93 protein-coding genes, 1 tRNA gene and 3 pseudogenes (2 of these 97 only partly in view) are annotated in these 115,343 nt (G+C 58.0%); 57 read left to right on the plus strand and 40 right to left on the minus strand.

All coding sequences use genetic code 11. From position 1 onward, the window contains the following. The 9 genes from ACYZT3_RS09865 to ACYZT3_RS09905 all read left to right on the plus strand — a co-directional run. Nucleotides 1-461: the 3' end of an HlyD family type I secretion periplasmic adaptor subunit gene (locus tag ACYZT3_RS09865; protein WP_282378565.1), read on the plus strand. Its footprint begins 955 nt before the window's first position; only the last 461 of its 1,416 coding nucleotides appear in the window; its start codon lies off the left edge, out of view; it ends in the stop codon at nucleotides 459-461. 27 nt (nucleotides 462-488) lie between these two features. Beyond that, nucleotides 489-935, plus strand: a complete 447-nt coding sequence (locus ACYZT3_RS09870) for a hypothetical protein (protein WP_462031985.1) — start codon at nucleotides 489-491, stop codon at nucleotides 933-935. Nucleotides 936-1,482: 547 nt separating this feature from the next. Then, the gene (locus ACYZT3_RS09875) at nucleotides 1,483-1,947 is read left to right on the plus strand and encodes a DUF5625 family protein (RefSeq protein ID WP_462031986.1); all 465 of its coding nucleotides are present in this window, start codon (nucleotides 1,483-1,485) and stop codon (nucleotides 1,945-1,947) included. Nucleotides 1,948-2,288: 341 nt separating this feature from the next. Next, nucleotides 2,289-2,795: a DUF5625 family protein gene (locus ACYZT3_RS09880; protein WP_462031987.1), complete on the plus strand. Its 507-nt coding sequence runs from the start codon at nucleotides 2,289-2,291 to the stop codon at nucleotides 2,793-2,795. A 277-nt stretch (nucleotides 2,796-3,072) separates the two neighbouring features. Next, nucleotides 3,073-3,579, plus strand: a complete 507-nt coding sequence (locus tag ACYZT3_RS09885) for a DUF5625 family protein (protein ID WP_282378573.1) — start codon at nucleotides 3,073-3,075, stop codon at nucleotides 3,577-3,579. Between the two features lie 31 nt (nucleotides 3,580-3,610). Continuing rightward, complete coding sequence (locus ACYZT3_RS09890; protein ID WP_462031988.1) at nucleotides 3,611-10,123, plus strand: S8 family serine peptidase; 6,513 nt, start codon at nucleotides 3,611-3,613, stop codon at nucleotides 10,121-10,123. 177 nt (nucleotides 10,124-10,300) lie between these two features. Continuing rightward, the gene (locus tag ACYZT3_RS09895; RefSeq protein WP_462031989.1) at nucleotides 10,301-10,801 is read left to right on the plus strand and encodes a sigma-70 family RNA polymerase sigma factor; all 501 of its coding nucleotides are present in this window, start codon (nucleotides 10,301-10,303) and stop codon (nucleotides 10,799-10,801) included. Nucleotides 10,802-10,841: 40 nt separating this feature from the next. Then, a complete protein-coding gene (locus ACYZT3_RS09900) occupies nucleotides 10,842-11,825 on the plus strand; it encodes a FecR family protein (RefSeq protein ID WP_462031990.1) in 984 nt (327 codons plus the stop codon). Nucleotides 11,826-11,922: 97 nt separating this feature from the next. Beyond that, nucleotides 11,923-14,346, plus strand: a complete 2,424-nt coding sequence (locus ACYZT3_RS09905) for a TonB-dependent siderophore receptor (protein ID WP_462031991.1) — start codon at nucleotides 11,923-11,925, stop codon at nucleotides 14,344-14,346. A 38-nt stretch (nucleotides 14,347-14,384) separates the two neighbouring features. Here ACYZT3_RS09905 and ACYZT3_RS09910 read toward each other — a convergent pair whose 3' ends face one another. Next, complete coding sequence (locus ACYZT3_RS09910) at nucleotides 14,385-15,536, minus strand: MFS transporter (RefSeq protein WP_462031992.1); 1,152 nt, start codon at nucleotides 15,534-15,536, stop codon at nucleotides 14,385-14,387. Further along, entirely contained in the window at nucleotides 15,533-15,766 is a 234-nt protein-coding gene (locus ACYZT3_RS09915) for a hypothetical protein (RefSeq protein WP_282378586.1), read from the minus strand. Before ACYZT3_RS09915 ends, ACYZT3_RS09910 begins: the two co-directional genes overlap by 4 nt. 353 nt (nucleotides 15,767-16,119) lie before the next feature. On the opposite strand from ACYZT3_RS09915, the gene ACYZT3_RS09920 reads away from it, so the two are divergent. Beyond that, nucleotides 16,120-17,112 (plus strand): diaminopimelate epimerase, encoded by a 993-nt coding sequence (locus tag ACYZT3_RS09920; RefSeq protein ID WP_462031993.1) that lies wholly within the window; start codon nucleotides 16,120-16,122, stop codon nucleotides 17,110-17,112. Between the two features lie 338 nt (nucleotides 17,113-17,450). Here the strand turns inward: ACYZT3_RS09920 and ACYZT3_RS09925 are convergent, their stop codons facing one another. Further along, nucleotides 17,451-18,491 (minus strand): patatin-like phospholipase family protein, encoded by a 1,041-nt coding sequence (locus ACYZT3_RS09925; protein WP_282378590.1) that lies wholly within the window; start codon nucleotides 18,489-18,491, stop codon nucleotides 17,451-17,453. A gap of 222 nt (nucleotides 18,492-18,713) precedes the next feature. Between ACYZT3_RS09925 and ACYZT3_RS09930 the strand changes: the two genes are divergently transcribed. Further along, on the plus strand, nucleotides 18,714-18,992 hold the full coding sequence (locus ACYZT3_RS09930) for a hypothetical protein (protein ID WP_282378593.1): 279 nt from the start codon (nucleotides 18,714-18,716) through the stop codon (nucleotides 18,990-18,992). A gap of 45 nt (nucleotides 18,993-19,037) precedes the next feature. Then, the gene (locus tag ACYZT3_RS09935) at nucleotides 19,038-19,805 is read left to right on the plus strand and encodes a CHAD domain-containing protein (RefSeq protein ID WP_282378596.1); all 768 of its coding nucleotides are present in this window, start codon (nucleotides 19,038-19,040) and stop codon (nucleotides 19,803-19,805) included. Nucleotides 19,806-20,211: 406 nt separating this feature from the next. On the opposite strand, the gene ACYZT3_RS09940 is transcribed toward ACYZT3_RS09935, so the two are convergent. Then, nucleotides 20,212-21,270 (minus strand): IS110 family RNA-guided transposase, encoded by a 1,059-nt coding sequence (locus tag ACYZT3_RS09940; RefSeq protein ID WP_282383495.1) that lies wholly within the window; start codon nucleotides 21,268-21,270, stop codon nucleotides 20,212-20,214. 242 nt (nucleotides 21,271-21,512) lie between these two features. On the opposite strand from ACYZT3_RS09940, the gene ACYZT3_RS09945 reads away from it, so the two are divergent. Then, entirely contained in the window at nucleotides 21,513-22,310 is a 798-nt protein-coding gene (locus ACYZT3_RS09945; RefSeq protein ID WP_282378599.1) for an acyl-CoA thioesterase, read from the plus strand. Nucleotides 22,311-22,322: 12 nt separating this feature from the next. On the opposite strand, the pseudogene ACYZT3_RS09950 reads toward ACYZT3_RS09945, so the two are convergent. Together ACYZT3_RS09950 and ACYZT3_RS09955 are read right to left on the minus strand one after the other, a co-directional pair. Next, nucleotides 22,323-22,538 (minus strand): annotated as a pseudogene (locus ACYZT3_RS09950) (Mpo1-like protein); the annotation flags it as partial. A 227-nt stretch (nucleotides 22,539-22,765) separates the two neighbouring features. Further along, nucleotides 22,766-24,247, minus strand: a complete 1,482-nt coding sequence (locus ACYZT3_RS09955) for a methyl-accepting chemotaxis protein (RefSeq protein ID WP_282378600.1) — start codon at nucleotides 24,245-24,247, stop codon at nucleotides 22,766-22,768. Between the two features lie 178 nt (nucleotides 24,248-24,425). Here ACYZT3_RS09955 and ACYZT3_RS09960 point away from each other — a divergent pair, with 178 nt between their 5' ends. The 8 genes from ACYZT3_RS09960 to ACYZT3_RS09995 all read left to right on the plus strand — a co-directional run bounded on the left by ACYZT3_RS09960 (nucleotide 24,426) and on the right by ACYZT3_RS09995 (nucleotide 30,813). Then, nucleotides 24,426-24,956, plus strand: a complete 531-nt coding sequence (locus tag ACYZT3_RS09960; protein WP_462031994.1) for a hypothetical protein — start codon at nucleotides 24,426-24,428, stop codon at nucleotides 24,954-24,956. A gap of 82 nt (nucleotides 24,957-25,038) precedes the next feature. Then, nucleotides 25,039-25,230, plus strand: coding sequence for a PLDc N-terminal domain-containing protein (locus ACYZT3_RS09965; RefSeq protein ID WP_262169451.1), 192 nt, complete (start codon nucleotides 25,039-25,041; stop codon nucleotides 25,228-25,230). Nucleotides 25,231-25,411: 181 nt separating this feature from the next. Further along, complete coding sequence (speE, locus tag ACYZT3_RS09970; RefSeq protein WP_462031995.1) at nucleotides 25,412-26,287, plus strand: polyamine aminopropyltransferase; 876 nt, start codon at nucleotides 25,412-25,414, stop codon at nucleotides 26,285-26,287. Nucleotides 26,288-26,448: 161 nt separating this feature from the next. Further along, nucleotides 26,449-26,682: a hypothetical protein gene (locus ACYZT3_RS09975; protein WP_282378609.1), complete on the plus strand. Its 234-nt coding sequence runs from the start codon at nucleotides 26,449-26,451 to the stop codon at nucleotides 26,680-26,682. Nucleotides 26,683-26,896: 214 nt separating this feature from the next. Beyond that, nucleotides 26,897-27,238 (plus strand): ribonuclease E inhibitor RraB, encoded by a 342-nt coding sequence (locus ACYZT3_RS09980; RefSeq protein WP_059404670.1) that lies wholly within the window; start codon nucleotides 26,897-26,899, stop codon nucleotides 27,236-27,238. A gap of 396 nt (nucleotides 27,239-27,634) precedes the next feature. Further along, a complete protein-coding gene (locus ACYZT3_RS09985) occupies nucleotides 27,635-29,044 on the plus strand; it encodes a circularly permuted type 2 ATP-grasp protein (protein WP_074874854.1) in 1,410 nt (469 codons plus the stop codon). 12 nt (nucleotides 29,045-29,056) lie between these two features. Beyond that, nucleotides 29,057-30,007: an alpha-E domain-containing protein gene (locus tag ACYZT3_RS09990; RefSeq protein WP_462031996.1), complete on the plus strand. Its 951-nt coding sequence runs from the start codon at nucleotides 29,057-29,059 to the stop codon at nucleotides 30,005-30,007. Beyond that, complete coding sequence (locus ACYZT3_RS09995; RefSeq protein WP_282378623.1) at nucleotides 30,004-30,813, plus strand: transglutaminase family protein; 810 nt, start codon at nucleotides 30,004-30,006, stop codon at nucleotides 30,811-30,813. The genes ACYZT3_RS09990 and ACYZT3_RS09995 overlap by 4 nt, the downstream gene beginning before the upstream one ends. A 43-nt stretch (nucleotides 30,814-30,856) precedes the next feature. Here ACYZT3_RS09995 and ACYZT3_RS10000 read toward each other — a convergent pair whose 3' ends face one another. Continuing rightward, nucleotides 30,857-31,678, minus strand: coding sequence for a c-type cytochrome (locus ACYZT3_RS10000; protein ID WP_462032357.1), 822 nt, complete (start codon nucleotides 31,676-31,678; stop codon nucleotides 30,857-30,859). A 581-nt stretch (nucleotides 31,679-32,259) separates the two neighbouring features. Here ACYZT3_RS10000 and ACYZT3_RS10005 point away from each other — a divergent pair. The 3 genes from ACYZT3_RS10005 (at nucleotide 32,260) to ACYZT3_RS10015 (ending at nucleotide 36,451) form a co-directional block, all read left to right on the plus strand. Continuing rightward, nucleotides 32,260-33,465: an acetyl-CoA C-acetyltransferase gene (locus ACYZT3_RS10005; protein WP_462031997.1), complete on the plus strand. Its 1,206-nt coding sequence runs from the start codon at nucleotides 32,260-32,262 to the stop codon at nucleotides 33,463-33,465. Between the two features lie 25 nt (nucleotides 33,466-33,490). After that, on the plus strand, nucleotides 33,491-35,635 hold the full coding sequence (locus ACYZT3_RS10010) for a 3-hydroxyacyl-CoA dehydrogenase NAD-binding domain-containing protein (protein ID WP_462031998.1): 2,145 nt from the start codon (nucleotides 33,491-33,493) through the stop codon (nucleotides 35,633-35,635). Nucleotides 35,636-35,728: 93 nt separating this feature from the next. Further along, nucleotides 35,729-36,451 (plus strand): amidotransferase, encoded by a 723-nt coding sequence (locus ACYZT3_RS10015; RefSeq protein WP_282378634.1) that lies wholly within the window; start codon nucleotides 35,729-35,731, stop codon nucleotides 36,449-36,451. A gap of 51 nt (nucleotides 36,452-36,502) precedes the next feature. On the opposite strand, the gene ACYZT3_RS10020 is transcribed toward ACYZT3_RS10015, so the two are convergent. The 3 genes from ACYZT3_RS10020 to ACYZT3_RS10030 all read right to left on the minus strand — a co-directional run bounded on the left by ACYZT3_RS10020 (nucleotide 36,503) and on the right by ACYZT3_RS10030 (nucleotide 39,264). Continuing rightward, nucleotides 36,503-37,474 carry a magnesium and cobalt transport protein CorA gene (locus ACYZT3_RS10020; RefSeq protein ID WP_462031999.1) on the minus strand — a complete coding sequence of 324 codons (972 nt, stop codon included), beginning with the start codon at nucleotides 37,472-37,474 and terminating at the stop codon, nucleotides 36,503-36,505. A gap of 163 nt (nucleotides 37,475-37,637) precedes the next feature. After that, nucleotides 37,638-38,360 carry a 1-acylglycerol-3-phosphate O-acyltransferase gene (locus ACYZT3_RS10025; RefSeq protein WP_056744165.1) on the minus strand — a complete coding sequence of 241 codons (723 nt, stop codon included), beginning with the start codon at nucleotides 38,358-38,360 and terminating at the stop codon, nucleotides 37,638-37,640. 214 nt (nucleotides 38,361-38,574) lie between these two features. Beyond that, nucleotides 38,575-39,264, minus strand: coding sequence for a crotonase/enoyl-CoA hydratase family protein (locus tag ACYZT3_RS10030; protein ID WP_282378643.1), 690 nt, complete (start codon nucleotides 39,262-39,264; stop codon nucleotides 38,575-38,577). Nucleotides 39,265-39,572: 308 nt separating this feature from the next. On the opposite strand from ACYZT3_RS10030, the gene ACYZT3_RS10035 reads away from it, so the two are divergent. The 8 genes from ACYZT3_RS10035 to ACYZT3_RS10070 all read left to right on the plus strand — a co-directional run bounded on the left by ACYZT3_RS10035 (nucleotide 39,573) and on the right by ACYZT3_RS10070 (nucleotide 43,002). Next, nucleotides 39,573-39,662, plus strand: a tRNA-Ser gene (locus tag ACYZT3_RS10035). 329 nt (nucleotides 39,663-39,991) lie between these two features. Beyond that, a complete protein-coding gene (locus ACYZT3_RS10040; RefSeq protein ID WP_282378644.1) occupies nucleotides 39,992-40,174 on the plus strand; it encodes a hypothetical protein in 183 nt (60 codons plus the stop codon). A 243-nt stretch (nucleotides 40,175-40,417) separates the two neighbouring features. Then, nucleotides 40,418-40,738: a YbjQ family protein gene (locus ACYZT3_RS10045; protein WP_282378646.1), complete on the plus strand. Its 321-nt coding sequence runs from the start codon at nucleotides 40,418-40,420 to the stop codon at nucleotides 40,736-40,738. Nucleotides 40,739-40,882: 144 nt separating this feature from the next. After that, nucleotides 40,883-41,068 (plus strand): hypothetical protein, encoded by a 186-nt coding sequence (locus ACYZT3_RS10050; RefSeq protein WP_282378648.1) that lies wholly within the window; start codon nucleotides 40,883-40,885, stop codon nucleotides 41,066-41,068. 325 nt (nucleotides 41,069-41,393) lie between these two features. Next, nucleotides 41,394-41,765 carry a bacteriocin gene (locus tag ACYZT3_RS10055; RefSeq protein ID WP_282378650.1) on the plus strand — a complete coding sequence of 124 codons (372 nt, stop codon included), beginning with the start codon at nucleotides 41,394-41,396 and terminating at the stop codon, nucleotides 41,763-41,765. A 183-nt stretch (nucleotides 41,766-41,948) separates the two neighbouring features. Further along, entirely contained in the window at nucleotides 41,949-42,377 is a 429-nt protein-coding gene (locus ACYZT3_RS10060) for a glycine zipper domain-containing protein (protein WP_449644353.1), read from the plus strand. Nucleotides 42,378-42,505: 128 nt separating this feature from the next. Further along, nucleotides 42,506-42,682 (plus strand): hypothetical protein, encoded by a 177-nt coding sequence (locus tag ACYZT3_RS10065; protein WP_282378653.1) that lies wholly within the window; start codon nucleotides 42,506-42,508, stop codon nucleotides 42,680-42,682. 107 nt (nucleotides 42,683-42,789) lie between these two features. Further along, complete coding sequence (locus ACYZT3_RS10070) at nucleotides 42,790-43,002, plus strand: hypothetical protein (RefSeq protein WP_282378655.1); 213 nt, start codon at nucleotides 42,790-42,792, stop codon at nucleotides 43,000-43,002. Between the two features lie 206 nt (nucleotides 43,003-43,208). On the opposite strand, the pseudogene ACYZT3_RS10075 reads toward ACYZT3_RS10070, so the two are convergent. Beyond that, nucleotides 43,209-44,043, minus strand: a pseudogene (locus tag ACYZT3_RS10075) (IS256 family transposase); the annotation flags it as partial. A 76-nt stretch (nucleotides 44,044-44,119) separates the two neighbouring features. Next, nucleotides 44,120-48,415 carry an RHS repeat-associated core domain-containing protein gene (locus tag ACYZT3_RS10080; RefSeq protein ID WP_462032000.1) on the minus strand — a complete coding sequence of 1,432 codons (4,296 nt, stop codon included), beginning with the start codon at nucleotides 48,413-48,415 and terminating at the stop codon, nucleotides 44,120-44,122. Between the two features lie 263 nt (nucleotides 48,416-48,678). On the opposite strand from ACYZT3_RS10080, the gene ACYZT3_RS10085 reads away from it, so the two are divergent. Then, nucleotides 48,679-49,374 carry an HAD-IA family hydrolase gene (locus ACYZT3_RS10085; RefSeq protein WP_462032001.1) on the plus strand — a complete coding sequence of 232 codons (696 nt, stop codon included), beginning with the start codon at nucleotides 48,679-48,681 and terminating at the stop codon, nucleotides 49,372-49,374. A 70-nt stretch (nucleotides 49,375-49,444) separates the two neighbouring features. Here ACYZT3_RS10085 and ACYZT3_RS10090 read toward each other — a convergent pair whose 3' ends face one another. Next, nucleotides 49,445-50,191 carry a 3-oxoacyl-ACP reductase family protein gene (locus ACYZT3_RS10090; RefSeq protein ID WP_462032002.1) on the minus strand — a complete coding sequence of 249 codons (747 nt, stop codon included), beginning with the start codon at nucleotides 50,189-50,191 and terminating at the stop codon, nucleotides 49,445-49,447. Between the two features lie 281 nt (nucleotides 50,192-50,472). Here ACYZT3_RS10090 and ACYZT3_RS10095 point away from each other — a divergent pair, with 281 nt between their 5' ends. Together ACYZT3_RS10095 and ACYZT3_RS10100 are read left to right on the plus strand one after the other, a co-directional pair. Further along, entirely contained in the window at nucleotides 50,473-50,679 is a 207-nt protein-coding gene (locus ACYZT3_RS10095) for a hypothetical protein (protein ID WP_462032003.1), read from the plus strand. Between the two features lie 169 nt (nucleotides 50,680-50,848). Beyond that, the gene (locus ACYZT3_RS10100; protein ID WP_282378665.1) at nucleotides 50,849-51,463 is read left to right on the plus strand and encodes a YitT family protein; all 615 of its coding nucleotides are present in this window, start codon (nucleotides 50,849-50,851) and stop codon (nucleotides 51,461-51,463) included. Nucleotides 51,464-51,479: 16 nt separating this feature from the next. Here ACYZT3_RS10100 and ACYZT3_RS10105 read toward each other — a convergent pair whose 3' ends face one another. From ACYZT3_RS10105 to ACYZT3_RS10115, 3 genes are all read right to left on the minus strand, one after another. Continuing rightward, on the minus strand, nucleotides 51,480-52,208 hold the full coding sequence (locus ACYZT3_RS10105) for an aspartate/glutamate racemase family protein (protein ID WP_282378668.1): 729 nt from the start codon (nucleotides 52,206-52,208) through the stop codon (nucleotides 51,480-51,482). A 57-nt stretch (nucleotides 52,209-52,265) separates the two neighbouring features. Then, nucleotides 52,266-53,807, minus strand: coding sequence for an NCS1 family nucleobase:cation symporter-1 (locus tag ACYZT3_RS10110; RefSeq protein ID WP_462032004.1), 1,542 nt, complete (start codon nucleotides 53,805-53,807; stop codon nucleotides 52,266-52,268). A 454-nt stretch (nucleotides 53,808-54,261) separates the two neighbouring features. Next, nucleotides 54,262-55,002: a phosphoadenylyl-sulfate reductase gene (locus ACYZT3_RS10115; protein WP_461995628.1), complete on the minus strand. Its 741-nt coding sequence runs from the start codon at nucleotides 55,000-55,002 to the stop codon at nucleotides 54,262-54,264. Nucleotides 55,003-55,175: 173 nt separating this feature from the next. Here ACYZT3_RS10115 and thrH point away from each other — a divergent pair, with 173 nt between their 5' ends. Next, the gene (gene thrH, locus ACYZT3_RS10120) at nucleotides 55,176-55,793 is read left to right on the plus strand and encodes a bifunctional phosphoserine phosphatase/homoserine phosphotransferase ThrH (RefSeq protein WP_462032005.1); all 618 of its coding nucleotides are present in this window, start codon (nucleotides 55,176-55,178) and stop codon (nucleotides 55,791-55,793) included. 87 nt (nucleotides 55,794-55,880) lie between these two features. On the opposite strand, the gene pabB is transcribed toward thrH, so the two are convergent. From pabB to rloA, 4 genes are all read right to left on the minus strand, one after another. Then, nucleotides 55,881-57,218, minus strand: a complete 1,338-nt coding sequence (gene pabB, locus ACYZT3_RS10125; protein ID WP_282378677.1) for an aminodeoxychorismate synthase component I — start codon at nucleotides 57,216-57,218, stop codon at nucleotides 55,881-55,883. 228 nt (nucleotides 57,219-57,446) lie between these two features. After that, nucleotides 57,447-58,433, minus strand: a complete 987-nt coding sequence (locus tag ACYZT3_RS10130; protein ID WP_282378679.1) for an alpha-L-glutamate ligase-like protein — start codon at nucleotides 58,431-58,433, stop codon at nucleotides 57,447-57,449. Beyond that, on the minus strand, nucleotides 58,433-59,968 hold the full coding sequence (gene rloB / locus ACYZT3_RS10135) for an osmotic stress tolerance membrane protein RloB (RefSeq protein ID WP_282378681.1): 1,536 nt from the start codon (nucleotides 59,966-59,968) through the stop codon (nucleotides 58,433-58,435). The genes ACYZT3_RS10130 and rloB overlap by 1 nt, the downstream gene beginning before the upstream one ends. Before the next feature lie 4 nt (nucleotides 59,969-59,972). Beyond that, nucleotides 59,973-60,509 carry a retropepsin-like aspartic peptidase RloA gene (gene rloA, locus ACYZT3_RS10140; protein ID WP_462032006.1) on the minus strand — a complete coding sequence of 179 codons (537 nt, stop codon included), beginning with the start codon at nucleotides 60,507-60,509 and terminating at the stop codon, nucleotides 59,973-59,975. A gap of 302 nt (nucleotides 60,510-60,811) precedes the next feature. On the opposite strand from rloA, the gene ACYZT3_RS10145 reads away from it, so the two are divergent. The 6 genes from ACYZT3_RS10145 (at nucleotide 60,812) to prpD (ending at nucleotide 69,461) form a co-directional block, all read left to right on the plus strand. Continuing rightward, complete coding sequence (locus ACYZT3_RS10145; protein WP_282378749.1) at nucleotides 60,812-61,531, plus strand: GntR family transcriptional regulator; 720 nt, start codon at nucleotides 60,812-60,814, stop codon at nucleotides 61,529-61,531. Beyond that, the gene (gene prpB / locus ACYZT3_RS10150) at nucleotides 61,528-62,418 is read left to right on the plus strand and encodes a methylisocitrate lyase (protein ID WP_462032007.1); all 891 of its coding nucleotides are present in this window, start codon (nucleotides 61,528-61,530) and stop codon (nucleotides 62,416-62,418) included. The genes ACYZT3_RS10145 and prpB overlap by 4 nt, the downstream gene beginning before the upstream one ends. Nucleotides 62,419-62,618: 200 nt before the next feature. Next, nucleotides 62,619-63,746, plus strand: a complete 1,128-nt coding sequence (gene prpC, locus ACYZT3_RS10155) for a bifunctional 2-methylcitrate synthase/citrate synthase (RefSeq protein WP_282378687.1) — start codon at nucleotides 62,619-62,621, stop codon at nucleotides 63,744-63,746. 203 nt (nucleotides 63,747-63,949) lie between these two features. Further along, nucleotides 63,950-66,541, plus strand: coding sequence for a Fe/S-dependent 2-methylisocitrate dehydratase AcnD (gene acnD, locus ACYZT3_RS10160; protein WP_462032008.1), 2,592 nt, complete (start codon nucleotides 63,950-63,952; stop codon nucleotides 66,539-66,541). A gap of 53 nt (nucleotides 66,542-66,594) precedes the next feature. Then, complete coding sequence (prpF, locus tag ACYZT3_RS10165; RefSeq protein ID WP_462032009.1) at nucleotides 66,595-67,785, plus strand: 2-methylaconitate cis-trans isomerase PrpF; 1,191 nt, start codon at nucleotides 66,595-66,597, stop codon at nucleotides 67,783-67,785. A gap of 191 nt (nucleotides 67,786-67,976) precedes the next feature. Beyond that, complete coding sequence (prpD, locus tag ACYZT3_RS10170; RefSeq protein ID WP_462032010.1) at nucleotides 67,977-69,461, plus strand: 2-methylcitrate dehydratase; 1,485 nt, start codon at nucleotides 67,977-67,979, stop codon at nucleotides 69,459-69,461. A gap of 2 nt (nucleotides 69,462-69,463) precedes the next feature. On the opposite strand, the gene ACYZT3_RS10175 is transcribed toward prpD, so the two are convergent. After that, nucleotides 69,464-70,375 (minus strand): DMT family transporter, encoded by a 912-nt coding sequence (locus tag ACYZT3_RS10175; protein WP_462032358.1) that lies wholly within the window; start codon nucleotides 70,373-70,375, stop codon nucleotides 69,464-69,466. A 137-nt stretch (nucleotides 70,376-70,512) separates the two neighbouring features. On the opposite strand from ACYZT3_RS10175, the gene ACYZT3_RS10180 reads away from it, so the two are divergent. Then, the gene (locus ACYZT3_RS10180; protein WP_462032011.1) at nucleotides 70,513-71,922 is read left to right on the plus strand and encodes an aminotransferase-like domain-containing protein; all 1,410 of its coding nucleotides are present in this window, start codon (nucleotides 70,513-70,515) and stop codon (nucleotides 71,920-71,922) included. A 95-nt stretch (nucleotides 71,923-72,017) separates the two neighbouring features. Here ACYZT3_RS10180 and ppsR read toward each other — a convergent pair whose 3' ends face one another. Then, entirely contained in the window at nucleotides 72,018-72,836 is an 819-nt protein-coding gene (ppsR, locus tag ACYZT3_RS10185; RefSeq protein WP_131062994.1) for a posphoenolpyruvate synthetase regulatory kinase/phosphorylase PpsR, read from the minus strand. A gap of 174 nt (nucleotides 72,837-73,010) precedes the next feature. Between ppsR and ppsA the strand changes: the two genes are divergently transcribed. The 8 genes from ppsA (at nucleotide 73,011) to ACYZT3_RS10225 (ending at nucleotide 81,061) form a co-directional block, all read left to right on the plus strand. Next, nucleotides 73,011-75,386 carry a phosphoenolpyruvate synthase gene (ppsA, locus tag ACYZT3_RS10190; RefSeq protein ID WP_282378702.1) on the plus strand — a complete coding sequence of 792 codons (2,376 nt, stop codon included), beginning with the start codon at nucleotides 73,011-73,013 and terminating at the stop codon, nucleotides 75,384-75,386. A 91-nt stretch (nucleotides 75,387-75,477) separates the two neighbouring features. Beyond that, nucleotides 75,478-76,467: an alpha/beta fold hydrolase gene (locus tag ACYZT3_RS10195; protein ID WP_462032012.1), complete on the plus strand. Its 990-nt coding sequence runs from the start codon at nucleotides 75,478-75,480 to the stop codon at nucleotides 76,465-76,467. Between the two features lie 121 nt (nucleotides 76,468-76,588). Beyond that, nucleotides 76,589-77,080, plus strand: a complete 492-nt coding sequence (rraA, locus tag ACYZT3_RS10200) for a ribonuclease E activity regulator RraA (RefSeq protein ID WP_282378706.1) — start codon at nucleotides 76,589-76,591, stop codon at nucleotides 77,078-77,080. Between the two features lie 27 nt (nucleotides 77,081-77,107). Next, nucleotides 77,108-78,103, plus strand: a complete 996-nt coding sequence (locus ACYZT3_RS10205) for a zinc transporter ZntB (RefSeq protein WP_282378708.1) — start codon at nucleotides 77,108-77,110, stop codon at nucleotides 78,101-78,103. A gap of 63 nt (nucleotides 78,104-78,166) precedes the next feature. Next, a complete protein-coding gene (locus ACYZT3_RS10210) occupies nucleotides 78,167-78,415 on the plus strand; it encodes a hypothetical protein (RefSeq protein ID WP_045060997.1) in 249 nt (82 codons plus the stop codon). 2 nt (nucleotides 78,416-78,417) lie between these two features. Beyond that, complete coding sequence (locus ACYZT3_RS10215; protein ID WP_008027407.1) at nucleotides 78,418-79,242, plus strand: mechanosensitive ion channel family protein; 825 nt, start codon at nucleotides 78,418-78,420, stop codon at nucleotides 79,240-79,242. A gap of 86 nt (nucleotides 79,243-79,328) precedes the next feature. Next, on the plus strand, nucleotides 79,329-79,919 hold the full coding sequence (gene sigX / locus ACYZT3_RS10220; RefSeq protein WP_282378716.1) for an RNA polymerase sigma factor SigX: 591 nt from the start codon (nucleotides 79,329-79,331) through the stop codon (nucleotides 79,917-79,919). Nucleotides 79,920-80,026: 107 nt separating this feature from the next. Beyond that, nucleotides 80,027-81,061: an OmpA family protein gene (locus tag ACYZT3_RS10225; protein ID WP_282378717.1), complete on the plus strand. Its 1,035-nt coding sequence runs from the start codon at nucleotides 80,027-80,029 to the stop codon at nucleotides 81,059-81,061. 85 nt (nucleotides 81,062-81,146) lie between these two features. On the opposite strand, the gene cobA is transcribed toward ACYZT3_RS10225, so the two are convergent. The 8 genes from cobA to ACYZT3_RS10265 form a co-directional block, all read right to left on the minus strand. Further along, nucleotides 81,147-81,911 carry a uroporphyrinogen-III C-methyltransferase gene (gene cobA, locus ACYZT3_RS10230; protein ID WP_462032013.1) on the minus strand — a complete coding sequence of 255 codons (765 nt, stop codon included), beginning with the start codon at nucleotides 81,909-81,911 and terminating at the stop codon, nucleotides 81,147-81,149. A gap of 10 nt (nucleotides 81,912-81,921) precedes the next feature. After that, complete coding sequence (locus tag ACYZT3_RS10235) at nucleotides 81,922-84,639, minus strand: nitrate reductase (RefSeq protein WP_462032014.1); 2,718 nt, start codon at nucleotides 84,637-84,639, stop codon at nucleotides 81,922-81,924. Then, the gene (gene nirD, locus ACYZT3_RS10240) at nucleotides 84,639-84,956 is read right to left on the minus strand and encodes a nitrite reductase small subunit NirD (RefSeq protein WP_282378730.1); all 318 of its coding nucleotides are present in this window, start codon (nucleotides 84,954-84,956) and stop codon (nucleotides 84,639-84,641) included. Before nirD ends, ACYZT3_RS10235 begins: the two co-directional genes overlap by 1 nt. Next, nucleotides 84,953-87,421 (minus strand): nitrite reductase large subunit NirB, encoded by a 2,469-nt coding sequence (gene nirB, locus ACYZT3_RS10245; RefSeq protein WP_282378732.1) that lies wholly within the window; start codon nucleotides 87,419-87,421, stop codon nucleotides 84,953-84,955. Before nirB ends, nirD begins: the two co-directional genes overlap by 4 nt. 453 nt (nucleotides 87,422-87,874) lie before the next feature. Next, nucleotides 87,875-89,545, minus strand: coding sequence for a protein kinase domain-containing protein (locus tag ACYZT3_RS10250; protein ID WP_462032015.1), 1,671 nt, complete (start codon nucleotides 89,543-89,545; stop codon nucleotides 87,875-87,877). A gap of 7 nt (nucleotides 89,546-89,552) precedes the next feature. Beyond that, nucleotides 89,553-90,764 (minus strand): nitrate/nitrite transporter, encoded by a 1,212-nt coding sequence (locus tag ACYZT3_RS10255; protein ID WP_282380496.1) that lies wholly within the window; start codon nucleotides 90,762-90,764, stop codon nucleotides 89,553-89,555. Between the two features lie 228 nt (nucleotides 90,765-90,992). After that, the gene (locus tag ACYZT3_RS10260) at nucleotides 90,993-91,568 is read right to left on the minus strand and encodes an ANTAR domain-containing response regulator (RefSeq protein WP_008146285.1); all 576 of its coding nucleotides are present in this window, start codon (nucleotides 91,566-91,568) and stop codon (nucleotides 90,993-90,995) included. 15 nt (nucleotides 91,569-91,583) lie between these two features. Continuing rightward, nucleotides 91,584-92,795 carry a CmpA/NrtA family ABC transporter substrate-binding protein gene (locus ACYZT3_RS10265; RefSeq protein WP_462032016.1) on the minus strand — a complete coding sequence of 404 codons (1,212 nt, stop codon included), beginning with the start codon at nucleotides 92,793-92,795 and terminating at the stop codon, nucleotides 91,584-91,586. A 229-nt stretch (nucleotides 92,796-93,024) separates the two neighbouring features. Between ACYZT3_RS10265 and ACYZT3_RS10270 the strand changes: the two genes are divergently transcribed. Continuing rightward, a complete protein-coding gene (locus ACYZT3_RS10270) occupies nucleotides 93,025-94,044 on the plus strand; it encodes a quinone-dependent dihydroorotate dehydrogenase (RefSeq protein ID WP_462032017.1) in 1,020 nt (339 codons plus the stop codon). Between the two features lie 285 nt (nucleotides 94,045-94,329). Here ACYZT3_RS10270 and rmf read toward each other — a convergent pair whose 3' ends face one another. Next, nucleotides 94,330-94,545, minus strand: a complete 216-nt coding sequence (gene rmf / locus ACYZT3_RS10275; RefSeq protein WP_003223300.1) for a ribosome modulation factor — start codon at nucleotides 94,543-94,545, stop codon at nucleotides 94,330-94,332. Nucleotides 94,546-95,074: 529 nt separating this feature from the next. Here rmf and rlmKL point away from each other — a divergent pair. Next, the gene (gene rlmKL, locus ACYZT3_RS10280) at nucleotides 95,075-97,345 is read left to right on the plus strand and encodes a bifunctional 23S rRNA (guanine(2069)-N(7))-methyltransferase RlmK/23S rRNA (guanine(2445)-N(2))-methyltransferase RlmL (RefSeq protein ID WP_282380488.1); all 2,271 of its coding nucleotides are present in this window, start codon (nucleotides 95,075-95,077) and stop codon (nucleotides 97,343-97,345) included. Nucleotides 97,346-97,487: 142 nt separating this feature from the next. After that, a complete protein-coding gene (locus tag ACYZT3_RS10285) occupies nucleotides 97,488-99,887 on the plus strand; it encodes a sensor domain-containing diguanylate cyclase (protein WP_282380486.1) in 2,400 nt (799 codons plus the stop codon). A 139-nt stretch (nucleotides 99,888-100,026) separates the two neighbouring features. Here the strand turns inward: ACYZT3_RS10285 and dacB are convergent, their stop codons facing one another. From dacB to ACYZT3_RS10310, 5 genes are all read right to left on the minus strand, one after another. Further along, complete coding sequence (dacB, locus tag ACYZT3_RS10290; RefSeq protein ID WP_462032018.1) at nucleotides 100,027-101,487, minus strand: D-alanyl-D-alanine carboxypeptidase/D-alanyl-D-alanine endopeptidase; 1,461 nt, start codon at nucleotides 101,485-101,487, stop codon at nucleotides 100,027-100,029. Nucleotides 101,488-102,148: 661 nt separating this feature from the next. Next, the gene (locus ACYZT3_RS10295; RefSeq protein ID WP_462032019.1) at nucleotides 102,149-103,180 is read right to left on the minus strand and encodes a DEAD/DEAH box helicase; all 1,032 of its coding nucleotides are present in this window, start codon (nucleotides 103,178-103,180) and stop codon (nucleotides 102,149-102,151) included. Then, nucleotides 103,165-104,733: an ATP-dependent nuclease gene (locus ACYZT3_RS10300; protein ID WP_462032020.1), complete on the minus strand. Its 1,569-nt coding sequence runs from the start codon at nucleotides 104,731-104,733 to the stop codon at nucleotides 103,165-103,167. Before ACYZT3_RS10300 ends, ACYZT3_RS10295 begins: the two co-directional genes overlap by 16 nt. Before the next feature lie 100 nt (nucleotides 104,734-104,833). After that, nucleotides 104,834-105,754, minus strand: a complete 921-nt coding sequence (locus ACYZT3_RS10305) for a hypothetical protein (RefSeq protein ID WP_462032021.1) — start codon at nucleotides 105,752-105,754, stop codon at nucleotides 104,834-104,836. Nucleotides 105,755-106,325: 571 nt separating this feature from the next. Next, on the minus strand, nucleotides 106,326-106,670 hold the full coding sequence (locus tag ACYZT3_RS10310; RefSeq protein WP_095082694.1) for a YggL family protein: 345 nt from the start codon (nucleotides 106,668-106,670) through the stop codon (nucleotides 106,326-106,328). 504 nt (nucleotides 106,671-107,174) lie between these two features. Between ACYZT3_RS10310 and ACYZT3_RS10315 the strand changes: the two genes are divergently transcribed. Beyond that, complete coding sequence (locus ACYZT3_RS10315; protein ID WP_462032022.1) at nucleotides 107,175-107,939, plus strand: hypothetical protein; 765 nt, start codon at nucleotides 107,175-107,177, stop codon at nucleotides 107,937-107,939. 394 nt (nucleotides 107,940-108,333) lie between these two features. Here the strand turns inward: ACYZT3_RS10315 and ACYZT3_RS10320 are convergent, their stop codons facing one another. Then, a complete protein-coding gene (locus tag ACYZT3_RS10320; protein WP_462032023.1) occupies nucleotides 108,334-111,072 on the minus strand; it encodes a hypothetical protein in 2,739 nt (912 codons plus the stop codon). Between the two features lie 11 nt (nucleotides 111,073-111,083). Next, the gene (locus ACYZT3_RS10325; protein ID WP_462032024.1) at nucleotides 111,084-112,145 is read right to left on the minus strand and encodes an SIR2 family protein; all 1,062 of its coding nucleotides are present in this window, start codon (nucleotides 112,143-112,145) and stop codon (nucleotides 111,084-111,086) included. 466 nt (nucleotides 112,146-112,611) lie between these two features. Between ACYZT3_RS10325 and ACYZT3_RS10330 the strand changes: the two genes are divergently transcribed. Continuing rightward, the gene (locus ACYZT3_RS10330) at nucleotides 112,612-113,973 is read left to right on the plus strand and encodes a zinc ribbon domain-containing protein (RefSeq protein WP_462032025.1); all 1,362 of its coding nucleotides are present in this window, start codon (nucleotides 112,612-112,614) and stop codon (nucleotides 113,971-113,973) included. 11 nt (nucleotides 113,974-113,984) lie between these two features. Here the strand turns inward: ACYZT3_RS10330 and ACYZT3_RS10335 are convergent. Further along, nucleotides 113,985-114,199 (minus strand): annotated as a pseudogene (locus ACYZT3_RS10335) (hypothetical protein). A gap of 103 nt (nucleotides 114,200-114,302) precedes the next feature. Continuing rightward, nucleotides 114,303-114,758 carry a helix-turn-helix domain-containing protein gene (locus ACYZT3_RS10340; RefSeq protein WP_462032026.1) on the minus strand — a complete coding sequence of 152 codons (456 nt, stop codon included), beginning with the start codon at nucleotides 114,756-114,758 and terminating at the stop codon, nucleotides 114,303-114,305. A gap of 174 nt (nucleotides 114,759-114,932) precedes the next feature. On the opposite strand from ACYZT3_RS10340, the gene ACYZT3_RS10345 reads away from it, so the two are divergent. Further along, nucleotides 114,933-115,343 carry the 5' portion of a metallophosphoesterase gene (locus tag ACYZT3_RS10345; RefSeq protein WP_462032027.1) on the plus strand. 321 nt of this gene lie beyond the right edge of the window, so 411 of the gene's 732 nt are visible here — the first part of the coding sequence; it begins with the start codon at nucleotides 114,933-114,935; the stop codon falls past the right edge of the window.

Here is a 115,343-nt window from a genome sequence, read left to right on the forward strand (position 1 = left end):
CCCTGACCAGCCTCAAAGCCCCGGTGGACGGCACCGTCCAACAATTGGCCATCCACACCGTCGGCGGCGTGGTCACACCGGCCCAGCCGTTGATGGTCATCGTCCCGGCGGATCAGCCGGTCGAAGTGGAAGCGATGCTGGAAAACAAGGACGTCGGCTTCGTCCGCGCCGGCCAACCGGTCACGGTCAAAGTAGAAACCTTCACCTTCACCAAATACGGCACCGTCGCCGGCGAAGTGCTCAGCGTCTCGAACGACGCCATCGAAGATGAAAAACGCGGGTTGATCTACAGCAGCCGCATTCGCCTGAAGTCCGATCACTTGATGGTCAATGGTCAGCGAGTGGCGCTGTCGCCGGGGATGTCGGTGACGGCGGAAGTGAAGACGGATCAGCGTCGGGTGATCGAGTACTTCTTGAGTCCGTTGCAGCAGCATATGGATGAGAGTTTGCGAGAGCGTTGAATGTTGCTGCAAAGGAGGAGCGTGCGAGTGATGCGGTTATTGAAGTTTGTATTGGCGGCGATCGGTTTTCTTACCGTGTTGAAGTATGGCGTCATCACCTTACTGGGCGTGACCTTTGATCCCGATGAAGAGGTGACTATCCAGGTTTATCCCTCACCGACTGGACAGTACAGCGCCGCCCATGTCTCCCGCTCGGGAGGCGGGGTAGCTCCATTCTGTTCTGACGCGGTGGTCGTATTTAACCGCCTGTTGGATGTAAATGACGTGGTTAAGAACGATAACTACCAGGTTTATTCGAGTGAGTGCGGCAGCTTTTTTGATCACGCGCTCTCGCCCAACGTGCAGTGGGAATCTGATGACGATGTGCGAATTGATGTTGCGATTGGGGAAGCGCGGGTATTTAGCCGCAAGGTAGATCTTCGCGGGACGGATGCCTCGGGGAACGTGCAGGTCAGGTTTGCGGCTTATCGTTGAAGAACGAGTGGTGTGTTGTGCGCAGTAAAGCGACTGTCGGCCAATCAGAGTCAATACAGGAAGTAGGAATGGAGTTTTAAGGCAGGAGCAGCGCGCTTTTTACAGCAAGTATTTTTTGATGGCGGTTTTTTCCGGCGTCTGCGTATTTTTACTGCTCAAATTCGTCGTGAAAATGCCCGGTACGTTCTTTGGTGACCTTTATCCTGATTGGAGGGCGTTGATTTGTGTGAATATTTTTATTGGGTTGTATTTGTCGGGTAGGGAGGAAGTTTTGATCGTTTGTTTTGCTCGTTTATATGTGCTGTTGAATTTTTAATTATTTGGGTTTTTTACAGGGTGTTGTCTTGGTTGTCTGTCGGCTAATTCAAGATGAATGGAACTAGGCGTTGGATAAAGGGGGCGGATTTATTTTTCAGAGTGGTTCTGGCTTCAGGAAATAAATCTGTCCACTTTAGTGGTCTCGATAAGGTTTTGGTTGAATAAAAATTGTCTGTGGGTTGGTAAGATTTAAGTGGCGTTTGTTGAGGATAAAAAAGTGGAGTTAGTCATGCATAGAGTGATAAGTGTCCTGCGCAATTGGGTTATAGGTGGCATGTGTGTTTTGTTGGTAGCCTGTTCAGCACCTATATCAATAGTAAAACCCTTGGATGTCTCTCGGGCTAACCAGTCCGCCAGTGCGCAGTTTGTGGTTAACAAGTCCGGCGATTACAGATTCGCTTTGCTATTTGCGAAGGGAAATGGTTTGGCTGAAATAAATAAGCAAATTAAAATATGGGGTGATCTTAATCATGAAGGTGTAGCTATTCCCATACACCTTCGGGTCTTGAAAGATGAACAGGTTTACTTTGATGAGGAATTGGTGACAACAGGTGTGCAGTGGGGGCAGGGGATTGAGTATGAGGGGCGGTATGTTAATGCAGCAATTCGGTTGATTGAGGTTTTAGAGTTGGTGCCTGGAAGTTGTACCGTCGAAGTTAGTACTCTTAAGGATCGGGAAGCGTTCGGGGTATAGAGGGGTTTGTGAAAGTTACTTATTACAGCCCAAAGCATTGAAGCGATTTTTTTAAGTTGATCAGGGAGCGTCAGAGTGGATAAGAAGTACAGTGTGACTTATAAGGTTGCAAAGACGGATGCGGAGTACGTTTATCAACAAAATAAAGGCGATTACAAAGCGGGCGATACGCATGCTTCGTCTGGCGGACACATAAACGGGGACAGACCACGTTTTTTAAACTGCGCAGCTGTAAGCCATCGATTTAATCGTGGTCTGTCCCCGCTTTTCGTCCCCGCTTTTCTTTTAGCCGGTCCTTTAGTGGTCTTATGTTGTTGGCAATCTAAAAAAAGGAGTTGGTTGTGCATGGAGTTATAAATATATTGCGCAAAGGGGCTATTGCTCTGCTTTGTGTGTTGTTAGTGGCCTGTTCAGATCCTCTATGGATAGTTAAACCTATGGACGTCTCTCGAGACAATCAACAGGTATCTATGGATTTCGTGGTCAAGAGGGTGGGTGAGTACAGATTTGCATTGTTGTTTGTTCGAGGTAAGAACTTGGTGGAAATGAACAGGCAAAGTGAGATATGGGGCGAAAGTGGCGGAAAAGGCATTTCAATACCCGTGCACGTTAGAATTTTTAAAGATAGAAAGATTTTTTCTGACGAAAACATTAGTACCAATGGGGTGTTTTGGGGGCAGGACTTTGAGTATCAAGGTAAAACGTTGAATACAGCGGTCAGACTCATCAAGACTTACGAGTTACCTGCTGGAGCTTATTCCGTTCAGGTCAACACCCTCGAAGATGTAGAGGCGTTTCGTGGAGTCGAAATTTATATAGAGTTTGCTTATTATAAGCCAAAGCATTGAAGCATTTTTGTTAGTAAGGAGGAGAAAGGGGACAACAGGAGAAAGGGGACAGATTTATTTTTCTGAATGGTTCTGGCTTCAGAAAATAAATCTGTCCTCTTTAGTGCTCCCCTTTAGTGGGAGTTTTGCCTGGAAGTTAGTCGGTTGAAGTCAGCACTCTTGATGATTTGGAGCGTTCCTGAATATCGAAGGCTTCGTAGAGGTTTGTTACTATAACCCCTTGCACTAACATGGCTTTTTTAATGTATTTGTTTTTAGTGTCGAAAACGGAGTTTTTATGTGTGGAATGATGAATGCTTTACGCAATGGCGTTGTAAGTGCTGTGTGGTTTTTGTTGGCAGCCTGTTCAGCACCTGTGTCAATAGTAAAGCCTTTGGATGTCTCCCAGGCTAACCAGTCCGCGAGTACGCAGTTTATGGTAAGGAAATCCGGAGACTACAGAATTGCTTTGCTGTTTGCCAAGGGGCATGGTTTAACCGAAATAAATAAACAAATTGAGGTGTGGGGTGATTTAGATAATGAAGGTGTAGCTATTCCCATACATCTTCGGATCTTGAAAGATGGTCAGGTTTACTTTGATGAGGTATTAGTGACAGCAGGTGTGCAATGGGGGCAGGGAATTGATTATGAGGGGCGATATGTAAATGCAGCAGTTCGATTAATTAAAATACTAGAGCTGGTGCCTGGAAGTTATTTTGTTGAGGTTAATACGCTTGATAAGCTGGATGCGTTTCGGAGTATAGAGGGGTTTGTGAGTTTTTCTTACTATAATCCAAAGCATTGAAGCAATTTTAAGTTGGTGAAGGATCGTCACATTGGAAAAGAAGTATAGTGTCATTTATAAGGTTGCAAAGACGGACGCGGAGTACGTTTACCAACAAAATAAAGGCGATCACAAAGCGGGCGATACGCATGCTTCGTCTGGCGGACATATGTGGTATTCCTTGAGTGATGGTGCAGGAAATAGGAAAAGTTACGGCTTCGAATCCGTTTACGGCGAGATGCGTGGTCTAGGGCAGGTGGGTAATTATGATGATGCTGGGTACAAGGAGACAGTGTATGAAGTAAGTGTTGTATTGACTGAAGATCAATTTAATAAACTAAAAAATTTCTCGGAAGACCCCCAATCAGGCGGGTTTGATAATACGCGCTACAGGCTACTTACTAATAGCTGTGTGGATTTTGTATACGCGTCTTTGAAGACCGTCGGTTATAACGGTAAGGGATTCGAAGGTGCTTTTTTTCCTGCTGATAACGTTAGTCATGTAAATGATTTACTGCATACTTATGGCGCCCAAATCATTCGTGACGATTTAACACGGCATGGTGAGTACTATGAAGCAAAAGATGGCCAGCAATGCTTGTGGCTTGGCGTGGGTGACATTTCTACGGCCACTCATACATCCAACCTGATCAACATCGACATCAACCCATCCCCCCAACCCCAACAACACATCCAGGGCGAAAGCAAAGCCCAGCAAGACGTCGCCAACGGCTTCATCCAAAACGCCGCAACGCACAACATCTTCGCCGTCGGCGGGATTCTCAACAAAACCGATTTCACCTCCACCCAAATGGCCAGCCTGGCCTCGGGCGGTATTCGTCCGGGTGAAATGCAACTCGATCCCAACGCTCGGCCCAATACCTATCTGTCGAATTTCTACCAAGCCCCAAACAGTACCAAACCGGATTTCAGTCTGCGCAATGCCGTGACCCTGAACGGTTTGTCGGCGATGTCGACGTTCAACACTTACGTTGACCCGCTGTTGCTGGATCTGACCGGCAATGGCGTGCACATGACCGACATCCGCGACGGTGTGCTGTTTGATACCGACCACAGCGGTACGGTCAAGCGCAGCGGCTGGGCGGATCGCAGCACCGGCATGCTGGTGATCGACGATGGCAGTGGCCAGATCAAAGACGTCAGCCAGATGTTCTCCGAGTATTACGGTGGCAAGGCTGGCGTCAACGGCGCTGCTGGCGAGACGCGGTTCAAGGACGGTTTCGCGGCATTGGCCAGTGAAGACGCGAACAAGGATGGCGTGATCGATCAACGCGATCCGATCTGGAGCAAGTTGCGGGTCTGGGTTGACGGTACGCATGACGCGAAAGTCGATGCTGGTGAGCTCAAGACGCTGACCGAGTTGGGCATCACCCAGATCAACGTGCGCGCGGCGACGTCTACTCAAGCTGAAATGCGTGACGGCAACCGGGTGCTCGCCACCGGTTCGTTCACCATCAATGGCAAAAGCCAGGAAGCGCTGGCGGTGGATTTCCTTGGCGATCCGGTCAGCAATACCCTGACCAGTCAGGGCACCGGTACGCGAGTGACTTCGACCACCAGTGGCATCAACAGCAGAACCACTAGCGCGTATGCCAGCCAGAGCACCATGGGTGAAACCCTGGATGCGGCAAAACTGGGCGTGAACAATTTGTATGGCGGCAGCGGCGACGACACCTTGATCGCGGCGCCTGCTGGCGGTTGGCTGGTGGGCGGTGCGGGCAGCAACACCTATAACGGCGGCGTGGGCGATGACGTATTTGTCATCAGTGCCTCGGACAATCCGGTGAACATCCACGGCAATGGCGGTCATGACACGGCGATCATCGTCGGTGACAAAGGGGTGGTGCTGAACATGGCCCGCGCCGGTCTGACCATCGCCGAAGGGGGTGGCGGCAACGACACGATCATGAGCGGCGGCACCGGCAGTGCCTTCATCAAGGGCGGCTCCGGCAATTCGACCCTGGTGGGCGGGTCAGGCAACGACGTATTGGTCGGCGGCACTGGCCACAACACCATCATCGGCGGCAGTGGCAAAGCGGTGATTTATGCCGGGCCACAGGGCGACACCATTTACGCCTCCGAAGCCGGCAGCATCATCCATGCGGGTGGCGGTGCCGATAAAATTTACGGCGGTGCCGGCAACGACATCATCGAAGTCGGCCACGGCAACGCGACCATCGACGGTGACGGCGGGATCAACCTGGTGACGCTGCACGGCAACCATGGCGACTACCGGATCACTCGCACCGCGACCGGTTATGAAGTGGCCGACAAGGTCGCCGGGCGTGATGGCACGGTCACGCTGACCAACATCCAGAAGCTCAACTTCTCGGACATTTCGGCTGTAGATCTGCTGACCCCGAACGCGATGCCAGTGGCGGATGTGCTCACGCTCGACAAGGCTGGCAAGGCCTTCGATCGCACGCAGGTGCATATGATCAGCGCCGACAGCCTGTTGGCCAACGATCAGCGCCTCAATAGTCAGGGCGCGCTGCATATTGCCAACGTGGGTGACGCGGTCGGCGGCTCGGTCAGTCTCACCGCCCAGGGCGATGTGCTGTTTACCCCGGATGCGCGTTACACCGGTCTGATCAGCTTCAAATACGGTGTGGCCGATGCATCCGGCAATCTTTCGGCGTCGGTGGTGGACCTCAGTAGCGGGCAGACCGCACCGATGCGGGCCGGTGTCACGTTGCTGACGCCGGAAGTGCCGCTTGATCCGCTGGCGGCTCAGGAATGGTACTTGAGCGATACCAACGTGCTGCCGGTCTGGAAGGACTACACCGGCAAGGGCGTACGCATCGGTCAGTTCGAGCCGGGTGGCCAGTTCGCCACCGCGCCGGAAATCTTTGATATCGCCCACCCCGACCTTGCGCCGAATGTCGACAAGGCCTGGCTGCAAACGCAGCAGACCAATGGCACCTTGCCGGGTCTGGTGTCCAACCACGCGACGATGGTGGCGGGTGTCATGGTCGGGGCCAAGAATGGCATCGGCGGCGTGGGCGTCGCCTACGGCGCGACGCTGGGCGGTTACTACCTGGCCGGTAAGGGCGATGACTTGGCGGGGCTGGGGCATATGGTCAGTTTTGACATTGCCAACAACAGCTGGGGTTTCACCAATGACTTCGCCCTCAGCAGTTTTCAGGACGGCACGTTCACAACCGCCACGGCCCTGAGCATGAATGCGCAGTACGCGGCGAGTAACGGCCGTGGCGGATTGGGTACGATCATCGTCGCAGCGGGCGGCAATAGCCGTGCAACCGGCGGCAATGCCCAGGGGTCGCTAACCAACAACAATCGCTTTTCGGTGGAAGTCGGCGCGATCAACGCACAGGGCGATTTGTCGACCTTGCAGATCGGCTCTTCACCGTTCTCCAACCCGGGCGCGAGCCTTCTGGTCTCGGCGCCGGGCAGCAATGTCGTGTCCACCAGCCACATGCTGGAAACCGAACGCGGTTCCACCTTCGGCAACGACTACACCAGCATGCAAGGCACCAGTTTTGCCGCGCCGATCGTTTCCGGTATCGTCGCGCTGATGCTGGAAGCCAACCCGAACCTGGGTTATCGCGATGTGCAGCAAATCCTGGCGCTGTCGGCGCGCAAGATCAACGACCCGTCCACCCAATGGAGCGATAACGCCGCCCACGGCTGGAACGGTGGCGGTATGCACACCAGCAACGACTATGGCTTTGGTGAAGTCGATGCGCGCGCCGCCGTTCGGTTGTCCGAAGCCTGGATGACCCAAAGCACCGGCGCCAACGAATACGTCTATAGAGCTTCCAGCGGTGCCCTCGGGAAACCGTTGGCGGCGGGTGCGACGCTGACGTCGTCCATCGCGATGAATGCCGGTCTGAATGTCGAACACGTCGAGATCGATTTCGACGCTCAGGTTGGCCGTCTTGGCGATCTGACGCTCAAGCTGATTTCTCCCGATGGCACGCAGAGCATCCTGCTCAACCGTCAGGGCAAAGTCCCGGATGGCATGCCGGGCGCGAGTGCAACCGACGTCGGCAGCACGCAGTCCGGGTCGTTCAAGTACACCTTCATGTCGACCCATGACTTCGGTGAGCGCTCGGCGGGTAACTGGACGTTGCAGGTGACCGATTCGGCTTCCGGTCTGCCGGTCACACTCAACACTTGGTCGCTGCGTTTGTACGGCAGCAAGACCACCTCGGACGACACCTATTTCTACACCGACGAATACCTCAAATCGGTGGTCGGGCAGGCCAACCGTGCGGTGCTGGATGACGCGGTCAATGGCGTGGCGGGCGGGCGTAATACCCTTAATGCGGCGGCTGTTTCGGGGGACACCTCGGTCAACCTGCTGACCGGTGTCGCCAGCATCGGCGGCGCGGCGTTGACGGTGAAAAATCCGTCGGGCATTCAGAACATTGTCACCGGCGATGGCAACGACACGCTGGTGGCCGGCAAGGCCGATGCCTTGCTCGACGGCGGGCGTGGCAACAACACGTTGACGGGCGGTGCGGGCAAGGACTTTTTTGTGGTCCATCGCCGTGACGCGGGCAGCGATACCATCAGCAACTTCGAAGCTGCCCGTGGCGAAATCGTCGATCTGGTGGGGTTTGCCGGAAAGAAATTCGCCGATCTGCAGCTGACGCAGCAGGGGGCGGACGTCAAGGTTGATCTGGGCAAGGGCCAGAGCATCGTCCTGAAAAATCTGGCACTCGCTGGCATCACCGCAGCGAACTTCAAGTTCCAGGACAGCTTTGTGGCGCCGACGGCTTACGTCAACAGCGATGCTTCGGCGGTCAAGCCGCAAGAAGGCCTGGGCACCGTGGTGCTCAACGGTGGCGGTAAAGGCGTGATGTACAGCAGCGACGCTCAGGGCAAAACCGTGGCCTCGCTGAACGGCACGATCTACAGCCATGACAGCGCAACGTCGGATGTGTTTGTGGTGTCGGCTCAACCCGGCGCCAAGGATTACAGCAACGCCTTGCGCGGGTTCCGGCATGGCGTCGACAAGATCGACCTGCGCCAGACCGGCGTCACCGATTTCAGCCAGTTGACCGTCGAACACCAGAACCGCGCCACCTTCAATGGCCTGACGCAGATTCATGGTGTGTACGTGACGCGCAGCGATTCGAACACCAAGCTGTTGTATCTGGATGCGCTGGATGTGGCACAGGTCAGCGCTTCGGACTTCCTTTTTGCCGATCATGCGCCGGCTGTGGTGACGCCGGTCGGACCGGTGCCGCCAGTGGTCGTGCCGCCAACGATCACCGTGCCGGGTACATTGACGCCGATTATCGATCGCCCTGGCATCGACAAACCTGTGGTGGTCGGACCGCTGCCGCCGATTGATCTGCATCCGACCATTGTCGTTCCCGACCCGGTCCTGCGACCGTCAGTCACGATTCCGGTCTTCAAGTTGCCGGAGACCAAGACGATCGAGCAGATCCTGGCAGAACGCGGTGTCGACCTGAACCCGAAAGTGCCGGAGCGTAAAACTGTTGAGCAGATCCTTGCCGAGCGTGATGCGAATCGCGGTGCGACGACGGTCCCTGAACGCAAAACCATCGAGCAGATTCTCGCCGAGCGCGGTGTCGGTTCGCTGGAACCGTCGAAAGTGCCAGACATCGGCCCGGTCGGACGTGATGTGGCTGGGCGCACGCCGATTGATATTCCGAGCCCACGGCCGATTGTCATCCCGGATATCCCGACGGTCGATATCGCTCATCGAGACCTTGATCTCCCGACTCGTCGACCGGTAACCGTTCCTGACGTCATCGGTGCGCAAGATCCTCGGCTGAAGTTTGATGACACGTTCGGCGGGGCCGCATCAACGGCAGACACCACGTTTGCATCAATTCGAGACAGAATCCGTGGCGGTTCAACACCTTCGACAGCGGACCCTCTGCCGCCCGCCACCGACCCCAACGTCATGACGGTCAAAGGCTTCTTCGCCGATGTCACGCTGGGTGACGAGAGCAAGACCATCAACGTCGAGGCCTCGAATGCCAAAGTGGTTGCCGGCAACGGTGACAACAAGGTGAACGTGACGGGCCGCCGGGGAGATATCACCCTGGGCAACGGCAATAACGTTGTGACAGGTGACGTCAACAAACTCACCGTCGGCCATGGCAATAACACCATTACCGACTCCGGCTCTTTCACCACGGTGAAACTGGGGGATGGCAATAACAAGGTGCTGGTCAGCGGCAACATGCCGACAGTGGAAGTCGGGCACGGAGTCAACGACATTGAGTTCAGCGGCGGGATGGGAGAGTTGGTGTTCGGCAAAGACATCAGTCCCGATCGTCTGTGGTTCCAGCACGAAGGGCAGGACCTGCAGATCTCGGTCATTGGCAGCAAGCAGGAGGTCACGCTGCATAACTGGTATGCCAGTACCCCTGAGCGTCCACGCGACATCATGACCGGAGACCGCCATCGGTTGATGGGCAATGATGTCGAACACCTGGTCCAGGCCATGGCGGCGTTCGCGCCGGCGGCACCGGCGACCATGACCTTCGGTGCTGCCGAGCAACAGGTATTGCAGCCTGTGCTGGCGGCCAACTGGATGTAACCACCACACGTTGACTCGGTAACACGGCCCGCGATGGTTATCGCGGGCCTTCGACCGTCTCGTTCGAGACCGGTCATGGCCTCATGATTCGCCGCCGGTACCCCAGGCATTGGAATTCATTGCTTCCAGTTAATAGGAAGCATTACTATTCACGCCTTATCCCCACAGCACACCGCAATGACCCCCAAGCTGCCCCCCAGACACGGCTTTTTCGAGCACTACGAAGAGTTGGTCGGGACCTGGACCCGTCGCCTGAGAAATCGTCAGCAGGCCGAGGACCTGGCCCACGACACCTTTGTGAGGGTGCTTGAGTCCGATTCGGCGACGGTGGAACAACCTCGGGCGTATTTGCACCAGACCGCACGCAACATCGCGGTGGATGGTTATCGGCGTGAGGATCGGCGGGGCGCGATGGCGTCGGAGGCGATCGATCACAGTGTGTCGTCGTCCGGCGACCCGGAGCATTTCATGCATGCGATCCAGTTGGCGGACTCCATCGAACGGGCGCTCACCGAGCTGCCGATCAATTGCCGCAAAGTGTTTGTCTGGCAGAAGATCGAAGGCCTGACTCAGGCCGAAATCGCCGACCGCCTGGGGCTGTCCAAGAACATGGTGGAAAAGTACATGATCCGCACGCTGCGGCATCTGCGTGACCGCCTTGACGGACTGCAGTCATGATCGGCCGTGCCTTCTCCTCCCCAGCCAAACAGGAACTTCCATGATGGATACTCGTGATTGTGCGTGCGGGCAAACAACGGTTCGCGACGCTGCGGCGTGCTGGTTTGTGCGTTTGCAGGAACCTGCGATGAATGTCGAAGAGTCTCGGCATTTCGAAGCCTGGCTGGACGAACACCCTCAGCATCGCGACGAATTCCAGTTATTGCAGGGCGTGTGGACGGCGGCTGATTTGCTGCCGGCGGCGCGTCTGCAAGCCTTGTGTGAAACCGTGCCGGCGCGCAGCAAGCGCCGCCCGCTGATGCGTTATGCGGTGGCCGCCGGTGTGTTGGCCGTCGCGCTCGGTTTGGGGCTGTTCAGCGGCTTGAATCCTCCGACGATCTACACCGCCGAATTTTCCACTGCGCTGGGTGAGCGACGTCATGTGGCGTTGCCGGACGGTTCGGTGATCGACCTGAACAGCCGCAGCCGCGTTCAGGTGCGCTATGAAAACGACCGTCGCAGCATCGAGCTGATCCAGGGCGAAGCGATGTTCAGCGTCGAGCACGACACCCGGCGGCCCTTCGTGGTCGAGGCGGGCAGCAGCAAGGTCACGGTCACCGGCACCCGTTTTGATGTGCGCCGTGACACCGCCCAAACCCGGGTCGCGGTGGAGCAGGGCACCGTCAAGGTTCAGGGCCGTACAGCGCTGGACAGCGATTTCATCAGCCTGACTGCCGGCCTCGGCACGCACATCGATGCACAAGGCAACGTCGCGGCCGCCTACGCGGTCAATCCTGCCGAGCTGACCGCCTGGCGCAGCGGCAAACTGGTGTTCAACAACGCCAGACTTAGCGACGTCGCCGAGGAAGTCTCGCGCTATCGGGAGAAACCGCTCACCGTCGGCAACGACAACGTGGGCAATCTGCGCCTGACCAGCGTGTTCAAATCCGACAACACCGACGCGTTGCTCAAGGCCTTGCCGAGCATTCTGCCGGTAGCCGTGCGCACCCTCGATGACGGCAGTCAGGAAATAATTTCAAAATAGATTCAGGTTTTTTTCGAGTTCATCGTCTTCTTGTCCAGCTGCAACTGGTTTGCATTAACAAGCGCACACTCTTGCGATCCACAGGACTACGTTCGACGTGAAAAAATCCACCGCTAAAAACAACAGATCTTCTTGGTTGCACCTCGCTCTCGCCCTGGCCGTCTGCACGGCGCTGCCCCAGGTCTTTGCCGCCGACGCGATTCACATCCCGGCGCAACCCCTGGGTCAGGCCCTGAGTCAACTGGGCCAGCAAACCTCGCTGCAGGTGTTCTTCAGCCCTGAGCTGGTCGCCGGCAAACGGGCCCCTGCGGTGGACGGTAACCTCTCGCCAGAAGACGCGTTGCGCCAGCTGCTGCAAGGCAGCGGTCTGCAATACCAGATCGATGAAGGTTCGGTCACGTTGATGCCAGCACCGCCTTCTGCTGCGAACGGCCCGCTGGAACTGGGCGTGACCGACATCAAAGTGGTCGGCGACTGGCTGGGTGACGCCGATGCCGCCGTGGTGCAGAACCACCCCGGCGCGCGTACGGTGATTCGCCGCGAGGCGATGGTCGAGCAGGGCGCGATGAACGTCGGCGACGTGTTGAAGCGCGTGCCCGGTGTGCAAGTGCAAGAGGCCAATGGCACCGGCGGCAGCGACATTTCCCTGAACGTCGGCGTGCGTGGCCTGACTTCACGCCTGTCGCCACGCTCCACTGTGTTGATTGACGGCGTGCCGGCAGCCTTCGCCCCGTACGGCCAGCCGCAGTTGTCCATGGCACCGATTTCCTCCGGCAACCTCGACAGCATCGACGTGGTTCGCGGCGCCGGTTCCGTGCGTTACGGGCCGCAGAACGTCGGTGGCGTGATCAACTTCGTCACTCGCGCGATTCCGGAAAAAGCCACCGGTGAAATCGGCTCCACCCTGGAAACCTCCCAGCACGGTGGCTGGAAGCACATCGATACGGCGTTTCTTGGCGGCACCGCAGACAACGGCATCGGTATGGCGCTGTTGTACTCGGGCGTGAACGGCAACGGTTACCGTGAGCGCAACAACGGCAACGACATCGAAGACGTGATCCTCAAGACCCACTGGGCACCCACCGATGTGGACGATTTCAGCCTCAATTTTCACTACTACGACGCCAGCGCCGACATGCCCGGCGGCCTGACCCAGGCGCAGTTCGACGCCGATCCGTTTCAGTCCGATCGCAACAACGACAACTTCAGCGGACGCCGCAAGGACGTCTCGTTCAAGTGGGCACGGCAGATCGACGACCGCACTCAGGCCGAAGTGCTGACTTACTATTCCGACAGCTTCCGTGGCAGCAACATCGCTGCTCGCGATCAGAAAACCCTCGGCTCGTTCCCGCGTACTTACTACACCTTCGGGATTGAACCGCGGGTGTCCCGTGTGTTTGATGTCGGCCCGACCACCCAGGAAGTCAGTGTCGGTTATCGCTACCTCAAGGAAGGCATGCACGAAGAGGCGAGCCGCCTGGCGCTGGTCAACAACGAGCCGGTCGCGACCAAGAGCTCGGATGGCCATGTCTATCAGGACCGCACCGGCGGCACTGAAGCCAACTCGGTGTACGTCGATAACAAAATCGACGTCGGTAACTGGACCATCACCCCCGGCATCCGCTTTGAACACATCAGCACCGACTGGCATGACCGCCCGGTACTCGACACCGCCGGCAAACCCGTGCTGGAAAAGAACCGCAGCATTGAAAGCAACGAGTCACTGCCGGCCCTGAGCGTGATGTATCACATCTCCGATGCCTGGAAACTGTTCGCCAACTACGAAACCTCGTTCGGCAGCCTGCAGTATTTCCAGCTCGGCCAGGGTGGCACGGGTGACAACACCGCCAATGGCCTGGAGCCGGAAAAGGCCAAGACCTACGAGGTCGGCACGCGCTACAACAATGATGTGTGGGGCGGGGAAGTGACGCTGTTCTACATCGACTTTGATAAAGAGTTGCAGTACATCAGCAACGATGCGGGCTGGACCAACCTCGGCGCGACCACGCACCAGGGCCTTGAAGCCTCGGTGCATTACGACATGGTGGCACTGGACCCACGGCTCGACGGCCTGACCGCCAACGCCGGCTTCACCTACACCCGCGCCGTTTATGAAGGCGAGATCCCAGGTTTCAAGGGCCGTGACCTGCCGTTCTATTCGCGTCAGGTGGCGACTGCCGGCCTGCGTTACGACATCAATCGCTGGACCTACAACCTCGATGCCTTTGCCCAGTCCAAGCAGCGCTCACCGGGCGTGGCAGTGAACGCTGATGGCAGTTTCAGCGGCAACTACATCACCGAAGGTACCGCGGACGGCCAGTACGGCGACATCCCGGGTTACGTCACCTGGAACGTACGCGGCGGCTATGACTTCGGCGAACAGCTGTCGAACCTGAAAGTCGGCGCGGGGGTGAAGAACGTTTTTGACAAGCAGTACTTCACCCGATCGAGCGACAACAACTCGGGGATGTACGTCGGCGCACCGCGCACGTTCTTTGTGCAGGCCAGCGTCGGGTTTTGATAGACCTGTGGCGAGGGGGCTTGCCCCCTCGCCACAATTCAGACTTTCAACACCTTCCCGCCAATGGCCACCGCCACCAGCAACACCGCCATCAACCCAAAGGCAAAACTCAAACTGCTGCCATGGGCGATAAACCCGATCAACGCAGGCCCCGCAAGAATTCCCGCATACCCCAGCGTGGTAATGGCCGGCACGGCGATGCTTTCGGGCATCACCGTCTGTTTGCCCACCGCGGTGTACAGCACCGGCACAATGTTCGAGCAGCCAACCCCCAACAATGCATAACCTACCAGCGCCGCTTCCCAACTCGGTGCGAAGGTCGCCACAAACAGGCCCGCCGCGGCCGTCAAACCACCAAACACAATCACCCGCGTAACGCCGAGGCGACGCACGATCGCATCACCGGTCAAGCGCCCGACGGTCATGGTCAACGCAAACGCTGCATAACCCAGCCCCGCATACGCTGTGTCGATTCCCCGCTCCTGTGCCAGAAACACCGCGCTCCAGTCGAGTGCCGCGCCTTCGGCGAGGAACACGATGAAACACATCCCGCCGATGAACAACACGATGCCATGGGGAACGGCAAACGCCGGCCCCGAACTTTCGCTGCCGTATGGCAATAGGTGCGGTGCGGCCTTGAACAGGGCGATCAGCAGCATCACGATCACCACCAGCGTTGCCCCCAACGGTGAAACCCCGAAGCCGAGCAGGGCGCTAACGCCCGCCGCACCGACAATCCCGCCAAGGCTGAACAGCCCATGAAAGCCCGACATCATGGTCTTGCCGCTGGCCCGTTCGACGATCACCGCTTGCAGGTTCACCGTCGAATCCACCGTGCCAAGGCCCGCGCCGAACATGAACAACGCGACAATCAACGCCGGAATCGTCGACACCGTCGCCAACATCGGCAGGGCCGCACAGATCAGCAACACCCCGGCGCTCACCACCCGGCGACAGCCGAAACGCGTGGCCAGCATCCCCGCCATCGGCATCGCCAGAATCGACCCCACCCCCAGGCACAACAGCAGCAAACCGAGCGTCCCTTCATCCAGCTCGGCCCGAGCCTTGGCGTAGGGCACCAGTGGCGCCCACGCAGCGATGCCTAAACCGGCAATGAAAAAGGCGATGCGCGTGGACATTTGCTCCAGGCGTCCGGGGATGACGGGCGCAGGTGTGTTGAGGGCAGTCATGAAAAATCCTTGGCGTTGCGGGTTGCTGACAATGGCAGAGGAGCATCCTTGCATATCAGACAGCGTGTCGCGACCCAGTCGAACACGGTGCAGCGTGAACGATCGGACCAATCCTTGAGTGCGTCCTGCCAGCTGGCGTTATAGCCCCGATCACCCTCGGCATATTCCTTGGGACCTTTCCACATTTCGCCGACACAAAACTGCTGATTACCAAACAAGTGTTCATCCAACGATTAACGTTCTCCGGTGCATAGCCTCTGACAAAATCGAAGCGCAGACCCTGGGTACCGTAATGGTCGCGCAGATTGATGAATTCGGCAGCATCCAGATGGTGGTGAACCCGTCCCGTCCGATCTGACCGGCCGTACCCTCCAGTACCGCATACCATTTCTTCGGGGTGTTGCGACTGGAGTACCAGTGAAAGCCTTGCAGCAGTTGGATGGGCTGTCTGATGTCACAACTGGCAGGTTGCAGTAATTGTTTTGCGATAAGAAGCGGGGGGTTAAATAACCGGATCGTTGCGGTCTTCTTCCGGGAGCCCCTAAAGTACAGGTTCTTTTCTGGCTGATTTCAGGACCGATCCATGACGCCGTTTTACGATGCTCGAGGCAATATCTACGCGGTTGTAGCGCCCGAGGCCGCGCGCGGTGCGGGTATCGATTTACCTGAGCGGGCCGATCCGGCAGCGCAAACCCGCGAGGCATGGGCGCTGCCGGCCATCGAGGCGTTCTGCGGCTGGGCGCCTGGTACACAACCGTCCGGCAGCAAGGACCATCGCTGCGATGGCTTGCTGGTCGGTCCGTTTCAAGCGGCGCCACCCTTCGATCTGCTGATCGTCAACACTGACGGTACCCTGGCTGAGCGCAGCGGCAATGGGCTGACAATTTTCTCTCAGGCCCTGAGCGAGCAAGGACTGCTGCCGAGCGAGAACGCTTGTTTGCTCAGGGTTCATCACGACAAGACGGATGCTGTTTCGCCGGTGGAAACATCGGTGAAGCCGGCGCAGGTCGATGACGTGCAGGGGTTCTGGCTGGATCTCGGGCAACCGTCGTTCGGGCCGGCGGCGGTGGGTGCCCGAGGGGTTGCGAAGGAGGTGCTGAACGGTCGCGAGGTCAGCCATGTGCTGGCGTTGTCATCACTTGATCCCGCAGGGTCTCGAAGCCAGTTCGTGCGCATCGGCAATCCACATTGCGTGACACTTTTAGATAACGTCGCTGCATTGCCGAGCAATGAGCAGATGCGCGAGCCGGGGTTGTCCAAAGGGCTGACGCGTATCGCTTACGCCATGCCGACCGGGGCAGGGGAACCGTGTCCTGCTGGCGTCAATCTGCAATGGGCGATGCTTGAGTCTGAAGGGCGAGTCGTCGCGCGGGTATTTGAACGCGCAGAAGGTCCGACGGCGTCGTCGGGCACCAGCGCCAGTGCGGTGGCTTGCGCCGCATGGCGGGTGGGTTGGGTCAGTGCCGGGGAAGTGAAGGTGGTGATGCCCGGCGGTACGGCGCCGATTTTGTTGGAAGAACAAGACGGCGAGTTGAGTCGGGTCAGGTTGTTCGGCACGGCGCGGTTGATGGAGTGAGTTCGAGACCCCCATCGCGGCATAGGTATCTAGCTGGCCCACGAGGGTTGTCGCGATAACTGCGATGATTACGCAATGGTCATGCACGATTGGTCTCGGCTCAATTATATGCACCGCCACAGCAAGGCTGATCGCCTGCAAATGAGCGAGTCAGGCGTGTGCAGTAAGTGGGCGTCTGATGCGGGCAAAGGGTAAGTTTTCCGAGCAAACAAGGGACTTTTTGGTCCATCTGTCTGATCGACAAATGAAACGCTCGCAGCCGGTAAGGGCCAGCCGAAGACTTTAGAGACGTGTAGATACCTATGCCGCAATGAGGCCAGTTGCTTCACTCAAGAATCTCAGGAATCCCGCTCATTCTCATACCGATCCATCGTATCCCGCGCAATCTCCCGCCCCAGCGCGATCAGTTCCGGCGCTTTATAGAACTCGAAAAACCGGCACACCCGTTTGGGCACGTTGATCAAGATATCCGGCGGATAACCGGCGATCTTGTACTGAGCCAATGAGGTTTGCATCACCTCGAAACTCTGGTTGATCAGGTCCAGCAAAGAGGCCGGGCCGACGTTGTCGATGATGAACGAGCCTGTCGCAGATTTCGGGGCGCCCGCGCGTTCTGGGGCGGCTGCCGGTTGCTGGGCTTCGGGTTCGGCGGATTCGATCCACGGGTTGATCTCGGCCGCTTCTGCCATCAACGCTTCCTTCTCCAGCAGCAGCAATTGTTCCGCCTGTTTGCGGCGAAATGGCAATTTTGAACCGAGTGAGTTGATCAGACTGTCGAAACGACTCTTGAACGCCGCCGGGCGCTGGATCACCGGCAATTGATAGTGGCGCTGGTTGGTGGAGTTGAGGTTGACCGCGATGATCAGGTCGCAATGACTCGACACCACCGGCACGATCGGTAAAGGGTTGAGGATGCCGCCGTCCACCAGCATGCGATTGCCTTGCATTACCGGGGTGAACAGGCTGGGAATCGCCGCCGAGGCGCGCATGGCCTGATGCAGGCAGCCTTCCTGGAACCAGATTTCCTGCTGGTTGGTCAGGTCGGTCGCCACCGCCGTGTAAGGGATGCGCAGGTCTTCGATATTGATCTCGCCGACGATCTTGCGGATCTGCCCGAAAACCTTCTCCCCGCGAATCGCGCCCAAGCGAAAACTGACGTCCACCAGCCGCAAGACGTCGAGGTAGTCCAGGCTTTCGATCCAGTCGCGATATTCGTCGAGTTTGCCGGCGGCATAAATCCCGCCGACCACCGCGCCCATGGAGCAACCGGCGATGCAGGCGATGTCGTAGCCACGCCGCTCGATCTCTTCAATGACACCGATATGGGCATAGCCCCGGGCTCCACCTGAGCCCAGCACCAGTGCGACACGCTTTTTCATGAATCGCCCTCGTCTGACAAGGTTCAACAATGCACCCATCGAGGGGCGCGCTTCAATCGCTAAGGTCGTTTCGTGAGGCGGGTGCGTCGTTTTTTCGACACTCCGTGGCGGCAGATGGGTATTCTCGCGAGCGCTAAAGTTTCCGCGGTGGGACCAAGGCACTTTTCACGCGCCAGACCGTCTTAACTGCACGACTGTTGACCTATTTTTGAGGTGTGAGTGATGAAAACCTGGATCTGTGTGCCATTGATTGCCCTGGCACTCGCCGGTTGCGCCGGCAAAACCGCTTATCGTGACAGCTGCGCCAACGGGATCGATGCCGCGTGGCATGAGCTGGACCTGGCCAAGGCTGAAGGTTTCGCCGGGAATGTCAGTTACTCCAAGGCGCTGTCGCTGTTGACCGGCGCCAAGACCCAGCAGCAATTCGAAGCGTTCGAAGGCTGCGCCAAGAAGGCCGAGAAGGCGCGCTTCTATATTCGTGAGTCACGCGCGGGCCGTTGAGGCATGATGTAGGCAATTGGGGGAATTCGATTCAGGGAGCAAGCGATGTCTGCCTTGATTGATCGGTTGGTGGCTCATGTCGTGGGCCTGGAAGTTCGTCTGCTGGCCTGTCAGGCACGCTTGAGTGCCTGCACCGACCCTGAAGCGTTGCACGATCTGCGCACCACGGTTCGCCGTTTGCGCAGTCTGCTGCGGCCATTGCGCGGCTTACCCGGGGTCGAACAGCTGGAAGCGGCGGCGTCCCGGGTCGGCGACCTGACCACGCCGTTGCGCGATCGCGAAGTGCTGGCGGCGTACTTGCTCCAGCATGACCAACCCGAGGCTGCCCATCGGCGCATGGCGCAAATGGCCAAGGCTTATCCGGCGGTGGCGGCAAGTCCTGAAGTGGCGCAGTTGCTGATGATCCTCGACGCCTTTCCGCGTTTTTTGCGGGCCTCCCAGCGTCAGGGCTTGCTCAAGGGCTTGCGTCAGCGCATCGAAAAACGTCTGGCCAACCAATGGAAAAAACTCGATAAGGCCCTGCACGATCCTGCCCATGATCGTCATCGTTTGCGCTTGCTGATCAAGCGTGTGCGCTATGGGATCGAAGCCTATCCCGAGCTTGATCGATTGCCGAAACCGGCGCTGCCCGGACTCAAATCGGCCCAGGGTGCTTTGGGCGATTGGCACGATTGCTGGCAATGGCTGGCCCGGTCCGAACAGGAGGCCGATTTGCAGCCCTGCGTCGCAATCTGGACAACCACCATGGCCAAGGCCGAAGACCGCGCCGACCGCGTCCTCGACAAACTCAGTGCCGCCTGTTTCAAATCCTGAAACCACCACATATTAGAGCTATGTAGCAGCTGCCGAAGGCTGCGTTCGGCTGCGCAGCAGTCGCTAATCCGGTTATCTCGGTGATAGCTGTAAAATCGAATTGGCAGGTTTTACGACTGCTGCGCAGCCGAACGCAGCCTTCGGCAGCTGCTATGTATGGACTCGCCCCCACTGTCTACCCGCTTTTGAAAAACCGCCGCCCCGTTGCATCTATGTATTAGGCCTATTCGAGGAAACCGTCTTCGGCTTCTGGCCAAAATTGGAAGAGCTCGTGGTATGCCGATTACAGTCAGGCCTCGAAGGCCAGTAGCAGCTAAGGCATCAATCCACGCCGGTCTTACCTGGGGTCAATTTTTTTTCAGCAAAGGGCCGGACAGTTAGTACCTCGGTGGCAGAACTCTGTCGCTCAGTGGCTCATCGTCGCTTGCTGGCCATCACCAGCCTGGCGACGATAAGTCTGGTCATTCTGTAGAAGCACCCAGACGATTCGCAGGTTGCGGTTGGCTAACCTGACCGCAGCCTCCTTACGGCCCAGTCGGCTCATCCAGCGCAACAAGCGGCGGTCATCGGGTTGCTGGGAATCAGGTCGTAGTTGTTGCAGTACCGCATGAGCTCCCTGGATCATCAGGCTGCGTAAATAAACATCGCCTCGCTTGGTCATGTCCCCCAGCCGGACCGTCTGCCCGCTGCTGTGCTGGTCAGGCACCATGCCAAAGTACGCGGCAAACTTGCGGGCATTGGGAAATCGCTCAGGCTTGGTTTCCTTGGCCACCAGTGCCGTGGCAGTGACTGGGCCGATGCCGCGCACAGTCATCAGTCGCTTCGCCGTCATGTCGGCGTTGGCGGCCACTTCCAGGCGCCCCGTCAGCACGCTGATGCGTTCGCCCAAATGGCGCCACTCGGCCAACAGTTCGTCGATCAGTTCACGCAGCAGGCCCGGCACCGGCTGGGTGGCATCTTCCAGTACCCGCGGAATTTTCTGGCTGATCGCAACATCGCCCTGCGCCAAGGCCACGCCGTGCTCGAGCAGCAGGCCGCGCATCTGATTACTCACCGCCGTGCGTCGACGCACATAGCCTTGGCGGGCGCGATGCAACGCCTGCATTGCCAGCGCCGCAACGCTTTTGACCGGCACTGCGTAGATCTTTTCATCGCGACCAGCCCGCAGAATCGCCAGCGCATCGTTGCGATCATTTTTAGGCCCGCTGCGATGGGTGGCCACCAAACCGGCTGGAAGAATCCGCGCCAGATTGCCTTGCTCTTGCAACTGCCGGGCCCAGGCTTGAGCACCCGGACCGGTCTCCATCAGAACCACGACATGAGGCGGCAACTGGCGGAGAAACTCATAAAACGCCTCGCGCGACTTGATCCGTCGCTCGTAGTGCACCTGGCCGAAGACGTCTTCACCGGCGACCTGAAAGACCTGCTTGGCCAGATCGACCGCCACAGTTGTGCAGGCCGACAAATCGGAAGAAGACAGGGATTGATCAATCGAAGTATGCTTTTTCATGGACTCGCCCTCGCTGTCGTTGGCTGTTTAGACTGCCACCGTGGCGCATTGACGCCTCGGCTTGGGCGAGTCCATCCAATTACAAGGGGCGGCGGTACTATCCGGCCTATCTGTCCGCCTCTTTGGCCGGAATAAGCGCTGTGCCGTCCTCGCAGGCTGGTTAAGATCTCTTCATCTTTTCCCGCACCGAGGTTTTCATGCGTTTTTCCGATCTGCTCGACGCTGTTCGCAGCCAGCCGCTGGAGCTGTCTATCCCGGCCGAATGGGCTCAGGGGCGTGCCAGTTTCGGTGGCCTGGTGGCCGCCTTGCAATACGAAGCGATGCGCGCAAAAGTCCCGGCGGATCGTCCGGTGCGTTCGCTGGCGATCACCTTTGTCGGCCCTGTCGAGCCTGATGTGCCGGTCAGCTTTGAAGTCGATGTGCTGCGCGAAGGCAAAGCGGTCAGTCAGGTGCTGGGCCGGGCGATGCAGAAGGGCCAAGTGGTGACGTTGGTCCAGGGCAGCTTCGGCGCCTCGCGACCGTCGGAAGTGGCGGTAACCGCCGAACCGGCACCCGAGATGAAGCACTGGGACGATTGCCAGGAGTTGCCTTACATCAAAGGTGTGACCCCGGAATTCATGCGGCATCTGGCAATGCGCTGGAGCGTCGGCGGTCTGCCGTTCACTGGCAACACATCCCGCGAGATGGGCGGCTGGGTGCGCTTGCGCGGGGACGTTAAGGAAGAGGCGGTCAGCGAGTCGCATATCCTGGCGTTGGTCGACGCCTGGCCACCGGCGCTGTTACCGCACCTGAAGAAACCGGCGATGGGCAGTACGCTGACCTGGACCCTCGAATTCGTTCAGCCATTGCTTGAACTGAGCACGCTGGACTGGTGCAAATACCTCGTCGACATCGAGCATGCCGCTGACGGCTACGGTCATGCGGCCGCGAAGCTGTGGAGCGCGGACGGTCAGTTGATTGCCATGAGCCGGCAGACGGTGACGATTTTCGCCTGATCAGTGACGCTGGCCATGGCGATGCAGGCCGAGCGCTGCGAGCAGGCCGATCACACCGATCGCGACATTGGCGAAGCTCAGACTGAATACCCCCGAAACAATCAGCAGAAACGCCACGATGAACAGCGGCACGGCCATCAGGTGCAGCACCCGATTGGTCGGGTGCTGGTGATTGTTCGGGTACGCTCGCCATTGCCAGGCGGGCAGGTTGGGGTGACGTTTGCCCATGATGGTACTCCTCGATCCATGTTGAACACATGATTGAAGAATAGGCGTGGCACTTACGGGCGGCGAATCAAGGTTGGCTATCGAAGTGATAGGTGTCATGGTCAAATTTGATGTTGACCGGTCTGACGCCATCGCGGGCAAGCCTCGCTCCTACAGAATTGAGTCGTGGCGATAATTTGTGATCGACATCAATCCTGTAGGAGCGAGGCTTGCCCGCGAAGGGGCCGTCAAAGTTTGAGCTGCCCGATAGCCTTGCTCAATTCCCCGGCCAACGCCGCCAATTCATGACTGGTGGTCGCCGAATTCACAGTCTGCTGCACAGTGGTCTCGGTCACATCCCGAATGCTCACGATCGACCGGTTCATCTCCTCCGCCACGTGGCTCTGCTGCTCGGCGGCCACGGCGATCTGCGTATTGCTTTCGCGCATCTGCGCCACTGCGCTGGTGATTTCCGCCAACGCTGCGCCGGCCTCCTGAGCCTGCTGCACGCAATCGTCGGCCTTGAACGAGCTTTCCTGCATGAAGTCCACTGCGTCCCGAGTCCCGGCCTGCATCGCCGAAACCATGATTGTGATCTCGTCGGTGGACGTCTGGACACGCTTGGCCAGGTTGCGCACTTCATCAGCGACCACCGCAAAGCCGCGACCCATTTCACCGGCACGGGCCGCTTCGATGGCCGCATTCAGGGCCAGTAGATTGGTCTGCTCGGCAATGCTGTGAATCACACTGACCACACTGTTGATCTTCTGACTGTCCTCGGCCAGACGCTGAATCATCTCGGCAGTCTGCTGCACCCCGCTGGACAACCCGGCAATCGACTTCTGCACCCGACTCACCACTTGCTGCCCGCTGCCGGCCAGGGTGTCGGCGGTTTGCGAGAGGTCGCGAGTGGCGCCGGCGTGCTGGGCAATGTGATGGACCGTGGCGGTCATTTCGTTGATCGCCGTGGCGGCCTGATCGGTTTCGCTTTGCTGGCCGAGCATGCCGTGACGCACCTCGTTCATGCTCGACGCCATCCGCGCTGCGCCGATATCCAGTTGCCGGGCGGTGCTGGCAACGGTGTTGACCACCCGCTGGTAACCGGCCTGCATGGCGTTGAAGGCATTGGCCATCTGCCCGACTTCGTCAGTGCAGGCCAGCGGCACACGGGCCGACAGGTCACCGGTTTTCTCGACGTGAAGCATGACGTCCTTCAACGTATTGAGCTGGCTGAGCAGGAAGCGGATCAATAACTGCGAAGCGCCGAGCATCGCCAGCATCAGGATCGCTACCGCCACTGCATAGTTGGGAAAACGCTCACCAAATACTTGGGTCAGGCTCGGGCCATGGGCAATCACCGCGACCTGATTGCCATCCGTGCGCGTAAACACTTCGGCGCCCATCAACGGGTTGTCGCCAAACAGCGGCATGGCATTGATCCCGACCCAGCCGTTGGTATCGGCCAGGTCCAGTGCCGGCTGCCCGTTCAGCAACGGTGCCTGCCCGCGACTGTAAGTCAGCACGTTATCGGCTTTGGGTAGAGGTTGCCCGGCGGGCCAGGCGCCGAGCAGTCGCGCCTGGGCTTGTGCCGATGCCTGGGAGGCATGGCTGCGGGCCTGTTGTTCGAGTTGCACGGCATAGATCACCAGCAACAAGGTCGTGACAAAGGCGACGGCGTTGACCGCCCAGAATTTGTATTTCAGTGAGATATTGCTAAGCCAGGCACCCATGGAGGTCTTCTCTGATAGCGGAAACAGTTTCGGCAAGGTGCCAGTATTTTGCCGCTACTCAGTGCGTCAGACTTTGATGTGTGTCAACAATCCCGACCCTGCTCGCGCACAGGAAATGCGGGGCGTAATGCGCTATCCTTCGTGGCTTCAAAATTCCCTCGCTACAGGATTCCGCCCCATGAAAGCCGCACTCGTCGAACTCATCAGCAAAATAAGCGCCGGGTGCATGAGCGATGACGAAATCCTGAAAGTCGCTGACGAAGCGTCCCAGGCCTACGCCAATCCCGAGGCTTTTCTGACGGCCAATCCGGACATCAACTACGACGACACGTTCCCGATTCCGCTGGGTGAGTGGGTGGTCGTGGGCAGCCTGCCGGAAACCGTGCTGTTCCAGTCTGACACCTACATGGACCTGTTCGCCCAGATCGTCGCCTCGTTCGGGCCTGGCGTTGATTTCAACATTAAACCCAAGCAACTGGCCAAGACCGAAGCCCTGACCGCGCTCAATCGCATTCAGGTGCAGATGAGCAGCATGAACAAGGAAAACGGCGGCTACGTGCTGATGAACTTCAGTCAGTTGCTCGACGACCAACTGCAAGCGGTGCTGGTCTACGGCAACGACGTGCCGCGCGTGCTCGAGTTGTGCGCCAAAGTCGGTATTGCTGCCGGACCCTCCCTGGAAGCCCTGAAAGTGGCGATCCACGTCTGAAGCCAACAAGGCGCTAATAAAACGGAACCCTCGCAATGGCCGGCTATCCTAAGAGTGCATACCACTCTTAGGGAGCGTCACCATGGGTTCCACGTTCAACGGTCTGATTGGCCTGATTATTCTTGCCCTGGACATCTGGGCCATCATCAACGTACTGAAAAGTGGCGCCACCACCGGGATGAAAATCGTCTGGGTGCTGTTGATCCTGTTGCTGCCGGTCCTGGGGCTGATCATCTGGGCCATCGCCGGGCCACGGGGAAACGTGCGAATCTGAGCACGCACTCAAGGCCGACACATTTCCCCTGTGGATATCCGAATGATCACGTCTTGACCAAGGTTCGACCTGTCATATTCCGCGACGTAGAATTCGCGCCTTCCCGGGCAATCGAGGTGATCGATTGACCCTCATGGGCGGGTAACCGTCCGTTGGCACCGCATTCATCGGAGCACTTCCCATGAGCAACTCACCAACCAGCGAATACCTGGAAACCCTCTACGAAGGCTACGGCCAGCGTTTTCGCATGGAAAAACTGCTGCACGAAGTGCGCACCGAACACCAACACCTGGTGATTTTCGAAAACCCGCGCATGGGCCGGGTGATGGCGCTGGACGGCGTGATCCAGACCACCGAAGCCGATGAATTCATCTACCACGAGATGCTCACCCACGTGCCGATCCTGGCGCACGGCACCGCCAAGCGCGTGCTGATCATCGGTGGTGGCGACGGCGGCATGCTGCGTGAAGTGGCCAAGCACCGCAGCATCGAGCACATCACTATGGTCGAGATCGACGGCACTGTGGTCGACATGTGCAAGGAGTACCTGCCGAACCACTCCAAGGGTGCGTTCAATGATCCACGACTGAACCTGGTGATCGACGACGGCATGCGTTTCGTCGCCACCACCACCGAAAAATTCGACGTGATCATTTCCGATTCCATCGACCCGATTGGCCCGGGTGAAGTGCTGTTCTCGGAAAACTTCTACCAGGCCTGCCGTCGCTGCCTGAACGAAGGCGGCATTCTGGTGACCCAGAACGGCACGCCGTTCATGCAAATCGAAGAAGTCAAAACCACCGCGGGGCGCCTGCGCAGTCTGTTCCCGGACTGGCACTTCTATCAGGCGGCCGTGCCGACCTACATCGGCGGCGCCATGACCTTCGCCTGGGGCGCGACGAATACCGCCTATCGCAAGTTGTCCCGCGAAACCCTGCAGCAGCGTTACGCCGGCAGCGGCATCATCACCCGCTACTACAACCCGGAAATCCACATCGGCGCCTTCGCCTTGCCGCAATACGTCCTGCAGGCTGTGAACAAACCTAGCAACGACTAATGGCACGCAGGTCGGAAAGGGTCGCCCCGGTGTAAAACACGTCGGAGGCGACCCTTTTTTCATGCTTCACTTATAGAGAGAGGGTCCGGTTGAACGATTGGCCGGGGTACAAGGTCGAGATAGTGGTAAACCCATCCGCGGGTTTTATCGAGGAGGCACCGATGCAAAAGTGGAAAGTCACTTTCGTTGATGATCACGGTGAGCAAGTTGACGAGGTGTTCGAGAGCGATGAATGCCCGAACAACGAGCAAGCCGCGAAACTCATTCGCGCCCGGCGTCTGCCTGTGGCTGCCGAACTGGACCTCAACGATCTGGAAGGGCGCGCCGATGATCCGACTGTCAAAAGTCTGAAAACCCAGAACAGCATTGAAATCCTCAGCATTACTCCCGTCTGACACTCACGTTGTCACATTCACAACCAGGCCTTGGCAGCGGCTCTCTCTTGGGGCTACTCTGCAAGCGAGATCAGCGAACGGATCGCTAAGGTCTGGTCTTGTCAGCTACATGCTTGCTTCCCACCGGCAATGTTGTTGCCGCATCGCTCGCCCCATTCGGTGGCGAGTGCCGGGAATACGGAAAGTCTATCCATCAGTCTGAGGGGGACGTTTCATGAGCACAGCCTATCAAGAAGACATCAGCAGCAGCGTGTTGCGCCGCATGAAAGAAGGCGGTTTTGACTTTTCACGATTTCATCCCATCGAGTTCTACGCCATTTTCCCGGACGAGGAGCGGGCGCGCAGGGCGGCGGGGCATTACTGTGGTGAATCCTTGAATGCACAAATCAGCGTGCGCGACGACGGCGCGTGGTACCTGGAACTGAGCAAAGTGATGTACGCCACTTATGACGGCATCGGCGACTTTGAGCAGGATTTCGAGGCGGTGGTCGAGCCTTTGGGCGGCATCATCGAAGGATGGGGCGTCAAGCAGGAGGTACGAGGGCTACTCGCATAACCTTATGAACAGTAACAACACTCAGCAACGGCTGACCTCAGGGTTGGCCGTTTTCGTTTTCGCGGGGCAGAAAACGTACCTGGCAAAACCCTGAAACAAGAATCCGGCACAAAAAAGCCGCCTGAGCAGGCGGCTAAAGGGAAGAACGATCAGTTTTCCAGCGAATGCGCGGATTATCCGCATCGACTCCCGAGCAGTGAAATCAACGCTGGCTATGCTGGAGATAGACGACAACATTGCTTCGCAATGAAGCGGGGGCGATCAGGTGCGGGCATTTACCGCACAGGATTGGTGCGGTGCGTGCAGTGCGATTATCCAACTGATTGATATCAAAGCGTTTATGCCGATGGCACGGGCTTTGCGAAGCCCAGATGTCCGGGTGACAAGGAGTACGGCATGATCCGCACCTATTTTGATGAGATGTACGATGCCGGCGGCCAGGTCCGCCCGCATTATCGTGAGTTTGCCCGTTGGCTGGCCGAAACGCCTGACGAACTTTTGGCACAACGGCGACGCGAGGCCGATCTGTTATTTCATCGCGCCGGGATTACGTTCACGCTCTATGGTGATGAGCAAGGGACAGAGCGCCTGATTCCCTTCGACACCATCCCCCGCAGCATCCCCGCCAGTGAATGGCGAGTCGTCGAGCGCGGCTGCATTCAGCGGGTCAAGGCGTTGAACATGTTCCTCGCCGACCTCTATCACGAGCAGCGCATCATCAAGGCCGGCATCATCCCGGCCGAGCAAGTGCTGGCCAACGAGCAATACCAGTTGGCGATGCAAGGGCTCGATCTGCACCGGGATATCTATTCCCACATCTCCGGTGTCGATCTGGTACGCGATGGCGACGGCACGTACTACGTGCTCGAAGACAATCTTCGTACACCGAGCGGCGTCAGCTACATGCTCGAAGACCGCAAGATGATGATGCGCCTGTTCCCCGAATTGTTCGCGGCGCAACGCATTGCCCCCATCGACCATTATCCGAACCTGTTGCTCGATACCCTGAAAAGCTCCAGCCCGATCGATAACCCCAGCGTGGTGGTGCTGACGCCGGGCCGTTTCAACAGCGCGTTTTTCGAGCATGCATTCCTGGCGCGGGAAATGGGCGTTGAGCTGGTGGAAGGCGCGGATCTGTTCGTGCGGGACGACAAGGTCTTCATGCGCACCACGGACGGGCCGAAAGCCGTCGACGTGATCTACCGTCGCCTCGACGATGCGTTCCTCGATCCGCTGGCGTTCAACCCGGACTCGATGCTCGGCGTTCCAGGGCTGCTGTCGTCGTACCGCTCCGGCAACGTCGTGCTGGCGAATGCTATCGGTACCGGGGTCGCGGATGACAAGTCGGTGTATCCATTCGTCACGGACATGATCCGTTTCTACCTGGATGAAGAGCCGATTCTGAAAAACGTGCCGACGTGGCAGTGTCGTAATCCCTCCGAACTTTCCCACGTACTGGCCAATCTTCCAGAGTTGGTGGTCAAGGAAACCCAGGGCTCCGGCGGTTACGGCATGCTGGTGGGGCCGGCGGCGACGGCGGCGGAAATCGAGTCTTTCCGCGCGCGGATCAAAGCCAAGCCCCATGCGTACATCGCGCAACCGACGCTGTCACTGTCGACCTGTCCGACCTTTGTCGAAAACGGCATCGCTCCACGCCACATCGACCTGCGTCCGTTTGTATTGTCTGGCCGCGAAACCCGGGTTGTGCCCGGCGGTTTGACCCGTGTTGCCCTGCGCGAAGGCTCTCTGGTGGTGAATTCGTCCCAGGGTGGCGGAACCAAGGACACCTGGGTGGTTGAGGATTGAAGGACGCCAGCCATGTTAAGTAGAACTGCCTCGGATTTGTATTGGATGTCGCGTTACCTGGAGCGGGCGGAAAACCTCGCACGGATGCTCGACATCAGTTATTCGCTGTCGCTGATGCCGCAGGATGGCCGTGGTGATGGCCTGCATGAACTTGCCATGCCATTGCTGATTACCGGCACCCTGGACGATTACCTGGAGCGCCACGGCGAATTGCACGCCGAACGGCTGCTGCATTTCTTCGCCCTGGACGCGGCCAACCCGGCGAGTATCTACAGCTGCCTCGGCGCCGCGCGGGCCAGTGCCCATGCGGTACGTGGGCGAATCACCGCCGACATGTGGGAAAACATCAATGCCACCTGGCTGGAAATTCGCGGGATAGCCGATCAGGGGTTGAGTCGCTACGGCATGAGCCGTTTCTGCGAGTGGATCAAGGAACGTTCCCACCTGTTTCGCGGCGCATCCTACGGCACCATCATGCGTAACGACGCGTTCCGCTTCATTCGTCTGGGGACGTTTATCGAAAGGGCTGACAACACGTTGCGCCTGCTGGATGCCCGCTACGAAATGGCCGGCGATCAGGCCGAAGCGGTCAGCGATGGCACGGCGCACGCGTACTACCAGTGGAGTGCTTTGCTAAGGGCGTTGTCCTCTTTCGAGGCCTACACCGAAATCTACCGCGACGCCCCCGGCGCCCGGCATGTGGCAGAAATGCTGCTGTTGCGGGCCGATGTCCCGCGTTCCCTGCGCGCCTGCACCGAAGAAATTGACCAGATCCTCGCCCAACTGCCGGGGGCCAACGGTCGTCCTGCGCAACGCCTGGCCGCGGAAATAGACGCACGCTTGCGCTACACCGGTATCACCGAAATTCTCGACGAAGGCCTGCACGCCTGGCTGACCGAGTTCATCCCGCTGGTGCGCCAGCTGGGTAACGCCATACACAGTTCCTACCTGGAGGCTGCATGAGACTTTCCATTAGCCACGAGACCACCTATCACTACGAAGATCAGGTGCGGGCGAGCATCCAGTACTTGCGACTGACACCCCACGACAGCGAGCGCCAGCATGTGCTCAGCTGGCAGCTCGACCTGCCGCGCCCGGTGCGCGCGCAACTCGATCCGTTCGGCAACATCCTGCACGTGCTGACCCTGGATGAGCCCCACGAGGCGATCATCATCGGCGCGCGTGGGCAGGTGGACATCGACGAATTGCGTGAGGCGGAGCATGAAAGCCAGTCGGCGCTGCCGTTCCTGCGTTTCACGCGCTTGACCGAAGCCGATGAAGCGCTGCGTACGTTCGCCGAGAAAGAATGCAAGCAACGCCGGAATCGCACGGCGCTGATCGACTTGATGCATGGCTTGAACCAGCACATGACCTACACGCCGGGCTCCACCGAAGTGGACACCAGCGCTGCTCAGGCCTTCGCCGGGCGTTCGGGCGTCTGCCAGGACCACACCCACGCGTTTCTCGCCTGCGCTCGCAGCCTGGGCATTCCTTCGCGTTATGTGTCGGGTTACTTGTACAGCGAGAACAGCGAACACCTGGCCAGTCACGCCTGGGCGGAAGCCTGGCTCGATGACGCCTGGTACAGCTTCGACGTGACCAATGAATTGGCGAGGCCTGAGCGTCATCTGAAACTGGCGGTGGGTCTGGATTACCTGGATGCCTGCCCGGTGCGAGGCATGCGGCGGGGCGGAGGTTGCGAGCAGATGCATGCGAAAGTGTTTGTGTCACCGACACCGATGCCGGTGATCTCCGTCCAGCAGCAATAATCCCTAACACGATCGTTCCCACGCAGAGCGTGGGAACGATCGGTCAGGGTTTAACTTTGCGCCCAGCCATATGCTTCAAATACCCCACCAACATTTCCAGATCCCCGTCCGGCAACACCGTCGCCGAGAACCCGGGCATTTTCGCCTGCGGCCACTGACGCAAACTCTGCGGGTCACGAATGTAGCGCTTAAGGAAATCCGCACCAAAGTACTCGGTCGGGTTAAACGGAATATTCAGATCAGGCCCAAACTGCGCATCCCCGGCACCATTCAATCGATGACACGCCAGGCAATTCTTCTGAAACAGCGCAAAGCCCTTGTTCACCGGATCGTTGGCTTTAAGCGCCGGATCGGGCAGCAGGGTAGGGAAGCGCTCGGCCACCGGTGCCATGCGCTTGATGCTCGCCACCTGAAATGGCCATTGCTCGGGGCTGATGTCGCCCGCCTGCGGATCGGTCCAGACCAGATAGAACGGTCCGGCGCCGGGCTTGCCTTCCGACAGCGCTGGCCACGGCTTGGTGGACTCTTCAATTGCCAACCATGCGCGCGCACCCTGGGTATTGAGCAACGGCGCAGCCGACAGTTCTGCGGCAAAACCATCCAGGGCGACAGCCTGTAGATGATCTTCAGGCTTGATGCCGGTCAACAACGCAGCCAACGGAACAGCGTGATAGCTCATGTCCCGTTTGTAGGAAACGTCGTTGCTGATCGTGATGGTCTGAACCTGAGGATGCTTGAGCAATTCCTCGGTTTGCCAGGTGCGACTGCTAGCGCCCAACTCAAGGTCCAGCTGTGCAGCAGACAGAGGCGTACTGAGCAGCAAGGCCCCGAAAAGAATGAGCGTTTTCAAGTGACCGCCGTCCATGTCGTGGAAGTGCCGCAAAGGTTGGCACACCCACGCTGGCCCGGGTAGCGAGCCCGTCACATTTTAATAGGGCGATATAAAATCTGTCGCTAAGTCAGCCGATCACCTTGGTCAGGTTCGGCAAAATCAACAACAGCGTAGTGGCGAATAGAATGAGCCCGGCTTGACGTACTTTCGATTGTTTGAACATGGCTTGACCGCCTTTATTGTTATTTCCTGATGCCTGCCTGCATTTCTCCATGACGGCAGAGCGTTGCACTTCCTGTTTGACGAGCGCCTCGGCAAAACCCGACGACAACTTCGTACAAGTTCACCTTAGAGCCCGCGTCACGCTTGGTTTAGATCCATTTCGTATGGGCGTCATACAAATTGCTCTTAAAATGGCATGAGGCCTATTGCCAGCTTCTTGGGCGCCCGTTTGCTAGACAGCTTGGTGTCCTGAATCGGTTAAAGCGGTGGTTGACTACCGTCCGTCTGAGCGCGTCCGTCAACGTCAGTGAGCGCTGCGGTCATTGAATCCATGGGCGCTCGGCCTAAGGTGGGAACTCTGTATTTGCTCCCCGCCCAGGTTCGAGGACGTCATGACCCAAGCTTTGATTTTCGACGCGTTACGTACGCCCCGCGGCAAAGGCAAGGCCAACGGCGCCTTGCACAGCGTCAAACCGGTGAACCTGGTCGCCGGGCTGCTAAAGGCGCTGCAACAGCGCACTTCCCTTGACACCCGTCAGGTTGACGATGTGGTGCTTGGCTGCGTGACGCCCATCGGCGACCAAGGCTCAGACATTGCCAAAAGCGCGACCCAGGTGGCCGATTGGGACGTCAGTGTGTCGGGTGTACAGATCAATCGCTTCTGCGCATCGGGGCTGGAGGCAGTGAACCTCGGCGCGATGAAAGTGCGTTCCGGCTTCGAAGACCTGGTGGTGGTCGGCGGCGTCGAGTCCATGTCCCGCGTGCCGATGGGCAGCGATGGCGGTGCTTGGGCACTGGACCCGCAAACCAACTTTCACAGCCATTTCACCCCTCAGGGCGTGAGCGCTGACCTGATCGCGACGCTGGAGGGTTTCAGCCGTCAGGACGTCGATGCCTATGCGCTGCACTCCCAGCAAAAGGCTGCGCGGGCGAGGGCCGACGGTTCGTTCAACAAGTCGCTGGTGCCGGTGCAGGACCAGAACGGCATCATCCTGCTCGATCACGATGAATTCATCCGCGCCGAATCGACCCTGGAAGGCTTGGGCACGCTCAAGCCGAGCTTCGAAATGATCGGGCAAATGGGTTTCGACGCCACCGCGATTCGGGTCTACAGCCATGTCGAGCGGATTAACCACGTGCACACGCCGGGCAATAGCTCCGGCATCGTCGATGGCGCAGCGCTGATGTTGATCGGTTCCGAGGCCAAGGGTCGGGCGTTGGGCTTACAGCCACGGGCGCGGATCGTTGCCACCGCAGTCACCAGTACCGATCCGACTATCATGCTCACCGGCCCCGCACCGGCTACCCGCAAGGCGTTGGCCAAGGCCGGGTTGCGGGTCGACGACATCGACCTGTTCGAGGTCAACGAAGCCTTCGCCTCGGTGGTGCTGAAATTCATCAAGGACATGGCGATTGACCCGGACAAGGTCAACGTCAACGGCGGCTCTATCGCCATGGGCCACCCGCTGGGGGCCACCGGCTGCGCAATCCTCGGCACGTTGCTCGATGAACTGGAAACCCGGCGTCTGCGCTATGGCCTCGCGACGCTGTGTGTCGGCTGCGGCATGGGCATTGCCACCATCATCGAACGCCTCTGAGCCCCGACCTTAAGGAACAAGTGACATGACCGAAGCCATTCGTTACGAAAAAGGACAGGACCAGATCGTCGTCTTGACCATCGACATGCCGGGGCAGAGCGCCAACACCATGAACGCGGCCTACCGCGAAGCCATGGCTGCTTGTGTCGCCAGACTCGTTGCCGACAAGGATTCCATCGCCGGCGTGATCATCACCTCGGCCAAGAAAACCTTCTTCGCCGGCGGCGACCTCAATGAACTGATCAAAGTCGGCAAGCCCCAAGCCAAAGCCTTCTATGACAGGGTGCTGTCCCTCAAAGGGCAACTGCGCACCCTGGAAACCCTCGGTAAACCGGTGGTCGCGGCCATCAACGGCGCAGCATTGGGCGGCGGTTGGGAAATCTGCCTGGCGTGCCATCACCGGGTTGCGCTGGATGATTCCTCGGTGCAACTCGGCTTGCCGGAAGTGACCCTCGGCCTGCTGCCGGGCGGCGGCGGGGTGGTGCGCATGGTGCGGATGCTCGGCATTGAAAAAGCCTTGCCGTACCTGCTCGAGGGCAAGAAAGTCCGGCCGCAGCAGGCGTTGCGGGCAGGGTTAATTGATGAGCTGGCGGCGGATCGTGATGAATTGCTGGCCAAGGCTCGCGCCTGGATTATCGCCAATCCTTCGGTTGTGCAGCGCTGGGACGTGAAGGGTTACCAGATTCCGGGTGGTACGCCGTCGAACCCGAAAGTCGCGCAAATGCTGGCCATCGCGCCGTCGATCCTGCGCAGCAAAACCAATGGCTGCATGCCCGCACCAGAGAAAATCCTCTGCGCCGTAGTGGAAGGTGCTCAGGTGGATTTCGACACCGCGCACCTGATCGAAACCCGTTACTTCACCGAATTGACCACCGGGCAGGTGGCGAAAAACATGATTGGCACGTTTTGGTTTCAGCTCAATGAGATCAATGCTGGTGGCTCGCGGCCCCAGGGCTTTGCGCCTTACGTGACGCGTCGCGTGTGTGTGCTGGGCGCCGGCATGATGGGCGCCGGTATCGCCTTTGTCAGCGCGTCGGCCGGCATCGACGTGGTGCTCAAGGACATCAATCTTGCGGCAGCGCAGAAGGGCAAGGCGCATTCGGCGGCGCTGCTGGACAAGAAGGTCGCTCGGGGCCAATTGAGTGCTGATCAGCGCGATGCAACGCTGGCGCGAATTCACCCCACTGAAAGCGATGCCGATCTGGACGGTTGCGACCTGATCATTGAAGCGGTGTTTGAAGATCGCGATCTGAAGGCCAACGTCTCTTCGGCTGCGCAAAAAGTCGTTGGCCCGGACGCGGTGATTGCTTCCAATACGTCGACTTTGCCGATCAGCGGCCTCGCTGCCGCCGTGCCGGATCAGACGAAATTCATCGGTCTGCATTTCTTCAGCCCCGTGGAGAAAATGCCGCTGGTGGAAATCATCAAAGGCGCCCACACCAGCGACGAAACCCTGGCTCGCGGGTTCGATTTCGTCCTGCAAATCAAGAAAACGCCGATTGTGGTCAACGATAGCCGTGGCTTCTTCACCTCGCGGGTGTTCGGCACGTTCACCAACGAAGGCATCGCCCTGCTGGGCGAAGGCGTGAGCGCGCCGATGATCGAGACCGAAGCGCGCAAGGCGGGCATGCCGATCGGACCTCTGGCGATCTCCGACGAAGTTTCCCTCAGCCTGATGAGCCATATCCGCCAGCAAACCGCCAAAGACCTGCAAGCAGAAGGGAAAGCGCTGATTGAGCATCCAGCGTTTGCCGTGATTGACGTGCTGCTTAACCAATACAAGCGCCCCGGTAAAGCCGCAGGTGGCGGTTTCTACGATTACCCGGCCGGTGGCCAGAAGCATCTGTGGCCGGAGTTGAAGTCCCGTTTCGAGAAGGCTGACGGGCAGATTTCGCCGAAGGACGTGCGTGATCGGCTGCTGTTCGTGCAAGCCATCGAAACCGTGCGCTGTGTGGAGGAGGGTGTGTTGACCTCGACGGCGGACGCCAACGTCGGTTCGATCTTCGGTATCGGCTTCGCCGCCTGGACCGGCGGCGCGCTGCAGTTCATCAACCAGTACGGGGTGAAAGACTTCGTCGCCCGTGCCCAGTACCTGGCGGAGCAATATGGCGAGCGATTCGCCCCCCCTGCGCTGCTGCTGGAAAAAGCGGCCAAGGGGGAGGCGTTCTAGGGGACGGGAGACGCATTCTGGGGCTTGCCTTGCCACCGTGTTTCAAGGCAGGCTCTGGGGTGTGCATTACTCCCATCACGTGTCAGGTATTTTATGTCGTTACGCATCTGCATTCTGGAAACTGACATCCTGCGTCCGGAACTGGTCGATCAATATCAGGGTTACGGGCAGATGTTCCAGCGTCTGTTTTCGCAGCAACCCATCGCTGCCGAGTTCACCGTCTACAACGTGATGCAGGGCGAGTATCCCGGCGAAGAGCTGACGTTCGACGCCTACCTGGTCACCGGTAGCAAGGCCGATTCCTTCGGCACCGACCCGTGGATTGAAACCCTCAGGACGTACCTGCTGACCCGCTACGAGCGCGGCGACAAACTGTTGGGCGTGTGCTTCGGCCATCAACTGCTGGCGCTGCTGCTGGGCGGCAAGAGCGAGCGTGCGCCCCAAGGCTGGGGCGTCGGCACCCACAACTACAAACTCGCCGCCAAGGCGCCGTGGATGAGCCCGGTGAGGGAAGAGCTGACCTTGCTGATCAGCCACCAGGATCAGGTCACCGCGCTCCCGGAAAATGCCACGGTCATCGCTTCCAGCGATTTCTGCCCGTTTGCCGCGTACCACATCAACGATCAGGTGCTGTGCTTCCAGGGGCATCCGGAGTTCATTCACGATTACTCGCGCGCGCTGTTGGATATTCGTCAGCAAGCGCTGGGCGAGCAGATTTATTCGAAAGGTATGGCGAGCCTAGAGCACGAGCATCACGGCACTACCGTTGCCGAGTGGATGATGCGGTTTGTGGCGCACAAGCCTCAGAGTGTCTGAAACTGATCGTTCCCACGCTCTGCGTGGGAATGCATCCCCCGACGCTCCGCGTCACAGCCACCCGGACTTCTTGAAGCTCACCCACAAACTGACGCACCCAACACCGATAAACCCCAGCACCCCGAAATACCCGTAATGCCACGTCAATTCCGGCATGTTCTGGAAGTTCATCCCGTATATCCCGGCCACCGCCGTCGGGAACGCCAGAATCGCCGCCCACGCCGCAAACTTGCGCTGCACCACGCTTTGGCGTGACGCCTCCAGCAACACCCCGACCTCGATGGTCTGGCTGGCAATATCGGCCAAGGTCGTCAGGTCTTCCATCTGCCGCGTCACGTGAATCTGCACATCGCGAAAGTACGGCCGCATGTTCTTGTCGATGAACGGGAAGTTCAGTTTCTGCAGTTCCTCACTGATCTCCACCATCGGCGCCGCATACCGGCGCAAACGCACTACATCGCGGCGCAAGCTGTGGAGCTTCTGGATATCGTGTTCATTCAGGTGGCTACACAGCACGTTGATTTCCAGCGCATCGATCTCGGCATGGATCGCTTCGCCCACCGGCTGGTAGTTTTCGATCACGAAGTCGAGGAGGGCATAAAGTACGAAATCCTCCCCATGTTCGAGCAACAGCGGACGCGCCTCACAACGCTGTCGGACATGAGCGTAGGACGCCGAGTGGCCGTTGCGTGCGGTAATGATGTAACCGTTGCCGGCAAAGATGTGAGTCTCGATGAATTGCAGTTTGCCTTCATGCCGGATCGGCGAATACGTGACGATAAACAGCGCATCGCCGAAGGTTTCCAGTTTCGGTCGACTGTGTTTTTCCAGGGCGTCTTCGATAGCCAGTTCGTGCAGGTTGAACTGGCGTTGCAGGTTGGCCAGCTCCTGCGCGTTCGGCTCTTCCATGCCGATCCACACAAAGTGGTCAGGCTTGGCAGCCCAGGCAGCGCCTTCGTCGAGGGTGATATTGGTGACTTTCTTACCGGCGCTGTAAACCGCAGCAGCAACAACTCTACCCATGATGGTGGTTCACTTCTTAGTGGCAGCTGTTTATTGGCAGCTTTCTATTGGTAAAGAATGGCAGTGCCAGGCAGTGCTCAGCTTAGCCCTGTCTGCTGCTTGAGAGTCAGCAAAGTCTGCAGAGTTCGCAGGCAAAAGAAAACCCGCACTGGGCGGGTTTCTTTTACGCGGCTTGCAGTTGCCGATCCATTGACGCGATGCACTCGCGCATTTGCTCGCGGCATTGGGCAATCAGCAGCGGCATGTCATCCAGGCTCAATCCAGCCGTAGGAATCGCCGGTAGCGAACGGATCAGAATCTTCCCACTGCGCCAGCGGTTCAATCGCATGTGTTTAACGTAACTGCTGACACACACCGGAACGATCGGCACCCCGGCGGCAATGGCCATTTGAAAGGCACCTTTCTTGAACGGCAGCAACTCTTCGCCCAGGTTGCGCGTACCTTCCGGGAAGACCCAGATAGAGGTGTCTTCATTCTGCAGCGTGTGGGTCGTGGTCAACATCGACTGGCGCGCTTTCTGCGCATTGCCGCGATCGATCAGCACGTTGCCTGCCAGCCAGAACAACTGACCAAACAGCGGTACCCACTTCAGACTCTTCTTGCCAATACACACGGTGCGGCGGGGTACCACGTTGCCGAACACAAACAGATCGTAGTTGGACTGGTGGTTGGCGATGATCACGCAGCTGTCGGGTTTATCCATCAACGGTCCGACGTCGGCCTTCACCCGCAGACGCAAAATGCACATCGCCGGCCATGCATAAAGACGCGCGCACAAACGGCTGTTGTCCGGATTAAATGGTCGGCACAGACCGAGAATCACCCCGAGCACACCGGCCAGAATAAAGTGCAGGCCCATCAATAACATACGAAACACAAAGAGCATCTACAGGCCCCACCGGAACAAAAGGTGGCGCAGTGTACGGATGTGCACTGTTTTCGGCAATTGCCGCTATAGAGGTGGGAGATAGGCGATGTTTGAGCGCATGTTTCCGACTTATGAGACAGACGCGACCTAGAGCGGTTGTAGGCTTTTCAACAGGGCGCGTAAGAAAAAGCCCGACACGACGGTCGGGCTTTTCGGTTTTCCAGATATAGGCTTAAACCAAAAGCTCCTGATCCTGGATGATCGCGTTGTCCAGCGTCTCCAGCAGCGCTTTGCGCACTTTCAACTTGGTGTTTTTGTGAGCCGTCATGTTGATCTTCTTCAACTGACGAGCCGCCGCCAGCGCCGCGCCCTGCAACTCTTCGGCCGACACCACCAGATCGAGGAAGCCGGCATCCACGGCGCTCTGCGGATTAAACATCTCACCGTTGATGACGGAGCGGTGGAACGCCGACTTGCGCAGGCGATCACGGGCCAGCTCGATACCGGCGTGGTGCATGGTCATGCCGATCTGCACTTCGTTCAGACCAATGCTGAACGGGCCGTCGACACCTATGCGGTAATCCACCGACAGCAGCAGGAACGCACCCTTGGCCACCGCATGCCCAGGGCACGCCACGATCACCGGGAACGGGTGCGACAACAGACGACGAGCCAGCGTCGAACCGGCAGTCACGAGCGCAACGGCCTCTTTAGGGCCGGAGGTCATCACCTTCAAGTCATAACCGCCCGACAGAATTCCGGGCGTACCGGTAATGATCACCACCGCACGATCAGTCACCGCCTGATCCAGCGCAGCGTTAAACGCAGTAATCACGTCCGGGGAGATGGCATTGACCTTGCCATTGCTCAAGGTCAGGGTCGCGATACCGTCTTCGAGATGGTAGGAAATCAACTCACTCATGACGCTATTCCTTTGAATTAAGTAGGGTAGACGTTACCCACCGCCGTAGGCCAGGTAAAGTGCCGTGACTGACCACCCAGTCACCCTTTTCCCGCCCGGCGAGCATCGCCCGCCACGCCAGCCGCGCACTCCCCTCTATATAGAAGCGGGGCGTGACGCCGGAGATTGGCCGGTTTGCCATGGCCCGGAACTCACCGGAACGACTAAATCGCTAACCGCATGAAAATTCTGAAAAAAATATTTGCCATCGGAAAAGCTTTCGACTACATTAGCGCGCCTCGACAGACAGAACATGTTTGAAGAGATACGGTGAAGTGTCCGAGTGGCTTAAGGAGCACGCCTGGAAAGTGTGTATACAAGAAATTGTATCGAGAGTTCGAATCTCTCCTTCACCGCCACATTCGATGTAACCAAAACCCCTGACTTTGAGAGAAGTCAGGGGTTTTGTGGTTTCTGGCGTCTGGATTTCGTGGCTGGCAATGTTATTGACCCAAGCCTATCGGCGGAGGCGCTTCCGAAATTTATGTAGGACGTGTGATAGGCATGTGGGAAGTAATGCTGGAAAGCCAGGTGGCTGGGTGCTTTCATAGGTTTTAGCACCTGACATGAGTCGTTTCGGAAGGGGTATTCGGTTTGCGCCTTTAGGGTACAAAATGAATCAACGGGCAAGGCACATGACGCGGCCCATTATCTGGATGGACGCACGCGCGTTGTGCAGGAATTCACCATGAAACAGGCCGAACTGGAAAAGGTTCAGGTGGAGATCGTCAAGCTGATGGCTGAGCAGCGCAAGCTGAACGCCGAAGCCGGGAAGATGACCCATGAAACTTTTTGGTATCCGGTGGCCATTGCTATTGGCCTGATCGGTACGGTCGCCACTGTCACCGCAGTGTTGATCAAGCTGCTCTAATACTTTGGGCCGTAGTCGATGAACAAAGAACTCCGCCTCACGGCTGTGCAACGGACTTGAATTCTGGTTGACGACTTTGCATCTCTTGGCTCCTTTTTAGGTACGACCTGTTCAATCCCCCTCGAATGGAATCGACACCATGTCTCACCCTCGCGCCGCTTCCCGCCGCATAGCTATTGCATCACTGCCGTATCTGTCCAGACTGCCTTGAGTCAATATCCCGAGTATGAGGAAGGAAGTTTAATGATCACCACCACAACCCACACCATCGAAGGCCGGCAAATCACTGCTTATCTGGACATCGTCAGTGCCGAGTCGGTGCAGGGTGTCAATGTTATCCGCGATATGTTCGCCGGGATGCGGGATTTTTTCGGTGGGCGCTCTCAGACATTGGAGCGGGCGTTGAAGGAAGCACGGATTCAGGCAACCGACGAGCTCAAGGAGCGGGCACGGGGTCTTCAGGCCGATGCGGTGGTGGGGCTTGATTTTGAGATTAGCATGCCGGCCGGGAAGGGCGGGATGGTAGTGGTGTTTGTGACCGGGACGGCGGTCAAGCTGAGGTGAGTGACGCGAGGGGCCATTCGTCGGGCATGCAACAATCTGAATCACAAGTCCAGTAATGACCGGCTAGTCTCAAAAGCCTGGGTGGTCGATATTTTTCAGGCAAATAGGGCTTGCCGGTGTCGACCCTTTTGAGAGGGGAAAGGTATGGCTAATCCGTATATCGAAGAGGAAGGGGCAGAGTTTCCGATCAACAATTGCGTTCAGTGTGGCCAAACGGAGTATGTGGCAGGCTTTGGTGAAGACCCGGTCCAAAACAACAAATTGAAATCTGCGGTGCGCCGAGGGCCCAAGGCGAAGTTTATGCCCAGGGTGGCGCCAACCAGGAAGTAACTATCTACCGTACAGCCCCCCCGCCATTGAGCGGGGTTTTTATTTTCATGAGGTTGGTTCTTGGGATTTGGACTACAGGTACATCATTAGCTGTTGGTATTTTTTTTCACAAACTTTTCACACCTACCTACGTAGGCTCAACTCATCCGTTAGAAAGCAGTACCTGGCCCGTTCCCCAGCGGGCTTTTTTTTGCCTGTCATAAAACCTTTTCTATAAACGCTGTCCAACCGTCGCCTATAGCGAGGTTGAACCCGTGCGTGTCTGGTCCTCTAAAGCATTCAATCTCGCCCCTTTCGGTTACCCCTATTTTTTGAGGTTTTTGTCATGCGTTTAACACTGCCTGCTCTGGTTCTGGGGCTTTTGGTTGCTCAAGGTGCGATGGCTGCTGGTGACGGCACTGCCGCGATCGGTGGTGGTTTGGGTGGCGCGCTGGGCAATGTGGTCGGCCAGAGTATGGGCGGCAGCACCGGTGCAGCGATTGGTGCGGGTGTCGCGGGCGCGGCCGGCAGCGCTGTTGCCGCACGCAAAGGCAGCCGCACTAAAGCAGCCATTGGTGGTGGTGTCGGCGCAGCAGGCGGTTCGGTGATCGGCAACAGCCTGGGCGGCAAGACCGGTTCCACCCTCGGCGCAGGCTTGGGCGGCGCATTGGGTGGCGGCGTTGGCAGCAACCTGGCCAAAGGTCACAAGCGGCACTGATCCTGATCGATAAGTTCAAAACGCCCGGCTTGATGCTGGGCGTTTCGTATCTGGATGTTTCTACTTCACGCTCTTCGGGTTTACAGCTGTCCAACGATCAGCGCTGACGTGGGGAAAAAGCTAGACTCACGCCATCCGTAACGCGTTCTCTTACCCCCGATACGGAATTTAGAGGTTCATATCATGCGTTTGACATTGTCCACGTTGGTTCTGGGACTTTTGGTCGCTCAAGGTGCAATGGCAGCCGGTGACGGCACCGCTGCAGTGGGCGGTGGTATTGGCGGTGCGCTAGGTAACGTGGTCGGCCAGCAAATGGGCGGCAGCACGGGTGCCGCGATTGGCGCCGGATTGGGCGGCGCGGCAGGTAGCGCGGTCGGCGCAAACAAAGGCAGTCGCACAGAAGCGGCGATTGGCGGTGGTTTGGGGTCGGCGGGTGGCTCGGTGATCGGCAACAGCCTCGGCGGTTCTACCGGCTCGACCATTGGCGCAGGTTTGGGCGGCGCGGCGGGTGGGGCAGTCGGCAACAACTTGGGTAGCGACAGCGGCAGTTCGCACTCCGGTAGCGGCCACAAGCATAAGCATAAAAATAAGCATAAAAACAAACATCACTGATTCGACATCAGCTACACCAGAAACCCGGCCTCAGCGTCGGGTTTTTCGTTTCTGGTAGTAGGACTCTGGAACGTTTGGTCGTAGGTCGCCTCGAACTTCATACACCCCAGAACCTTGTGAGGCATGCCATGACTCCTGAAACCGAAGGCAAGGAAGAAAAAGGCCCGAGCGGGCTTCCGTTCATTAACGATCCCGGTAACGAAGACCCTGGCTCGCTGATGGATAACGCAACGGTGCCGCTCAACGATTCCGATGATGCAGGCGATGTCGGAAATATCGAAGACGAGGATGAGGGCGACGATTGACCATGCTTTGCGACAGGCTTGACCGATCGTCTCTCTGATCGAACGCTTGCATGGCGCAATCCTCGAAATGTCAGGGCCTGCTTTTCAGGCCCCTCGAGAGGTGCTTTATGAACGTTGATCCGAAAGACGCCGACATCGACGAAACCCCTGAGTATCCATTGCCTTCACCGACCGACTCCCTGAGTCGCGATCAACGTCCGCCTGACGACGACACTGCTGTGGAGCAATTGCCGTCTGATGACGTGAAGCGTGGGGACGTGGAAGCTGACCCTGAAGATCCGGACATTGCCGGTGATGACCGCTCAAACGAACCGAGCTGAACATATGAGTGGGAGTGGCGGGAGTTTGGGAGGAAGGACGGGGGAAGCTGGTATGAGTGGTTTGGGTGGTTTGAAATCCACGCCCCCGAGGGTGTCCCTGATTTTGTGTAAACGGGATTTCTATTAAACCGTTAACAGCCGATCTTCAAACTGGATACTGAAGCGATTCAAAGCCGCTTTCCAGTCCCGGACCGGCATTGTCCACTTTTTGCTTCAGCCGCGACTTCCTTCTGCCGTTTCCACGACACGAAGTTCAAACTGTTGCGCACCCATGTGCACGATGCACAGCTGAACGACGGCTTTTGGGTAAACCGTTTCAATCGCCTCAGGGAAGCCTTTGAGGCCGTCCACGCAGGCGATGAAGATGTCCTGCACGCCCCGATTCTTGAGTTCGGTCACCACTTGCAGCCAGAATTTTGCGCCTTCGGTTTGCGCGATCCACAAGCCCAGCACCTCTTTGTGACCCGCCATGTTGACGCCGATGGCCAGATAAACCGCCTTGTTGCGCACGGCGCCGGCATCGCGCACTTTGACGTGAATGCAGTCCAGATAGAGGATCGGGTATAGCGCGTCCAGCGGCCGCGCCTGCCAGAGTTTGACCTCATCACTCACCGCGTCGGTAATCGCCGAGATCAGGCTGGGAGAGACCTCGGTGCCGTACATTTCCTGCAAGTTCGCCTGAATTTCTCTGACACTCAAACCGCGAGCGTAGAGCGAGATGACTTTGTCATCGAAGCCCGTCCAGCGGGTTTGATGCTTGGCCACCAACTGCGGCTCGAAGGACGCCTGCCGGTCGCGAGGGATGTCGAGCGGCAGTTCGCCGAAGTCGCCCTTCAGGGTTTTACCGCTGTGACCGTTGCGCGCATTGGCGGCGGTGTTGGTGATCGTCGCGCTTTTGTCGTGCCCCAGGTGTTCGGTCATCTCGGCTTCAAGGGCCCGCTCGACCAGCATCTTGGTGAGCTGTTTGAGCAGGCCGTTTTCGCCGATAAGATCTTCGGGCTTTTTGTAATTGGCCAGCAGACTGTCGGCCAGTTTAACCAGTTCAGGATCAGGTTTGACTCGTTTGGCTCGGTCATTGGATTTCCTTGGGGTAGGCAGTCTCCTGCCAAATGACCGTTTACACAAAACTAATTACACCCTCTCCTCGGGGTGCTCCGCGATAGAGATATTCGGTTTTGACGCCAGGTACGGGGGGAGTTACTTCCACCTTCCCATCCGAATCCTCATCCCCAAACGCCGGCTTCTTACACCCATCCCCCCCAGGACACTCACTCAACCCCAGCGGATCAACCCACCCCGTCGGACTCCTCGTGTACTGATACCCGTTTAACCCACCCGCCAACCTACTCGGGTCCGGCGTCAGATACCGTCCAACATCCGGATTGTAGTAGCGATGCCGGTTGTAATGCAGGCCCGTTTCCGCATCGAAATACTGCCCCTGAAACCTCAACGGCTGATCCAGCACTTGATAGGTGTCGCGGTTGAGACGAGTCAGACGGCCATACGCTGTGTATCGGGCGGCCCAGATGATGTCGCCGCTGTAGTCGGTGAGTTCTTGTGGCGTGCCGAGGTGGTCGAGTTGGTAGTAAAACGGACAAGCCTGGCGTGGGCCTTTGCCGTCAAGCATCGCCAGTGGGCGGAAGCTGCCCGGCTCGTAGACATAGCTGCGGTAATGTTCGCGACTACTTTCAGCGACGAGGTTGTCGCCCTGCCAGAAAAATTCGGTGGAGTTGCCGTCGACGGTTTTGGCGATGCGGCGGCCGAAGGCGTCGTAGCGATAACTGGCACAACGTCCATCCGGCAACGTGACGCCTACTAACTGGTGCTGGCAGTCGTAGCGGTATTCGGTGAGCAGTTTTTGTGCGGTGCCGCGGCGCTCGCGGATCAGATTGCCAAAGGCGTCGTAATCGTAATGGCGGTCGCCTTGCTTCAATAGGCGATTGCCTTTGACGGTGGTCGGGCCTGGACGATCCTGCATCAGCAGGTTGCCCGCCGGGTCGTGGGCGAAGCTTTCCGGTTGGTGATCGCGGGAGTGGCGGATTCGGATCAGGCGGTCGAGTGGATCGTATTGATAGCTGCGTTGGCCGTGACGGGTGTCGGCAATGGAGTCGAGGTTGCCGTTGGCGCTGTAGGCATAGTCGCGGCGATACAGCGATTGGAGGTCTTGGCTGACAGCGTGAGCTTTCAGACGGCCCTGGTCGTCGTGCTGGTATTCGCTGAGCAACAGGCCTTGTTGGCGGTTTAGTTCGCGACCGGCGAAGAAGGTATGTGACGTCAGCCGGGCGCCATTGAGGTCGATCGCCGTCAACGCACCGCCCTTGGCGTGGTGGTAGTCGAGCTTGCTGTTGTCCGGCAGGCGCAGGCGATTGAGCTGGCCGCAGACGTTGTAGCCATAGCGCAGGGTGCCCCAGCCCTGATGTTCGGTGATTAGTCGGTCGTGTTTGTCATACTCGAACTCCAGTGGATGGTCGTGACCATCGTCGACGCTGACCAACCGGCCAAGGCTGTCATAGCGATACTCGACGTTAACGCCATCGGACAGGTTTTTAACCAGCAGGCGTCCAGCCGAATCCCGCTGATAACCCGTAACCAGTTGCGAGCCGTCATCGCCGAACTCGGTTTTCTCCAGTAAGTGGCCGTTAAGATCGTAGGCATACGCCGTGCGTCGGCCATCGAAGCCGGTTTCCTGTCGGATCAATCCGTTGGGTGTGTAGTCCAGTCGATAGTGTTCGCCGGATTCGTTTTCGATTTCCGTCAGCAGTAGCTGCGCGTTGTCGTAGCGATAACGCAATTGCGTTCCGTCAGGGTTGATCCGGCGACTGACCAGATGCAGGTCATCGTCGTACTCAAAACGAGTGACGCGCCCCAGTTCATCGCGCTCGGCGGTGATCTTGCCGTAGGCGTTGTAGCTGAACGCTCGACTGGCGCCCGTAGGAAGAATCGTCTGGCTCAGACGCCCGACAGCGTCCCATTGGTATTGAGTGACAGCGCCGTGTTCGTCCTGACGGGTAATCTGCCGACCCAAAGCGTCGTAGGAAAACCGCTGCTGACCTCCGTCTGGCAACGTTTCTTCGAGCAGCTGTCCTAATGAATTCCACCCGAAGACATGCCGACTGTTGTCTGGATAACGGATCGACAGCACCCGTCCTTGAGCGTCGTAGTGATAGTGGGTGACATGACCGTCAGGATCGGTCGCTTCCGTGACGTCACCCTGAACATTGCGCTGATAGGTCCATACCGCTTTACCGCGATACCGCGCGAGCAGGAAACCATTGCGATATTCGTAGGACGTCGGCTCGTCTTCGGGTGAGATCAGGGCAATCAGCCGCCCGATCTCGTCATAGCGGTAGTGGGTAATCGCCCCCAACGGGTCCTGTTCGGTCAGCAACCGGCCTTTGTCGTCGTAGGCCTTCAGGTGTTCTGCGCCATTGGGTTCGACCCGACGCACCAGTCGCGCCTGTTCGTCGTGCTCGTAAATCTCCTCGCTGCCGTCGGCGTTTTTTACCACCACACTGCCGTTGTCATCCCAGACATACCGCGCGTCCCACTGCGAAAACGACGCCCAATGGCGGACGCATCGGGCAGCCTTGCCGGACCTTTCCCACGCCCAGAAGAAACTTGCCCCACCGGCCAGTTGTCGCTGGAGAATGACGTGCTGATCGTCATAGTCGTACCGTTCGATGTCGCCGTCGGCATTGGTCGCTTCGATCAAGCGCTGACACGCGTCGTAGCGGTAGGCAACCAGTGTTTGCTCGGTACGCCAGGCGTCTTCCTGGGGCTCGGCCGGATGAAAGCGTTGATACTCGACGGCAACTATGTGTCGGCGCGCATAGCGCAACAGCAGGGAACGCCCGGCGCCGTTGTCGAGGCGCTTGATCCTGTCAGAAGTGTCCCGCTGCACCGTCAGCCGATTGCCATAGGCATCGCTGATCGCCGTCAGTCGCCCTGTACGAAAGTGGAAGAACCGCGTTTTTTCGCCGGCCAGAGCGAGGATCAGTTCTTCGTGCTCATCACCTAGATAAATCGCTGCTCGCGACAGGCTGTTGTGAATCGTCGGGCGCTCGCTACTCGGTAGCGGAAAAATCGTACGGCGGTTTTCGTGGTCGACCCAAATGACGGTGTCGCCATCGATATCCAGTCGATGTGCGAGGGAATGACTCCAGCCGAACCCAAGTCCACAATCGATCTCCACAGCACTGGTGCGATAGAGCCGGGTGAAGTCGAACGGCAAAATCCCGTCCAGCGAACCATCGGTCAGCGTGAGCAGTTCTTCGCCCGTGACCATCGACACCGGACAGCCATGGGTACAGGTCAGCGGTCCGCAATCGGCGCTGTCGCCGTTGGGGGTTTTCGCCTGATAGGGAGCATCGTCGCGATGTTCCTGACGAACCAAGCGGGTCATGGCCTCGGACTTGTCGCGAGCGATTGCGACCGGGTTCTTTACCAGCACAACCGGTGCAGCCCCCGCGCTGATCTGCAGTGACACCGCGGGTGCGGGGTTCAGCGGAACATTCCGGGCGCTGACTGCGAGGAGTTTGAGTACACCTGCGTGGGTTGTCAGGTCGGACTTGGCCGTCAGTTCGGCCAGCCGCAAACTCGAGGCCGCCAGCCAGCTCCGTGCTCGCTCCGACTTGACCTTGTTCAGCACCTTGGCGCTTATGCCAAGTGTCAGTCCTGTAGGACCTGTGAAGCGCGCGAACAGCAATCCGATCAATATTCCTGTACGAATTTGCGCCACGACCTCAGCGATATGTTGCGGTGGCAACATCCTCAGCCAACGGGTGATCGCCGCGAGATGAATGAACATCAACGGCTCGTCGCTCAGCATCAGCAACACATTGGCAATGGTCTCGGCCGAAGCGTTCAGCTCGTTGCGCAGCCAGCCTTCCAGTTCGCCGATCACGCCCTGATACGAGTCGTACAGCGCTTTGACGTGATGAGCGCAAACATGGGGGAAAAAGGTGATGCGATAACGCAGACTGCGCTCGCAATCGGGGATTTCCAGGATGCCGCTGGGACCAATCTCGCGGTAGATCGGCTCGCCAAACGTGCCTTCAGAGAGGTAGGGTTCAAGCATCACCGGTGTATTGCCGATCGGCACAAACCGCGCGGCATCGAACATGTGCACCAGGGTCAAAGAACCACTGGCCGAGCACGAAGCGACTGTCGAGCTGACTGGCGTGGTGGAATTCTTCGGTGCGCTAAGACGGACTTCGTTGCCGACCTTGAACACTTGCTCGACATCCAGTGTCCTGCCGGTCCAGAAATTTTCAGCCCAGGCGTCGTAGTCATTGAGACACAGTCGAAACTCACCGAGCAGCGCTTCGACATCGGGCTGCTCAGGGTCCATGGCGGCGACCACCAGCAGCCCGATGGTGTTATTCAAGGCCAGGACCTTGTCAGGTACGAACATTCACAGTCTCTCGCGCGGATCAATTCAGAACGCGGGACTTTGCGGGGGATCGACGTGGAAAGAAGTCGGGAAAGTAGGTGTTTGGTGTAGGGGGAATCGTTAAATGACGGAGAGCACTTCGGCGCAGGTTTTAGTAGCGATCAGGCATTGCCCGTTGCCCTATGCCAGTCGCGCTCGCTATGCTGCTGAAACCTTTAATCGATCGCGGACCCGGCCGTACCTGAGCCGCCTCTGGGATGTCATTAGAAAACGGATCAGATGCGATGAATGCACCGCTGAGTGAACTCGGCCCGATCAAGGCCGTGATTTTCGATATGGACGGCCTGTTGCTGGACACCGAGGGCATTTACACCGAGGTCACGTCCATGATTGCCGCGCGTTACGGTCGGGTCTTCGACTGGAGCGTCAAACAGAACATCATCGGTCGTGGTGCAGGAGATCTGGCGCGCTATGTGGTCGAGGCGCTGGACTTGCCGATCACCGCCGAAGAGTTTTTGGTGATCCGCGAACCGCTGATGCGCGAGCGTTTTCCTACAGCGTTGGCGATGCCTGGCGCACAGGAGCTGGTTCGGCACTTGAAGGCCAACAATATTCCGATCGCGGTGGGCACCAGTTCTTCGCGTCAGTCGTTCGGCCAGAAAACCACCTTGCACCGCGACTGGTTCGCGCTGTTCGATTTCATTGTGACGGCCGATGATCCGGAAGTCGGCGCGGCCAAACCGGCGCCGGACATCTTCCTCACGGCGGCGCGGCGCCTGGGTGTCGCGCCCGAGGATTGCCTGGTGTTCGAGGATTCGCCGTTTGGTGTCACAGCGGCGAAAGCGGCGGGGATGACGGCGATTGCGATCCCGGATGCGGCGATGGCTGACGAAAAATACGCACACGCCGATGGCATTCTTCGTACGCTGACAGCGTTCAAACCGAGCGCCTTCGGCCTGCCGGCGCTTGAATGGGCTTAAAGCTGCGTACATAAAAACGCCGGCAACCCTGATCAGGGTTGCCGGCGTTTTTTATGCGAGATTCAGAACATCAGGCGCCGAAACCTCCGTCGATGGTCAGGCTGGCACCGGTGATGTAGCCGGCTTCGGGGCCGACGAGGTAGGCGACGAAACTGGCGATTTCTTCCGCTTTGCCATACCGACCCACCGCCATCAACGGGATCAGGCTTTCGGCGAAGTCACCGCTGGCCGGGTTCATGTCAGTGTCAACCGGGCCCGGTTGCACGTTGTTGATGGTGATCCCGCGCGGGCCGAGGTCGCGAGCCAGGCCTTTGGTCAGGCCGACCAGCGCCGATTTGCTCATGGCGTAGGGGCCGCCACCGGCGAAGGGCATGCGGTCGGCGTTGGTGCTGCCGATGTTGATGATGCGGCCGCCTTCGGTCATGTGTTTGGCAGCGGCCTGGGTGGCGATGAATACGCTGCGCACGTTGATCGCGAGGGTCTGGTCGAAGTCTTCAAGTTTGAAGTCTTCCAAGGGGGCAACGGCCAGAACGCCTGCGTTGTTGACCAGAATGTCCAGGCGACCAAAGGCTTTAACGGTGGCGGTCACGGCGTTGCGGATGGCCTCGGCGTCGGCGCTGTCAGCCTTGATGGCGAGGGCTTTGCCGCCGTTACTGGTGATGCTGTTTTGCAATTCTTCGGCTTTTGCCGTTGAGCTGACGTAGGTGAAGGCGACTGTCGCGCCTTCAGCAGCCAGGCGTTTGACAATGGCGGCGCCGATACCGCGGGATCCGCCTTGAATCAAAGCCACTTTGCCGCTGAGGTTCTGAGTAGTCATATCGATCTCCAAGTCTCGAGGCGGGATGCGTCGGTTGATAGAGCCTAGTATCGATTCGGGAACCCGCTGCAAGCTATATCAGGGTCATTACTACCCCGGGTCAGGGTTAATTTTACCCCTTATGCCGTAGTTCAAATCACCCTACGAATTTCAATCTATTGATATATAGCCAGTTTATGGTTGGCATGAATGATGACCTATATAAGTTCAAGCCTTCCTTCAGCGAAACGAATCAAAGTCGTCTTTCGCTGAGGCCGTACCGCACCCATGGGACGATTTTTATGTTTGAAGTATTCGGTGGCAACCTTGAACAAAGTACCGAGTGTTTTGCGGCCTATCTTGCTGACCCCAAACGCCCGGTCGACGTGGACGATACTTGTTCAGGTCTGAGGAATTCCTGGTCGATGGCCGGCCTGCAACGGGCAGGCATCGTCGCTTGCGTGCTGACAATGCTTGATGTGGGTATTGTTTACTTATATGTGCGTTAATGGCGTATCGATAATAATTATATGTGTTCAATTGCCTTGGTTTTTATTGTTCTTGCGTGAGTTGTTGATCTTGAGTTGTCTGCCGTGAATCAGCCATCTGTGGCCGGATTCTGTTTCGGATACCGAGGATCATTCTTGCCGCGAAACTTCCAGCGATTGAGCATTCTGTATGGTCCAAGTCACTCCAATTCCCTGTGTGCAACACACCCTGCTAGAAGATGTTCTGGCCGTGCTGGTCGGCACATTGATGGTCTCGTTCGGGATCATGTTGCTTCGCCAGGCGGGTGCACTCACCGGCGGTACGGCAGGGATAGCCTTCCTCATTCATTACACGTCGGGTGTTTCATTCGGTACGGCCTTCTTCTTCATCAATCTGCCGTTCTATTACCTCGCCATTCGGCGCATGGGCTGGGCGTTCACCCTCAAGACCTTTTGTGCCGTCGCATTGGTGTCGCTGTTCACTGACCTGCATTTGCGCTTTATCCATATCGATCAACTCCAGCCGATCTATGCCACCTTGTTCGGCAATCTGATCATGGGGCTGGGGTTCATTGTGCTGTTCAGGCACAAGGCGAGCCTGGGTGGGGTCAACATCCTCGCACTCTACCTGCAGGACCGACTCGGTATACGTGCCGGTAAACTGCAATTGATCGTGGACGTTATGGTCATGTTCGCTTCGCTGTACGTAGTGACTGTGCCAGCGCTCATCATTTCAATCGCAGGAGCGGTGGTGTTGAATCTGATCATCGCGATGAATCATCGGCCTAATCGCTACGCAGCGTGACTGTAGACGCGAAGGCTTAGCGCCCAAACCGCCCCGACCAACCAATGATGTTTTTCGGCCGCGGCGTCGCATAAGTCCGCACCTTGGAAGTCGACAAGCCCAACCGCACCAACGACTCGGCAATCGTTACCGCCGCCGTCACGCCATCCACCACCGGCACGCCAGTGCGCTGACGAATCTGTTCATCCAGCCCGGCCATGCCGCCGCAGCCCAGGCAAATCACCTCGGCCTTGTCTTCAAGCACTGCCAATTCCGCCTGACGAACAATCGCCTCCAGCGCACGCTCGGGATCGGATTCCAGTTCCAGTACCGCCAGGCCACTGGCCCGTACCGATGCGCAGCGGTCCCAGAGCCCGGACAGTTTGAGGCGATCCTCGATCAGCGGTACGGTGCGGTCCAGCGTGGTGACCACCGAGTAGGCATGGCCGAGGAACATGGCGGTGCTGGCCGCCGCATCGGTGATGTCCACCACCGGCACGTTGAGCAGCTCCTGCAAACCCTCGCGGCCGTGCTCGCCGTAACCGGCCTGGATCACGGCATCGAAGGGTTGGTCGTAGGACATTACTCGGTCCATCACCGCGATGGCGGCCAGATAACTTTCGAAATTGCCTTCAATGGAGTCAGCACCGAAGTAGGGCGTCAGGCCGATGATTTCCGTGCCCGGCGCGGCCACGGACTGAGCCGAGCGTGCGATGGCCTGGGTGATGGATTCGGTGGTGTTGACGTTGACCACGAGAATTCGCATGGGAGGTCCTTATAGCGGGGGGGGGCTGCGGCCCGCCGGTGCCGGGCCGCCAAGGGATTAATGGCAGACGTTATCGACGGCGATGGCTTCGCCGCTGACGTCTGCGTAATGGGGCTGCCGTTTGGCGATGATCAGGTAGAGCATCCCGGCAATTCCGGCCCCAATCAGCCAGGAGAAGGGCGATACGCTGTCGAAGCCCGGTACCAGCGCCAGGACGATGGCGATCAGCGCGGCAGGAATGAACGCCGCGACGGCGCGTAAATTGACTCCGCGGCTGTAGTAATAAGCGTCGTTGGGATCCTCGCTGTACAACTGCGGCACGTTGACCTGGCCTTTTCTTACGATCCAGTAGTCGACCATGATCACTCCGTATAACGGGCCGAGCAGGGCGCCAAGGCCGGACAGGAAATACACGATCACCAGCGGGCTGTTGTAGAGGTTCCACGGCAGGATCAGCACCGCGATGGTCGCGCTGATCAGCCCGGCGCGGCGGAACGTCAGGTACTTCGGCGCCAGGTTACTCAGCACGAAGGCCGGGGCGACGAAGTTGGCCATGATGTTCACCGCCACGGTGACGATCAGGAACGCCAGGCAGCCGAGCACCAGAAAGAAGGTGTTGGGGATCGAGGCAATGATCTCGGTCGGGCTTTCGATAATCCGTCCATTGATCTGAAATTGCGCGCCACAGAGCAAGACGGTGATGCAGGCGAACACCAGAATATTCACCGGCAGGCCCCAGAAATTGCCGACCTTGATGGTCTTGCGGCACGGTGAAGAACGGGCGAAGTCGCAAAAGTTGAGGATCAGCGTGCCGTAGATCGACAGCCACAACGCACCGCCGGCAAAGATGTTGCGCCACATCTCGCCACCGGTCAGCGGTTCGCGGATCGACCAGGCGATGGTCGCGTTGGCCTGGGTGTACATCCAGGCGGCGAGGGCAGCAACGGTCAGCAGAATCACCGGCCCGGCGAACGCCTCGTAGCGCCGCACCATTTCCATGCCGTAGGCGAGAATCGCCAGTTGCACGAACCAGATCGCGACGAAACACACCCAGCCCAGGCTCGATAGCCCGAGGATCGAGTTGTGGTCGTAGTCAGCGAAGCCTGGATGAACCGCTGTCAGCAATACTCGAAAGACCACCGAGGCCAGGTAGGTCTGAATCCCGAACCAGGCGATGGCGATAACGGCGCGGATCAGCGCAGGAATCTGCGCCCCGTGAATACCGAAACTGATCCGGCTGATGACAGGGAATGGCACGCCGGTCTTTTGCCCCATGTAACCGGAGAGGTTCATGAAGCAGTACACCAACGCAGCGCCGATCCCCAAGGACAGCAGGATTTGCCAGCCGCCCAGCCCGAGCGCATACAGCCCAATCGCGAATGAGTAATTGGCGATGTTGTGAACGTCGTTGGTCCACAGGGCGAAGATGCTGTAGCGGCCCCATCGCCGACCTTCGGCCTTGGTCGGCGCCAGGTCCTTGTTGTGCAGGCGAGGGCTGAGCACGACGGGTTCTTGAAACGTTTGGTCGTGAGTGATCGAAGTGGGTGGGAAGGAGGGCAGATCCAGCGCGACATTGTTATTGGAGAGGCTAGTACGCATTCCGGCAGGCTCCGAGCTTGGCATCGCGATGACTGTGCATGAGCGTTGGCTCGACAAATCTTCGTCGCGGGCAGTAAGCATCATTGGTTACGGGGCATCTGCAGCCTGTACGGGATAGGGCGCTTCAGGCTTGCGGATCTAAAGTGTGTGTATGTTTTGACATGATTGTATACAAAACATGTATGCACTTAAGCCAAATCCATGCCAGATCCCGATCTATGAATTTCATCGCTAATTTCGTTTTGTTATCAGTTGTCGATAAGTAGCTGAAATAAAAGCGATATAAATTGACCACTTGAACAGGTATTTATTTTTCAGCAGAGTTTGTACGAAAGGTCGACTGAGGAAGTCAGGGCGGGAGTGTGTAACTTTTGGGGGCGTAGAAATGAAAAGTGCACACACAAATGGCACCTATGGTGACAGTCGTGTGTACACATTTTTTGTAGAGGGTGGGTTAGGCCTTGGATTTACTGATGATGTTGCCTGCGTGCAAGCCGCATTCTTTCTGCGTTGCCTCTTCCCACCACCAACGACCTTCGCGCTCGTGCTGGTTCGGCAACACCGGACGGGTGCACGGTTCGCAGCCGATGCTGATGAACCCGCGTTCGTGCAAGCTGTTGTACGGCAGCTCCAGCATGCGGATGTAACCCCAGATCTCCTCGCTGGTCATTTGTGCCAGCGGGTTGAATTTGTACAGGGTGCGTTCCGGGGTGGAGAACGCGCTGTCGATTTCCAGCACCGCGACGGCGCTGCGAGTTCCTGGGCTCTGATCCCGGCGCTGACCGGTGGCCCAGGCCGTCACACCCGAGAGCTTGCGACGAAGCGGCTCGATCTTGCGGATGCCGCAGCATTCGCCATGGCCGTCTTTGTAGAAACTGAACAGGCCCTTTTCCTTCACAAAAGGTTCGAGCTTGGTGTAGTCCGGCGACACCAGTTCGATGTCGATCTTGTAGTGCTCACGCACCTGATCGATGAAGCGGTAGGTCTCGGGGTGCAAGCGGCCGGTGTCGAGGCTGAACACTTTGACGTTCTTGTTCAGCTTCCAGGCCATGTCCACCAGCACCACGTCTTCGGCGCCGCTGAAAGATATCCACAGGTCATCGCCAAACTCGGCGAACGCGAGTTTCAGGATGTCCTGGGCGGATTTGTTGGCATAAGTCGTGGCGAGTTCCACGACATCGAACGATGGGCTCATCAGGGCGGCTTCCTACAGGTCGGTGGCGCTGGGCGCTCTATATGGCTCTGATGGTAACAAAATCCTGCAGCCGCTGGTGCGCACTCTGCGTTGCGCAGGCTAGCCTGAGTCGCTAGAGTTCGGCAGTCCTTTTGCTCGCTTGACTCAATAATCAATACCAATGGGAGTGTCTTGTGGAAATTGCCTGTCTGGATCTTGAAGGTGTACTGGTCCCGGAAATCTGGATCGCCTTCGCCGAAAAAACCGGGATTGAATCCTTGAGGGCTACCACCCGGGACATCCCCGACTACGACGTGCTGATGAAGCAGCGCCTGAGGATTCTCGACGAGCATGGTCTGAAACTCGCTGACATACAGGAAGTGATTGCCACGCTCCAGCCGCTGGACGGTGCCATCGAGTTCGTCAACTGGCTGCGAGAACGCTTTCAGGTCGTGATTCTGTCGGACACGTTCTACGAGTTCTCCCAGCCGCTGATGCGTCAACTGGGCTTCCCGACCTTGCTTTGCCATCGTCTGATTACTGACGATGCCGGGCGGGTGACGAACTATCAATTGCGTCAGAAAGATCCCAAGCGCCAGTCGGTATTGGCCTTCAAGAGCCTTTACTACCGGGTGATCGCGGCGGGGGATTCCTACAACGACACCACGATGCTGGGTGAGGCGGATGCGGGGATTCTGTTCCATGCGCCGGACAATGTGATTCGCGAGTTTCCGCAATTCCCGGCGGTGCACAGCTTTGAAGCGCTGAAGCAGGAATTCATCAAGGCTTCGAATCGTGCGTTGAGCTTGTAGTCGTTTTCGAGGACGCCTTCGCGGGCAAGCCTCGCTCCTACAGAGGATCGTCGAACCCTGTAGGAGCGAGGCTTGCCCGCGAAGCTTTTAAAGGTTTTGCAGGGTATCGAGCAACACCTTCACTTTGGTAATCGATTCCTGATACTCGGCCTGCCATTCCGAATCCGCGACGATTCCGCCACCGCCCCAGCAACACACCTGCCCATCCTTGACCAGCAAACTGCGAATCGCGATGGAGCTGTCCATCTCGCCGCGCACGTCCAGATAGAGCAAAGACCCGCAGTACAACCCCCGACGCGTCGGCTCCAGCTCGTCGATGATCTGCATTGCGCGAATCTTCGGCGCTCCGGTAATCGAGCCGCCGGGGAAGCTGCCAGCGATCAGGTCCAGCGGATCCCGGTCATCCGCCAGTTCCCCAGTCACGCTGCTCACCAAATGATGCACATTCGGGTAGCTTTCCAGGCTGAACAACTCCGGCACCCGCACCGAACCGATACGGCAGGTGCGGCCGAGGTCATTGCGCAGCAGGTCGACGATCATCAGGTTTTCTGCGCGGTCCTTGGGGCTGGCCAGCAGTTCGGCGGCGTTTGCCGCATCTTCGGCAGCGGTCAGTCCGCGAGGACGGGTGCCTTTGATCGGGCGGGTTTCCACATGGCGTTCACTGACTTTGACGAAACGCTCCGGCGACAGACTCAGCACCGCGCCGCCGTCTGGCAGGCTCTGAAAACCGGAGAACGGCGTCGGGCACGCCGCCCGCAGTGCGCAATACGCAGCCCATGGATCGCCCTGGCACTGCGCGCGGAAACGCTGGGCGAAGTTGACCTGATAGCAGTCGCCGGCCTGGATGTAGTGCTGAATGCGTTCTAGCGCGTGGCGATACTCATCAGCGCTCAGGTCGGCCTTCATCGGGGCTTTCAACTTGAAAGGCTCGACCGCTTCACCCGTAGGTTCACTGAATAGCGTGATCAGGCGCTGACGTTCGCTGTCGACCAGCGACGGGTGGAAGACCAACTGACTGGTACTCAGTTGGTGATCGCTGATCAATGCCCAGGCGTACAGGCCGAAACGTGCGTCGGGCAATTGCAGGTCGTCCTGCGCCTGAGTCGGCAGATTCTCCAGATGCCGACCGAAGTCGTAGCTCAGGTAACCGATCAAACCACCCGCGAAGGGCAGGTCAACAGGCACCGTCGCTTCACCGAGTCGTGTCAGATGGTCGCGAAGACGTTGCAGGAAATCGCTGCCACTTTCGTCAGGCAACACCGCCAGTTGTTCCCGCGGCCAAGCGCTGAGCAGGTCATAACGCCCACGCTCGGCAGTCGGTCGGCCACTGTCGAGCAGCACGGCACCGGGGGCATGACGAATCGCCGCGAAGTACTCGGCGGGGTTGGCGCGATAGGGGAGCGGGTGTACGGAACAGGTCAACATGGGCGGGGCAGATCAGCCATCGAGGCGGGGGTGGCGATTGTAGTCCCCTCGGGGAATTGCTCCTAGAGGGGATGTCGGGGATTGGCAGGTTGAGAGCTTCGGTGACTGTCAGTCAGTCTTCGCGGGCAAGCCTCGCTCCTACAGATTTGTGTCGTTCGCCGGGAATGTGAGCGACGCTAGATCTGTAGGAGCGAGGCTTGCCCGCGAATGCCGCGACTCGATCTTGGATCAACCCTCAACCGCCGGAATATGCCCAAACATTTCCTGAACAAACTCAACCCGCTCCTCAACCGTCTCAACACTACCGCGAGCCTTCAACGCTTCCAGCCGCGCTTCAACCGCATGGGTGCGCAACGTCAGCCCGCAATCATTGGCAATCTGAATGTTCAGCCCAGGCCGGGCATTGAGCTCAAGAATCAGCGGCCCTTGATCCTGGTCCAGCACCATGTCGACACCGATGTAACCCAGCCCGCACAGCTCATAGCAGCCCGCGGCGAGTTTCATGAAACCGTCCCAGTAGGGCAGTTGCACGCCATCCACCGCGTTGGTGGTGTCCGGGTGTTTGGTGATGATGTTGTTCAGCCAGGTGCCGCGCAAGGTCAGACCGGTGGCGAGGTCGACACCGACGCCGATGGCGCCCTGGTGCAGGTTGGCCTTGCCGCCGGACTGGCGCGTCGGCAGGCGCAGCATGGCCATCACCGGATAGCCCATCAGCACGATGATCCGAATGTCCGGCACGCCTTCATAGCTGATGCTCTTGAAGATCTGGTCCGGGGTCACGCGGTACTCGATCAGCGCCCGATCCCGGTGACCGCCCAGGGAGTAGAGGCCGGTGAGGATGCTGGAGATATGGTGCTCGATTTCCTCATGACTGATGATCTTGCCGGACACCGTGCGATAGCGGCCCTCAAAACGGTCGGCAATCACAATAATGCCGTCGCCGCCGGCGCCCTGGGCCGGTTTGATCACGAAGTCGTTGCGCCCACCGATGATCTCGTTGAGGTTGTCGATTTCTTTCTCGGTGGAGATCACGCCATACAGTTCCGGCACGTGAATGCCGGCGGCGATGGCGCGCTCCTTGGTGATGATCTTGTCATCGACGATCGGGTACAGGCTGCGCTTGTTGTACTTGAGCACGTAATCCGCGTTACGCCGATTGATCCCCATGATGCCCCGGGCTTCCAGGGCCTTCCAGGTCTTCCAGAAGCCGAACATCAGGCGTCAGCCTTCTTCAGGAAAGCCTTGAAGCGCACCAGTTCGGTCAGGCGGTAGCCGCGATAGCGACCCATCGCCAGCATGAAGCCCACCAGGATCAGCAGGATCGCCGGGAAGGTGAACACGAAGTAAACCAGCTCCGGAACGCTCATGATCAGGTGCGCCAGCGACGCGGCGAACAGCGTACCGATCGCCACTTTCATGGCGTGGCCGGAACCGCGTTCTTCCCAGGTAATCGACAGGCGTTCGATGGTCATGGTCAGAATCACCATCGGGAACAACGCCACCGACAACCCGCGTTCCAGGCCGAGTTTATGGCTGAGCAGGCTGATCGCCGCGATCAGAACCACCACGAAGGTCAGCACCACCGACAGCCTCGGCAGCATTTGCAGCTTCAAGTGTTCAAGGTAGGAACGCAGCGACAGGCCCAGCGCCGTGATGATGGTAAACAGCACGATACCGAAACCGAGCTGGGTTTCCCGGAACGCCAGGGCGATCAGCACGGGAGTAAAGGTGCCGAGGGTTTGAATGCCGATCAGGTTGCGCAGGATCAGGATCACCAGCACGCCGATCGGGATCATCACCATGATCATGAAGGTCTGCTGGGTTTGCAGCGGTAAACCGTACAGCGAGTATTCGAGGAAGTTGGCATCGGTGTTTTCGTCGGTCAGCTTGGCCAGGCGAATCGCATTCATCTCGCTGTTGTTCAGGCTGAAGGTCACGTTGGCTTTCTTGCCGCCATCGACAGTGATCAGGTTTTCGTCGCCGGTCCACCACAGCAGACGGTCGGTCGGCAGGCCTTGCTCACCGGTTTCCGGGTTGAAATACAACCAGTCAGTGCCATTGAAACTGCGCAGCCAGAGTTCCGGCGTTTGCGGCTGGTCGGCCACCAGGCGAATGGTGTGGACCTTTTCCACCGGCACGTGGGCGATGGACAGCACCAGCTCGACGATCTTGGCCTTGTGCCCGGCGGACGGATCGCCACCCAGCAGCAGCTTCACGTTGTCGTCGTTGAGATTGTTGACACGCTTGATGGCTTCGCCGATGAAGGTTTCGACGTCGGCCGAGTGCTGGCGAATGGGCGCAAGCAGGGCTTCGGCGGCGACTTTTTCCGCGCCTTCAACCGCAATGCTGTCGCGGAAGGTCGGGCCTTTGACCTTGGATTTTTCGCCGGTGTAGCGTTTGGTCAGCACCAAGCGGTAATAAAGCGTCTGATTGCCCTTGGCCCGACGCGCCGACCAGGTGACCTTGCGGTTGCCGTCGACGCGGTTCACGGCCACGCCGTAGTTATTGGAAATGAAACTCTCGTTGAGGCTGACGTAATCGCGGCTCAGCGGCGGCACGAACATCTGGATCTTGACCGGGTCCTTGGCGCTGGCGACGAACTCGACTTTGGCGTCGATGTTCCACAAGTCGTCGGTGGCGTCTTCGGTCACGGGGATGCCGAGCACGAAGATCTGATAGGCCGTGACTGAAATACCCAGCACCACCAGGATGGCAATCAGGAATTTCAGATGGAGGGTAAGAGAGCGCATTGGATTACTCTGCGGTATGAGCGTTGGTGGCGCAGGCGGGTTTGCCAGCAGCGTATTTAAGACTGGGGTCGACCAGCGCATCGAAGCGTTTCAGTGCTTCAGAGCCGATCAGGAGCGGATATTGGAAAGCGCTGCGGTCGGTCAGGTTCACTTCGATACTGCGTAAAGCCGAACCCATGCAGATATCCAGCTCGATGACCGGACGGGCGGTGTACTTCTTGCCTTCTTCCGGGTCGAAGTCGCCGGCCCGGCGCTTGATCTTGCTGACCCGGGCCAGTGGCCGTTCGATGGGATGCGAGTGCGCCGCGTCGATCGCCAGATAGAAGCGCACCCAGGACTCGCCATTGCGTTTGAAGCGTTTGATGTCGCGAGCACTCAGCGACGCGGTTTTCGCCCCGGTGTCGAGTTTGGCGGCGACTTCCAGGTCGATGCCCCCCAAGGAGGCGTACTCGTTAAGGCCGTACACGGTCTTTTCCCCCGCCGCGGCAACACCTGGCAGGCAAAGAAGATAAAGGAAGGTGGGGAAGGGCTTGAGTCTCATAAATCCTGGTGCGCAGCGGTCCGTACTTCTATTCAAGGCCCTGGCATCGCTGCGCAAGCTCCCTCGTATGCCTATCAACTATTTATGACAGGCAGTGCAGATGTCACAAACAAATGCGGCCGGCATTCTAGCACGGTGGTTTTATGGCGCCAGCGCCGGGAGGCGGCGATAAACAGAGGCGCTGCGTTGTTATGGTGCTGTCGGTTATTAGACGATTGTCGACAATACCTATTTATCCTTTGACTAAAAGGTCTGTATTCGCTAGTTTTTGCGGCATCAGCTTTCAAGGTGTCGACAATATGCTGGATCAACTCGATCCCCCGGTGATTGCCCAAGACGAATCGGAAACACTTTCCGAGAACGTCTTCCGACGCATACAGGCGGCCATCGTCAAGGGCGAGATCGCCCCGGGCAGCAAGATCTCCGAGCCGGAACTGGCGCGCACCTATGGCATCAGCCGCGGGCCGTTGCGCGAGGCGATCCACCGTCTGGAAGGCCAGCGCCTGCTGGTTCGCGTGCCGCACGTCGGGGCGCGGGTGGTTTCGTTGAGCCATGCCGAACTGCTGGAACTCTACGAAATTCGCGAATCCCTCGAAGGCATGGCCTGCCGTCTGGCGGCCGAGCGCATGACCCTCGAAGAAATCGACGAACTGCGCCGGGTCCTCGAAACCCATGAGCGTGATGCGGCGTTTCAGGCCGGTGTCGGCTACTACCAGCAGGAAGGCGATTTCGACTTCCACTACCGAATTATCCAGGGCAGCGGCAACCGCACCCTGACGCAGATGCTCTGCGGCGAGCTTTATCAACTGGTGCGCATGTACCGCATCCAGTTTTCCACCACGCCCAATCGCCCGCGTCAGGCCTTTGCCGAGCACCACCGAATTCTCGATGCCATCGCCGACCGTGACGGTGAACTGGCCGAGTTGTTGATGCGCCGTCACATCGGCGCCTCCAAACGCAATATTGCCCGTCACTACCAGGGCGGCGCTAACCCGACAGCCACTGAACGAGGTGAGTCATGAGTTTGAACAAGAGCACTCCAGGCCAGCGTTTCCGCGATGCGGTCGCCAGCGAGCATCCTTTGCAGGTGGTCGGCGCGATTAACGCCAACCACGCACTGCTGGCCAAGCGCGCCGGTTTCAAGGCTATTTATCTGTCGGGTGGCGGGGTGGCTGCCGGCTCCCTCGGCGTGCCGGACCTGGGCATCACCGGCCTGGACGACGTGCTGACCGACGTGCGCCGCATCACTGACGTCTGCGACCTGCCGCTGTTGGTGGACGTGGACACTGGCTTCGGTTCCTCGGCGTTCAACGTCGCGCGCACCGTCAAGTCGATGATTAAGTTCGGCGCGGCGGCAATTCACATCGAAGACCAGGTCGGCGCCAAGCGCTGCGGTCACCGTCCTAATAAAGAGATCGTGTCCCTGCAGGAAATGGTCGACCGCATCAAGGCAGCTGTCGATGCGCGCACCGATGACAGCTTCGTGATCATGGCCCGCACCGACGCCCTCGCGGTGGAAGGTCTGGAATCTGCACTGGATCGCGCCGCGGCGTGCATCGAGGCTGGCGCCGACATGATCTTCCCGGAAGCCATCACCGAACTGGACATGTACAAGCTGTTCGCCAGTCGCGTGAAAGCGCCGATCCTGGCCAACATCACCGAATTCGGCGCGACGCCGCTGTACACCACCGAGCAACTCGCTGCTGCCGACGTGTCGCTGGTGCTGTACCCATTGTCCGCGTTCCGCGCGATGAACAAGGCGGCGGAAAACGTCTACACCGCGATCCGCCGCGACGGCACGCAACAGAACGTCATCGACACCATGCAAACGCGCATGGAGCTTTACGATCGCATCGACTACCACACCTTCGAGCAGAAGCTCGATGCGTTGTTTGCTTCAAAGAAATAATGAGGTTCCTGTAGCAGCTGCCGAGCCCGCGAGGCTGCGTTCGAGGCCGAAGGACTCGCAAAACCGGCAGACCGCGCAAGCAGGTTTTACGACTGCTTCGCAGCCGGACGCAGCCTCGCAGGCTCGGCAGCTGCTACAAAAAGAAGATAACCGTGTAGAAATTGCCGATTCCCTAACAAATTCAAAAACTGGAGACAGCAATGGCCGAAGCAAAAGTACTCAGTGGCGCCGGGCTCCGTGGCCAGGTTGCCGGGCAAACCGCACTGTCCACCGTGGGCCAGTCGGGCGCAGGCCTGACCTATCGCGGCTACGACGTTCGCGAATTGGCGGCTGACGCACAATTCGAAGAAGTGGCTTACCTGCTGCTTTACGGTGAACTGCCGACCAAAACACAACTCGCTGCTTACGTGAGCAAACTGGGCAAGCTGCGTGACCTGCCGCAAGCGTTGAAGGAAGTGCTGGAACGCATTCCCGCCGACGCCCATCCGATGGACGTGATGCGCACGGGTTGCTCGTTCCTGGGCAACATCGAGCCGGAGAAAGACTTCTCCGAACAACACGACATTACCGACCGCCTGCTGGCCGCGTTCCCGGCGATCATGTGCTACTGGTATCGCTTCAGCCACGACGGCAAACGCATCAGCTGCGTGAGCGACGAGCAATCCATCGGCGGTCACTTCCTGCACCTGCTGCACGACAAGAAGCCGAGCGAGTTGCACGTCAAAGTGATGAACGTTTCGCTGATCCTCTACGCGGAACACGAGTTCAACGCATCGACGTTTACCGCACGGGTGTGCGCCTCGACCCTGTCGGACATGTATTCCTGCGTCACGGCAGCCATTGGCTCGCTGCGTGGCCCGCTGCACGGCGGCGCCAACGAAGCGGCGATGGAAATGATCGAGCGCTTCAGCTCGCCGGAAGAGGCGATCAAAGGCACCCTCGGCATGCTTGAGCGCAAGGACAAGATCATGGGCTTCGGTCACGCGATCTATAAGGACAATGATCCGCGCAACGAGGTGATCAAGGGCTGGTCGAAAAAACTCGCTGACGAAGTGGGCGACACGGTGCTGTTCCCGGTCTCCGAAGCCATCGACAAGACCATGTGGGAGCAGAAAAAGCTGTTCCCGAACGCCGACTTCTACCATGCGTCGACGTACCACTTCATGGGCATCCCGACCAAGTTGTTCACACCGATTTTCGTCTGCTCGCGTCTGACCGGCTGGGCGGCGCACGTGTTCGAACAACGTGCCAACAACCGCATCATCCGCCCGAGCGCCGAGTACGTCGGCGTCGAACAGCGCAAGTTCGTGCCAATCGAACAACGCTGAATGGTGGGGGCTGACGCTGGCAACTGAAGGAACCGAAAGCCCTTGTAGGAGCGAAGCTTGCTCGCGAAGACGGACTGACATTCAAGATTGATGTCGACTGATACACCGCTTTCGCGAGCAAGCTTCGCTCCTACAGGGGACGGTTTCAATTCAGGACTGTGCCAGGCCCCACCTTTTGTAACCACCGTGACCGAGTCCTGACGATGAACACTGAATTCCGCAAACCGTTGCCCGGCAGCCATCTGGATTACTTCGACGTCCGCGCGGCAGTCGAAGCCATCCAGCCCGGCGCCTACGACACTCTGCCGTACACCTCCCGTGTACTGGCGGAAAACCTGGTGCGTCGCTGCGACCCGGCCACGCTCACCGAATCCCTGAAGCAATTCATCGAGCGCAAACGCGACCTCGATTTCCCGTGGTTCCCGGCCCGCGTGGTGTGCCACGACATTCTCGGCCAGACCGCGCTGGTCGACCTCGCCGGCCTGCGTGACGCTATCGCACTGCAAGGTGGCGATCCGGCGCAAGTGAACCCGGTGGTGCCGACGCAATTGATCGTCGACCACTCCCTGGCCGTCGAGCGCGGTGGCTTTGATCCAGAGGCGTTCGAGAAGAACCGCGCCATCGAAGACCGTCGCAACGAAGACCGTTTCCACTTCATCAACTGGACCAAAAAGGCCTTCAAAAACGTCGACGTGATCCCGCCGGGCAACGGGATCATGCACCAGATCAACCTGGAGAAAATGTCTCCGGTGATCCAGGTGCGCGACGGCGTGGCGTTCCCCGACACCTGCGTCGGTACCGACAGTCATACTCCGCACGTCGATGCACTGGGTGTGATCGCCGTCGGTGTCGGCGGTCTGGAAGCGGAAAGCGTGATGCTTGGCCGCGCGTCGTGGATGCGTCTGCCGGAAAGTGTCGGCGTCGAGCTGACTGGCAAGCTGCAGCCGGGTATCACCGCCACCGACATGGTGCTGGCGCTGACCGAGTTCCTGCGTCAGCAAAAAGTGGTTGGTGCGTGGCTGGAGTTCTTCGGCGAAGGCGCCTCCGCGTTGACCCTCGGCGACCGCGCGACCATTTCCAACATGGCCCCGGAATACGGCGCTACGGCGGCGATGTTCTACATCGACCAGCAGACCATCGACTACCTGAAACTCACCGGCCGCGAAGACGAGCAGGTGCAGCTTGTGGAGCAATATGCCAAGACCACAGGTCTGTGGGCTGACAGCTTGAAGAATGCGCAATACGAGCGTGGGTTGACCTTCAACTTGTCGTCGGTGGTGCGCAACATGGCCGGCCCGAGCAACCCGCACGCCCGTGTCGCCACCTCGGATCTCGCCGCCCAAGGCATCTCCGGCCAGTGGACCGAAGTGCCCGGCCAGATGCCGGACGGCGCGGTGATCATCGCCGCCATCACCAGTTGCACCAACACCAGCAACCCGCGCAACGTCATCGCCGCCGGCCTGCTGGCGCGCAATGCCAACAAGCTGGGGCTGACCCGCAAACCGTGGGTGAAATCTTCCCTGGCGCCGGGTTCGAAAACCGTGGCGCTGTACCTCGACGAGGCCGGCCTGACCAGCGAGCTGGAGCAACTCGGTTTCGGCATCGTCGCCTTCGCCTGCACCACGTGCAACGGCATGTCCGGCGCCCTGGACCCGGTGATCCAGCAAGAGATCATCGACCGCGACCTGTACGCCACGGCGGTATTGTCCGGCAACCGCAACTTTGACGGCCGGATTCACCCGTACGCCAAGAACGCGTTCCTCGCTTCGCCGCCGTTGGTAGTGGCTTATGCTATCGCCGGGACCATCCGTTTCGACATCGAAAAAGATGTGCTGGGCGTGGTTGATGGCAAGGAAATCCGCCTGAAAGACATCTGGCCGAGCGACGAAGAAATCGACGCAGTGGTCAAGGCTTCGGTCAAACCGGAGCAGTTCCGTCAGGTCTACATCCCGATGTTCGCCATCCACGAAGACACCGGCCCGAAAGTGACGCCGCTGTACGACTGGCGCGAGATGAGCACCTACATCCGCCGTCCGCCGTACTGGGAAGGCGCGTTGGCTGGCGCTCGTCCGCTCAAGGGCATGCGCCCGCTGGCAGTGCTGCCGGACAACATCACGACCGATCACCTGTCGCCATCGAACGCGATCATGCTCGACAGCGCCGCCGGCGAATACCTGGCGAAAATGGGCCTGCCGGAAGAGGACTTCAACTCTTACGCAACGCATAGGGGCGACCATTTGACTGCGCAGCGCGCAACCTTCGCCAACCCGAAACTGTTCAACGAAATGGTTCAGGAAAACGGCAAGGTCAAACAGGGTTCGCTGGCTCGCGTCGAGCCGGAAGGCCAGGTCATGCGCATGTGGGAAGCCATCGAAACCTACATGGAACGCAAGCAGCCGCTGATCATCATCGCCGGCGCCGACTACGGTCAGGGTTCGTCCCGCGACTGGGCAGCCAAAGGTGTGCGTCTGGCGGGTGTGGAAGCGATTGCGGCCGAAGGCTTCGAACGCATTCACCGCACCAACCTGGTGGGCATGGGTGTGTTGCCGCTGGAATTCAAACCGGGCACCGACCGCAAGATCTTGGGCATCGATGGCAGCGAAACCTACGACGTGATTGGGGAGCGCACCCCGCGTGCCGAGCTGACGCTGGTGATCAATCGCAAGAACGGCGAACGCGTCGAAGTGCCGGTGACTTGCCGCCTCGACACCGCCGAAGAAGTGTCGATCTACGAGGCGGGCGGCGTGCTGCAGCGCTTCGCACAAGACTTCCTGGAATCGGCCGTCGCCGTTTAAAACGCAGAGCCGCAGGGGATTTCGAATCCCCTGGCGGCCAATAGAGGAATGACATGGCTCACGTACCTCAAATCAAAATCCCCGCCACCTACATGCGTGGCGGCACCAGCAAAGGCGTGTTCTTCAGCTTGAAGGACCTGCCCGAAGCGGCACAGATTCCCGGCCCGGCTCGCGATGCCTTGTTGCTGCGGGTGATCGGCAGCCCCGACCCGTACGACAAGCAAATCGACGGCATGGGCGGTGCGACCTCCAGCACCAGCAAAACCGTGATCCTGTCGAAAAGTATCAAGGCCGATCACGACGTCGATTACCTGTTCGGTCAGGTCTCCATCGACAAGCCCTTCGTCGACTGGAGCGGTAACTGCGGCAACCTGTCGGCAGCGGTGGGTTCGTTCGCCATCAGCAACGGCCTGGTGGACGCCAGCCGCATCCCGCAGAACGGCATTGCGGTGGTTCGCGTGTGGCAGGTCAACATCGGCAAGACCATCATCGCCCACGTACCGATCACCAATAGTGAAGTACAGGAAACCGGCGATTTCGAACTCGATGGCGTGACCTTCCCGGCCGCGGAAGTGCAGGTCGAATTCATGGACCCGGCAGCGGAAGAAGAGGGCGGCGGTGGTTCGATGTTCCCTACCGGCAACCTGGTGGATGACCTGGAGGTGCCGGGTGTCGGGACCTTCAAGGCGACCATGATCAATGCCGGCATCCCGACGATTTTCGTCAACGCCGAAGACATTGGTTACACCGGTACCGAGCTGCAGGGCGCGATCAATAGCGATCCGAAAGCGTTGGCGATGTTCGAAACCATTCGGGCTTACGGCGCGTTGCGCATGGGCTTGATCAAGGATCTGGACGAAGCGGCCAAGCGCCAGCACACGCCCAAGGTTGCCTTTGTTGCCAAGCCAGCGGACTACGTTGCCTCCAGTGGCAAGGCGATTGCGGCGGATGATGTCGACCTGCTGGTGCGCGCGTTGTCCATGGGCAAGTTGCATCACGCGATGATGGGCACGGCGGCGGTGGCGATCGGTACGGCGGCGGCGATTTCCGGCACATTGGTGAATCTTGCGGCGGGCGGCATCGAACGCAATGCTGTGCGCTTTGGGCATCCGTCCGGCACCTTGCGCGTGGGTGCTGAAGCCAGCCAGGTGAACGGTGAGTGGACCGTGAACAAGGCCATCATGAGCCGCAGTGCGCGGGTGTTGATGGAAGGGTTTGTTCGTGTGCCGGGTGATTCTTTCTGACTGACACCTATCCCCTGTAGGAGCACGGCTTGCCGGCGAAGGCGTCCTCAAGATCGCCTTCGCCGGCAAGTCGGATCGCCGCACCGCTGGCTCCTACAGGACCGCATTTCAACAATAAGAATCTTGTAACCGACTGAGATTGCCCCTGAACCGAGGTCCCATCAACGAACCACTTCAAGAGTGAATCGAACATGAGCGCCAACGTCGACCTGAACAACCGCCCCGACTACGACACGGTCCTGCAAGACATCGCCGATTACGTCCTGACCTTCAAAATCGAATCCCAAGAAGCGTTGGACACTGCCCGCAACTGCCTGATGGACACCCTCGGCTGCGGTCTCCTGGCCCTGCGTTTCCCCGAATGCACCAAACATCTTGGCCCGATCGTCGAAGGCACCGTCGTTCCGTTCGGCGCTCGCGTCCCCGGCACCCCTTACCGTCTCGATCCCGTCAAAGCGGCGTGGGACATCGGTTGCATCGTCCGCTGGCTCGACTACAACGACACCTGGCTCGCGGCCGAGTGGGGGCATCCGTCCGATAATCTCGGTGGCATTCTTGCGGTGGCCGATCACCTGTCGCAAAAACGCCTGGCCAATGGCGAGGCGCCACTGACCGTTCGCGTGGTACTCGAAGCCATGATCATGGCCCACGAGATCCAGGGCGTGATCGCGCTGGAAAACTCCTTCAATCGCGTGGGCCTCGATCACGTCATCCTGGTGAAAGTCGCCTCGACCGCCGTCACCGCCAAGCTGATGGGCGCCAATCGCGAGCAGTTGTTGTCCGCGTTGTCCCATGCCTTCGCCGACGGTCAGGCGCTGCGCACTTACCGTCATGCGCCGAATGCCGGATCGCGTAAATCCTGGGCGGCAGGCGATGCGTCCAGTCGCGGCGTGCGGCTGGCGGACATTGCGATGCGTGGTGAGATGGGCATCCCCGGCGTGCTGACCGCCAAACAGTGGGGCTTCTACGACGTGCTGTTCAGCCACACCAACAACGATCTGGCGCTCAAGCCGCAAGATAAACGCGCGTTCAGCTTCTCCCGGCCGTACGGCAGTTACGTGATGGAAAACGTGCTGTTCAAGATCAGCTTTCCGGCCGAATTCCACGCACAAACCGCTTGCGAAGCCGCTGTCACCCTGCACCCGCAGGTCAGAAATCGCCTGCACGAAATCGACAAAATCGTCATCACCACCCACGAATCAGCGATCCGCATCATCTCCAAGGTCGGCCCGCTGGCCAACGCCGCGGACCGTGACCATTGCCTTCAGTACATGACTGCCGTGCCGCTGGCGTTCGGTAATCTGGTGGCCGAGCAGTACGAGGACGACTTCCACGCGGCGCATCCGATCATCGACGTGCTGCGCGAAAAAATGGTCATCGTCGAAGACCCGCGCTACACCCGCGAATACCTGGAGGCCGATAAGCGCTCGATTGCCAATGCGATACAGGTGTTCTTCAAGGACGGCTCCAGCACCGAAAACGTGTTGGTGGAGTACCCGATCGGCCATCGCCGTCGCCGCAGCGACGGCATTCCGTTACTGGAGGACAAGTTCAAGGCCAACCTGGCGACCCGCTTCAACGCCCAGCGCAGCGCTGAGATTTTTGCGTTGTGCAAGGACCAGGCGGCGCTTGAGGCGACACCGGTGAATCGGTTTGTGGATTTGTTTGTGATCTGAGCCTACGGCGCTGGCGTATGTCCGAGGGCGGGCGCCAGCCACTTCTCCACCGGCAACTTGGTAATGGCAAACCCTGTCAGCAGAACCGCCGAGTAAACCATCAGCTCCGGCGAAAGACTCTGCCTCTCATACCAGGCACCAATGATCACCGCGAACACCGGAAAAATGATGAACACAAACGACAGAATGATCGGGCTCAGTCGCTTGAGCAGCAGGAAGTAAACGATAAACCCGCCCACCGACGCCACCAGCCCCAGATAGAACAGGGCGCTCCACGACCGCGCGGTGATGGCGTCGAACACCGGGGCTTCGACAGCCAATCCCGCGCTGAACAGCATCAATCCGGCGATGCCGATCGGCAGGGTGTTGTAGGTAATCACGCTGATCGCGCTGGCGTGTTTCTTGGTCACCACGTAACACAGTGCATGCATCACGGCGGCACAGAGAATCGCCAGCACCCCGAACAACTCTGCGTGGTCAAGATGCAGCCCCTGACTGCGGATAATCATGAACAGCGAGCCGAACCCGATGGCGATGCCGAGCAGTTGTGAGGGGTAGATTTTCTCCCGCAGAAACAGCGCGGAAAACATCAGGATGAACACCGGCATGCAGCTGAACAGCAGCGCCGTCAGACCCGACGAAACGTGCATCTCGCCGTAGTTGAGCAAGTAGTACGGCAGGCTGAAGTACGACAGCGTGACGAAGACAAAGAACCCGCGGCTTCCCCTCGGAAACAGCAGCGGTTCGCGGCGCAGCAGGGCAAAGCTGAGGAACAATGGAAAGGCGATCAGGAACCGCAGTCCGGCGGCAGTGAGTGGCGGCACACTTTCAACTGCAATCTTGATCCCGAGCCACGTCGTGCCCCAGCTCAAGCAAACGATCAGGAACAACACGCTGGTGACCAGGGCGGCCAGCCGGGGGGTTGCAGTACTTGAAGGTGCACTGACGGCAATGGACATGATCGAGTTCCTGTTGTTGTCGGAATTGACCTTCATCTGCAAAAGGTTTATCCATGATTGAACCTGTTTTAAGCACGCTATTCGGGACTGTAATGACTGTCAAAACAAGTATTGCCATGGTGTCAATCCTGCGCGACGGCCTCGCCAACGGTCTGGGTGTGAAATACAAACGCCTTGCTGAGGCTGTCGAAAAAGGCATTGCCGAGGGGCTGATCGAGCCCGGCTGCAAATTGCCGCCTCATCGACTGTTGGCCGACAGCCTCCAAGTGACCATCGGCACCATCAGCCGTGCTTACGGGGAACTCGAACGTGTGGGTTTGGTAGTCGCTCGCGTAGGAGATGGCACGTATGTGCGTCAGCGCGGGATGGAACGACCGCGGGACAGTGGCTTTCGCAATGTCAGCGATGAACCGCAACCGTTTTTCGACATGAGCCGCAATCAACCGATTCCTGGGCAGGAAGCGCTGTTTTTGAGTCAGAGCCTGCAAGCGTTGTCCCTAGATCCTGAGGCGTTGCAACACATCAGCGGCTACACCGCCGATGTCGGTTTGCAACGCTATCGTGCGGCGGGCGCGAAATGGCTCAGCCATCAAGAATTTGTCCCGAGCGCCGAGCAGATCGTTTGCGTGAACGGCGGCCAGCACGGTCTGTTGTGTGCCTTGATGGGGTTGCTCAAGGCGGGCGATACGTTGGTGACGGAGCACCTGACCTACCCGGGGCTGATCAGCGTCGCACGCCAGCTCGGGATAAAACTCATCGGCGTCGGGATGGATGATGAAGGACTCATGCCCGATGCCCTGGAGGAGGTTTGCCGCAACCATCGTGTCTCAGCACTGTATTGCACGCCGACGATCCAGAATCCTACGGCTGCAGTGATGTCCGTCGCACGACGCGAGGCGATTGCTGAGCTGTGTCGTCAGCACAATTTGCTGATCTTCGAAGACGAAGCCCATGCCGTGCTGGCGCAACAGCGCCCGTTACCGCTCAGTCATTTCGCCCCGGAGCGCTCGGTGCTGATCGGCAGTTTGAGCAAGGCCGTATCGGCAGGTTTGCGGGTCGGTTACCTGCATGCGCCGCAACCGTTGATCGGACGTTTGAGCGCAGCGGTGCGCGGGACGTGCTGGATGGCCAGCCCGCTGTCGCTGGAAGTGGCTAGTCTGTGGATAGAAAACGAGATTGCCAAGCAGTTGCTGGGCCAGCAGATTGTTGAGATCAGTCGACGCAAGGCGTTGGTCAGTGGGCTGCTGGAGGGTTTGGCGTACAAAACCCATCCCCATAGTCCGCACTTCTGGATTGAAGTGCCTGAGCCTTGGCGGGCGTCGCAGATTGCAGCGGAGCTCAAGGAGAATAGTTATCTGGTCGCCACCGCCGAGGCGTTTGCGGTCGGGCATGGGGCAGTGCCGCAGTTTGTTCGGGCAAGTGTTTGTCATTCGGCGGGGGATGATCGGTTGTTGCTGCGAGGGTTTGAAGCGCTGGCGGGGGCACTCAGGGAGACCGAGTAATCGTTCTTCGCGGGCAAGCCTCGCTTCTACAGGATGTAGGTGCCCTTGTAGGAGCGAGGCTTGCCCGCGAAAGCGGTGTAACAGGCGCTAAAGAACTACTTGAATCGCCGCTCCACGCCTTTCTCCACCAGGATCTTCGCCGAAATCTCTTCCACCGAAAAATGCGTGGAATTGATGTGCGGAATGTTCTCGCGGCGGAACAGATTTTCCACCTCGCGCACTTCGAATTCGCACTGGGCGTAGCTCGAATAGCGGCTGTTGGGCTTGCGCTCGTTGCGGATCGCGGTGAGGCGGTCCGGGTCGATGGTCAGGCCGAACAGTTTGTGCTGGTGGGCACGCAGGGTGCCTGGCAGTTGCAGGCGCTCCATGTCGTCTTCGGTCAGCGGATAGTTGGCCGCACGGATGCCAAATTGCATGGCCATGTACAGGCACGTCGGCGTCTTACCACAACGCGACACGCCCACTAGGATCAGGTCCGCCTTGTCGTAATAATGCGTGCGCGCACCGTCGTCGTTGTCGAGGGCGAAGTTCACCGCCTCGATCCGCTCCATGTAATTGGAGTTGCTGCCAATCGAGTGGGATTTGCCGACGGTGTAGGAAGAATGCTCGGTCAGTTCCTGTTCAAGCGGCGCCAGAAAGGTCGAGAAAATGTCGATCATGAAACCATTGGACGTTGCGAGGATCTCACGGATGTCCTGATTGACAATGGTGTCGAAGATGATCGGCCGAAAGCCGTCGTTTTCGGCGGCTTTGTTGATTTGTTGTACCATGGCCCGCGCTTTATCCACGTTGTCGATGTAGGGCCGCGTGAATTTGCTGAAGGTAATGTTTTCGAACTGCGCCAGGAGGCTTTGGCCGAGGGTCTCGGCTGTGATGCCGGTGCCGTCGGAAATAAAGAAAGCAGATCGTTTCATTTGCACCTTGGGCCTTAAGCTAGTGACGAATCTTGGATATAGTAGGCGCGATTTGCCGGCCGCCAGTGGCCCGCATTCTCACTTATTTTCCAGGTCCAGGCCATACAGCTGGCAAACGCTCCCTGTAGCAGCCGGCTTCTGAGCTTTTCCAACACAGTTAGTGGAGAGATCACCTTGGTAGAGTACGTAGTTTCCCTCGATAAGCTCGGCGTCCATGATGTAGAGCACGTGGGGGGCAAGAACGCATCCCTCGGCGAGATGATCAGTAACCTTGCAGGTGCCGGTGTATCGGTGCCCGGTGGCTTCGCCACGACAGCTCAGGCTTATCGTGATTTTCTGGAACTGAGCGGCCTGAACGATCAGATCCATGCCGCCCTCGACGCCCTGGACGTCGATGATGTCAACGCCCTGGCCAAGACCGGCGCCCAGATCCGCCAATGGATCATGGAAGCCGAATTCCCCGAGAAGCTCAACGCCGAGATCCGTACTGCGTTCGCTACGCTGTCGGCCGGCAACCCTGACATGGCCGTGGCCGTGCGCTCTTCCGCTACCGCCGAAGACCTGCCGGACGCTTCCTTCGCCGGTCAGCAGGAAACCTTCCTGAACATCCGTGGTGTCGAAAACGTTATTCGCGCCGCCAAAGAGGTGTTCGCTTCCCTGTTTAACGACCGCGCCATTTCCTATCGCGTGCACCAGGGCTTCGACCACAAGCTGGTGGCCCTGTCGGCTGGCGTGCAGCGCATGGTCCGCTCCGAAACCGGCACCGCCGGCGTGATGTTCACCCTCGATACCGAGTCGGGCTTCCGTGACGTGGTGTTCATCACCGGCGCCTACGGCCTGGGTGAAACCGTCGTACAAGGCGCGGTGAACCCCGATGAGTTCTACGTCCACAAAGGCACGCTGGCAGCCGGTCGTCCGGCCATCCTGCGTCGCAACCTGGGCAGCAAAGCCATCAAGATGATCTACGGCGAAATCGCCACGGCCGGTAAATCGGTCAAGACCATCGACGTGGACAAGGCTGATCGCGCACGTTTCTGCCTGAGCGACGCCGAAGTCAGCGAACTGGCCAAGCAAGCGATGATCATCGAGAAGCACTACAAGTGCCCGATGGACATCGAATGGGCCAAAGACGGCGACGACGGCAAGCTCTACATTGTTCAGGCCCGTCCTGAAACCGTGAAGAGCCGTACCTCGGCCAACGTCATGGAACGCTACCTGTTGAAAGAAACCGGCACCGTGCTGGTTGAAGGTCGCGCCATTGGCCAGCGCATCGGCGCCGGCAAGGTGCGGATCATCAAGGACGTGTCCGAGATGGACAAAGTCCAGCCCGGCGACGTTCTGGTCTCCGACATGACCGACCCGGACTGGGAACCGGTCATGAAACGCGCCAGCGCCATCGTCACCAACCGTGGCGGTCGTACCTGCCACGCGGCGATCATCGCTCGCGAGCTGGGTATCCCTGCCGTGGTCGGTTGCGGCAACGCCACCCAGCTGTTGAAAGACGGTCAGGGCGTGACCGTTTCCTGCGCTGAAGGCGACACCGGTTACATCTTCGAAGGCGAACTGGGCTTCGACATCAAGAAAAACTCCGTGGACGCCATGCCTGATCTGCCGTTCAAGATCATGATGAACGTCGGCAACCCGGACCGCGCCTTCGACTTCGCGCAACTGCCGAACGCCGGTGTGGGCCTGGCCCGTCTGGAGTTCATCATCAACCGCATGATCGGTGTTCACCCCAAGGCGCTGCTGAACTACGCCGGGCTGCCGCAGGAAATCAAAGACAGCGTCGACAAGCGCATTGCCGGCTACGACGATCCGGTCGGTTTCTATGTTGAGAAGCTGGTTGAAGGCATCAGCACCCTGGCCGCTGCGTTCACGCCGAAAAAGGTCATCGTGCGTTTGTCGGACTTCAAGTCCAACGAATACGCGAACCTGATCGGTGGCAAGCTCTACGAGCCGGAAGAAGAAAACCCGATGCTGGGCTTCCGTGGTGCCTCGCGTTACATCAGCGAAGCGTTCCGTGACTGCTTCGAACTCGAATGCCGTGCCCTCAAGCGCGTGCGCAACGAGATGGGCCTGACCAACGTCGAAATCATGGTGCCATTCGTCCGTACCCTGGGCGAAGCCAGCCAGGTCATCGACCTGTTGGCGGAGAACGGTCTGAAGCGCGGCGAAAACGGCCTGCGCATTATCATGATGTGCGAACTGCCGTCCAACGCGATTCTGGCTGAAGAGTTCCTCGAGTTCTTCGACGGTTTCTCCATCGGCTCCAACGACCTGACTCAGCTGACACTGGGTCTGGACCGTGACTCCGGGATCATCGCTCACCTGTTCGACGAGCGTAATCCGGCGGTCAAGAAGCTGTTGGCCAACGCGATTCAGGCGTGTAACAAGGCTGGCAAGTACATCGGCATTTGCGGTCAGGGCCCTTCGGACCACCCTGATCTGGCCAAATGGCTGATGGAACAGGGCATCGAAAGCGTTTCGTTGAACCCCGATTCCGTACTGGAAACCTGGTTCTTCCTGGCTGAAGGTCAAGCTCCGGCCTGATGTGAATGAAGCCTCGGTCAAGTGGCCGAGGTTTTAAGAATCAAGTAGGGCGGGCTCCTCTGGACGCCGCCCTTTTTTGTGCAAGAGCATTATGCAAAGCAGCAGCAACCTATTTCCTGTCGCCCTGATCAGCGCCGAGCGGCGCGGCGATCTGAGCGAAGACGTCTATCGTCTGAAACCCGGCAACAGCCCTGATGGCACCGTCGAACTGGCTGTGACACGACTCGGTATGGCCGACGAGCCTGCGGTGCGTGGCGTGCCGGTGATCCTGTTGCACGGCAGCTTTTCCAATCGCCGGTTCTGGTTTTCCCCAAAAGGCCTGGGTCTGGGCGCCTATCTGACGCGTCTGGGATTCGATGTATGGATTCCGGAAATGCGCGGTCATGGCCTGTCCCAGCGCAACCAGAACTACCGCAAGAACCGCGTCGCCGACTACGCTCGTTACGATCTGCCGGCCATTGGCGCGTTCGTGCGTGAGCAGAGCGGCCAGGTCCCGCACTGGATCGGTCATTCGCTGGGCGGGATTACGCTGGCGGCGGCGCTGGGTGGCAAGTACATCGGCGAGCCGGTCGTGGCTTCCGCGGCATTTTTTGGTACACAAGTCAGCCGCACCTACTGGCCGTTGAAGATTCCACCGGTGGAGTGGAGCGGGCGCTTCATTCTTAAACGCTTTGCCCAGTTGTCCGGTTCGCGGCTCAAGCGCGGCCCGGAGGACGAGCCAATTGGCCTGGCCCTGGAAAGCATGCGCTGGTATGGCCTGTTCGGGCGCTTCGGCGATGCCGACAAGGATTGGTGGGCCGGTCTGGCTGATGTTCAGGTGCCGATACTGGCGGTAAGTGCAGCCAGCGATCATCAGGACCCGACGTGGGCTTGCCGTAAACTGTTCGATCAGATCGGTTCCGAGCAAAAGCAATTTATCAACCTGGGTCGCGAGCAGGGCTTCGGTGATAATTTCGGTCATGTGCAAATGCTTGTCAGCAAAGCCGCCCAGGCTGAAGTCTGGCCGTTGGTGGCGCGCTGGTTGGTAGATCAGCAGACGCCATTGCTCGGTGAAGAACCGGATCTGGCGGCGGCGATCTAAGCTGGATGCTCTAACAAGGGCATTTCGCTCCGTTCGGCTTGCGGCTAAGATATGACGCATTGAGCTTTTCTGGTCACTTTGCGACACACTCGATTGTCTTCCTCTTTACAGGAGTTTCTCGATGAACCATTACCTCACGCCTGACCTGTGCGACGCCTATCCGGAACTGGTGCAGGTGCTGGAACCGATGTTCAGCAATTTCGGCGGTCGAGATTCCTTCGGCGGCGAAATCGTGACCATCAAGTGCTTCGAAGACAACTCGCGGGTCAAGGAGCAGGTCGAGCTCAAGGGTAATGGCAAGGTGCTGGTGGTCGATGGCGGTGGTTCCCTGCGTCATGCGTTGCTGGGCGACATGCTGGCCGAAAAAGCCGCGAAAAACGGTTGGGAAGGGCTGGTGATCTACGGTTGCATCCGTGACGTCGATATCATCGCGCAAACCGATCTGGGCGTTCAGGCCCTTGCCAGCCACCCGAGGAAATCCGACAGGCGTGGGCTCGGCGATATCAACATTGCGGTGACCTTTGCTGGCGTGACCTTCCATCCAGGTCACTACATCTATGCGGACAATAACGGCGTGATCATCTCGCCTAGCCCGCTGAAGATGCCTGAATAAAAGCGCTTTACTAACAAAGGGGTGAGGATGTTCGAGGAAGAAAACGCGCAGTGGGGGCTGGTGCATGCCCTGGTGCTGGACGGTAAAGGCGGTGCGCGTTCGATAGCCCGGACTGAACTCGATGACTTGCAGCTGCAGGCCCATGAAAGCCTGTGGCTGCACTGGGATCGAAGTCACCCGCAAACCCAGACCTGGCTGCGTAAATCCAGCGGTCTGAGTGAGTTCAGCTGTGACCTGTTGCTTGAAGAAAACACCCGGCCGCGTCTTGTACAGCTTTCGGACAGCGAACTGCTGCTATTTTTGCGTGGGGTCAATCTGAACCCGGGCGCCGAGCCGGAAGACATGGTCTCGGTGCGGATTTTTGCGTCGGCCCAGCGGGTTATTTCTCTGCGTTTGCGTCCGTTGCGCGCCACCGATGAATTGCTGGTGCAAATCGCCGAAGGTAAAGGACCGAAAACTGCGTCAGAACTCATCCTTTATATGGCGCAATACCTCACCAACAAGGTGCAGGATCTGGTGAGTTGCCTCTCGGAAGTGGTCGATGAGGAAGAAGAAAAGCTGGATGCCGACGAACGGTATACACCCGAGCACGGAGCCGTTCTGCAGATCCGTCGCAGGGCTGCCGCACTGAAACGATTTCTTGCGCCGCAGCGGGATATTTTTGGTCAGCTGACACGAATAAAACTGCCTTGGTTCGTCGAAGATGACGGTGACTACTGGAACGAATTGAACAACAGCCTGACCCGGTATCTCGAGGAGCTTGAATTGACCCGGGAGCGGGTGGGGTTGGTCCTCGAGGCCGAAGATAGACGTTTGAGCGTGCGCATGAACCGCACGATGTACCGCTTCGGGATCATCACCGGGATCTTTTTGCCAATGAGTTTTCTGGCCGGTCTCTTGGGTATCAACGTCGGCGGGATTCCGTTCTCCGCAAGCCCTTATGGCTTCCCGATTGCCTGCCTGATGATGGTCTCGGTGGCACTGGGTCAGTGGTGGTTATTCCGACGTTTGCGCTGGGTCTGAGGGTGAGTCATGTGACCCGACCAAATTTGATCGCGTCTTTCACAGACATCACGAGAGGTGCGTATGCACGATCCGTTTGAACAGTCTTTGCGTGACATGCTCAAGGCATCACCGTCCACCCGGGACGACGATGCGTGCCTGGGGCGTGTACTGAAAACCGCCAACCGTCAGGTCGGCGCCGGTGATCTGTTCAGTCTGCTGGGCCGTTGGCTGCCCGCGCTGATGATTGCCCTTAACAACGGCTCGGCCCACGTCTCGCCGGTATCCCGCCACCGTAAACCTACCGTTCGCACTGCTGATAAGGCTGATTGAATATGGAACTTGATCTCTGGACTCAGAGCCTCGTCACTGCCATGACTGCGTTATGGACCAAGGTTGCAAATTTCATCCCGAACCTGTTCGGCGCACTGGTTGTGCTGCTGTTGGGTTTCGTCGTGGCGAAACTTTTGGATACTTTGTTGTCCAAGTTGCTCGCCAAGCTGGGCCTTGATCGCCTGATGGGTGGCACGGGTCTGACTAAATTGCTGTCCCGGGCCGGCCTTCAAGTGCCGATCTCGACGTTGATCGGCAAGATCGTCTATTGGTTCGTTCTGCTGATTTTTCTGGTTTCTGCCGCAGAATCCCTTGGACTTGAGCGAGTTTCGGCTACGCTTGACATGCTTGCGCTGTATTTGCCGAAAGTATTCGGCGCCGCGCTGGTGCTGCTGGTGGGTGTACTGCTCGCGCAACTGGCCAATGGGCTGGTGCGTGGGGCGGCAGAGGGCGTAGGACTGGATTACGCTGCGGGTCTGGGGCGAATTGCTCAGGGCCTGGTGATTATCATCAGTATTTCGGTCGCAATCAGCCAGTTGGAGGTCAAGACTGACCTGCTCAACCATGTGATTGTGATCGTATTGATTACCGTTGGTCTGGCGGTTGCGCTGGCCATGGGGTTGGGAAGCCGGGAAATTGCCGGTCAGATTCTTGCGGGAATCTATGTGCGTGAGTTATATCAGGTTGGGCAACAAGTGCGTGTTGGCGAGGTCGAAGGCCAGATCGAAGAGATCGGCACGGTTAAAACCACATTGCTGACCGATGAGGGTGAGCTAGTCTCTCTCTCCAATCGGATCCTCCTGGAGCAGCATGTGAGTAGCCGCTAATCCGGCAAACCCTGCTAATGTATGCCGCCGCAAAGTGCCCTGAAAGGGCGCGGCGGACATTGACCTGACTGTCGGCCCGACTTGTTTTGAATAAAGCTCAATCGCTGTCCACGCGCTACGACCCCCGCGAGCTCTCTGATGAGGAGTTGGTCGCGCGCTCGCATACCGAGCTGTTTCACGTAACGCGCGCCTATGAAGAACTGATGCGGCGTTACCAGCGAACATTATTTAACGTCTGTGCGCGATATCTTGGGAACGATCGTGATGCAGACGATGTCTGTCAGGAAGTGATGTTGAAGGTGCTGTACGGCCTGAAGAACTTCGAAGGTAAATCGAAGTTCAAGACGTGGCTATATAGCATCACGTACAACGAATGCATCACGCAGTATCGGAAAGAACGGCGAAAGCGTCGCTTGATGGATGCTTTGAGTCTGGACCCCCTCGAGGAAGCGTCTGAAGAAAAGGCGCCGAAACCTGAGGAAACGGGTGGACTTGATCGCTGGTTGGTGTATGTGAACCCGATTGACCGTGAAATTCTGGTGCTACGATTTGTCGCAGAGCTGGAGTTTCAGGAGATCGCAGACATCATGCACATGGGTTTGAGTGCGACAAAAATGCGATACAAACGTGCTCTAGATAAATTGCGTGAGAAATTTGCAGGCATTGCTGAAACTTAGTTCGGCGCAAATATCTCTTACGTGTAGGCAAGTTCTGATAGACTTGCCGCCGAGTTGTCCCCCGGTTTGCGGGACTGCTTCACAATCACCAGATGGGGATTTAACGGATGAAACTGAAAAACACCTTGGGCTTGGCCATTGGTTCTTTGATTGCCGCCACTTCGTTCGGCGCTCTGGCACAAGGCCAAGGCGCAGTTGAAATCGAAGGCTTCGCAAAGAAAGAACAATTCGACAGCGCTCGTAACTTCAAGAACAACGGCAACCTGTTCGGTGGTTCTGTTGGTTACTTCCTGACCGACGACGTTGAACTGCGTCTGGCTTACGACGAAGTGCACAATGCACGTGCCGAAGACGGCCGTAACATCAAGGGCTCCAACACCGCTCTGGACGCTCTGTACCACTTCAACAACCCGGGCGACATGCTGCGTCCGTACGTATCGGCTGGCTTCTCCGATCAAAGCATCGGCCAGAACGGCAAAAGCGGTCGTAACGGTTCCACCTTCGCCAACGTTGGCGGCGGTGCCAAGCTGTACTTCACCGACAACTTCTACGCCCGTGCCGGCGTTGAAGCTCAGTACAACATCGACCAGGGCGACACCGAGTGGGCTCCAAGCGTCGGTATCGGTGTGAACTTCGGTGGCGGCTCCAAGCCTGCTGCTGCGCCAGTTCCTGCACCAGCTGAAGTTTGCGCCGACAGCGACAACGATGGCGTATGCGACAACGTTGACAAGTGCCCGGACACCCCAGCCAACGTAACTGTTGACGCTGATGGCTGCCCAGCAGTTGCTGAAGTTGTTCGTGTTGAGCTGGATGTGAAATTCGACTTCGACAAGTCGGTAGTCAAGCCTAACAGCTACGGCGACATCAAAAACCTCGCTGACTTCATGAAGCAGTACCCATCCACCAGCACTACTGTTGAAGGTCACACTGACTCCGTCGGTCCTGACGCTTACAACCAGAAACTGTCCGAGCGTCGTGCAAACGCCGTTAAGCAAGTTCTGACCAACCAGTACGGTGTTGAATCGACTCGCGTTCAGTCTGTTGGCTACGGCGAATCCCGCCCAGTTGCTGACAACAAAACTGACGCTGGTCGCGCTGTAAACCGTCGCGTAGAAGCGCAGGTAGAAACTAACGCTAAGTAATTAGCTCGCAGCTCTGAAAAGCCCGGCTTAGGCCGGGCTTTTCTTTGTCTGCGATTTGGTGAGGGCAGGGTTGAAGCAGGGCGAGTCAGGCTGACTGATTGACTGCATTCGCGGGAAAATCAGATACCGACAGGGATACTTCTGCGCAGGCCGCGACCGCGCCGATGACCAGGATTGCCGGACTCTTCAACTCAAAGGCGTAGGCATCGTCTTCCATCGCTGTCAGATCGCTCCGACAGTCCCGTTGGTGTGGCAGGGAAGCATTTTCAATCATCGCCACCGGTGTATCCGCCGCCATTCCGCCGGCCAGCAGCTGCTCACGAATCTCGCTCAGTTTTGCGACACCCATATACACCACCAGCGTCGTGCCACCTTGCGCCAGGGCTTGCCAGTTCAAGCTGCTGCCATCCTGAGTGTGGGCGGTGACCAGCGTCACGCCACGCGCGACGCCCCGCAGGGTCAAGGGAATATCGCATTGCGTTGCGCCGGCAAGCCCGGCTGTGATGCCGTTGACCAGCTCAACCTCGACGCCGCGTTCACGCAGCCACTGTGCCTCTTCACCGCCACGGCCGAAAATGCACGGATCACCGCCCTTGAGCCGCACCACGCATTGACCGTGGCGGGTATAACGCAGCATCAGGCGATGAATGAACGCCTGAGGCGTAGAGCGACAGCCGCCGCGCTTGCCCACGGGAATGATCCGCGCCTGCGGGCAATGCTCGAGCACTGCGTCGTTGACCAGATCATCGATCAGCACCACATCCGCTTCTCTCAACGCTCGCACAGCCTTGAGGGTCAACAATTCCGGATCCCCGGGGCCCGCACCCACCAGCCAGACTTTTGCGCTCATAGTGTTTTCCTCACGAGATGACGGCGATCGGCTGCGCTGTGGCGGCCAGCAAACGCTTGATTTCCGGGACGCAGGAACCGCATTGCGTGCCGCAGCCCAATTCTTGTTTCAGACCCTGCAGATCCAGGCCGCGGCTAATGCCCGCACAGACCGCGCTCTGGCTGACGTTTTTGCAGTTGCACAGGGTTTTGTGATCGACGGCCGGTGTATTGGCGTTGCCCGGTGGTGCGCTCAGCGGGGCCAGCAGCCAGCGCCGCAGTTGTTCATCCGCGCGACCTTCGAGCCACAGGCTTTGCAGCCAGTGTTGGGCGAGGGTTTCGCCGGCCAGACGAATCGCGGTGATCCGACCGTTCTCGATCCGCACGCGTTTGCCGATGGAGCGCCGTGGGTCGTCGTAAGCCAAAACCGGGCCGTCGTTGAGCCCCAGGCATTGATCGATATCACGCAGCAGTTGCGGATCTGGTGCGCCGGTGCTCGCAGCGCGTATCAGCAGCGCGGGGCGTTCACGGCCAGCCAAGCTGAGGCTTACGTAGGAAAACGCCTCACAGAGCGGTCGTAGCGTCTCAAAATGCTGTTGAACATCGTCCTCGACCAGGGCGAAAAGGTTCCACGGCAGTTGCACAGGTTCGAGGCGCACGCCGCTGTGCTTGAGTTCGGGTTGTTTCGACAGCGGGTCGAAAGCCGGTTGGGTGAGTGCATTTACGCCACCCTTGAGGAAGCGGTCACCCCAATGCATGGGGAGAAAGGCCTGGCCCGGGCGCACGCTGTCGTCGCTGCCGACGGCGACAATCACCGCGCCACGGCGACTTTTCAGGCTGACCAGGTCGCCCGTTTGCAGCCGATGCCGACGCAGTTCTTCCGGGTGCAGACTCAACACTGCTTCGCTGACGTGGCCGAATAGCTGCGCGGCGGTGCCGGTGCGGCTCATGCCGTGCCATTGATCCCGCAGGCGGCCAGTGATCAGGGTCAGCGGGAAGTGCGCATCGCGTTGTTCCTTGGCGGCGCGATACGGGTCGGCCACGAATTGCGCACGTCCACTGGCAGTCGGGAAAATCCCGTCCAGGTACAGCCGAGCCGTGCCTTCACGGGCGCCCGTGGGGAAGGGCCATTGCTGAGGGCCGAGGCGGTCGATCAGCGCGTGACTGATGCCGGACAAGTCCAGATCACGCCCGCGGGTCAGTTGTTTGTACTCATCGAAGACGTGCGCCGGCGTTTCAAAGGTAAACAGGCTGGTTTGCCCCGGACGCAGATGTTGTTCCAGGCGTTGTGCGAAATCTACGGTGATCGCCCAGTCGGAGCGGGCTTCGCCCGGTGCGACGATGGCTCGACGAACGTGGGAAATGCGCCGCTCGGAGTTCGTCACCGTGCCGTCCTTTTCGCCCCAACTGGCGGCCGGCAACAGTAGATCAGCGAACGCTGCGGTTTCGGTGGTGCGGAAAGCTTCCTGCAACACCACGAACGGACAGGCTTGCAGTGCCGCGCGCACGGCGGTTTGATCCGGCATTGACTGCGCGGGGTTGGTGCAAGCGATCCATAGCGCCTTGATTTTCCCGCTACGCACCTGCTCGAACAGTTCAATGGCGGTTAGCCCGGTCTTCTCGGGGAGTTGTTCAACGCCCCAATAGGCTGCCACTTCCGCGCGATGTTCAGCATTGGCGGCTTCGCGATGGCCTGGCAGCAGGTTCGACAAGCTGCCGGTTTCGCGGCCACCCATGGCATTCGGCTGACCGGTCAGGGAGAAAGGCCCTGCACCGGGGCGGCCGATTTGCCCGGTGGCCAGGTGCAGGTTGATCAGTGCGCTGTTCTTTGCGCTGCCGGCGGTGGACTGGTTCAGCCCCATGCACCATAGCGACAGAAAACTCTTCGAGGTGCCGACCCATTTGGCGCATTGCTGCAGTTGCTCGACGCTGATCCCACAGAGCTGCGAAACCATCTGCGGCGTGTAATCGCGCACCAGGTTTTTCAGCTCGGCCAAGCCTTCGGTGTGGGCCTTGATGAAGTCCCGGTCGACCCAGTCTTCCCACAACAGCAGGTGCAAAATCCCATGGAACAACGCGACATCGGTACCCGGCAGAATGGCCAGGTGCAGGTCAGCCAAATCGCAGGTGTCGGTACGACGCGGGTCGATGACGATGACTTTCATCTGCGGCCGACGGGATTTCGCTTCCTCCAGCCGACGGAAAAGTATCGGGTGGGCGTAGGCCATGTTGCTGCCGACGATCATCACGCAGTCGCTCAGCTCCAGGTCTTCGTAGTTGCACGGCGGTGCGTCGGCACCCAGGCTGCGCTTGTAGCCGACCACTGCCGAAGACATGCACAGGCGCGAATTGCTGTCGATGTTGTTGGTGCCCACCAGCGCTCGTGCCAGTTTGTTGAACGCGTAGTAATCCTCGGTCAGCAATTGCCCGGAGATGTAGAACGCCACGCTGTCCGGGCCGTGTTCGGCGATGGTCTCGGCAAAAACGCTGGCGGCGTGATCAAGGGCGGTGTCCCAATCGGTGCGGCTGCGGGCCAAGCCTTTGCCGAGGCGCAGTTCGGGGTATAGCGCCCGAGCCGTCAGGTCGCCGGTCAGGTGCAATGTAGAGCCTTTGCTGCACAGTTTGCCGAAGTTGGCCGGGTGCGCCGGATCGCCGCTGACGCCGAGAATGCGCTCGCCGTCATGCTCGATCAGCACGCCGCAGCCGACCCCGCAGTAGCAGCAGGTGGAAGCGGTGATCTGACTGTTCATCAGCTTGCTTCCCGCAGAGCCAGCAGCACCCGGCCATTCTCGACCCGTGCGCAATGGTGGTGAGCGCAACCGATGTCCGGAGCCTGTGCTTCGCCGGTTTCCAGATCGATCTGCCAATTATGCAGCGGGCAGGCGACCCGTTTACCGTAGATCAAACCCTGGGACAGCGGACCGCCCTTGTGCGGGCAGCGGTCGTCGAGTGCGAAAACCTCATCGTCGCTTGTACGAAAAATCGCGATGTCACCTGTCGGGCCCGCGATGATCCGGGAGCCGAGGGCATTGATTTCTTCCAGTGCGCAGATATCCAGCCAGTTCATGCCGGCACCTCCAGGTTCTTCACCGCGATGACGTCGAATTCTTTTTTCAGCAGCGGCTGCTCCAGGCGTTCCCTCCACGGATCCTGTTCGAAAGACAGAGAGAATTGCAGGCGATCGTTGAGTGCCTTGCGTCGCTCCGGGTCTTCCAGCACGGCTTTCTTGATGTGCTCCATGCCGACCCGTTGCAGGTAATGCACGGTGCGCTCGAGGTAGAAGGCTTCTTCGCGATAGAGCTGCAGGAAGGCGCCGTTATACTCGCGCACTTCTTCGGCGGTTTTGAGCTTGACGAAGAATTCCGCGACTTCGGTTTTGATCCCGCCGTTGCCGCCGATGTACATCTCCCAGCCGGAATCCACGCCGATAATTCCGACGTCCTTGATGCCCGCTTCCGAACAGTTGCGTGGGCAACCGGAGACGGCCAGTTTCACTTTGTGCGGCGACCACATGTTGAACAGGTCGTGCTCAAGCTCGATGCCCAGTTGCGTGGAGTTCTGGGTGCCGAAGCGGCAGAACTCACTGCCGACGCACGTCTTCACGGTGCGGATGGATTTGCCGTAAGCGTGGCCGGATGGCATGTCGAGATCCTTCCAGACGCCCGGCAGGTCCTGCTTCTTGATCCCCAGCAAATCGATACGCTGGCCGCCGGTAACCTTGACCATTGGCACGTTGTATTTGTCGGCCACGTCGGCAATGCGCCGCAGCTCCGAGGGATTGGTCACACCGCCCCACATCCGTGGGACTACAGAGTAAGTGCCGTCTTTCTGAATGTTGGCGTGGGCCCGTTCGTTGATCAGGCGCGATTGCGGGTCGTCCTTGGCTTCGCCGGGCCAGGTGGAAATCAGGTAATAGTTGAGCGCCGGGCGGCACGTGGCGCAGCCGTTCGGAGTGCGCCAGTTCAGGTAGCTCAGAGTGCCAGCGATGGTCAGCAAATGCTGCTCGCGGATGGCCTGACGAATGTGCCCGTGGTTGAGGTCGCTGCAACCGCAGATGGCTTTTTCGCTTTTCGGTTTGACGTCCGCCGCGCCGCCCACGGTGTTGATCAGAATCTGTTCCACCAACCCTGCGCAGGAACCGCAGGAGCTGGCCGCCTTGGTGTGTTTCTTGATGTCGTCGACGCTGAATAATCCGTGTTCCTGAATCGCCTTGACGATGGTGCCTTTGCACACGCCGTTGCAGCCGCAGACTTCGGCGGTGTCGGCCATGCTCATGGCTTTGTCCTGGCCTTGATGTCCTACGTCGCCGAGAGCCAGCTCCATGGATGAAGAGCCGCCGAACATCAGGTGATCGCGGATCTGCGCGATGTCGTGATTCTCACGGATCTGCCGGAAATACCAGCCACCGTCCGCCGTATCGCCGTACAGACAGGCCCCGACCAGCACGTCATCCTTGATCACCAGTTTTTTGTAGACCCCGCCGATCGGGTCGGAGAGGGTGATGGTTTCGGTGCCTTCGCCGCCCATGAAGTCGCCGGCGGAGAACAGGTCGATGCCGGTGACTTTTAATTTGGTCGACGTCACCGAGCCCTTGTAGGTGGCGAAGCCCAGTTGGGCGAGGTGGTTGGCGCAGACCTTGGCCTGTTCGAACAGCGGCGCCACCAGGCCGTAGGCGATGCCGCGGTGGCTGGCGCATTCGCCGATGGCATAGATGCGTGGGTCGTAGGTTTGCAGGGTGTCGTTGACCAGAATCCCGCGGTTGCAAGGGATGCCGGATTTTTCCGCGAGTTCGGTGTTGGGGCGAATGCCGGCGGCCATCACCACCAGATCGGCGGGGATGATGTCGCCATTCTTGAACTCAACCGAACCGACCCGGCCATTGCCGGCATCGTGCAGGGCCTGGGTTTGCTCGCAAAGACGAAAATGCAGGCCGCGGGCTTCCAGGGCGGTTTGCAGCAACTGGCCGCTGGTTTTGTCCAGTTGCCGTTCCAGCAGCCACTCACCGATGTGCACCACAGTGACGTGCATGCCGCGCAGCATCAGGCCGTTGGCGGCTTCCAGGCCGAGCAGGCCGCCACCGATCACAACGGCGTGCTTGTGGGTTTTCGCGGTGTCGATCATTGCCTGGGTATCGGCGATGTCGCGGTAGCCGATCACGCCGTGCAAGGTGTTGCCGGAGATCGGCAGGATGAACGGGGTCGAACCGGTGGCGATCAGCAGGCGATCGTATTCGGCCTCGCTGCCGTCTTCGGCGATGACCCGGCGTTTGACCCGATCGATCTCCACCACTTTGCGGTTCAACATCAGCTTGATGTTGTTGTCCAGGTACCAGTCCAGATCGTTCAGCACGATGTCTTCAAAGGTCTGTTCACCGGCCAGCACGGGCGACAGCAGGATGCGGTTGTAGTTGGTATGGGGTTCGGCGCCGAAGACCGTGATGTCGTACAGCTCATTGCTCAGCTTGAGCAGCTCTTCCAGGGTACGAACCCCGGCCATGCCGTTGCCGATCATCACCAGTTTTAGTTTTTTCATCAGGTTCTCCGGGGAGCTCAGACCCGCCTCATCAGGGCTTTCAGGTCTTGCTCGACACATTTTGCGCAAACAAAAAAAGGCGTCCCGCTAGTTGCCTAGCGAGGACGCCTTTGTCCTGGTCCCGTTCTCTCGGGAAGCGCATCCTTCGTCGTTGAAGGCTGGGCTTTATAGTTGATGAGAGAGGTAATGCAGTGGTTGTGCCAAGTTCCTCAGATGCCAGGGTTTACTGGGGTTGGTCGCGGTCTCGGTATTTGATTGGGATGTTTTTGCACCGAATCAATGCACGTTGCCCGCAATTGGAGCGGTCTCTGTAGCAGCTGGCGAAGCCTGCGTTCGGCTGCGAAGCAGTCGTAATTCCTACATACACAGTGCATCAGGCACACCGCGGTGAATGAAATCGCGACTGCTTCGCAGCCGAACGCAGGCTTCGCCAGCTGCTACAGGGGTTCGAAGTCAGCCGTGAAATAACATGACCAGCAGCACCAGATTCACCAACAATGACGCCAGCGCCAAGGTCCGCCAGACCTTCAATGGCTCGCGCTCAAGCAACGGCCTGGGTCGCACGCTCAAACTGTGTCGCTCACCCTGTTCCAGCAGCAACAACCATTCTTCCGCCGTTTCAAATCGTTGACCCGGATCCACCGTCACGGCGCGCTCCAGACTTTGCGCAATCCATTCCGGCAGGTCGGGTCGATAGCGATTGGCGCTGACAGGAACCCCGAACCGGGGGCGCTGGAAGGCTTCGATTTCGCCGTAGGGATAATGCCCGGTGAGCAGGAAATACAAGGTCACGCCGACGGCGTACAGGTCCTGTTGCGGTGTCGGCGCTTCCCCGCGAAAGGCTTCCGGCGCGATATAGCTGGGCGTTCCGGGCAGGGCAGAAGGCTGATCTTCGGACAGGCCGGGGCAGTAGGCGAGGCCGAAGTCCAGTAGGCGTAATTCGCCGTCGTCCCCCAGCAGCAGGTTCTCCGGTTTGATATCGCGATGGAGAATTTGCCGTCGATGCAGCATGCCAACGGCTCGCAACAGGCGTTCGGCCAGATCCTGCCATTGCGGCAGAGGTAGCGGTCCGACATCTGCGTGCAACGCTGCCAACGTAGATCCGGAATATTCCCGCATCACGTAGTACAAATGCTGACGCTGACTGGCGGCATGGACTTCGGGGAAATGCCGCCCGGCCACGCGCTTGAGAAACCATTCTTCCGACAGCAACGCTTGCCCGGCCAAGTGATCGTCGCGCAGCGCGCCGGGCAAGGTTTTCAGCAGCCAGGGTTGTTGTTGCCCGTCGCGTACCCGATAGAGCAACGACTGCTGGCTCTGACCAAGGATCCCTTCGACTTGCCAACCCTCGAACGTCTGCCCCGGCTTCAGTGCTGGCGGCAGCGGCCATTGCTGCAAATGAATCAACGCATCGCCGATGCTTGTTTCACCGAGGGCATCGACCCGCACCAGCAAGGCACTGGCGTTATCCTGGCTGCCGGCCAGATGCGCCGCGTTGACCAAGGTCTGCGCAGCGCTGTTCAGATCCGGCTGATCGCGCAGAATCGCAGCAATGGCCGTGTCGCCCAGCACGGCCCAGATGCCGTCGCTGAGCAGCACGAAGCTCTCATTAAGGCGCAGTTCGCCATCGAGAAAATCCAGCACCAAATGCTGATCGAGTCCGAGCGCCCGCTTGAGCACATGCTGCATGCCGGGTTGGTCCCAGACGTGATCCTCGCTGACCCGCTGCAAGGTGTCGGCATGCCAGCGATAAACCCGGCAATCGCCGACATGGGCCAGGGTAAAACGCCTACCGCGTATGACCAAAGCACTGACAGTGGTCAGCAGCGGCTGCCCACCGCCGTTGGCCTGTAGCCAGCGATTTTGCGCCAGTAGCAGGCGATCCAGCGCTTGAGCGACGCCCCAGGTTTCCGGTGTGGCGTAGTAATCCAGCGCCAGGGCCTGCAACGTCGAGCGGGCGGCGAGGCCACCGTCGGCGCACTGGCTGACGCCATCGGCGATGGCGAAGAGGTAACCCTTGCTCGCTGCCAGCGCCGGGGCCGGGGTCACCAGGCGCAGGGCGTCCTGATTCTCCTCGCGAGGGCCGATGGCGCTGGCTTCGGCAAAACTCAGTTGCAGGCTCATTGAGGCGTCAGACCCGTGCAGCCGTCACGGCGGCCGAACCCCAGGTAGTTCTCCAGCGCCGTTTCACACCGTGCAGGCCGAACCAGGCGAGTACGCCGAGGCTGGCGAACAACCACAAGGCCAGTTGATAACTGCCGGTGCTTTGCTTGATCGCGCCCATGCCCGCTGCCAGTGCAAACCCACCGATACCGCCAGCCATGCCGATCAAACCGGTCATCACACCGATCTCCCGACGAAAACGCTGCGGCACCAATTGGAAAACAGCGCCGTTACCTGCACCCAAACCGAGCATGGTGCAGACGAAAAGTGCCAGCGCAGCGTAGGAACTCGGCAGATTGAAACCCACCGCTGCGATGCAGACTGCCGCCACCGTGTACATCCCCAAGAGGGTGCGAATGCCACCGAAACGGTCGGCCAGAGCGCCGCCCAACGGACGCATCAAGCTGCCGCCGAACACGCAGGCTGCGGTGTAATAGCCGGCGGTCACCGGGCTGAGGCCATATTGGTCGTTGAAATAGCCGGGCAGAGCGCTGGCCAGGCCAATGAAGCCGCCGAACGTCACGCTGTAGAAAAACATGAACCACCAGCTGTCGCGGTCGCCCAAGGCCTTGAAGTAGTCGGACATGGACTTGGCTTTTGGCCGCTCAGGCGCGTTTTTGGCCAGCCAGGCAAAGATGATGATGGTCAGAATCAGCGGGATCAGGGCGAAGCCGAACACGTTACTCCAGCCAAATGCCGCGGCCAGGACCGGGGCGAGCAGGGCGGCGAACACCGTGCCCGAGTTGCCAGCACCGGCGATGCCCATGGCTTTGCCTTGGTGTTGTGGCGGATACCATTGCGACGCCAGCGGCAGGGCGACGGCAAAGGACGCGCCGGCCATGCCGAGGAACAGGCCCAGCACCAGCGCCTGCTCGTAGCTGTGGATACCGAGTTTCCAGGCGCCGAACAATGCGCAGATGACGATCACCTGGCCAATCAGTCCGGCAGTTTTTGGCGACAGGCGATCAGCCAGCAAGCCCATCACAAAGCGCAGCACGGCCCCGGCCAGAATCGGCGTGGCCACCACCAGCCCGCGCTGTTGGGTGGTCAGGTGCAAGTCGGCGGCGATTTGCACCGCCAGTGGGCCGAGCACGTACCAGACCATGAAGCTCAGGTCGAAATAGAGGAAGGCCGCGAACAATGTCGGGGTATGGCCGGATTTCCAGAAGCTTGAATTCATCGCGCACCTCAGCTGTTAATAGTCTCGAGAAGGAGTCATGAGCTTGCAGGTGGGGCGCCGCATCGGCCGCACCACCGGCCCCGGTCTCTGGGGCCAAAACAAAAAAACGCCGCCACCGGATTCGCCATGGGCAAATGAGGTGAGCGACGTCTTTGTCGTAGGTGGGGCAACCGCCGTTGGTTACCTGTAGTGATTACCTAGCGAGATTTGTGCCAGGTTCAAGATCGGTTACCCGAGCAACTCGCTCATCGCGATGATCTGTTCCGCCACCTGGATCAGCTTCTGCTGCCGGCTCATCGCCTGGCGGCGCATCAAGGTGTAGGCCTCTTCCTCGTTGCAGTCCTTCATTTTCATCAACAGCCCTTTGGCCAGTTCGATACGCTTGCGCTCGGCCAGTTGCTGGTCGCGGGCGTTGAGTTGGGCGCGCAGGGCCTGGTCGCTTTCAAAACGTGCCATGGCGACGTCGAGAATCGGCTGCAAGCGCTGTGCGTGGATGCCTTCGACGATGTAGGCACTGACCCCGGACTTGATCGCCTGACGCATCACATCGGGGTCATGTTCATCGGTAAACATCACAATCGGCCGCGGTTGGTCGCGGCTCACGAGCACCACTTGCTCCATCACATCGCGGCTCGGTGACTCGGTATCGATCAAAATCACATCCGGACGCACCGTTTCGACGCGCGCAGGCAGATCGATGGTCAGGCCCGACTCATCGATCACCTCGAACCCGGCTTCGGTCAGCGCCGCCTTCAGGCGACCGACTTTCTTCGCGGTGTCGTTGATCAGCAGGATACGCAACATATTCGCAGTCTCCTGTCAGCGGCTGGCGAGAAGGGGCGAGCTGTCGCTCAGGGCGTGCAGCTTGAAACTGCGGGCATATCCGGCCGGGTCCGAGCCGTCCCAGACCTTGCCGTCGATCAACTGGCTGCTGCGCATTTCCTGACCCGGGGCGGCGACACCCACCGCCGTGGCGGCCTCTCGATACAAGTCTAGTTGCTGGACCTGACGGGCCACGCCCAGATAGTCCGGGTCATCGCGCAACAAACCCCAGCGGCGGAACTGGGTCATGAACCACATGCCGTCGGACAAGTAAGGCAGGTTGACTTCGCCGTCCGCATGGAACCGCAGGGAATGCGGATCCTGCCAACGATTACCGAGGCCATCGGCGTAGTCACCGAGCAGCCTCGGCGCGATGCAGTCGAGTGGCGCGTCGAGGTATTCGGACGCACTCATCAGCTTTGCGGTGCTGCAGCGATTTTCCGTGCTTTGTTCGATGAAGCGGCTGGCTTCGAGTATCGCCATCACCAGCGCCCGGGCGGTGTTGGGGTATTGCTCGACAAACGCGCGGGTGCAACCGAGGACTTTTTCTGGATGATCGGGCCAGATGGTCTGGGTTGTGGCCAGGGTGAACCCCAGGTTCTGCTGCACCGCGCTGGCGGACCATGGCTCGCCGACGCAGAAACCATCGATGCGACCGGCTTGCAGGTGCGCGACCATTTGCGACGGCGGCACCACCACGCTGTTGACGTCCTGCAGCGGATGGATGCCCTGACTCGCGAGCCAGTAATACAGCCACATGGCGTGAGTGCCCGTAGGAAATGTCTGGGCGAAAGTGAGTTTTGGGCGACTTTGGTGCACGTGCCGGTCGAGTGCTTCAGGACTGGTCACGCCCAAGGCCTGTAAGCCATGGGAGAGATTGATGCTCTGGCCATTCTGATTCAGGCCCATGAGCACCGCCATGTCGGTCGACGCGACACCGCCGATGCCCAAATGCACGGCGTAGATCAAACCGTACAGGCTGTGGGCGGCGTCAAGTTCGCCACTGACCAGTTTGTCCCGCAGGCTGGCCCAGGACGGCTGGCGCTTGAGGTTCAGGGTCAGGCCATAAGGTTGCGCGAAGCCCTGCGTGGCCGCGACCACCACGGAGGCGCAGTCGCTGAGGGCCATGAAGCCGAGGTTGATTTCGGTCTTTTCCGGGGCATCGCTGCCGTTGACCCAGGCCAGAGGGTTGGCTGGAACTTCAATCATCTGTAAACACCTTCCATAAAAAAGCGCCGTACCGGGCTGCTTGCCAGAGCAAGGCCAAGTGACGACGCCTTTGTCTTTCGACTCATCCCGCCGTTGGCATGAGTGCTGATGTCAGTGACGATGCAAGGCATATGCCATCGCTCACTGATTTTGTCGCGCGCCTCGCCTGCAACCTCGATGCCCGGCTATAATCGCCGCCACTTTTCGTAGCCCAGAGTCAAAGCCGCCCATGTACACCCTGGCCCGTCAGCTGTTGTTCAAACTTTCCCCGGAAACCTCCCACGATCTGTCCCTGGACCTGATCGGCGCGGGCGGGCGTTTGGGCCTCAACGGCTTGCTGTGCAAGGCACCGGCGAAAATGCCGGTGACCGTCATGGGCCTGGACTTCCCGAACCCGGTAGGTCTGGCGGCCGGTCTGGACAAGAACGGCGCGGCCATCGACGGGTTTGCCCAACTGGGTTTTGGTTTTGTCGAAATCGGCACCATTACGCCACGTCCGCAACCGGGCAACCCTAAACCACGGATTTTCCGTCTGCCGGAAGCCGAGGCGATCATCAACCGCATGGGGTTCAACAACCTCGGTGTCGATCACCTGTTGGCCCGAGTGGCGGCGGCCCAGTACAAGGGTGTGCTGGGTATCAATATCGGCAAAAACTTCGATACCCCGGTTGAGCGGGCGGTCGACGACTACCTGATCTGTCTGGACAAGGTCTACGCCCACGCCAGCTACGTGACGGTCAACGTCAGCTCGCCGAATACCCCGGGCCTGCGTAGCCTGCAGTTCGGCGATTCGCTGAAGCAATTGTTGGCTGACCTGGCTACGCGCCGCGCAGAACTGGCGCTGCGCCATGGCAAACATGTCCCACTGGCAATCAAGATTGCGCCGGACATGACCGACGAAGAAACCGCTCAGGTCGCGCAAGCGCTGATCGAAACCGGGATGGATGCGGTGATCGCCACCAACACCACCCTGAGCCGCGTCGGCGTTGAAGGCATGGAGCACGGCGACGAGGCGGGCGGTCTGTCCGGCGCACCGGTTCGCGACAAGAGCACCCACACCGTGAAGATGCTGGCGGCAGAGTTGGCCGGTCGCTTGCCGATCATCGCCGTGGGTGGCATTACCGAAGGCAAGCACGCGGCTGAGAAAATCGCTGCGGGGGCGAGCCTGGTGCAGCTCTATTCCGGCTTCATCTATAAAGGCCCGGCGCTGATTCGTGAATCTGTAGACGCCATCGCCGCCTTGCGCTGACTTGTAGCAGCTGCCGAGCACCGCGAGGCTGCGTTCGGCTGCGAAGCAGTCGTAAAACCAGCATGCGCGGTGTACCTGTAAGACCTCAGTGCCTGACTTAACGACTGCTTCGCAGCCGAACGCAGCCTCGCGGTGCTCGGCAGCTGCTACAGGGGAATGTGTGGGGAGCAGGCATAAAAAAGGGCTCCTCGAAGGAGCCCCTGGGCCGGAGCCCGCCGCCCGGATGGGGCGTGCGTGGTAAGTCGTTACATAATCAGATTGTCGTGTCGGAGTGTGTGCCCTGCGTTAGCCGACGGCGTGAAGTTCGTTGAGTCTATGGATTCCCGCAGTGCCGGTCATACCGTCCCAATTGTCGCCGCGTCCTTCTCGCCAGCCGTTAATCCAGGCTTGGCGTACCGACGGTAGAGTAAATGGGCAAAGCTCACGGGATTTGCCACCAACGCCATATTGATATCCGCGCAAAAATGCTCTTTCCAACGGATCACGCTTAAGTCTTCTCATAGGGTGTTGCCCTCACTTGTTGACTGTATTAATCGCGTTGACCTCAATCGAGGTCTGGCAGAAAAACTCCTGCCGTTGGGGCTCGCTGCCGGCGTCGCGAGCCAAGGTGTTGACGTCATTGCGGCGTCAACCTGAGTTGAGTTCTAACCAATGCGTCACATCGAGGGAATGATCGTTTTGTCATAAGGACGTAACTATTAAGGTGGTATGGCCATAAGTAACACGATGTTGTCCCGTGTTTATTGGCAAAACCCCGGTATGATCGGCCCTGCGCTGCAGGATGTATTGAACACCTAAGTGAGAATGCCTCCTGTTGAGCAGGGGGACTATTCGACGAAGGGTCGAGTTATGACATTTTGTTGCATCAACTTTTTTATCTGCCTTTGCATCTAAGCTCTTTTAACCCGAGCAGCAAGGGTGGAACGGCACACCTTCGTGCCACGCGGGCGCTCTTTTAGAAAAGCGCCTGATTGAAAACCGGGCCGGCAATGCGTTGTCGGTTCACTTAGCCAAAGGCTCTGAAATTCCAATGTCCGATCAATTCGAAATCTTCCTCACTTGCCCAAAAGGCCTTGAAGGCCTGCTCATCGAGGAAGCCATCGGGCTTGGCCTTGAGGAAGCGCGTGAGCACACCTCTGCCGTGCGCGGCATGGCGACCATGGAAACCGCTTATCGCCTGTGCCTGTGGTCGCGTCTGGCGAACCGGGTGCTGCTGGTGCTCAAGCGTTTCCCGATGAAGGACGCTGAAGACCTCTATCACGGCGTGCTGGATATCGAGTGGCAAGACCACATGCTCAACGACGGCACCCTGGCCGTCGAGTTCAGCGGTCACGGCTCGGGCATCGACAACACCCATTTTGGTGCCTTAAAGGTCAAGGACGCCATCGTCGACAAACTGCGCACACCGCAGGGCGACCGCCCATCCATCGACAAACTCAACCCGGACCTGCGCATTCACCTGCGCCTGGACCGTGGTGAAGCGATTCTGTCCCTCGACCTCTCCGGCCACAGCCTGCATCAGCGCGGCTATCGCTTGCAGCAGGGCGCGGCGCCGCTGAAGGAAAACCTCGCGGCAGCGATCCTGATCCGTTCCGGTTGGCCTCGCATTGCGGCCGACGGCGGCGCGCTGGCTGACCCGATGTGCGGTGTCGGTACGTTCCTGGTGGAAGCGGCGATGATCGCCGCCGACATGGCGCCGAACCTGCGTCGCGAGCAGTGGGGCTTCACGGCCTGGCTCGGTCACGTCCCGGCGCTGTGGAAAAAGCTTCACGAAGAAGCCACCGCCCGTGCCGCTGCCGGTCTGGCCAAGCCGCCGCTGTGGATTCGCGGTTACGAAGCCGATCCGCGCCTGATTCAACCGGGTCGCAACAACGTCGAACGTGCCGGCTTGAGCGAGTGGATCAAGATCTACCAGGGCGAAGTCGGGACGTTCGAGCCGCGTCCGGACCAGAACCAGAAAGGTCTGGTGATCTGCAACCCGCCGTACGGCGAGCGTCTGGGTGACGAAGCGAGCTTGCTCTATCTCTACCAGAACCTCGGCGAACGTCTGCGTCAGGCCTGCTTGAACTGGGAAGCGGCGGTGTTCACTGGCGCCCCGGACCTGGGCAAGCGCATGGGCATTCGCAGCCACAAACAGTATTCGTTCTGGAACGGCGCCTTACCGTGCAAATTGCTGCTGATCAACGTCACGCCGGACCAGTTCGTCACGGGCGAACGTCGCACCCCGGAGCAGCGTCAGGTCGAGCGTGAGCAGGCCGAAGTCGATGTCGCAGACAACGACGTAGCCCCCGGCAAGTACGAGAAGTACAACAAGAACGGCAACCCGATCAAACCGGTACCGGTGGTGATTGAGCAGCCGCGCTTGAGCGAAGGCGGGCAGATGTTTGCCAATCGTCTGCAAAAGAACCTCAAGGCCCTCGGCAAGTGGGTCAAGCGTGAAGGCATCGACTGCTACCGCGTCTACGATGCCGACATGCCGGAATACTCCATGGCCATCGACCTGTATCAGGATTGGGTCCACGTCCAGGAGTACGCCGCGCCGAAATCCATCGATCCGGAAAAAGCCTCGGCGCGTATGTTCGATGCCCTGGCCGCGATTCCGCAGGCCCTGAACATCGACAAGAGCCGCGTGGTGGTCAAGCGTCGCGAACGTCAGAGCGGCACCAAGCAGTACGAACGCCAAGCGGCACAGGGCAAGTTCGTCGAGGTCAATGAAGGCGGCGTGAAGCTGCTGGTGAACCTCACGGATTACCTCGACACCGGGCTGTTCCTCGACCACCGGTCGATGCGCATGCGCATCCAGAAAGAGGCGGCCGGTAAACGCTTCCTCAACCTGTATAGCTACACCGCGACCGCCAGTGTTCACGCAGCCAAGGGCGGCGCACGCAGCACCACCAGCGTCGACTTGTCGAAAACCTATCTGGACTGGGCGCGTCGCAACCTGTCGCTGAACGGTTTCTCTGACAAGAACCGTCTGGAGCAGGGCGATGTAATGGCCTGGCTCGACACCTGCCGTGACGAGTACGACCTGATCTTCATCGATCCGCCGACCTTCTCCAACTCCAAGCGCATGGAAGGGATCTTCGACGTGCAGCGCGACCAGGTGCAATTGATCGATCTGGCCATGGCGCGTTTGGCACCGGGCGGCGTGTTGTATTTCTCCAATAACTTCCGCAAGTTCCAGCTCGAGGAAAACCTCACTGAGCGTTACGCGGTCGAGGAAATCACCGCCCAGACCATCGATCCGGATTTCGCCCGTAATGGCAAGATCCACCGGGCATGGAAAATCACGGCTCGTTGACACTCAAAGGGATTGGATCCACAGAGCCTTGATTTTTAAAGGCTCTTGGCTTCTTTCTGTGCTGGTCAAATTGATGGCTAATAGCTATAACTCAACGCATGGCCATTGGGCTTTCCCGCACCTGGCGTTTTGAGTTGCGTCTATGTCGTTGCACGCCGTGCGCCCGAAGATCCTGGGTTTTATCAGTGAAGATGCCTCGACCTGGCTGGTCGCGCTGCTGGTATTGGTCGTCGGCGCAATTCTCACGGGATTGCTGGCGTGGTCGACGCTGAATCTGTTTCACCATCAATTGCGGCAACGTTTCCAACTGCTGGCCAGTGAACGTTACAGCCGTATCGAAGAACGTTTCGAAGATCAGGAGCAGCGTCTCGATGGCCTGCGCCGGTTCTTTGCCAATTCCGATTCGGTCTCCCGCGAGGAGTTCGACGGTTACACCCAACCGCTGCTGCACCGGACTCAGGCCTACTCCTTCGCCAAGCGGATAACCCGCGCCGAACGAGCGGAATTTGAACGCCAGGTGCGTGCAGAGGGTTTACCCGACTTCACCCTGCGTGAGCTCAATGCCGACGGCCAACTGCAACTGGCGGCCGAACGTGATGAATACGTGGCGGTACTCTATAGTCAGACCCAAAGCAAAATCGGCGCGCCGCTGGGCTACGACTTGTTGGCTCAACCCTTGCGCCGTTCCACCCTTGAACGGGCCGATCAGCACGGCAGCATGGCGGTATCGCAGCCAATGCATCTGGTCAATATCGAGCCGGGCTATGCACGCGGCGTGCTGCTGGTCGCGCCGGTGCTGCTGCGCAATAGCCCGGCTACGGCGCGATTGAAACCGTTCGGTTATGTCATGGCTGTGATCAGCATGCGCCAGTTGCTCGCGGACGGGCTGCCGGAGGCGGGCCGTGACTACCTTTCGGTGCGCGTCCTCGACTTATCCACAGATGATCAGCACGAAGTGCTTTATGAGTCTTCCAACACACCGGCCCCCAGTGAATTGGCCGTGACCCGGCTGCTGCGGCTCGCCGACCATGACTATCAAGTCGACATTCAGCCCAGCGATGCCTTCCTGAAAGCCAACCACTCTTCGGTGACCAGCCTGGTGGTGCTGGGTGGCTTGCTCAGTCTGTTGCTCAGTGCCTTGCTCTATGTGCTGGTCAGTCAGCGTCAACGGGCGCTGAAGATGGTCGAGCAACGGACCCAGGAACTGCGCGCCCGCGAGCAGGAGTTGCGCGGCACCCATGGCCAGTTGCGCGGCGTGCTGAATGCCGCGACTCAGGTGGCGATCATCGCCACTGACTTGCGCGGGGTCATCAGTACCTTTAATGCCGGTGCAGAGCAAATGCTCGGTTACACCAACGCTGAGGTGGTGGGCCACATGACCCTGGAAAACCTGCACCTGCCCCGTGAACTCCTTGCACGCTCGGCGGAGTTGAGTGCGCGCTATGGCAAGCCGATTCCGACCTGCCAGGCGATGTTGGTCGAGGGCGGCGAGGAGGGCGGTCACGAAGCGCGGGAATGGACGTTGCTACGTAGCGACGGCAGCCATTTGACGGTGAACATGCTCGCGACCCCGGTACTCGACGAGCAAGGCCTGTGGGTCGGGCACCTGGCGATCTGTATCGACATCACTGAACGCAAGCGAGTCCACGAGGCCCTGGCGGCACGGGACCTGTTGTTGAAGAAACTCAGCGCTCATGTACCCGGCGGGATCTACCAGTTCAAGATGGAATTCGATGGGCGCTTCAGCGTGATCTACGCCAGCGACGGTATTCGCGAGATCTACGAACTTGAGCCGGATGTGCTGTTGCTCAACGCCGAAGCGATTTTCACGCGGATTCATCCGCAGGACACCACCCGAGTCCGCGCCTCGATCCGGGCGTCGGCGGACACCCTCAGTCCTTGGCGCGAGGAATACCGCGTGCTGCTGCCCCTGCGCGGCCTGCGCTGGGTTCGTGGCGAGGCGACGCCAGAGGAATTGCCCGGTGGCGGCGTGCTTTGGCATGGCTACATCTCAGACATCTCCGACCTCAAGCGGGTGCAAGAAGAATTGCGTGCGCTGTCGATCACTGACTCGCTGACCGGGATCCACAACCGCCGCTATTTCCAGGAACGCCTGACCACCGAAATGGCCCGGGTCGAGCGCGGTGGCGGCGAGCTGTCAGTGATCATGCTCGATATCGACCACTTCAAACGTATCAATGACCAGCATGGCCACGCTGTCGGCGATCGGGTGTTGCAGATCGTGTGCGAACGCATCGGCCATCGGCTGCGCCGCACCGACGTGTTCTGTCGTCTGGGTGGCGAGGAGTTCATGGTGCTTTGCCCGGACATCGACGGCGGCCATGCGCATGTCCTGGCCTTGCAGTTATGGCAAGGGTTGCGCAGTTCGCCCATCGAAGGCGTCGGGACAGTGACCGCGAGTTTCGGGATTGCCAGTTGGCGAGTCGGCGAGGGCGCGGATGCGCTGCTACTGCGGGCGGATTCAGGGGTGTATGCGGCGAAACAGGCAGGACGGGATCGGGTTGAGGGGGAGATGAACTAAGTGCTGGCTGCACGCGATGATCGTTCCCACGCTCTGCGTGGGAATGCCTCTAGGGACGCTCTGCGTCCAGTGACGCGGAGCGTCACGGGCTGCATTCCCACGCAGAGCGTGGGAACGATCAAGTGCTTGGAGTATCCGGTTACAACACCGAAGCCGTTTCCGGCAGTTTCGGCTGGCGATACAGGTCCAGCAGCACCTGATCCAGCACCGAAGAGGCGCCAAACGGTGCCTTGTCGTTGAGGATCGCCACCACCGCCCAGGTATTGCCGTTGATGTCGCGGCTGAAACCCGAGATGGCGCGCACGGTGTTCAGGGTGCCGGTCTTGACGTGAGCTTCACCGCGCATCGCGGTGGTCTTCAGGCGTTTGCGCATGGTGCCGTCGGTGCCGGCAATCGGCATTGAACTGATGAACTCGGCGGAATAAGGGCTACGCCATGCGGCTTGCAGCATCGCGGCCATTTCCCGGGCACTGACGCGTTCGGCGCGGGACAGGCCGGAGCCGTTCTCCATCACCAGGTGCGGCGCCGTGATGCCTTTCTTCGCCAGCCACTGACGGACCACACGCTGTGCGGCTTTAGCATCATCGCCATCAGCGTCGGTGCGGAATTTCTGACCCAGACTCAGGAACAGCTGCTGAGCCATGGTGTTGTTACTGTATTTATTGATGTCACGGATGATTTCCGCCAGGTCCGGCGAGAACGCCCGGGCCAGCAATTTGGCATTGCTCGGGGTAGCCGCCAGCAAATCCTTACCCTGAATGCTGCCGCCCAGTTCCTTCCAGATCGCCCGCACGGCGCCCGCGGTGTAGGTCGCGTGGTCGAGCAGCGACAGATAAGTCTGGGAGCTGCAGCCCTCGCCCAACTGGCCACCGACCGTCACGGTCACGCTGCCATCGGCCTGGGTCACCGGGTTGTAACGCACGCCACCGGCGCATTGCTTGGAGCTGGCGGCTTTGACCTGGTTTTCGATGCGAATCGTGGCAATCGGCGGTTCTACCGAAATCAGAACCCTGCCATTGTCGTTACGCGCCACAAAACGCAGGGCCTTGAGGTTGACCATCAGCGAGTCGGGTTTGACCAGGAACGGTTTGTTGTCGTCATTGCCATCGTCGTTGAACTGAGGCAGTTGCGGTTGTACGAAGAAACTGCGGTCCAGCACCAGGTCGCCGGTGATTTGGGTCACGCCGTTGGCGCGCAGGTCACGCATCAGCAACCAGAGTTTTTCCATGTTCAGCTTCGGATCGCCGCCACCCTTGAGGTAGAGGTTACCGTTGAGGATGCCGCCGCTGAGGGTGCCGTCGGTGTAAAACTCGGTTTTCCACTGGTGGTTCGGGCCGAGCATTTCCAGCGCCGCGTAAGTGGTGACCAGTTTCATGGTCGAGGCCGGATTGACCGAGACGTCAGCGTTGAAAATGGTCGGGGTGCCAGGGCCATTGAGCGGGATCATCACCAGCGACAGGGCGTTGTCCTGCAGCTTGCTGGCCTTGAGGGCTTTTTCAACGTTGGGCGACAGCGCGGTGTTGATCGAAGCGGCGGAAACAGAGAAGGCCAGAGGGAGTAGAAAACCGGCCAGTAGCAATGGACGCAAAGATTTGATCATGTGAAATAAAACCCTACAGCCGAGGGGAAAAAAGACGAGGGCATGCAGATAAATTCCCTCAGCGGTCATGAAAGTGTCGGCATTATGCCCCAAGGTGTAGCGGCTTGTGCCGTACCCTGGTCGTCTAATCCGCTATTTTTTTACCGACGGTAGGGCCTGCAACCCAGAGAGACGGGCAATCGGCGCCTTAAACTGCTAAAGTGCCGCCCGTTATTACTTATGAGGATTGTTCCAATGGCGACTAACCGTTCCCAGCGTCTGCGCAAAAAACTGTGCGTCGATGAATTTCAAGTTTTGCTAATTAGCACAAAATAGTTCGAATGTTGTCAAAAACGCCTTACCCCCTCTTTTCTCTGAATCCCCGCTCTTCCCGCTCTCCCCTCAAGCATCAAGCCGCTTTCAGCTGATCACTCCCTCGGGGTGTGCCACGGTAGTCCTATCACCACACCAACATCAGTGAACGTTCCAACCTACAGTCCTCCAGCCATCCCTTTATCTCAATAAGAGGAGATGGGCGCGTGCTCGAAAGCTGACTAAGCTCTGCCGCAATTGATCGTGCATGGAGTCCGCCATGCCCCTAACTGCCTTCTCGTCATCCTGTGAGTTCGAGTTGGATGTAGAACAGCTTCTGGATCGTTTAGAGGTAGAGCCCTGAGAGCCATCACCGACTCTGTTTGAATGGCTTGAACAGCTTATCTGAAACGAAAAATAGATTGCCTCTTGCACGCGAGCAGGCTACGTACAGCTTGTTTCGGGTCTGGGGTTTGGCTTCGTGCAATTTCCCGCCTTGGTAGCGTTTCCATGCCTCCAAGCCCAGGACAACACAGACGTCTTGGAAGTCATCCATGCCTTTACTCGCTCCCCAGTTTTGCGAGTAGCAACCGTACTTGCCATGCTCTTGCAGGAATAACTTCACCACCGAAGGGTCGGCGTGCAGAGCATTGGCTTGGGCTTGTTCCAAGACCGTGACGATTTCACTGGCACGCTCCACATGCGAGCCCATCGCGATCTGCAGCTTGGCGCTGATGAAGTTGCATACCGACGTTGCGCATCGCCAACTGCGACCGAGGGTGGCCTTATCGACGGCGACACCTGCGTCGCGAAATCGTTTTTCGTACTTGGCCATGTCGTCATGCAGTGTGCTGTTAACACTGCCGTCTCGGCTCGTGTCGAACGTATGCTGATAGAAATCTCCAACGAAGGTCATCTTCGCTTTGGCCTTGGAAATGTCTAACAGCAGGTTGAAATCGTGGCCGGCAAAATCCTGCACCTCATCGACATAAACGCAGTCGTAAAAGCGCTCTATGCGAGCCTGTATCGCGGGTATGCAGCCTTTCAGTTGCAGAAATTTCGCTAAGCGATTGTGGTAAAGCCTACGGCTGCCGTCACGGAAACGTGCAATGTCGGTCAACGGGATCTGGCGATTTGGCGGGCGTCTGAAGGTCAAACCTCGGCTGCCTATCTCCAGCTGCATCAGCGGGCGGTAACAAAATCCGTGCAGGAACGAGAAATAGGTCATCAGGGTGATGTTGGATGGAATTATCCCGAACTTCTGAATGATCCTGTTGCGCAGATGGCGGTGGTTATTTTCCGTGTACGTGATGATCAGCGCGCGCTGGTCGAGGCTGAGACGTTCGATCACGAGGCTGGTTTTGCCGGATCCGGCCACCGCAAAGATCACGCTCTTATCCACTTGATCGCCTCCTGGATGTAAGCAGGAGCGATCAGATCACCAGCTTTATTCGTGAGCAACTCGAATGCCACGTCTGCCTTGTTCTTGAGCATGTACTCCTGAACCGTCAAGGTTTTACGCTCCTTACCAAACAGATCGTCACACGTTTTCTGGTTGTCCAGGTACAAACCGATTTCGAACGTCGAGCGCTCATCGTTAGCGTCAGCAAAAATCCGAGCGTCGTCGTAGAGGCTCTCCTTGTAGTTTTCAACGCAATTCTGCTGGTGGTTACGGTCGTTGTCCCGGATCGCAGCCACCTTGATTCCCAGCAGCTTGCCCAACTCCAGGTAGCGCTTGAAACTGGTACCGCCGATGGAAATGATGTGGACGTCATCGGCCTGCGGGGTATTGCCTTGTGCATGCTGCTTGTAGAAGTGTTCGATGAGGATGAATTCGGCATCGCCCTCGACCAGGATGACGCGTTTCGAGAGCGCGAACTCAAGTACGTTGTTGTCCGGTGCCTTCATAAAAAATTCGGCGGTGGGTTTTGTCAGATCCTTCAGCCGTCCGGCTTTTTGCTCGGTGCCCAAGAGTAGCGCATGACGAAGATCAAGACGGGAGCAGATGTGGCTGCTGTGAGTGGCAATGAAAAGTTGAGTGCCTTGGGTACGCGTGAGCCGCTCCACGAGCCGTTTCATATTCGTGTGGCTCAAGTGGTTCTCAGGCTCTTCCAGCAGCAGTGCGTGTAGGCCGCCCTTGGCGTCGTGCTTCTGCAGCGCAAAGTTGGTCTTTATGAAGCACTGTTCCCCCTTGCCTCGGTTCTCGATCGGAATGCCGTCCTTGGTGATGACAAGGTCTGTCTCCAGGTTCGAGCGCACGCTGGTTCTGAGGGCAAACTGGTAGTCGCCCAGCGTTTCGTTAAGGGCCTTCAGGTTGTCTTTCTGAAAACCTTCCTTGCCTTGACGGTACTGATTTTCGAGACGATATCGATCTGGTGCCTGCGTGTGGAATCCGAACACGGTTCGCGTGTATTCCCGGGCTGCGTATTCGGTATCGATGCGGGAGCTATCGATCAGCAGGTGTTTCACCGGTCGCCTGTAGCTGACATGCGGAGCACCCGAGAACGTCGAGAAATGCACGGTGTAGTACTCGAACGGAAAGCTGTCCTTGTTAGCGTGCAGCAACTCCAGAATCGTGGGGCCAAATTCCTCCACAAGGGGCACGATCACCATGCGCAAACCATCGCTGTCGGTTCCCACAAGATTCTGATACCCGTATAAGCCTTGATCTTCACCATCCGAAAGGAAGACGTCTACGATGACTTCTGGTAGCAGGTCGAGGCGCGGCGGCCCGGCCAGAAATTTCTTCACTGCAGCCTGATTGAACAGGGCTTCATAGCCAATGGTCTCAACGCGACTTCGGCTTGCGCTGAGTGCCAGATCAAGAGCCAGCAGAACGCTGCTCTTGCCCGTTTCGTTATCGCCGATCAGCACGTTGGTGCCGGCATCAAAGTGGAGAGTCAACTCAGAAAAGCTTTTGAAGTTTTGCAGCACTAACTGTGTGATGGCCGGCATTTTCGCTCTCTCTAACCTGCTTAATGTGGTTATCTACCCGCTTAATGTGGTTATCTAATTGGCCCTGCCTTCTATCCTCTTTGCATTGGCAGCACGGCATCTACTCTTCGATTTTGGAGACTTGTGTCTTTAGGACTAACGTAAGACTCAAGCGACGCCGAGTGAATGTGCTGTAGCGGCCGCCTTCTGGAGCAGGCGATGTCTTTGTGCTGTGCTTCCACATTCCAAGTACGACAATCTCATCGCCCTTATTGAAACCTTGCAGCCACGCAACATCGCGCGCCCAAATGCTCACCTCCAGCCCAATGCCGTTCGATGGGTCATCGGGATTGGGTCGGAACTTGTTCATTTGAATGTTCAGGACGTTTTGAGTTTTATTGCCGTTAATCGCCGGCTTCATTCCGCCGACGATGCCTTGGATGGCGATCGGATGCTGAACGGTGTTATGCGATACTGCATAGTGCGCTTCCATATGACGCTCAGGCTCGAAGTAGAATTGGTTCCAGGCGACCTTTACATTGCCTTCAAAGACCAGCTCTAAATGTTGTTCGATGTCATGGTCGTTGTCGCAAAGAGATCGAAGTCTCAAGGCTCTTTTGGCAGAGTTGATGTAGGCGGGCAGCAAGCCAGGATTGCGCGTATAGGTTTTGCCAGTTCTGGCCCTAGCTCCGTCCCCGTCCTCAGGTGTGGGGTTGGCACCTCTTTCCAGCGCTTCCTTGATCATGACTAGGCGCATGCGGTATCGATTGTTCTGTATGCTTTCGATCAGGTCTTCTGAGTTCTTCGCGATTTCCGTAATTTTCTCATCAACCCCGAAGCGACAGTTGGACGCGTGCGCACCTTTGGGGTAGAGACGAAAGTAGCCTTGGACGAAAACAGGCTTGTCATACATTTCTTTGGGATAAGGAGGGTTGTGGGCGACTGGTGTGCCGCATTTGCACTGCAGAGGCTCCGCACCCATGCCTTTCGCATATGTAGCAGCTTCCCATCGAATGCCATTCTGGTCGAAGGCGTGATCCATCTTTATACCCATACAAACCCCTCATGCGTCTGGAGCCGACTTCCTTCAGGACTCCTGAATCTCAAATGGCACAGCCGGCTGCGTGGAAGGCTCTGACTCGCGGCAGGCAATGAGCCATCAGTGTACTGACCGGGCGTGCTGCTGCAAGCGATTGATATGGATGTTTGGCGTTACTTCAGAGAGCCGCTCTTGGCATTCCAGCCATGAATTGGAAGGGCTGAAGATCGCAAAATGTCGATCGCCCCGGCTTCGATTTCCAGCCAGCTGCGAGTAGGGAGCTATCGCGGTGTTCCCAGCCCGTCTTGCAAGCGATGCATGACAAACGGCTGTTTCTGAATGGGGGGGCGGGGGAAGAGTCGAAAAGCTAGTCACCAACTTTCACGGCAGCCGGTAATCGATCCGAAGGTGCTGTGCGCGCAAGGCGAGATAGCTGACAGGGTGGCCGGAAAAAGCGTTTAAACGAGGGGGTGACTAATGCGAGGAGAACCAGGGGGGCTCAATTTGACAACGAGAGGCATTCGTCCCGAGCCAGAAACAAAAAGGGCCATCACGATGGATGGCCCTTTGAACATCAAGCTACCGGATTGATCGGCTTTTCCGGGTACCAGACGTCCAGCAGCGGGCTGACTTCAACGCTCGTCAGCTCGGTGCGGCCTTTGAGCCAGGCTTCAACGGCAGCGCGTTGTTCAGCGCTGACCGAGCCACGCTTCTGCAGGCAAACCAGACCGAAGTCGTCGCCGCCAACATAGCCCAGACCGTTGGCTTCCATGGCTTCTTTCAGGAATGCGTCGAGGAATGCATCGATTGCCTCGTCAGCCAAGTCTTCCTTGAAGTCCAGGTTCAGTTCGAAGCCCAATTCCTGGAACTCGTCTACACAGAGCTTTTTGCGCAGACGCTGGGAGCGGTTAGTGGCCATTGAAACAATCCTCATAAGTAATAACGCCGCGCATCTTACCAGCTAAGCGACATGCCTGCCTGACAGAGTGAGGCTGTATGTCCAGCGAGTCGGGATAAAGCGACCGACGTACTGACATTTCCTTGAGACCTATTTGCGTTAGCGGAGCCTGGGTGTGAAAAGAAGAGTAGGTGCGCCCGAAAAATCGCATGGGAGGCTAAAAAGTCATTTCGCTCTGCCTAATGGCGGCGCGTTGGCATGGGAGCAAGAGTGGTTGCACCCACGCCGTCAGAAAAGACTACAAAGTCTTCTTCCTATAGAGATCAGTGGATAACGGTCGGCCCAGCCCGGCCCGGTATCCAACAGCTAAGAACGGGTTTTCTGCTTTTCTCTTTGCAGTTGCTCCGGGTTCGTTTTTGAACTGTTGCTATTTGAGACTTTAAGCAGGTAATGGCAAAAAATCTAAAAAATCGACTAATCTTACTCCTCATACTGCCAGTGATGTCCCTGCCAGAGTGCACCGTCATGGGGAAATTTGAAAAGAGATGTTTGATTATCGGGGCGGTAGGCTCAATGTTTGGTATTGCGTGGGGACTCTATATTTACTTTTTTCCAGGCGAAGATGGTAAGTCGCGTGAGTCTATGAACTCTTCTCAGAGCATTGCGAACTCAACTCTTTCAGGGCGTCAGTCGCAACAAGCCATTTCAGGAACCGGCCCAGCGATAGCCACGGGCTCGGGTAATGTAACAATAATAAACTCTCCATCACCATCCTTCTCGATGCCGGTCATCCGGGGGTACTACACGCTTTGCCCGGGATTTCCTGCGCGCGGAACAAGTCCGAAATGGGGGGAGTTTCTTAAAGATGTATATGAAAATATGCAAAGGGTAGTTTTTGTTGATGTTCAGGTGTATTTACTATGTGACGAGGGAGCTTCGAATGTGGAGAATGAAAAGACTTTTCCTCGGTTTGAAATGAAAGATGGGGTTTCCTATGGATTTGGTGGTGAGTTCTACAGGATGGCAAGTCCTAGCGATCAAAAAATATACGATGAAATGCTAGCCCCCGGCGTTACAAATATAAGGATTCATAAGGATAAGCAGGGAAATAATTCGTATACAAATTTTGTTACTTCTGAAGGTATGATTGATATTATATACGGGCCGTTTCAAATTAAGGTTAGTGAGCAAGATTCAATAGTTGATATGGATCTTTATGCGCCAGTGTTGGACTCTGCTATGCAGAACGAAGTAAGTCGTATAGTGAAGGCTGAAAGTGTTGGGCGTTAGTTTCTTGGTATTTGGTGGCGTACTTGGTGAGTCTTTAGGTTTTTTAAGTTGACTGGCGTCGAATTATTTGTTGGTGGGTGAGTTGTGACTAGAGAGTGCGGTAGTGTGGTCTGTAGGGGCAGAGACTTATGGTTTATTAGGTCTGTTGTACTCAAGGCTCGCTGCTTTTTTGGGGCGGAATTTAAAGTTGTGTTTGGGGTTATGCAAGCTGGTGCCGCTAGTTTACCGTTTCGAAAGAGGTGGTCTTAGTGGTGTATATAACGAGCGATCAACAATATTTGGCCTTTTTTAGCAAAACCGGTTGGGGGGCAAAAAAGCGAACGCCCCCATCCGTATCGTCGATTAGCTCATATAATTGCGAGTGCTTAATTATACCAGCTAACAAAATAACTAATCACCGGCGTCTTGCCAATGTTGCGAGACGTCTGAACGCTGGTGTCGAAGCCATTTCGGGTGCTGCTGCTTGAACATAATCCAGCGCTTGCACCAAATCCATGGGAATCACAGCACCTTCTGTGCTGGCGATTGTTGCATCGAGTAATCTGATCAAAGCCGCGGCGTTTTTTTGAGATTTCCCGAATGGAAACACCGGAATGATCTCCCCACGTTCATAAAATCCGTAATCATGCAGCGACCAGCAGTTGAACGGTACAAGAAACCTTTCTACTGCCTCAACAGCTTCGGCAAAGGTATCGCCAACGTATGCGGGCAACCTTGCAAGCGCGGCACTGCTGCCTGGCGTAACCAATGATTGCTCTTGAGGCCACACGGAAGCGAGGAATGGCAGTATTGCTACGTGAAAAAGCATTTCAATCGTAAACGGTGATCTTCCAGGTTCAGCATTGCTAGAGAGATCCGTTACAAATTGCTGTAACACTCTCGCGCCTTCAGCTCGAATTTCATCTTCAACTGATCGTATCGATTGTTGAATCGCGGAATATGGAACAGACGGTTCTCGCTTCTCCAGAAAAGCATACAGCGCTTCTACCACTAGACTAGACAGTAACGATTTCCGGCTTTCACGTCCCAGCCGTAGATCGGTAACCCGACCGACAAGCTGTAAGCCAATTATTGCAAGTGTGTCTTTGAATTGGACACGTCGAGCGATGGCCCGCCATAACGCAATAGCAGCAGAGTCGTTTTCTGCCAAAGGTGCAATCAGGTACCGTTCAGTCCACGCGTGATCAGCTTGTAAAAAGTAGGTAAGCCATTCGATGAGCCGGTGTTTGGCAATCAAACCTGATCGACCGGTGGATTCGACTAGATTTCGACGCATTTTTATTAGGGCCGGGCTGCCGGAGAACGACTTTCCTGATGGGGTGCTCAGGTCGGGGCATGCCGCGAGAAACACGTCAACGAGTCGCCCTGCTGGCGTGTTCAAGGTATCCAGGTCAGAGGGCTCTTCCTCGTTGGAGGTTACGATGAGGTTTAGGTCAATCTCCTCTCTGTCATCGGTCGTAGCATTGGTGGCCTCTACTGCGAGTGGCCAAAACAGAGTCCAGATCTTTGAAAACTTTTTGGACTTCACCACAACCTTGCGCCACTCCGATAGCCAGTGAGTAATTCCCTCAATGGCTTGCAGTGCTGTCTCCCTTTCCAGGTGCACCAACAGTGAAATTACACGCCGACCTTGTTTCAGGCTTTTATCGTTGATTGTGGTAGCCGATCCTCGCATGCCTGTCCCATGACGCCATCCGAAGGCATCCCAGACACGAGGGAATTTACCAATTTGGCTTGGGATAGATTCGAAGTCGCTGATCAACTGTTCAACGTTCCCATCCAAACGAATCCATTCGTTTGCACGCTCTGCTGGATCATCATCCCATCCACCACGAGTAGAGCTCAACGAAGCCTCTAAGGTTCTGAGTCGTGCCTCTCCTGAGAGATGATCGAATTGGGCATCTGGTTCTGCCTTATACCAGTAAGCCTCAGCAGACTTCCGGAAGTGATGGTCAACGCTATCCATTGCCATAAGATCAGGAAACTGATTTATGGTTGAGGCCATCCAGTTCTGAATTGCCTTTGGTAACTGACCCTTGGCCACCTCAATGCGTCTGAACTCCAGCAAGCTCTTATGTAAGCGGAACGACTCGACCTGATCTGCCGGGATATTCTTTGACATAAGACGTTTCGGAAGGCCTTTACGAATTCGCACCGCCATTTCGGCCTGAGTTTCCGCTGAAAGGTCACAAAACCGTATCGCCCGTAATTCGGCTATTTCTGGATATTCGGTAGCGTTCCAAAAAGGCTCGTCAGCCAAAGCCAATAATTTTTCACCCACCTCGGCAGGCGTGGAAATCGAACCTGCTTTTGATAGTGCCGCCCAGAGCCTCAGGTGGATTGGATCTGGCATCGATTTCCACTGTTGAACGACTCGTTTGGCTGCGCCGGGATCAAGTTCTGCCAAGCGTTTGACCACTACATGCAGTAACTTAACGACTGGCCCAATGCCGACGTGACGTTGATCCTCGTCTCTACCAATTCCATTTGTGGACTTTTTTTCGGTGTACTCAACGCGGTAGAGAAATCCCAAGCGCCACAATTTGGATTGGCCATCCCAGCCGATTCTCTTGGCTATATCCATCCCTTTTTGCACGCTTGCATCCAACGCATTGATCAGTTGGGTCAGAAATCCAGCCTCGTTCAAATTGTCGATGCGGAGAGCTTCGAGGTCGATAAGACCGGGACTAGTAAGGCTTGCATGCAATAGCTCATCCACACGTCGCAGGCCTTTTCTCTTACCTAAAAGCACTCCAGTTGACACCCGGCTTTCAACCTTTAGTCGTGGTGCTACAAGACGATTTATCATCTCGATCACCCCTCCCGATCTGTCGCCAGACTTTAGCCTTTCTTGCACGCGATAGATGTCTATTGTTGAAAATCCAGATTGCTCCAGACCGGCCCAACTTTCTTCAATCAAACGCCATGCACTTAAGAAAGGCTCCTTCAATCGGCTACCTTCCTGAGCTGCAAGTAGTTCTAGAATCGCTACACGCTTGACTGTGTCGTGAGGTAGAAATGTAAGCGCCCACTCGACCGTATCTGGACTACTCAATCTACCTTTAAGGAATTCCAACGCAGTTCGCGCTGCGATTTTTCCTGGTTCGTCAAGGTTTGTTAAGGGCTGTCTCAATGAAGGATCCTTCAGAGTTTCTCTGTGCCAATGGCAATGATGGCATCCAACCAACCTAGATCGGCACCCGCCTTACTGGCAAGGCGGGTTAGCCTTATTCGAGTCGTGTTGTCACTGCGGCGGATTAAATGATCGAAAAGGTCGCGGTCAGCATCGATCGCTTCGTTCCTCTTGAATTTCGCGATCCGCTTCACCTCTGAATCAACAACCTTAGGATCACCGTTTACTGCGGACAGGGAGGCCCACCGATCTAGTGTTTTTAATAGCGCGGCATGTTTATCTTTGCTGTCATAACTAACGGGTGTAATACCGCGTCCTTTCCAATCCTCATCAGCTACAGGGTCTGGGACTTCTTGTCCGACGAAGGTGAAGCGCTCTTTCAAATCGTCAAATCGAGCTCCATCCGCAGCCACCGCATTTAACAAATAACGCATGGGTGGGTCGTTTGCGCTGTACCCAATGAGTACCAAGTGGAAGAGCCTTGCAGCGTCGTAAATAAAGTCCGGCACCGTCCTTCGTCTGAGGTAGAACTCCCCGAAATCGTGATCAGTGACTACAAAATCTGAAAACTTCGCAGGGTCTCGATCGAGTGCACCGTGTATGTGCAACACGCCGTTGAATTCGGCGTTTCGCCCTGGTCGGGGCATGCCTCCCAACGCATAGGTCGGCAGTTTTGATCTTGCTTTTTTCGACACCGCTGCCTGCAATAACAGATCGAAATTGGTCGTCACGATCGTAACCGCACCTCCACGATCGGCGAGCCGCATCAACGCGAGGTGCACATCAGCTGGTTTCGCTCCCGCTTTTCGAATTAACTCAGCAATGGTCTTGCGCACCTGGCTGGCACTACCCGGCTGCCGATCCATTCGGCGCTCAAGCATGCCCAAGACCACATCGTAGTCACGTTCGATAAAGCGCTTTACCTCAGCTGCTTGCTGATAGCTGAGCGAGTGAATGGTGGAAGGCTCAGGATCACCATGTTTATAGGTGGAAATTAAGGCGTGGACAGCTCGATCCAGTACCTCATAAACCCCGATGACGAGCGTCCGAAAATCAGGAAGATTGGCAGGCATGGAAGCACCGGCGCCAGCGATAAACAGAACTTCACCTCTCGCATGAGCTAACAGCAGTCGCTCTGGGATTGCTGGTAACCCTTCACCAAGGGAGATGACTCTATCTATAGGGCTGTCTGTGCGTGGAGGCATTCGAGATAGGGCCATGGTCTTCCTGAGGCATTAGCATCCTAGAAGGGGGATTAACCCTGAAAATCGATGAGTCCGTCAAGGTCGCAATGACGGGTTTTGCTGTGGCTATTACGACTGAAATTGCGGCACTTTTGGGGGAGACAAGCTTCCGAAGTCGCAGAGCCTTAATGTGAGGTTATTCCACGCTCACCGACCTACCATAGCTCACAACGATGCCGAGTCTCGCGCTTTGAGAACCGCGCTGGATCATCGGTTGGCCCAATGCGCGAGCGATTGACTGGCAATGAGCCACCGCCGTAGGCTAAGGCTCGGGGTTCAACGACCAGGGAAGGCCATGATTGAGTTTGCCTGCAAACACTGCCAACAAAGCATTCGCTTGAGCAACAACAAGGCCGGTATCACTGGTAGATGCCCCCACTGCACGCACCCGGTGACGGTTCCGACTGCCAGTGAACTCCCGTTGCATGACGATGTTTTCGTCGAGTTCGAGCCTGTACAGTCCCTAGTTTTTCAATCGTCCACGAGTAATGGAAGTGCAGATCTAGGATCAAGATCCGTCGCCCTCGCGAGCAAAGTTGTCGCCTGGTTTTTTGGGCTGCTTTTCCTGGGGTTGTTCCTTACAAGTGTCTGGCGTTTTCCATTGGTGTCGCTGCCGGCGCTGGCAGGTGCGTCATTGCTCATCCCCCCTATATACCAGCGTGTTCGGTCTATCTTTGGGTTCGATGTTGGTGTTCAGTTAAAGGTCATCGGTTCGGGAGCGCTGTTCATCTGCTACATGATGATGTTCGCCTCTGCCACGTCGAATGAATCTGCCGAGCGCAGCAAGCTTGCGGAAAAACAGGCCGAGCAACAGCGTCAAACCGAGCGTGAGCTGACCGCTCAATACCTCAAGTCAAACAAAGCTGCGATTCAGGCGGAGGCGAACGCTTTTATTGAGCAGGGCAAGGTTGCCGAGGCGCTGAACGTTGTACGCAACTATCAAGGTCTTGGAGACGCCGATATCGATGCAGTCGCAGTGAAGGTGGAACTCAAGAATAAGACCATGGCCAATGAAGCCAAAAAGACCAAGCTCGTCGAGAGCCTTGGCACTATCAAAGATGACAATATCTCTGAGCGAGCCAGGATTTACGAGCAACTGGTCGCTTTGGCTCCAGACAATGCCGGGTACAAAAAACAGCTGACGGAGCTCAATACTAAAGTCGCGCAGGCTGCCGCCAAGAAAAAAGCAGAGGAAGAAGCGGCTACACTCAAAGCCCATCAACGGCAGATGGGACTGGTTTGGCGCTACGGCACCCACAACGATGAAATGACCCAGAAAGAGGTGCTGACAGCGGAGGTCGACTCGATCAACACCCTTTCCTTCGGTTTTCCTTATTCAGGTGCACAACGGGCTACGCTTGAACTACGAAAACATCCTCGGTGGGGATCGGACGTTATTCTTCAGGTTGAACGGGGACAGTTTCTATGCAACAGCTACGATGGTTGCAGTGTAAGCGTTCGTTTCGGAGGTGGGAAACCTCAACGGTTTTCTGCCAGTGAACCGAGTGATAACAGCACGACGTACCTCTTCATTTCCGACTACAGAAAATTTATGAGTCAGCTGCGTAAGGTCGACGAAGTGGTCATCGAGGCGAGCTTCTATCAGTCGGGTAACCAGGCGTTGAAGTTTTCCACGGCAGACTTGGACTGGAAATAAACCAGGTCTGACTAAGACTCCGCAGCCCCGTCCAACCTCGCAATCCCTTGCTTGATGTGCCCGGCGTTCTCACCAATCCTTTCAAGTGCCCCGCGCGCATTCTCACAAGCCTCAGACGATCCGCGTTGCTCCTCCAAAAGGACGAGCTCCATCAGCGCCGCTTCGATCGCCAGTTGGTTTCATACATTCTTGCGAGTACGTCGGGAAGGGAATATTGCTCAGCCATGACTCGACTCCGTTCGGATGGAGAGCAAAGCATAGCAGCGGTTCGATATTGGCTTTGAATGACCGTTGAACAAAAGTAAGAAGGGGCAAAAAAAGCAAAAAGCTCAGTCCGAACGATGCCAATGACGCTGAACCGTGGTCTTTGCCATCCCCAGCTCCCTCGCGATTTCAGCCTGCGAAAGGCCTTGCTCTTTGAGCGCTTGAACTTCCTCTCGCATTTTTGCCGCAGCGGTAACGCGAGGGTGAGGCGTCGATTCAATTTCCAGCGGAATCGAAGCCTGCAGTAGCGCTATAACCTGGAGATCCTTTTCAGCGATTTTCAGGACATCGCCCGCACTCAGTTCGTCTTGTGCACCACACACCAGTGCCATGAGGGCAACAGGGCTGAGCTCCAAAACTCTGGCGAGCTCAATGATGGCTTCTAGGCTGGGGGAGGTCATTTCATTTTCGATGCGGCTTACATGCGACTGAGTGACCTTTTTGCTCAGCTCATGCTGTGTGAGGCCACGCTTTGTTCGCAAAAGCTTCAGTGCTACGGCGAATGCGGTGCGCACAGACATTTTTCCGTTCCGTCAAAACAGATCTGTATGCCGTGATTGCCATGATCCACTCAAATGTATATATTCATATGAGTGGATCTATCGGCTCGTTTGCGGTTTAAGAATCTGCGAGAGCTCAGTCCCGCCCCTTTATTCGCTCCATCAATTTAGCTGTAAATCGAGATCGGGATATAGATGAAGCTTCATGTGCTTTCAGATCTACACAACGAATTTTCTCCGTTCGAGCCTGTGTCAGGAGACTACGACTTGGTCGTGCTGGCTGGTGACATTGATGTCAAAGCCAGAGGGGTGAAGTGGGCGAATGAAGTATTTGCTTGTCCCGTGATTTACGTGTGCGGTAACCACGAATTTTATGGTGGGCACATCGATTACACGCTTCGAAAAATGAAGGAGCAATCCTCATCGCACGTTCATGTTCTGGAAAATGAGGTCATCATTTGGAACCAAACACGGTTCCTTTGCGCGACAAGCTGGACTGATTTTTCGTCGACCGGGAATGTCGTTGCGGCGACCCAAACTGCGTGGGATTGGATGAATGATTTCCGTGTTATCCGGACTGAAGAAAACTATCGTCGTTTGCGCCCG

The sequence above is a fragment of the Pseudomonas sp. MDT1-16 genome, assembly GCF_054898115.1.

What these genes read in the sequence shown, in the direction of transcription:
- ACYZT3_RS10215 (WP_008027407.1), top strand. Translation starts at nt 78,418, where the DNA reads ATGGAACTTGATCTCTGGACTCAGAGCCTCGTCACTGCCATGACTGCG.
- nirB (WP_282378732.1), bottom strand. Translation starts at nt 87,421, where the DNA reads ATGAAAAAACTAAAACTGGTGATGATCGGCAACGGCATGGCCGGGGTT.
- ACYZT3_RS09990 (WP_462031996.1), top strand. Translation starts at nt 29,057, where the DNA reads ATGTTAAGTAGAACTGCCTCGGATTTGTATTGGATGTCGCGTTACCTG.
- ACYZT3_RS10010 (WP_462031998.1), top strand. Translation starts at nt 33,491, where the DNA reads ATGACCGAAGCCATTCGTTACGAAAAAGGACAGGACCAGATCGTCGTC.
- ACYZT3_RS09985 (WP_074874854.1), top strand. Translation starts at nt 27,635, where the DNA reads ATGATCCGCACCTATTTTGATGAGATGTACGATGCCGGCGGCCAGGTC.
- ACYZT3_RS09965 (WP_262169451.1), top strand. Translation starts at nt 25,039, where the DNA reads ATGGGTTCCACGTTCAACGGTCTGATTGGCCTGATTATTCTTGCCCTG.
- ACYZT3_RS10080 (WP_462032000.1), bottom strand. Translation starts at nt 48,415, where the DNA reads ATGTTCGTACCTGACAAGGTCCTGGCCTTGAATAACACCATCGGGCTG.
- ACYZT3_RS10235 (WP_462032014.1), bottom strand. Translation starts at nt 84,639, where the DNA reads ATGAACAGTCAGATCACCGCTTCCACCTGCTGCTACTGCGGGGTCGGC.
- ACYZT3_RS10325 (WP_462032024.1), bottom strand. Translation starts at nt 112,145, where the DNA reads ATGCCTGCCAATCTTCCTGATTTTCGGACGCTCGTCATCGGGGTTTAT.
- ACYZT3_RS10250 (WP_462032015.1), bottom strand. Translation starts at nt 89,545, where the DNA reads ATGAGCCTGCAACTGAGTTTTGCCGAAGCCAGCGCCATCGGCCCTCGC.
- ACYZT3_RS10105 (WP_282378668.1), bottom strand. Translation starts at nt 52,208, where the DNA reads ATGCGAATTCTCGTGGTCAACGTCAACACCACCGAATCCATCACCCAG.
- prpF (WP_462032009.1), top strand. Translation starts at nt 66,595, where the DNA reads ATGGCTCACGTACCTCAAATCAAAATCCCCGCCACCTACATGCGTGGC.
- ACYZT3_RS10005 (WP_462031997.1), top strand. Translation starts at nt 32,260, where the DNA reads ATGACCCAAGCTTTGATTTTCGACGCGTTACGTACGCCCCGCGGCAAA.
- ACYZT3_RS10050 (WP_282378648.1), top strand. Translation starts at nt 40,883, where the DNA reads ATGGCTAATCCGTATATCGAAGAGGAAGGGGCAGAGTTTCCGATCAAC.
- ACYZT3_RS09900 (WP_462031990.1), top strand. Translation starts at nt 10,842, where the DNA reads ATGATGGATACTCGTGATTGTGCGTGCGGGCAAACAACGGTTCGCGAC.
- ACYZT3_RS09955 (WP_282378600.1), bottom strand. Translation starts at nt 24,247, where the DNA reads ATGGGTGCCTGGCTTAGCAATATCTCACTGAAATACAAATTCTGGGCG.
- ppsR (WP_131062994.1), bottom strand. Translation starts at nt 72,836, where the DNA reads ATGAAACGATCTGCTTTCTTTATTTCCGACGGCACCGGCATCACAGCC.
- ACYZT3_RS10260 (WP_008146285.1), bottom strand. Translation starts at nt 91,568, where the DNA reads ATGTTGCGTATCCTGCTGATCAACGACACCGCGAAGAAAGTCGGTCGC.
- ACYZT3_RS10000 (WP_462032357.1), bottom strand. Translation starts at nt 31,678, where the DNA reads ATGGACGGCGGTCACTTGAAAACGCTCATTCTTTTCGGGGCCTTGCTG.
- ACYZT3_RS10130 (WP_282378679.1), bottom strand. Translation starts at nt 58,433, where the DNA reads ATGTTCGGCTTCTGGAAGACCTGGAAGGCCCTGGAAGCCCGGGGCATC.
- cobA (WP_462032013.1), bottom strand. Translation starts at nt 81,911, where the DNA reads ATGAGCGCAAAAGTCTGGCTGGTGGGTGCGGGCCCCGGGGATCCGGAA.
- ACYZT3_RS10195 (WP_462032012.1), top strand. Translation starts at nt 75,478, where the DNA reads ATGCAAAGCAGCAGCAACCTATTTCCTGTCGCCCTGATCAGCGCCGAG.
- dacB (WP_462032018.1), bottom strand. Translation starts at nt 101,487, where the DNA reads ATGATCAAATCTTTGCGTCCATTGCTACTGGCCGGTTTTCTACTCCCT.
- ACYZT3_RS10225 (WP_282378717.1), top strand. Translation starts at nt 80,027, where the DNA reads ATGAAACTGAAAAACACCTTGGGCTTGGCCATTGGTTCTTTGATTGCC.
- ACYZT3_RS09980 (WP_059404670.1), top strand. Translation starts at nt 26,897, where the DNA reads ATGAGCACAGCCTATCAAGAAGACATCAGCAGCAGCGTGTTGCGCCGC.
- ACYZT3_RS10030 (WP_282378643.1), bottom strand. Translation starts at nt 39,264, where the DNA reads ATGAGTGAGTTGATTTCCTACCATCTCGAAGACGGTATCGCGACCCTG.
- ACYZT3_RS10020 (WP_462031999.1), bottom strand. Translation starts at nt 37,474, where the DNA reads ATGGGTAGAGTTGTTGCTGCTGCGGTTTACAGCGCCGGTAAGAAAGTC.
- ACYZT3_RS10110 (WP_462032004.1), bottom strand. Translation starts at nt 53,807, where the DNA reads ATGCGTACTAGCCTCTCCAATAACAATGTCGCGCTGGATCTGCCCTCC.
- ACYZT3_RS10100 (WP_282378665.1), top strand. Translation starts at nt 50,849, where the DNA reads ATGGTCCAAGTCACTCCAATTCCCTGTGTGCAACACACCCTGCTAGAA.
- prpC (WP_282378687.1), top strand. Translation starts at nt 62,619, where the DNA reads ATGGCCGAAGCAAAAGTACTCAGTGGCGCCGGGCTCCGTGGCCAGGTT.
- ACYZT3_RS09875 (WP_462031986.1), top strand. Translation starts at nt 1,483, where the DNA reads ATGCATAGAGTGATAAGTGTCCTGCGCAATTGGGTTATAGGTGGCATG.
- nirD (WP_282378730.1), bottom strand. Translation starts at nt 84,956, where the DNA reads ATGAACTGGCTGGATATCTGCGCACTGGAAGAAATCAATGCCCTCGGC.
- ACYZT3_RS10025 (WP_056744165.1), bottom strand. Translation starts at nt 38,360, where the DNA reads ATGCTCTTTGTGTTTCGTATGTTATTGATGGGCCTGCACTTTATTCTG.
- ACYZT3_RS10095 (WP_462032003.1), top strand. Translation starts at nt 50,473, where the DNA reads ATGTTTGAAGTATTCGGTGGCAACCTTGAACAAAGTACCGAGTGTTTT.
- ACYZT3_RS10015 (WP_282378634.1), top strand. Translation starts at nt 35,729, where the DNA reads ATGTCGTTACGCATCTGCATTCTGGAAACTGACATCCTGCGTCCGGAA.
- ACYZT3_RS09920 (WP_462031993.1), top strand. Translation starts at nt 16,120, where the DNA reads ATGACGCCGTTTTACGATGCTCGAGGCAATATCTACGCGGTTGTAGCG.
- rloB (WP_282378681.1), bottom strand. Translation starts at nt 59,968, where the DNA reads ATGCGCTCTCTTACCCTCCATCTGAAATTCCTGATTGCCATCCTGGTG.
- ACYZT3_RS10310 (WP_095082694.1), bottom strand. Translation starts at nt 106,670, where the DNA reads ATGGCCACTAACCGCTCCCAGCGTCTGCGCAAAAAGCTCTGTGTAGAC.
- ACYZT3_RS10285 (WP_282380486.1), top strand. Translation starts at nt 97,488, where the DNA reads ATGTCGTTGCACGCCGTGCGCCCGAAGATCCTGGGTTTTATCAGTGAA.
- ACYZT3_RS10255 (WP_282380496.1), bottom strand. Translation starts at nt 90,764, where the DNA reads ATGAATTCAAGCTTCTGGAAATCCGGCCATACCCCGACATTGTTCGCG.
- ACYZT3_RS09895 (WP_462031989.1), top strand. Translation starts at nt 10,301, where the DNA reads ATGACCCCCAAGCTGCCCCCCAGACACGGCTTTTTCGAGCACTACGAA.
- prpD (WP_462032010.1), top strand. Translation starts at nt 67,977, where the DNA reads ATGAGCGCCAACGTCGACCTGAACAACCGCCCCGACTACGACACGGTC.
- ACYZT3_RS10305 (WP_462032021.1), bottom strand. Translation starts at nt 105,754, where the DNA reads ATGGATCACGCCTTCGACCAGAATGGCATTCGATGGGAAGCTGCTACA.
- ACYZT3_RS09960 (WP_462031994.1), top strand. Translation starts at nt 24,426, where the DNA reads ATGAAAGCCGCACTCGTCGAACTCATCAGCAAAATAAGCGCCGGGTGC.
- ACYZT3_RS10055 (WP_282378650.1), top strand. Translation starts at nt 41,394, where the DNA reads ATGCGTTTAACACTGCCTGCTCTGGTTCTGGGGCTTTTGGTTGCTCAA.
- ACYZT3_RS09945 (WP_282378599.1), top strand. Translation starts at nt 21,513, where the DNA reads ATGCGTTTTTCCGATCTGCTCGACGCTGTTCGCAGCCAGCCGCTGGAG.
- ACYZT3_RS10070 (WP_282378655.1), top strand. Translation starts at nt 42,790, where the DNA reads ATGAACGTTGATCCGAAAGACGCCGACATCGACGAAACCCCTGAGTAT.
- ACYZT3_RS09995 (WP_282378623.1), top strand. Translation starts at nt 30,004, where the DNA reads ATGAGACTTTCCATTAGCCACGAGACCACCTATCACTACGAAGATCAG.
- ACYZT3_RS10040 (WP_282378644.1), top strand. Translation starts at nt 39,992, where the DNA reads ATGAAACAGGCCGAACTGGAAAAGGTTCAGGTGGAGATCGTCAAGCTG.
- ACYZT3_RS10180 (WP_462032011.1), top strand. Translation starts at nt 70,513, where the DNA reads ATGACTGTCAAAACAAGTATTGCCATGGTGTCAATCCTGCGCGACGGC.
- ACYZT3_RS10330 (WP_462032025.1), top strand. Translation starts at nt 112,612, where the DNA reads ATGATTGAGTTTGCCTGCAAACACTGCCAACAAAGCATTCGCTTGAGC.
- ACYZT3_RS10060 (WP_449644353.1), top strand. Translation starts at nt 41,949, where the DNA reads ATGCGTTTGACATTGTCCACGTTGGTTCTGGGACTTTTGGTCGCTCAA.
- ACYZT3_RS09885 (WP_282378573.1), top strand. Translation starts at nt 3,073, where the DNA reads ATGTGTGGAATGATGAATGCTTTACGCAATGGCGTTGTAAGTGCTGTG.
- ACYZT3_RS10340 (WP_462032026.1), bottom strand. Translation starts at nt 114,758, where the DNA reads ATGTCTGTGCGCACCGCATTCGCCGTAGCACTGAAGCTTTTGCGAACA.
- pabB (WP_282378677.1), bottom strand. Translation starts at nt 57,218, where the DNA reads ATGTTGACCTGTTCCGTACACCCGCTCCCCTATCGCGCCAACCCCGCC.
- ACYZT3_RS09935 (WP_282378596.1), top strand. Translation starts at nt 19,038, where the DNA reads ATGTCTGCCTTGATTGATCGGTTGGTGGCTCATGTCGTGGGCCTGGAA.
- ACYZT3_RS10315 (WP_462032022.1), top strand. Translation starts at nt 107,175, where the DNA reads ATGGGGAAATTTGAAAAGAGATGTTTGATTATCGGGGCGGTAGGCTCA.
- ACYZT3_RS10115 (WP_461995628.1), bottom strand. Translation starts at nt 55,002, where the DNA reads ATGAGCCCATCGTTCGATGTCGTGGAACTCGCCACGACTTATGCCAAC.
- rloA (WP_462032006.1), bottom strand. Translation starts at nt 60,509, where the DNA reads ATGAGACTCAAGCCCTTCCCCACCTTCCTTTATCTTCTTTGCCTGCCA.
- ACYZT3_RS10085 (WP_462032001.1), top strand. Translation starts at nt 48,679, where the DNA reads ATGAATGCACCGCTGAGTGAACTCGGCCCGATCAAGGCCGTGATTTTC.
- ACYZT3_RS09975 (WP_282378609.1), top strand. Translation starts at nt 26,449, where the DNA reads ATGCAAAAGTGGAAAGTCACTTTCGTTGATGATCACGGTGAGCAAGTT.
- ACYZT3_RS10270 (WP_462032017.1), top strand. Translation starts at nt 93,025, where the DNA reads ATGTACACCCTGGCCCGTCAGCTGTTGTTCAAACTTTCCCCGGAAACC.
- ACYZT3_RS10045 (WP_282378646.1), top strand. Translation starts at nt 40,418, where the DNA reads ATGATCACCACCACAACCCACACCATCGAAGGCCGGCAAATCACTGCT.
- ACYZT3_RS10090 (WP_462032002.1), bottom strand. Translation starts at nt 50,191, where the DNA reads ATGACTACTCAGAACCTCAGCGGCAAAGTGGCTTTGATTCAAGGCGGA.
- ACYZT3_RS10300 (WP_462032020.1), bottom strand. Translation starts at nt 104,733, where the DNA reads ATGCCGGCCATCACACAGTTAGTGCTGCAAAACTTCAAAAGCTTTTCT.
- ACYZT3_RS10205 (WP_282378708.1), top strand. Translation starts at nt 77,108, where the DNA reads ATGTTCGAGGAAGAAAACGCGCAGTGGGGGCTGGTGCATGCCCTGGTG.
- speE (WP_462031995.1), top strand. Translation starts at nt 25,412, where the DNA reads ATGAGCAACTCACCAACCAGCGAATACCTGGAAACCCTCTACGAAGGC.
- ACYZT3_RS09930 (WP_282378593.1), top strand. Translation starts at nt 18,714, where the DNA reads ATGAAAACCTGGATCTGTGTGCCATTGATTGCCCTGGCACTCGCCGGT.
- ACYZT3_RS09925 (WP_282378590.1), bottom strand. Translation starts at nt 18,491, where the DNA reads ATGAAAAAGCGTGTCGCACTGGTGCTGGGCTCAGGTGGAGCCCGGGGC.
- rraA (WP_282378706.1), top strand. Translation starts at nt 76,589, where the DNA reads ATGAACCATTACCTCACGCCTGACCTGTGCGACGCCTATCCGGAACTG.
- prpB (WP_462032007.1), top strand. Translation starts at nt 61,528, where the DNA reads ATGAGTTTGAACAAGAGCACTCCAGGCCAGCGTTTCCGCGATGCGGTC.
- ACYZT3_RS10210 (WP_045060997.1), top strand. Translation starts at nt 78,167, where the DNA reads ATGCACGATCCGTTTGAACAGTCTTTGCGTGACATGCTCAAGGCATCA.
- rmf (WP_003223300.1), bottom strand. Translation starts at nt 94,545, where the DNA reads ATGAGAAGACTTAAGCGTGATCCGTTGGAAAGAGCATTTTTGCGCGGA.
- ACYZT3_RS09910 (WP_462031992.1), bottom strand. Translation starts at nt 15,536, where the DNA reads ATGACTGCCCTCAACACACCTGCGCCCGTCATCCCCGGACGCCTGGAG.
- rlmKL (WP_282380488.1), top strand. Translation starts at nt 95,075, where the DNA reads ATGTCCGATCAATTCGAAATCTTCCTCACTTGCCCAAAAGGCCTTGAA.
- ACYZT3_RS10265 (WP_462032016.1), bottom strand. Translation starts at nt 92,795, where the DNA reads ATGATTGAAGTTCCAGCCAACCCTCTGGCCTGGGTCAACGGCAGCGAT.
- ACYZT3_RS10065 (WP_282378653.1), top strand. Translation starts at nt 42,506, where the DNA reads ATGACTCCTGAAACCGAAGGCAAGGAAGAAAAAGGCCCGAGCGGGCTT.
- acnD (WP_462032008.1), top strand. Translation starts at nt 63,950, where the DNA reads ATGAACACTGAATTCCGCAAACCGTTGCCCGGCAGCCATCTGGATTAC.